The organism is uncultured Photobacterium sp. (assembly GCF_947039875.1).
Lineage (GTDB): Bacteria > Pseudomonadota > Gammaproteobacteria > Enterobacterales > Vibrionaceae > Photobacterium.
In genome coordinates this window covers 1-115,343 of record NZ_CAMRAN010000002.1, presented here as the reverse complement: position 1 = coordinate 115,343, position 115,343 = coordinate 1, and the positions used below count along the sequence as shown (strand labels likewise).

Below are 115,343 nucleotides of genomic sequence, written 5' to 3'. Positions count from 1 at the left end.
GATAATATTATTGAAGATAATGCAACATTACAAAATGGTCAGTGGGTTGAAGTTAAAGGCCAAATGATCGGTGATACCTTTGATGCCTCTGAAGTGGACGTTGAAACTTATGATGCATCTGATAATGATAATGAAATCGAAGGTGTTGTAACCTGGGTCAGTAATGATAAGTCTCAGTTTGAATTAAACGCACGTGGTCGTTTTATGGTAACCAGCTCAACTTATTTTGAAGATGGCACTAAAGCTAATTTAAATATTGGGGTGGTGGTTGAAGTCACTGCTGTAAATGGTATTGCTCAAGAAATTGAATTTGAAAATGATTTCGATGGTGATTTTGGTGATACTTGGCGTGAATTTGAGAAAAAAGGCATTCTCGCGAATATTACAGCAACTAGTTTTACTGTAAATGGTTTTAAAATTGAAATTGATAGCCAAACCATTATTGATGATAACCAAAAGCTTGTCGATCTTGATGGTTCTCGTGTTGAAGTTGAGGGTGTAATTATAGGTACTCGTTACGTTGCTCGTGAAATCGACCGTGATTAAATAACCTCGAATCTTTTGATACAAAAGCGCCTATTATAAAGGCGCTTTTTGCGTTTAAGTGTTTCGATTTTATTGATGCAGACTAGTCATTGATACAAAATCGTTGTTCTAAGTAACATCGAATTGACTGCTCACTGGCATCAAATTGTGGCGAAGGCACTTGAGTTGGATCTACCCACTGCCATCCTTCACATTTATCTGGTTCTTTTAACGTTAATTGACCGCTGAACTCAGTAACCAGTAAGGCGATACTAATATAATGCTTGCCTGATTCTGAATAGGTAGCAAGATTATTGGTTACAGCAATCACTTGTGGTTGATAGATGGTGAGTCCTGTTTCTTCTTCCACTTCACGAATAGCGCATTGACTAAAGGTCTCACCTAATTCCATATGGCCACCAGGTATAGAGTAATAAGGTGCATGACTATTTTTACGTTTACCAATTAAGATTTGACCATGTTGATTAACGATAATAATTCCGATTCCAACCATGGGGGTTATTGCACTCATTATGACCTCAATATCATTGCTGCTATATACAAGTACTTTACCGTAATTGTGGTATAGATACTGGCATAATATTCAATAGCAGCGACAAAATTAAAAAACTGCTGCTAGATAACTGTGACATTATTGGGTACTCTGCTAGACAAGAAAAAATTAGGATTGGAAGAATAATCAATGGAAAGTTTAACCTTACAGCCGATTGTAAAAGTGAATGGTGAAGTCAATCTCCCTGGCTCTAAAAGTGTTTCAAATCGCGCACTGTTATTAGCAGCGTTAGCAAAGGGAACAACTCGGTTAACTAATTTGTTAGACAGTGATGATATTCGCCATATGCTGAATGGATTACAGCAACTTGGTGTTAATTACCGTTTATCGGCAGATAAGACCGAATGTGAAGTTGACGGGTTAGGTCATGCTTTTACTACAATACAACCACTTGAATTATATTTAGGTAATGCTGGAACAGCGATGCGCCCATTGACTGCCGCACTGTGCTTAGGTGCGGGAGAGTATACGCTGACGGGTGAGCCAAGAATGAAAGAACGTCCGATTGGCCATCTTGTTGATGCATTACGCAGTGCAGGTGCTAGTGTTGAATATTTAGAAAATGACCATTACCCACCACTGAAAATTGTAGGCTCAGGGTTATCTGGTGGTGAAGTTGAAATTGATGGTTCTATTTCAAGTCAATTTCTCACGGCATTTTTGATGGCAGCGCCTTTGGCACAAGCCGATACCGTGATTAATATTAAAGGTGATTTAGTTTCAAAGCCTTATATTGATATTACATTGCATATTATGGCGCAATTTGGTGTTCAAATTGAGAACCGTGATTACCAACAGTTTGTGGTTAAAGGGGCTCAACAATATCAATCGCCAGGTGCATTTCTGGTTGAAGGAGATGCATCATCGGCATCTTATTTTTTAGCTGCTGCTGCGATTAAAGGTGGCGCGATAAAAGTAACCGGTATTGGTAAAAACAGTATTCAAGGTGACATTCAATTTGCAGATGCGCTTGCCAACATGGGGGCGAATATTGAGTGGGGCGATGATTATGTCATTGCTCGTTGTGGTGAATTAAAAGCAATTGATATGGATTTTAATCATATTCCTGACGCTGCAATGACTATTGCAACTACTGCGTTGTTTGCTAAAGGTACAACGTCAATTCGTAATGTCTATAATTGGCGTGTAAAAGAGACCGACCGTCTTGCTGCGATGGCAACAGAATTACGCAAAGTAGGGGCAGAAGTGGAAGAGGGCGAGGATTACATTGTGATCACTCCGCCAGCACAATTAAAACATGCTGAGATTGATACGTATGATGATCATCGAATGGCAATGTGTTTTTCGCTGGTGGCATTAAGTAATACTGCCGTCACCATTAATGATCCTAAATGTACCTCAAAAACATTCCCTGACTACTTTGCTCGGCTTCAAGGCCTAAGAGTGTAAACTTGAATGATTAATTATTAATTTCTAAGTTTACATCTATAGTTGCCTTATAGGTTTACTTAACGTTTTTAATTAGTGTAAAAAGGTATGATAGAAAAGGGAATAACGCTATAAATCTAAGATTTTTTTCCGTATAATGTGCCACCGTTTGATGGCTAACCTTAATCAAGGTTAAGTTGCTGTTATTACGGACACCAATTCGGAGAAAACTTATGTCTACTCATGCTCCAGTCATTACTGTTGATGGGCCTAGTGGTGCAGGTAAAGGCACACTATGTATGTTGTTAGCCGGAAAGCTTGGCTGGAATCTGCTCGATTCTGGTGCTATTTATCGTGTTCTTGCACTTGCAGCACTTCATCATGGCGTAGATACTGAATCTGAAGATGCTTTAGTACCTCTCGCTGCACATCTTGATGTTCAGTTTGTTGCTAAAGGTGAATTGGTTCGAGTTATTCTTGAAGGTGAAGATGTTTCTGATACACTTCGTACAGAAAAAGTAGGCAATGCTGCATCAAAAGTAGCAGCATTACCACGAGTACGAGAAGCGTTGTTACGCCGTCAGCGTGCATTTAATGAGCAACCGGGTTTGGTTGCCGACGGCCGTGATATGGGTACAGTCGTGTTCACATCGGCAGAAGTAAAAATTTTCTTAGATGCTAGTGCTGAAGAACGCGCAACTCGTCGTATGAATCAGTTGCAAAAACAAGGCTTAGATGTTAGTTTTAGCAGCCTTTTAAGCGAAATTCAGGAGCGAGACTACCGCGATCGTAATCGTGCTGTAGCGCCTTTACGCCCTGCTGATGACGCTTTAGTGCTTGACTCAACTGAGATGTCAATTGAACAAGTGCTTGAAAAAGTCTTAGCATATGTTGATGCTAAGCTAAAATAAACGAATCCATATTTAGTCGCGTAAGCGGCTAAATAACGTCGGTGTCATGGATGACAACTGACTTTATTATCAACCCCATGCGGTAGGATACCCATGGTTGTTTATCATATTGAAGATTAATTAAATGACTGAATCTTTTGCTCAACTCTTTGAAGAGTCGCTAAACCAAGTTGAAACTCGCCCAGGTGCAATCGTTAAAGGTACTGTAATCGCTATCGAAAACGGTTACGTACTAGTTGACGCTGGTCTAAAATCTGAGTCATCTATTCCTGCTGAAGAATTCAAGAACGCTGCTGGCGAACTAGAAATCGAAGTTGGTGCTCAGGTTGACGTTGCTCTTGACGCGATCGAAGATGGTTTTGGTGAAACTAAGCTTTCTCGTGAGAAAGCTAAGCGTCACGAAGCTTGGATCCAGCTTGAAAAAGCTTATGAAGATGCTGAAACAGTTGTTGGTATCATCAACGGTAAAGTTAAGGGCGGCTTCACAGTTGAACTTAACGGCATCCGTGCGTTCCTACCTGGTTCACTAGTAGACGTACGTCCAGTTCGTGACACTGCTCACCTAGAAAACAAAGAACTTGAGTTCAAAGTAATCAAGCTTGACCAGAAGCGTAACAACGTTGTTGTTTCACGTCGTGCTGTTATCGAATCAGAGAACAGTGTTGAGCGTGATGAACTACTTGCTTCTCTACAAGAAGGCATGGAAGTTAAAGGTATCGTTAAGAACCTTACTGACTACGGCGCATTCGTTGATCTTGGCGGTGTTGACGGTCTTCTACACATCACTGACATGGCTTGGAAGCGTGTTAAGCACCCTTCTGAAATCGTTAATGTTGGCGATGAAATCAACGTTAAAGTTCTTAAGTTTGACCGTGAGCGCACTCGCGTATCACTAGGTCTTAAGCAACTTGGCGAAGATCCATGGGTTGCAATCGCTAAGCGTTACCCAGAAAGCACTAAGCTTACTGGTCGCGTAACTAACCTTACTGACTACGGCTGCTTCGTTGAAATCGAAGAAGGCGTTGAAGGTCTTGTTCACGTTTCTGAAATGGATTGGACTAACAAAAACATCCACCCATCTAAAGTTGTTAACGTGGGCGACGAAGTTGAAGTTATGGTTCTTGATATCGACGAAGAACGTCGTCGTATCTCTCTAGGTCTTAAGCAGTGTAAAGCTAACCCATGGCAGTCATTTGCAGAAATGCAAGCTAAGGGCGACAAAGTAACTGGTAAGATCAAGTCAATCACTGATTTCGGTATCTTCATCGGTCTTGAAGGCGGCATCGACGGTCTAGTTCACCTATCTGACATTTCTTGGAATGTTTCTGGTGAAGACGCAGTTCGTGACTTCAAGAAAGGCGACGAAATTTCTGCAGTAGTTCTTGCAGTTGACGCAGAGCGTGAGCGTATCTCTCTAGGCGTTAAGCAAATCGAAGAAGACCCATTCAACAGCTTCGTAGCTGACACTAAGAAAGGCACTCTAATAACTGGTAAAGTTATTGCAGTTGACGCTAAAGGCGCAACTATTGAGCTAGCTGAAGGTGTTGAAGGTTACCTACGCGCTTCTGAAGCATCTGTAGACCGTGTTGAAGACGCAACTCTAATTCTTGCAGTTGGCGATGCTATTGAATCTAAGTTCACTGGCGTTGACCGTAAGAACCGCGTAATCAACCTTTCTGTACGTGCTAAAGACGTTGCTGAAGAGCAAGAAGCAATGGCTACACTAAACAAAGCAGACGATGCTGCGTTTGGTAACGCTATGGCTGACGCTTTCAAAGCTGCTAAAGGCGAATAATTGAGCGTTGAGAGAAATCGCTTTAGCTTTTTCTCTCTAAACGGCTATACTATTGAGAAACTTACTAAAACGGAGTGTTTATGACAAAGTCTGAATTAATTGAAAGACTGTGTAGTCAACAAACACATCTTTCTGCCAAACAGGTAGAAGATGCAATCAAGGATATTCTTGAACGTATGGCGAACACGCTTGCAGAAGGTGATCGCATTGAGATCCGTGGCTTTGGTAGCTTCTCTTTGCATTACCGTGCTCCTCGCGTTGGTCGTAATCCAAAGACAGGTGATAAAGTTGAGTTGGACGGCAAGTACGTTCCTCACTTCAAGCCAGGAAAAGAATTACGTGACCGTGTTAATGCATCGATAGCTGCTTAACCGCGATATAGAACAAAAAAACGGCATACACTCTGTATGCCGTTTTTTTATATCTATAGATCATGGTTTGATCGGTAAAATTACTGCATAATCAGTAATTATAATTTAGATTTAGTGAGAGGATTCACGATGAAGATTTTAGGAATTATTGTTCTAGTAGCAGCCTTTTTGATCACTCTGGCTCTTGGTGCGCAAAATCAAATAATGGTTAATTTTGATTATTTAGTTGCTCAGGGTGAATTTCAGCTTTCTACATTATTAGGAACAGCATTTGGTGCCGGTTTTGTCATTGGTTGGGTAATTTGTGGTACTTTATATCTGAAAGCTCGATTTGCTAAAAATCGTCTAATGAAGAAAGTAACGAAGCAGCAACAAGAACTTGATCAGCTTCGTGCTCAACCGATTAAGGAATAAGAATTAATGCTTGAATTGTTGTTCCTACTTTTACCCATTGCTGCCGCTTACGGTTGGTATATGGGTAACAGGAGCGCAAGTAACCAAAAGCAAGAAAAGTCTGACCACTTATCTCGCCAGTATGTAACAGGTCTTAATATGCTGTTATCAGATCAATCTGATAAAGCAGTAGACCTGTTCATTGAATTGCTTCAGGTTGACAGTGAAACTATTGATACTCATCTTGCTTTAGGGAATTTATTCCGTAGCAGAGGAGAGGTTGATCGCGCCATTCGTATTCACCAGAATTTGATAGCAAGGCCGAATTTATCGATTGAACAACGTAACTTATCATTACAGCAGTTAGCTAAAGATTATATGGTTGCTGGTTTTTTTGATCGCGCGGAGCGTATTTTTGAGCAATTGTTGGATGAACCAGACTATCGTAAGCCAGCCTTACAACAATTATTAGCGATTTACCAACAAACACGTGAATGGGAAAAAGCTATTGAAATGGCTACTCAGTTGGTGAAATTAGGTAAAACTAAATTAAAGCATGATATTGCTCATTACTGGTGTGAACTTGCGATGCTTGAGCTGAGCGCTCAAAATCAAGATAAAGCTATTCAGTACTTAAAAAAAGCACTATCAGTAGATAAACATTGTGTACGCGCATCTATCTCTGTCGCCAAAATTCAAGTTAAACAACAAGAATATAAGCAAGCGGCAAAAACATTAGAACGGATCTCAGAGCAAGATATTGAGTTTGTTGGTGAAGCTTTACCGCTTTTGCTTGAGTGCTATGAGGCGATGAATAATCAAACCGCATGGCTGAAGTATTTACAGCATTGTGTTGATCAAAAAGCAGGGGCAAGTGCAGAACTCATGCTTGCTGATGAAATAGCAAAACATGATGGTGCTGTAACGGCGCAATCTTTTATGACGCGACAGCTTCAAAAAAATCCAACCATGAGGGGTTTTTATCAGTTGATGGAATACCATCTTGATGAAGCTGAAGAAGGTCGTGCAAAAGAGAGTTTGACTAGTTTGCGTCACCTAGTGGGTGAGCAACTTAAAGAAAAACCTCGTTACCGTTGTCGTCAATGTGGCTTTGCAACGCATGCTTTGTATTGGCAATGCCCTTCTTGTAAAAGTTGGGGACAAATAAAGCCAATTCGAGGGCTTGATGGTGCATGATTGTCACCGTATGTTTTTATATTATTAAAACCAGTGCAGTAATGTACTGGTTTTTTTGTAGTTGTAGCTATCAAATTTAATCAATTGATGTAAAATCCTGCCGGCGGTGGGATAACCGCTCAGTGGATATATTTAGATATAATAGGAGCCTCAATGCTAGACGCTAAAGTAACAGACCCTAAAGTAATCGTTGCCCTCGACTATGATAATCATAATGAGGCACTCGCTTTTGTCGATCGTATTGAGCCGGGAAGTTGTCGTTTAAAAGTTGGCAAAGAAATGTTTACTTTTTTTGGTCCTGATTTCGTGCGTCAGTTGCATGATCGGGGCCATTCTGTATTTCTGGATTTAAAATTTCATGATATTCCAAACACCTGTTCAAAAGCAGTAAGAGCTGCGGCTGAATTAGGGGTGTGGATGGTTAATGTGCATGCAAGTGGTGGTGAGCGCATGATGACGGCAGCGCGTGAAATCCTTGAGCCGTATGGTAAAGACCGTCCATTGTTAATCGGTGTTACAGTGTTAACCAGCATGGAAGCCAGTGATTTAGCGGGTATTGGCATTACATGTCAGCCGCAACAGCAAGTATTAAATTTAGCGACATTGACTAAAAATAGTGGCCTTGACGGTGTTGTTTGTTCTGCACAAGAAGCAAGTTTATTAAAAGCTCAACTTGGTCAGCAATTTAAGTTGGTAACACCTGGTATTCGACCTGTAGGAAGTAACGCGGGTGATCAGCGTCGTGTGATGACACCCGTTGAAGCGATTGCCGCAGGATCTGATTATTTAGTGATTGGTCGTCCTATAACTCAAGCAAGTGAGCCTGCAGCAGTATTAGCTGCAATCAATAAGACATTGGTATAAATTTAACTTATTAAGCAAACGATAACGCCAGTATTTTTCACGTTAATAACGGGCTAATACTGGCGTTATTTTTATAACTAATAGTTGATTTTAGGGGTACTATTGAGTATTCGAGTACTTTTTTCTCGTGTTAATGAGCTAAAATGACTATCGAGGAGTTTTTGTGTTAATGAATGCTTGGGATTATCAAACACGTTAGCGGTTCGTCCTTTTTCAACCACTTCGCCATCTTGCATAACCATGACCTTATCACTGAAATGTTTTACAACCCCCATATGTTGTGACACATAAACATAAGACAGCCCCATTTCTTCTTGTAATTCAAGTAGCAGGTTTATCATCTGCGAACGCATTGACATGTCCAAACCATTTAGTGCTTCATCAGCGACAATAATACAAGGCTGTAAAATCAATGCACGAGCGAGAGATACCCGTTGCTTTTGTCCTGTCGCGAGCATTTGAGGGTAAAAATAGGCATGCTCTGGTAGTAAACCAACCCGTTTAAGTGTGTCCATAATACGTCGCTCACGGGCTTGTGGGGTCATATTAGTATTTCGCTTTAATGGTCCTTCAAGAATACGTCCAATTTGAATGCGAGGATTTAGCGCAGTATTTGGATCTTGGAAAATCATTCGAATCAGTTTACAGCGGGTTTGATAATCATGATGGTGAAGTTGTTCACCATTCACTCTTACAATACCTTCTGTTGGCGTGATAACACCCGCAAGCATTTTTGCTAATGTCGACTTTCCTGAGCCATTCTCACCTAATAATGCGATTGTTTCACCAGCATTTAATTGAAATGAAACCGGTTTTACTGCTTCTATTGTGCGGCGACGAAAGAGACCTGAACGATAATGATAATCTTTCTTTAGATTTACAACTTCAAGTAATGAGCTCATTGGTTGTCATCCTTCATATTTAGCGGAAAATGACAGCTAAATTTATGGCCTTTAATTTTCTGGCGCTTAGGTACTTCAACACACTTTCGTTGTGCGTAAGGGCAACGAGGCCCTAATCGACAGCCTATTGGTAAATGTTGTAGGGGAGGGATTGAGCCCGGTAGGGTTTCTAATTTACATTTATGATTGATGCCAAGTGAAAAATCAGGCATTGCACGCATTAGTGCAGAAGTATAAGGATGGTGCGGTAATTCAAGTAGTTGTTTTGATGTACCGGATTCTACCGATTGGCCGCAATACATCACGGTTATCCTGTCTGCCCATTGAGTCACGGTATTAAGATCATGACTAACAAGTAGAATAGTAGTGTTACCTAATTGGTTCATACGACTGAGTAGGCGAAAAATTTGTGCTTGAGTGATAGGATCAAGATCGTTGGTTGGTTCATCAGCAATTAGTAGGCGAGGGCGGTTCGCAATCGCCATTGCAATCATCACTTTTTGGCATTCGCCATCGGTTAATTCATAGGGATAGCTACGCATGATCCGCTTATGTTCTTTAATACCGACTTTATGCAGTAGTGCAATCGCTTGTTTTTGACGCCAATGGAAGCGCTGCCAAATACGGCCGTTAAACGATGATGATGGGATAGCTTCTTCTAACTGTTCACCAATACGTTCAGAGGGATCAAGGCAAGTTGAAGGCTCTTGAAAAATCATCGCAATTTCACGGCTAACAACCTTACGACGTTGGCGAGGTGATAATGCGAGTAAATCTACATCGCCTAGACGCATACGATCAGCATTAACTCGCCAGTTATCTTTACATACACCGGCAATGGCTTTAGCGACTAAGCTTTTACCTGAGCCAGATTCTCCTACTAAACCACGAATTTCACTTTCGTTAATAGTCAGACTCATGCGATCAACTGCTTTGACCATCCCTTGCGGCGTGTCAATTTCTATGGTGAGGTTACGTATATCGAGTAATGGCATGTTAATCAATTCCCGCGTTAAGTGCTTGGCGCATACCATCACCGACTAAGTTAACAACTAATACGCTAAACATAATTGCAAGCCCAGGTAGAGTAACTGTCCATGGCGCAAGGTAAATAAGATCGATTGAATCCCCAAGCATCGCTCCCCATTCTGGCTGTGGCGCTTGTGCACCTAAACCAAGGAAACCAAGTGCTGCAATATCCATAATCGCGACAGAAATAGCCCGTGTCATTTCAGTGGTTATAGTGGTCAGAATGTTTGGTAATATCGAGTTATAAAGCAAATAAAAGTTATTTGCACCATCAAGGCGCGCTGCAATAATGTAATCTTTGGCGACTTCAATGTGCACAGCGGTATACACAGCGCGAATGAAGCGTGGAATTAATGCGAGCCAAATAGCGAGTAATATGTGTGTTTCGCCCGGCCCCATATATGCAACGACAATGATCGCCAGTAGCAATGATGGAATAGATAAAACTGTGTCTAAGATATGGTTAAGAAAACTTGATTTAAGGCCATTACTCATTCCCGCTAAAATACCAATCAGCAGGCCAATGATACTGGATGCAATCGCAACTAATAATGCATAACCAAAGGTTAATTGGCTACCGATTAACAGTCGTGACAGAATATCTCGCCCTAGATCGTCAGTACCAAAAAAGAATGAGACATGGCCTGAGTTATCCCATGATGGTGGCATCAATAATTCGCCCACTTGCTCCATCGCAGAATAGGGGGCTAGCCAACGGGCATTAAAGGTAATTAATAGCAGTGCCAATAAACACCATAAGCCAAACATGGCTAATGAATTGGCGCGAAAATTTTGCCATGAACGTTCCCATTGTGTCGGGATGGTGACTTCTTGGTAAACACTATTTGATGGCATACCATTCCTTCCTGACTAATGGGTTAATAATGGCGCCAACAAGATCAGACAGAATGTTGGCTAATAAAATAAATCCACCCACAGTAATCACACCGGCTTGAATGGCAACATAGTTTTGAGCGGTAATTGCATTGAGTAACCAGCGGCCAATGCCCGGCCAGTTAAAAATAGACTCCGTCAACATTGCAAAAGTCATCATGGCGGCAAACTGCATACCTAATTTAGGAATGATGGGAGGTAGCGCATTTTTCATTCCGTGGCGACGAACAATTTCAAAGGTTGATAAGCCTTTAGTTTGTGCGACTTTAATGTAGTTTTTAGTCATCACTTCGGCAATTGAAGCTCGCGTTAAACGAATAACTTCCGTGGTTGGTGCCATTGCCAGCACAATAGTTGGTAAGACTAAATGTTCAATGGCATCAAAGAAGGCTTCCATGCGGTAAGGCTTATCGGAGAGCAAAATATCAATCAACGCAAAACCAGTTATATGATTAAATTGGTATAACAGGCTATAGCGTCCAGAAACTGGCAACCATCCTAGATGTAATGAAAACAATAAGATAAGTAGCATGGCTAACCAGAACAATGGAATCGAATAGCCTAATAATGTAATTGAAGTGATAACTGTATCAATCGGGTAACCACGGCGGACACCCGCAATGGTGCCTAAAGGAATACCTATTACTAAAGACAACATAAATGCAAAAAAGCACAACTCTAATGTGGCTGGAAAAACTTTGAGTATTTCTGTACTCATTGGAATGCCCGTCGGACTAATACCTAAGTTACCAGAAATCAAGTTTTGTAAATAAATGAGCCAGCCTTTCCAAAAGGGTTCATTTGCCCATTGCAATTGAGTATCAAGTCTTAAAATGCTAAAACTCACTATCGTCAAAATGAGTAGAGTAATAACAAACAGATTTAAGCGACGCATAGTGTAAATAAACATACTTTACTCAGTCCGATAGACACTAGAAAATGAGCGTGAGCCAAAAGGACTCATTTGCAGCCCACCGAGTGTTTTGTTATGCGCTTGGAAATGCACACCATGAGCAAGAGGAATGATCGGCACTTGCTGATCAAGAATATCTTGTGCATGTTGATAATAGGTAACTCGCTGTTGAGTTTTATTGGTACGCAATGCTAATTCAATTAAATTATCAAATTGAACATCACACCAATTCGCGACATTGAGTCCTGCATGTTTAGCATTACATGACAATAATGGCCGTAAAAAGTTATCGGGATCACCATTATCAGCAATCCAACCTGCCAGCATCATATCGTATTTATTCATATCATTCACACCCAGACGACCAACGTTATCTTGATGATAAATAATCACATTAATGCCAATGGCTTTAAGGTTAGCTTGAATAAGCTCGGCTGTTTTTTGTGGGCTTGGATTATAAGGTCGTGATTCTAAAGGTACCCACATTGTTAGTACTTGCGCATTGTCATAACCTGCTTGTTTGAGTAATACCTTGGCTTTTTTAGGGTTATAGTTGATGGCTTTACTATTATTATTGTAGGCCCATGATGTTGGTGGTAATAAGCTTTTTGCTTGAGTTGCTGTGCCGTAATAGACTGAATTTAATAGTGTATTTCTGTTGATGGCATAGCTGATCGCTTCTCTAACTTTAAGGTTATTTAACGGTTTTAAATCGGTGTTTAATGCCAAAAATGATACGTTCATGCCCGTTTGAGCCAATAGCTCATAATTGTCATTATCAGTAATAACAGGTAGCTGACTTGCAACTGGAGAGGCTAAAACATCACATTCTGCACTTAATAATTTGGTTAGATTGCCCATCCCACGTGATGAAATATCAAATACCACTTGTTCCATCGGCGCAATGCCTTGCCAATAATGGCGATGATGCTTTAAGCGAATCAGATCATTTGGAATAAATTGATCCACATAAAACGGTCCGGTGCCGATAGGGCGGCTATCTAATTTACCGATTTGGCCTGATTTTAATAATTGTTTGCCATACTCTGCGGAATAAATAACTGCATAGCTGGTGGCTACATTAGATAAAAATGAGTTATCAGGACGCTTTAGGATAAATTGAACCGTATGAGAATTAAGGGCTTTAATCGCTTCGATATCATTGGCAAAACCAAGGCTTTCAAACCATGGGTAGCGTCCGCCTGAAATATGATGAAACGGATTATCAGGGTTAATCACGCGATCAAAGCTAAATACGACATCATTCGCATTCATGGCACGGGTTGGCGTAAACCATGAGGTTGTTTGAAACTGTACTCCCTGGCGAAGGGTAAAGGTATATATTAGACCATCGTCACTGACGGTCCAGCTTTTCGCCAAATCAGGTAACGGTTTGTGGCTAACAGGATCAAGTAATAGCAGACGGTCAAAAATTTGTGCCGAAAGGGTTTCTGCTGTTAGTCCACCGTCTGTTAACTGAGGATTAAGCGTTGTGGGGGTATCTTGACCACAATAGACAAACCCACGGCGTTGAGTTGTAGATTCTTTTGTTGGTTGTTTACAGCCATTGAGAGCTAATAAAACCAAACCAACAATAAAAAGACGATAGTAAGCGCTCATATTTAATAGGCGTTATTTGAAATTAAGTTTTTAAATTTAACATTTTCCATCTCGGTCACCAAGTTATCCCGCATGTTTTGAATTAAATTAGCAAAAAATCGTCAATTATGTTGAATTTTATGTGTAATTTGATTGATTAATCACCATTAATATTGAGGTCATATTTGCGTATTAATCCCCTCAGTTGGTGATAACTAAGTCCTAGTAGCTCGGCTGCTTTTGTTTGGTTAAATTTAGCGAAGATTAAAGATTGTTCAATCCACGTAATTTCTTGTTGTTGTAGCTGTTGTCGCAAATCAATCGGAAAAGTTAAGGTTGGCGCAATTTGATTTGGCTGTGGCTTTGTGGTTTGTGGTGCGATTGTTGGTGCAAGAGCCTCCCATGAGGTGCTAAAGGGATCGATAACAATAGTATCAATAACTTCATCTTCCAGCGCGTGACGAAATACGGAACGTTCAACGACATTCTTTAACTCACGAATGTTACCAGGCCATGCGTAGTTTAATAATTGTTGCTGGGCTTGAGAGCTAAAACCTGCAAAATAACTGAAGTTCATCTCACGGCACATACGAACCGCATAATGTTCAGCTAGTGGTAGAATATCATCAATGCGTGCTCTTAGTGGTGGAAGGTGGATCACTTCAAAGGCTAATCTATCTAATAAATCGGCTCTAAACTTACCTTCAGCCGCGAGTTGTGGCAGGTTTTGATTGGTAGCACAAATCAATCTAACATTGGCTTGGCAGCTTTTATTACCCCCAACTCGTTCATATTCACCATATTCAATTACACGTAAAAGCTTTTCTTGTACGCCCATTGGTGCGGTTGCGAGTTCATCTAAAAAAAGTGTGCCATTTTCTGCGCGTTCAAATCGCCCCTGATGTCGACCTTTCGCGCCTGTAAATGCCCCCGCTTCGTGACCAAACAGTTCTGAATCAATCACACCTTCTGCTAATGCGGCACAATTTAAGCTAATCAGTGGTTGTTCCCATCGAGTTGATAAATAGTGAATTCTTTGTGCAATCAGTTCCTTACCTGTACCACGTTCACCTAAAATAAGTATAGGGCGGTTAAGTGTTGCAAGTCGTGACGCTTGATCAAGTACGGCTAAAAAAGCGTCTGACTCACCAATTAAATTATCGGTTTTTCTCATTGGTTAATCTCACTAAAAAATGGTTATATTCACTATATCATTGTTTGGTGAAAGGTGATGGTGTTTATTATTTGCAATAAAAACAGTGATTTAAAAATTGGCACGCAAATTGATATGTATATAAAAGAATGACACCTCACATAACAACATACTGTGAGTTTAATGATAGAAACCGTTAATTGAGTGAACTTCAATACGGTTGACCAAGGAGTTTTATTATGGGTATTTTTTCTCGTTTTGCTGATATCGTAAATGCTAACGTTAATTCATTATTAGATAAGGCAGAGGATCCACAAAAGTTAATTCGTCTTATTATTCAAGAAATGGAAGATACATTGGTTGAAGTGCGTACTTCATCAGCACGTGCATTAGCTGACAAAAAAGAACTGCGTCGCCGTATTACTGCTATTGAAGCACAGTCAACAGATTGGCAACAGAAAGCCAGTTTAGCGGTTCAAAAAGGGCGTGAAGATCTTGCTCGTGCTGCATTAATTGAAAAACAAAAATTGGTTGACGTTGCGTTAACGTTAAATGAAGAATATAAATTAGTTGATGAAACGATTGAGAAACTATCGTTAGAAGTAGCTGAACTTGAGCGTAAATTACAAGAAACGCGTGCTCGTCAACAAGCATTAGTGACCCGCCATAAAGCGGCTGGTACTCGTCGAGACGTACGTCGTCAACTTGATACCAGTAAAGTTGATGAAGCTATGTCGAAGTTTGAACAGTACGAGCGTCGTATTGATGAAATGGAAGCAGAAGCGGATAGCTATAGTTTTGGTCGTGGAAAAAGCTTAGAGTCAGAGTTTGCGGATCTTCAAGCACAAGATGATATTGAAAAAGAGCTTGAACGTCTAAAAGCAAGCATGAACGAAAAACAACAATAAATAATTGTAGGTATTGCCTTTTCAATAAGAGCAAAAGAAGAATAGTGCTATTACCTTTGCGTGAAAGGAGAACAACAGATGTCGATGGGTTTTATTAGTGTGCCGTTAGTGGTGTTTATGATCGTTGTGGCGCCACTGTGGTTGATTCTTCATTACCGTAGTAAGCGTAAATCAGGTGAGGGATTATCTGGTGAGGATCATCAAAAGTTAGAAACCTTAGTGGCACGCGCAGAGGTGATGCAAGAGCGGATTGTTACGCTTGAGCGAATTCTAGATGCTGAAGCGCCACAATGGAGACAAAAGTAATGCGTAAAACATTATACCGTGATCCTAAAAATGGTAAGTTGGGTGGTGTTTGTGCAGGTTTGGCTGAATATTTTGGTGTTGAAATTTGGCTGATGCGGATTTTGGCTGTGACAGCTTTTTTATTGGGTGTCGGTTTTTTCGCAACGGTTGCTTATATTGCCGCTTGGTTAATTTTAGATAAGATGCCTTTGCAGCGTAAAGAACAACAACATCAATATACTGAACATAACGTCAAACAAAAACCGTGGCAAAGTGGGCAGTCACCCCAGCAGATATTGCATAACGTTGAAACTGAACTTGAGCGTAGTGAAGTCCAAATTCAAAAAATGGAAGCTTATGTGACATCATCAGCCTTTAAAGTTGATCGTGAATTTAATAAACTTTAGCGTCAAACACTAAAGTACTTGATGTTAGTTGCCGGAATTTCAGTAAAGAACATCAATATAAGCAGGTTTTGATGGTTCAGGCCTGCTTTTTTTATGGGTGTTTATTAAACCATATATGTTAATTAGGAACCGTAATGAATCGAATTAGCAATGAAGTGAATAAATGGGTTAATCGCAGCCTTGATCGCCATGTGCGTCTTGCGGTAACGGGTTTATCACGCGCAGGAAAAACGGCCTTTATTACCTCACTGATTAATCAGCTATTGCACGTAAGTACCAATCCTCGCTTGCCGATGTTTTCTGCGGTAAGAGAAGGTTATTTATTGGGCTCAAAACGTGTTCCACAGTTAGACATGCATGTGCCTAAATTTGGCTATGATGAGGGGATCAACGCCTTATTTTCATCGCCACCGTCATGGCCGCAACCAACCAGTGATGTTAGCCAGACACGATTAGCATTGCGCTTTAAGCCGCAAAAAGGGGCATTAAAATTATTTCAAGATACGGCAACCCTGTACCTCGATATTATTGATTACCCAGGTGAATGGCTATTAGATTTACCGTTACTTGAGCTTGATTTTATTAGCTGGTCTAAGCAACAAGCACAAGTATTAAAAGGACAGCGTTTAGCATTAGCACAATCATGGTTAGCTATGGGAGAGCAATTTGATCCGTTTGCTCCTGCTGATGAAGCGTTAATTGAAACTATTGCGGCGTCATTTACAGATTATTTGCATCAATGTAAGGCTGAAGGTGGGTTACATTGGGTTCAACCGGGGCGATTTGTATTGCCTGGGGAATTAGCGGGCGCCCCAGTATTGCAGTTCTTCCCGATGATATGGACCAATAAATACACTGAGCAACAACTTGCTACTGCCACTGATGATAGCAATTTTGGCATGCTAAAAAAACGTTATAAGTATTATCAGCAACATGTTGTGAAAGCTTTTTATAATGATCATTTCTCAAAGTTTGATCGACAAATTGTGCTCGTTGATTGCTTACAACCATTAAATGCTGGCCATGAGTCGTTTAACGATATGCGCCAAGCGTTAGATCAATTAATGCAAAGTTTTAAATATGGGCGTAGTTCAATGCTACGTCGATTGTTTGCTCCACGGATTGATAAGGTGCTATTTGCCGCAACAAAAGCGGATCATATTACACCAGAGCAACACCCAAACTTAGTGGGATTATTACAGCAATTAGTTAATGAAGCATGGCAAACCGCCTCGTTTGAAGGTATTACCATGGATTGTGTTAGCTTAGCATCGATTCAAGCCAGTGAGCCTGGGTTTGTTAACTATCAAGGCAAACAAATGCCTGCATTACGTGGAACGGATATTGATGGTAATGCACAAACATTCTTTCCTGGTGATGTACCGCGACGATTACCTAATCAAGATTTTTGGAATAGGAATGGATTTGATTTTATTAATTTACGTCCATTACCTCAGCAAGTAGATGAACCTTTACCACATATTCGAATGGATAAAGCATTGGAATATCTTTTGGGAGATAAATTGCAATGACAGAGCCATTAAAAGCAAAAATAGTGTTTGATGAATCACAACAGCCATTAAGTGATCAGCAACCGGATTTAACGGTAAAGATGAACTTTGAACAGCAAAGCGCGTTTTTACCCGATACCGTTGAAAGTGCTGAAGTTGAAAGTGAACAAACACTTGGTCAAATTTTAGCCGCCAAACCTAAGCGCCGTTACAGTTGGTTTAAAGGATTATTAGTTGCTGGTGCTGCGATGGTGGGTTGGCAAACAGTAGACCATGTCGTAACGGCTTATCAAACCAGTAATTGGTTATCATTAGGATGGAGTGCCATTGTTGCAGGTATTGCTGTTGCAGGTATCGGTGCGTTAGGGCGTGAGTTAATTAATTTACGTCGTTTAAAACAGCGCCAGACAGAACGTGATCAGGCCCATCAATTATTAACCGCTGATGGCATTGGTTCGGGTAAAGCTTTTTGTGTGAAATTAGCTAAATTGAGTCAAATTCCAACGGATAATCATGGCTATGATCGTTGGTTACACGCATTGGCGGCAACTCATAATGATCGGGAAGTGTTGGCACTTTATGATCAAATGGTGGTGAGTCAACAAGATAAATTAGCCCGACAACTGGTTGCAAAATACTCCAGTGAAGCGGCATTAATGGTAGCGTTGAGCCCGCTAGCAGCAGCTGATATGTTGCTCGTTGCTTGGCGTAACTTTCGTCTAATTGAGCAGATCTCTGCTGTTTATGGTATTGAACTTAGTTATTGGTCACGGATTAAACTAGTAAAGTTAGTGCTCGCCAATATGGCATTTGCTGGTGCGTCTGAAGTCGTGGCTGATTTAGGGATGGATATGCTGTCGATGGATCTTGCTGGACGGATGTCAACCCGAGTAGCGCAAGGGGTTGGTGTTGGTTTACTTACCGGTCGCTTAGGCCTTAAAGCGATTAACCTTATGCGTCCATTACCGTGGATGGAAGGAGAACAACCAAGGTTAAGCGAAATTCGTCGAGATTTGTTAAGTCAACTAGGCAAACAAGATAAAAGTTAATCAAGCATTAGCACTTAAAAAAGAGAACTTCGGTTCTCTTTTTTATTACCGAAATATCTCTTTTTATATTTAATCAGTACAGATGCGATCTCGTAGCTTGACTCATTAATAGGTTCGTCGCACACTGACATAACTGTCAGGAATAGTTGACAGTATGCACTAACAAATTGTTTTCATTATGTGGATTAAGACGCTCAATTATAAGTCTTAACACTATGATTATTATTACTATTGTCAAATATTATCCTCAATGGATAACTGTAATGAATTACGCACAAAAAATGAATAACAAGAAGGTGTAAACAATGAGATTACAGGTCTTTTGCGAAGATAGAGTCGGCATGACTCGAGAACTGTTAGATATTTTAACCAGTCAAGATATTGATCTTCGTGGGATTGAAATTGATCGTATCGGTATTATTTATTTAAATTGTCCTGAAGTTGAATTTGAACAATTTAGCCAATTAATGTCGCAGATCCGTCAGCTTGATGGCGTTACCGATGTACGTAAAATTCAGTTTATGCCGAGTGAGCGTGAACACACTGAATTATCAGCGTTGTTACAGACATTACCGGATCCATTTTTTACCATTAATTTAAATGGTAAAGTGGATTTTGCCAATCAGGCAGCCGAGCAATTAATGGGTCATCGTAGTGACGATCTCTTTAATGAAAATATTCATACTTTATTAGGGTTTAATTTTTCCCGTTGGTTAGATAAAAATCAAGCTCAGAAACACAGCGAGATTGTGGTTATTGCTGGGTTAGATTATCAAATGGATATTATGCCCGTCTGCGTCAATGATGATACCTCTGAACCTGTACTTGTGAGTGCGTTGATTTTATTAAAATCGCTTTCTGAAGCTAAAATGCCTGTAGTGATGCGGAGCATTAATGGTGACAGTGGTTTTGAGCATCTGATCGGACAGTCATCACGATTTAAGCACTTACTGGGCCAAGCAAAGAAATTGGCGCTATTAGATGCGCCTTTACTGATTCAAGGTGAAACAGGAACTGGTAAAGAGATGCTAGCGCGTGCTTGCCATCAACGCTCGGTGCATCGTGATAAACCATTTTTAGTCGTTAACTGTATTTCTATGCCAGATAATGCAGCAGAAACAGAGTTATTTGGCTGTATTGAAAGTGCTAATGAACCGGCAAAGAAAGGGATCTTTGAACAAGCGGCTGGTGGTACTGTTTTCTTGTATGAAATTGGCGAAATGTCAAAACACCTACAGATTAAATTACTGCGTTTCCTACAAGATGGCACGTTCCGTCGTGTCGGTGAAGAAGCTGAAATAAAGGTATCGGTACGAGTGATTTGTTCAACTCAGAAAAAACTGCCTGATTTAGTCGCTGAAGGGGCATTTCGTGAAGATCTTTATTATCGACTGAATGTACTGGCTTTAGTGGTGCCACCACTTCGCGAGCGCGCGGCTGACATTGTGCCATTAGCTGAATTATTCTTAGCGCAATTTGCACAAGAGCTATATCAACCTAAGCCGTTACTATCGGAAAAATTAGCATCAACACTGAAACAATATGCTTGGCCAGGTAATATTCGTCAGTTGCGAAACGTGCTATTTCGCGCGATGACGCAGGTGGAAGGGGAGGTAATGACATTGACTGATGTGCAATTACCTGAGAATGAGTCAAGTACAGTCATCAGTGAAGAAACCTTAACCGGATCGTTAGATGAAATAATGAAGCGGTATGAATCGGGTATTTTATCGAATTTATATCAGAGTTATCCATCCACGCGTAAATTGGCTAAACGGTTAGGGGTTTCTCATACTGCGGTGGCGAATAAGCTTCGAGAATATGGGCTTAGCAAACGTAGTTGATCATTAAGTGTAAAATAAAAGAGATAGCCTTCATTGCTATCTCTTTATTTTTTATAACAAACAATAAAGCGATGGGAATTTGAATTAATCGTTCTGATGTGCTTCTAGCAAGATGGTATCACCCGCTTCTAAGGCTAATAGTAGTGCGACTATATCTTCGCCGTAACGATAACCACATAATGAATTATGACTGTTTAATACGCGGTGACAGGGGATCACAATAGGGATGGGGTTAACATTTTTAGCCATACCTATTGCTTGAGTTGCTTTGGTATTGCCAATATTTGCTGCTATTTGCTCGTAGGTAACGGTTTCACCATAGGGGACATCAGCAATAGCATGCCATATTTGTTGTTGAAACAAGGTGCCTTGTGGAGCAAGAGGAAAAGTGAATCTTTTACGGGAGCCGATGAGGTATTCTTTGAGTTGTTTAATGAAGGGAGCCATAAACTCGGGGTTATGCTGCCATATTTCATTAGGGCTATAGCTGGGGCTTGTAATCGATAGTTGTCGAAGACCTTGATGATCTGCCAACAACATAATATTTCCCAGTTCTGTTTCAATACAATCGTAATACATCAATAACTCACTAAAGGCGTAATAATTAATAACATTGACTGGTAAAAGAGTAACAGACAACGACATGCTAATATATCGAATATTGAATGCGCTTGTATTCAATATCATGTAAACATCATAAAATGTGCGTTATATCAATTAACATTGTCATGTCGAGGCCGTACTTGTTTCATTCAATTATACATCGCTCATCAACTATTGTGCTTGATGATATAAAAATTCGCTTGATTGAAACGCGAGATGCAGAACAAATTTCAGCATACTATCAGCGTAATCGTCATTTTCTAGCACCGTGGGAGCCGTTACGTCATGAAGCTTTTTTTAGCTTAGTAGGTTGGCAGCAACGTCTTGAACAAATTGCGACGCTACACCGTCATGAGATGGCTTTTTATTTTGTTATCGAGCATCGTGAAACTAACGCAATTATTGGGGTGATTAATTTTAGTAATTTAGTGAAGTCACCTTTTTATGCCTGTCATGTTGGTTATTCATTAGATCAAGATCATCAGGGTAAAGCAGTGATGCGTCGTGCGTTAACTGCTGTATGTGAGTGGATATTTATCGATAAGCATTTTCATCGCGTTATGGCAGCGTATATGCCGCATAATAATAAAAGTGGTAGTGTATTAACGGCAGTAGGTTTTGAGCAAGAAGGGTTAGCGAAAAATTATTTATTGATCAATGGTCAATGGCAGGATCATATTTTAACATCATTAGTGAACCCTAATTGGTCACTGCCGATAAATTGAGCCAGCTTAAAACAGGAAAGGCTGAGAATACGATCTCAGCCTTTGTTATCCATTATTTTCACTGTTTATTAATGATATGTGTATATTGGTATAGTTAAGGGTTAATCAACCGTCAAAATACGCATATTATTGGTTGATCCAACCGTGTCCATTTTATCACCTTGGGTAATAATGGTTAAATCGCCCGGTTGTACATATCCAGTCTGTTTTAGAACATTCAGCGCATGCTTTGCCGCTTCTAAGCCTGCGTCACTGTCGCGATCAAAAAATACTGGCGTAACTCCGCGATATAATGAAGCTTGATTTAACGTCGTTTTATTTCTAGATAACGCAAAAATAGGTAATCCTGATGAAATACGAGACATTAAACGTGGCGTACGTCCCGATTCTGTCATTACTACAATTGCTTTAATACCAGCCATATGATTTGCAGCATACATGGCTGCCATTGCAATGGTTTCTTCAGGGTTTGAGAATTTACGATCTAAACGGTGATTGGAAATATTAATACTTGGTTCTTTTTCTGCACCAAGACACACACTGGCCATTATTGCGACTGTTTCTACAGGGAAGTCACCAGCGGCTGTTTCTGCTGATAGCATGACCGCATCAGTACCATCTAATACCGCATTAGCAACGTCCATAACCTCAGCACGTGTTGGCATTGGGCTTGTGATCATCGATTCCATCATTTGAGTTGCGGTAATAACAGTACGATCAAGGCTACGAGCGCGACGGATCAGTTTTTTTTGTACGCCAACAAGTTCAGGATCGCCAATTTCAACGCCTAAATCGCCACGAGCAACCATCACCACATCAGACGCTAAAATAATGTCATCCATCGCTTCTGTTGTTGCCACTGTTTCTGCCCGTTCTACTTTAGCGACTAATTTGGCTGTTAACCCTGCTTCGGTTGCTAGTTGACGAGCATAATGCATATCTGCACCATTGCGAGGAAAAGAAACTGCAAGGTAATCAACCTTCATGGCGGCCGCTGTAATAATATCTGCTTTATCTTTTGCTGTTAATGCTGCCGCAGATAAGCCACCGCCTTTTTTATTTATTCCTTTATTATTAGATAAAGGGCCAGCAACGGTAACAATAGTATGTACTTTATTGCCAGCTACTTCAGTTACTTGTAGTTGAACTCGACCATCATCAAGTAACAACACATCACCTTTAACAACATCATTGGGTAATTCTTTATAGTCAAGACCAACGGCATCTTGATGGCCTTCACCTTTGGGTAAGTCACTATCAAGGGTGAAGCTATCGCCAATGTTAAGCAGAATTTTGCCATCTTTGAAGGTTGATACACGAATTTTAGGGCCTTGCAGATCGCCTAAAATAGCAACATGTTTACCCAATCGTGCTGCAATTTCGCGCACTTGTTGAGTGCGAAGGATATGATCTTCTGGGCTGCCATGGGAAAAGTTCATGCGAACCACGTTAGCACCCGCAGCAATGATTTTTTCTAGGTTATTATCACGATCAGTTGCAGGTCCTAGGGTTGTCACAATTTTGGTACGTCGTAGTTGTTCTGACATTAATAAGCTCCATGTAAATAAACTGATTTATCTATCCAACGGCATTGCAGTGTATAAGTGATTGGATAAAGAAAGTGTGCATAAATGTGATTCAGTAATTTAAGGTAAGGCGATGATAGTCATTATCAAACAGAGAGGTAAGAGAGTGTCTGTAATGTGTTAGCGAAGCCGAAACTCCGCTATTTATTGGCATTACAGTAGATGACACTCTTTAGAAAAACGGGAATCTTTAAGTGAGTCTTTAACACGTTTTAGGTTATCGCGGAAACTTGATCCTCGACGTAATGTAAAGCCTGTTGCGAGAACATCAATAACGGTCATTTGTACAACACGACTCGCCATTGGCATATAAATATCAGTATCTTCAGGAATATCAAGACAAATAGATAATGAACATTCACGCTCTAATGGCGAATGCTTTGCCGTAATACCAATGACGGTCGCGCCATTTTCACGTGCCATTTGTGCTATTTCAACCAGATTTTTTGTGCGTCCTGTGTGTGAAATAACAACCACAACATCGCCATCACTGCAATTAATGACACTCATGCGTTGCATAACTATGTCATCAAAACACACAATCGGGATGTTAAATCTAAAGAATTTATTCTGAGCATCGTGTGCAACAGAGGCTGATGCGCCTAATCCAAAAAAGGATATTTTTTTTGCTTGTGTCAATAAATCAACCGCTCGGTTAATTTGCATTGGATCAATACTATTTTTGGCGACATCTAAGCAAGCCATGGTTGATTCAAATATTTTGGCCGTGTAAGCATCAGGGCCATCATTTTCTTCAACATTACGATTTACATAGGGGGTACCGTTTGCCAAACTTTGGGCTAAATGTAATTTAAAGTCAGGAAAGCCTTTGGTATCAAGTCGACGACAAAAACGATTAACGGTGGGCTCACTTACATCGGCCATTTTGGCTAATGTTGCGATGCTAGAGTGAATAGCCGTTTGTGGCGATGCTATAATAACTTCCGCTACTTTACGTTCAGATTTGCTGAAGTGTTCTAAGTTATTTTGTATTTTTTCTATGGTATTCATAGGTATTTATGCACTTCGTTATTGAATTTCATTTGTAGCATTCTTGTCATCAAGTTGCCCATATAATGAAACTATACTACTTAACTCTTAACATATTCTAGCTGTTCACGGTCTTTTTCAGTGTGTTCTTATTAGATTTTGATCGAGATCGACTTTTTATTTTCAGAATTGAAATTTATAAAACAAATAATGTTAGTTTTTGTTGTTTTATTTTATCAGTTTTGAGTATTTGTTTTATAAATAAAGACTTATTTCAAGCTCTGAAATAAATAATAATGACTATGTTCTATCATTTTTGAATAAATAACAGATTGAATAATATTTAAATAAAAAAAGGATAATCAATGAAAGTCAGTATTTGTGGCTGTGGATGGCTCGGATTACCGTTAGCATTATCATTAAAAAGCCAAGCGATTGAAGTGTGGGGCTCTAAAACAACGATTGAGGGCGTTAATGTATTACAGCAGCAAGGAATTAACGGCTGTTTATTAACATTACCCCTAATGGAGGAAACGAATCCAACAATAACCCAATTTTTAGCAACAGACGTGTTGATTATTGCTATTCCACCAGGACGTAAAAATCTTAACCCACTTGTTCATATTGAAAATATCATGTCATTAGCAACCGCAGCAAAGAAAATGGGGTGTCAGCGGATTATTTTTATCAGTACGACTTCGGTATATGACACTTTACAAGGGGAGGTATTAGAAACAACCGCGGTTAATCCTAATTCTGCTTCTGGGCAATTACATTACATATTAGAACAGCAGTTACGTCAGCAATGGCAACAACAACTGACGGTATTACGTTTATCTGGATTAATTGGACCACAACGGCATCCTGTGAGGTTTTTATCTGGTCGTCAACAATTGAGTGCAGGTAAACAGCCCGTTAATTTGGTGCATTTGGATGATTGTATTGGTGTTATCTCGGCTATTATTGTGCAACACCCTTCGATGCCAATAATGCATTTAGCGGCGAGTACACACCCTAGTCGTGAACAGTATTATACTGCGATGGCGATTAAATCACAGCTGCCAATTCCTGAGTTTAGCGATGATAATCATGGTGTTAATGGTAAAAAGATAAATTCAAATCAGACTATTAATACATTAGGTGTTGTGTTGCAGTATGATGATTTGTTGTTAGGTATACCGCAAATCAGTTCAAAATAAGCAAAAAAAAACGCTGAAATAAATATTTCAGCGTAAAAAATTACAATTAGGAGTTAAAGCAGTAGTAGCAATTTAAATTACAGATACTGTGTCTGACGTCATGAAAAACACAATAATTATCTATAATTTTAATTCTTATATAATCAGACTGCGCGTTAGCGAAAGAGTTCAATTTAATCTTAAAAAGATTCGATTATATTGTTGAGGGGGGAATTTACTCCTCCTATGCTAGCGTTTGATAGCGAAAAACCATGATTACAGATAAAAAAATCCCGCTGATAAATATCAGCGGGAAGGAGATTATCCAAAAAAATTACAATTAGGAGTTAAAGCAGTAGTAGCAATTTAAATTACAGATTGTTGTGTTTGACGGCCTGAAAAACACAATAATTATCTATAATTTCAATTCTCATATAATCAGACTGCACGTTAGCGAAAGAGTTCAAATTAATCTTAAAAAGATTCGATTATATTATTGAGGGATGAATTTACTCTTCTTATCTCAATGTTTGATAGCGTAAAAGCCATGATTACAGATAAAAAAATCCCGCTGATAAATATCTGCGGGAAGGAGATTATCCAAAAAAATTACAATTAGGAGTTAAAGCAGTAGTGAATTAAACATTTAAGAAAAAGAATTATTGCAATACAAAATAGCGCTTTATCAAACTGAATACAGTAGTAAGAGTCGCTATGTAAGATAAAGTTCAAAAAAATGGCTTTAATTTGAAAATATTATTTTGGAGCCGTGTATGTAGATAAAGAAAACCCATCAACAAATATATATTAATGGGTTCTGAAGTAAAAACTTCTAAAAAAAAGCAGTGGTGTTCATAAGACACTATTTTTCTATATTGGTTCCAATCTTATTTGATAAAAAATGTTTTTTATCATTGATTATAAAGTGTTTAATCGATTTTTACGTGACTAAGTAACAATTTGTGATGTAGCGCATTTGTTAAATCTTATGGTGTTGTGTATATTCAAACAAGCGTTTTAATCGGGGCTGATATATGAAACAACAAGCAACGACGAAGAATCGAATACTGGATGCTGCTGAATTATTGTTTGCAGTTCGTGGTTTTAAAGCAACGTCATTACGTGCGATTACGACGGCTGCTGGAGTTAATCTGGCCTCGGTTAATTATCATTATGGTGATAAGAAAGGATTAATTCGTGCGGTATTAAGCCGTTACCTTGAACAATTTATGCCAGCACTAAAAATGGAATTAGTCACGTTACATCAACGTGATGCGTTTTCTATGGAAGAGGTATTTTTCTGCGCTAAACAGCCATTGTTAACATTAGACAGTCGTAAAGTTAATGGTACTACTATTTTCATGTCTTTACTTGGCCGTGGCTATACCGATGTACAAGGGCATTTACGGTGGTTTATAACGACACATTATGATGATGTTATTCAGTTATTTATTAGCGCTGTACGTCGTGCCCACTCTTGTTTAGATCCTGAAACATTATTTTGGCGATTACATTTTACCCTTGGTGCTGCAGTATTTACGATGGCATCAAGTACTGCACTATGTGAAATAGCTGCTAATGATTTTTCTAGTCAAATCCAAATAGATGATTTAATTAATCGATTAGTGCCTTATCTTGCGGCAGGTGTTGCGGCACCAATAGAACTGAATCCGTCTCTTGTCGTTAACATTACCTGTTAATAAACCATCAATACTCGCCATTAAATCACAAAAGGATATGCATTATGAACTCGTTATCAAGCATGCGTAAACGTTATATAAGTGATCCTGCTTTTAAACGGTTTAAAACATTATTACCCCCACTATCTAATACTGAAAAAGAAGCAATGGAAGCGGGTAGTGTATGGTGGGATGGTGAGTTATTTAGTGGGGCTCCACAATGGAAAACATTGCTTGATTACCCTAAACCAACATTGACGCAAGAAGAACAACAGTTCATTGATACAACATTGCAGACTTTATTAGCAATGTTAAATGATTACCAAATTGTGCAACAGCAAAAAGATTTACCTGAGGACGTTTGGCAATTTCTGCGTCGTGAAAAGTTCTTTGCATTAATTATTAGCAAGCAATATGGCGGACTTGATTTTTCTGCTCATGCTAACTCAACCATTGTGGCACAAATAGCGACGCGAAGTTTAAGTGCAGCAGTATGTGTTATGGTGCCTAATTCCCTTGGTCCTGGTGAGTTACTTACTCATTATGGTACTCAGCAACAAAGGGATTATTGGTTGCCTCGTCTTGCTAATGGGGACGATATTCCTTGTTTTGCATTAACAGGCCCCGAAGCTGGCTCTGACGCTGGCGGCATTCCTGATGAGGGAATAGTTTGTTATGGTGAATATGATGGTGAGCAAGTACTCGGCTTAAACCTTACGTGGAATAAACGCTATATTACGCTAGCGCCTGTTGCTACGGTGCTTGGGCTAGCATTTAAAATGAAAGATCCTCAAGGTTTACTTGGTGATAAAGTCGATTTAGGTATTACTTGTGCGTTGATTCCAGCTGATCATGCTGGTGTTGAAATTGGTGAACGGCATGATCCACTTAATATGGCATTTATGAATGGTCCCACACGCGGTCATAATGTGTTTATTCCATTAGACTGGATCATTGGCGGCCAAGATTATGCAGGAAAAGGCTGGCGAATGCTGGTGGAGTGTTTATCTGCGGGACGTGGTATATCCTTACCTGCTTTAGGAACCGCTGTTGGGCACTTAGCCGCAAAAACAACGGGAGCCTATGCAGTTGTACGTAAACAGTTTGGTATGCCAATTGGTGATTTTGAAGGCGTTGCACAAGCGTTAGGTCGTATTGGTGGTTTTACTTATATGCTAGAAGCAGCTCGAACATTGACAACGACTGCGTTAGATATGGGGCAAACGCCAGGTATTGTGACGGCAATTGCTAAATACCATATGACGGAGATGGCTCGAACCGTTTTAAATGATGCGATGGATGTGCATGCTGGGCGGGCTATTCAGTTGGGGCCAATGAATTATTTAGGCCATCATTACTTTGGTATTCCGGTTGCAATTACGGTTGAAGGAGCAAATATAATCACTCGTAACCTTATGATCTTTGGTCAAGGTGCTACTCGTTGCCATCCTTATGTGCTAGATGAAATGGCAGCAGCGGCGAATCCTGATTCAGATCAGGGTATAAAAGATTTTGATGGTTTGTTGATGAAGCATATTGGGTTTGCGACCTGTAATATCACCAAGTCATTATTAAATGCAGTGAGTGGTAGTTGTTTTAATTATTCTCCTGTTAGCGGTGAAACGCGTCATTACTATCGTCATTTAAGTCGCATGTCAAAAGCGCTCGCGGTTTGTGCTGATATATCAATGTTAAGCTTAGGCGGCGAATTAAAACGTCGAGAGTTATTGTCTGCTCGCTTAGGTGATGTGCTTAGTTATTTATATTTAGCATCAGCAACATTGAAACGGTTTGAAGACCAAGGCCGTCAGCAACAAGATCTGCCGTTAGTTGATTATGCGTTACAGCATTGCTTGCATCAATGTGGAGTCGCATTTGATGAAGTGTTTACCAATTTCCCTCGTAAAGGGGTCGGGCGCACATTACGCTTCTTAACATTCCCATTGGGGATACATTACCCTGCACCTAAAGATGAGATCAGTATCCGCATTGCATCATTATTAATGGCACCTAGTGTGCACCGTGATCGATTAACACATTTATGTTATGTCGGAGATAAAGATGATGATCCCGTTGCTATTATGGAACGTGCATTTATTGCATTGCATGAGATCAAACCTTTGGAGCGTAAATTAATGCAAGCAACACGTAATGGTGAGATCCCACGCAAGGCTTTATTAAATAAGAAGTTACAGTTAGCTTTGGATGCGGGAGTGGTCACAGAAGATGAAGTTAAAAAAATAGAAAATGCAGAGCAACTAAGGCAGAAAGCGATTCAAGTTGATCATTTCTGTGCTGACCATTTTAATAACTAAGTTTGCTACCAGGAAAGGCAACTTAGGGTACTTAGTCTTTGATATATAAACCTGGATTCTCCCGTGTGCCACGTAAATACGTGGCACTTTTTTTGACCAAAATTTAGTGCAACACCTCCAACCACTACGATTTTTGCTCATTTATGGCATAAATTTAATGCGTCTCTGTCATTAACCTTTTATCCTATTCGCAATTATGTAAGGGAAGTTGAAAATGATCATCAAACCTAAGACTCGTGGATTTATTTGTACAACAACGCATCCTGTTGGTTGTGAAGAAAATGTAAAGCAGCAAATTGCTGACACTAAAGCACAAGGCCCAATTGCAAATGCACCTAAACGTGTATTAGTTGTTGGTTCTTCTAGTGGTTACGGCTTGTCATCTCGTATTGCTGCGGCATTTGGCGGTGGCGCTGCAACAATTGGTGTTTTCTTTGAAAAACCAGGTACAGAGAAGAAGCCAGGTACTGCAGGTTGGTATAATTCTGCGGCATTTGACAAGTTTGCTAAAGCTGAAGGGCTTTATTCAAAAAGTTTAAATGGTGATGCTTTCTCTAACGAAGCAAAACAAAAAACAATTGATTTGATTAAACAAGATCTTGGTCAAATTGATATGGTGATTTACTCACTGGCATCACCAGTACGTAAACTACCTCAAACAGGTGAAGTTGTGCGTTCATGCCTAAAACCGATGGGCGAAACGTACACAACAACAGCAGTTGATACCAATAAAAACGTATTGATTGAAACCAGTATTGAACCTGCAACAGAGCAAGAAATTGAAGACACTGTTACTGTTATGGGTGGTCAAGATTGGGAGCTATGGATTGATGCGTTAGCCGATGCTGGTGTATTGGCTGATGGTTGTAAGACCGTTGCCTTTAGTTACATTGGTACTGAGCTTACATGGCCTATCTACTGGCACGGCGCATTAGGCAAAGCAAAAATGGACCTAGATCGTGCCGCGAAAGAGCTAAACACCAAGCTAAGTGCGACAGGTGGTTCTGCAAATGTTGCTGTATTAAAGAGTGTTGTTACACAAGCAAGCTCTGCGATTCCAGTTATGCCGTTGTACATTGCAATGGTATTTAAGAAAATGCGTGAAGAAGGCGTACATGAAGGCTGCATGGAGCAGATTTTACGTATGTTTAAACAACGCTTGTATAAAGAAGATGGCACAGCACCTGACGTTGATGCAGAAAATCGTCTTCGTTTAGATGACTGGGAATTGCGTGAAGATATTCAACAGCATTGCCGTGATCTATGGTCAACAGTAACTAATGACAACTTATATGATGTTGCTGATTACCAACAATACAAAGATGAATTCTTGAAGCTATTTGGCTTTGGTGTTGATGGCATTGATTACGATGCTGATGTGAATCCTGTTGTTGATTTTGACGTAGCAGACATTTAATAATCGCATCATAAAATAGATATTGAATAAACCGCCGTGATGGCGGTTTTTTTATATCTGCTATTGATCCTATTGATGCATAATGATTTTATATTTGACAGGTATTAAAAAGCCAGCATAAAAATACTGGCTGATAAATCAGAGGTAACGGTTAATTATTGGCTTTTTGGAAGCTCGATAATAAAAGCGGCACCTTCAAGTTCTGAGTCTTTAACATGAATTTTCCCTTGGTAGCTATCAATGATTTCATTACAAACAGAGAGGCCAATACCTTGTCCAGGATTAAGTTGATCTGCACGTACACCACGTTGGAAAATAGCTTCACGTAATGTGGGTTTAACCCCAGGGCCATCGTCTTCAATCATAATAGTAAAAGAATCACTATTTTCAATAACAGATAATTTCACTTGGCTAATGCAAAAACGGAAACTGTTTTCCAACATATTGCCAAATAATTCCATCAAATCATCTTTATTAATGGGTAATTTTAAGTTGTCATCAAAATGATAATGTAATGTCGGCTGCTTATCGGCATAAATCTTATTTAACATTCGATTTAGACTGGTAATAATTGGCTTAAGCTCGACATTACTTTTTTGTAATCCTTGTTGACCCACCATGGCACGTTTGAGTTGATATTGTACCAAATCATCCATTTGGCTGATTTGTTCCATGATACGTTGGTTCAGCTCGCGGCGATCTAAGGTTGAATCATCAAGTAAGGCATTGGTGGCAGCTAAACGTGTTTTTAAGCTATGGGCAAGATCATCCATTGCGTGGCGATAACGTCCTTGCTGATCGTTACTGATACGGCTAAGTCGATTAACCGCCATTGTTACTTCTTGTAACTCCATCGGATAATCATCATCAAGCTTTTCTCGTTTCGCTTCTGTCATTTGATCTAACTGAGAGGCTAATTTTCGTAGCGGTTGAAATCCCCAATGAAAAGCTGCGATAAGAAAGGCAACAGCAATTAAAACAAACAATCCTAAATAGAAAGCCGTACGTTTATGCAGTTGTGATAAGGAATATTCGTAAGCATCAGCAGAGCGCAAAACCACCAATTGATAAATAGTGCCATCTTCTTGATTACGAGTAAGATTATAAGCAATATAATCTTGATGATTCTTCATTTTAATTAATGTAGGCGTCGAAATATTCTCAGGTAAATATCGACAAACATCATGTAAGTTGGCTTTTGATGATTGACTTGAAACCCAAGTTGTTTTATCACTTTGATCACAGACAACAGCAATATAATCAGTATCAGAAGGATCGAGAGAATCTATCCATTTATCAACGTCTTTAATTAACCCAGCCCGATTAAGTTGCGCGACTACCATTGGCATTTGAGCAACAAGTTCAGATGAATATGATGCCATATAGCTTTGAGAGTAGAGTTTATTGATGACCGCAGCTAACGCAGATGTCACTAATGCAATAATAGCGACGGAGGTGATCAATACTCGTTGTCTTAATCGAGGCTGGAAAAAACGTTTCATTGGGCGCTGATTTCAAAAATATACCCTTGACCACGAATGGTAGAGATAGGGTTATTTTGTCCTGTTTTCGTGAATTTTTTACGTAGCCGACTAATCATAACTTCAATGGTATTTGGATCGCCTTCTTGATCTTCATATAGCACATCAAGTAAGCGTTGTTTTGATACTACTTGGCGGCTATGGCGCATTAAATACTCTAATAAATCATATTCAAAAGCGGTGAGTTCAAGCAGTTCGTCACAAACATAAACTTGTTTCGCGAGCAAATCAACGCGAATATCACCCGCGGTCATCTCTGGTTTTACAAAGCCAGCACTACGGCGAACAAGGGCACTGAGACGAGCGACCATTTCCTCTTTTTGAAACGGTTTAACTAAATAGTCGTCAGCACCAGCTTCGAGCCCGGTAACTTTATCTTGCCAGTTTGAACGTGCTGTTAAAATCATTATCGGCAAACGTAAACCTTTTTTACGCATGTCTTTAATTAAACTGATTCCATCTCTATCAGGTAAACCGATATCGACAATTGCGATATCATTAGGATAATTTTGTGCAAAAAATAGCCCTTCTTCGGCAGTGTTAGCACATTGAACTTGGTTTCCTAATTCGCTTAGTTGCGATTTTAGGTGATGGCTAAGAATAGCATCGTCTTCGACAATAAGAATACGCATGGGTTGGCACCAGAGATTAGAAGAGATATTGATAAGCTATGGTAAAGTATCAACTAATAAAGTGCACCAGTTATTGTTACCATAACGGCATGAAAGCGGATGTAAACTAGCGTAAATAGTATGATAAACGATAGAGTGAACGTTAGGCTAGTTACCGTTTAATGTGTGTATTTAGTGTAGAGAATTTGACTGAATAAGGGCTGACTCATCAGTGAACTAATAAGCCAACCCGCAATTAAGGCTGTTTGATCGTAATTATTGAAAAATAAAGATCAGCGTACCTGCGATGGTAAGTAACACGTTAGCAATCGCGTAGGTTCCAGCATAACCTAAAGCCGGAATCGTACTACGGGCGTGCTCATTAATCATGTCCATAGCTGGCGCACAAGTACGTGCACCAATAATGGCACCAAATAATAATGCGCGGTTCATTTTTAGCACATAAGCACCAAATAAATACGCTAACACAACAGGAATAACACTGACCATTAGGCTGGTAACAAAGACGGTTAAACCAATGTGTCCGATAGAAGCAAACAGGTTAGAACCAGCACTTAAACCTATTCCTACCATAAACACCATCAGACCTAAATCTTTTGCCATATTTAGCGCCCCTTGTGGGACATAGCCAAAGGTTGGGTGGTTGGCACGTAAGAAACCTAACGTAATACCTGCAATCAATAAGCCTGCAGCACTGCCTAAACCAAAAGCAACATGACCAAATTTCATGGTTACTAAGCCCATTAATAAGCCAATGATAAAGAAGCAACAGAAAGCTAGAAGATCCGCAATTTGACTATGAATAGAGATAAAGCCAATACGTTCAGCTAGCCCTAAAACACGACTTTTCTCACCGCTGACTTGTAGAATATCCCCTTTACTTAGTAGAATATTATGGTCCATTGGCATTTCAATTTGTGCTCGAACTACGCGGTTCAAGAAACAACCATATTCAGATAAGTTTAATTCTGATAAACGCTTACCTGCGATACCGTCATTTTTAACTACAATTTCTTCTTCAACAATACGAAGATCGAGTAAGTCGCGGTCAAAGACTTCTTTACCGTTACGGAAGCTAGGATCAAGACGTGCATGGCTATCAGGGTAACCTACTAGTGCGATTTCATCGCCTTCTTGTAAAATTGCGTCACCATCAGGGTTCGCTAAAATTCCATTACGACGCACGCGTTCAATATAACAGCCCGTTTGGCGATAAATACCTAATTCACGTAAGTTACGGCCATCGATCCAGTTAATAAGCTCTGGACCTGCACGATAAGCGCGAATAATAGGTAAGTAAACTTTACGCTGCGCAACTTCACCAATGCCTCGTTCACGTGCAATTTGTTGCGATGATTCGGCAAGGTTTTGTTTTTGCAATTTAGGCATTAATTTGGCAAGGAAAATCAAACTGACTAAGCCAACAAGATAAGACATGGCGTAGCCAACACTTAAACTTTCGCTTAATTGCTTAATAACCGCGGGATCGGTAATACCCGCAAGACCTGTATTCAGTGCATCTTTTGCACCCACAAGGACAGGTGTCGCTGTAAGTGAGCCGGCCATTAAACCCGTTGCTAAACCGATATCCATGTGTAAATAACGCGCCATGGTCATGGTGATAGCAATCGATGAGAGTAGGACGACTAATGCGAGTAATAAATAGTGTTTACCGTCGCGGAAGAAGATGCCAAAAAAGTTTGGTCCAGCTTCTATACCAACGCAGAAAATAAACAGCATAAAGCCAATATTTAGTGCATCTGTGTCAAACGTAAAACCCGCATTACCAAATAATAAAGCAGTCAGTAGAACGCCAATAGAGTTACCTAGTGTCATCTTGGCAAAACGAATTTTACCGAGACTTAAACCAACAGCAAGGACGACAAATAGCAATAAAATATCATTTTGGTGTAGAAGAGCGGCTACATCAATGTTCACGACGGATTTCCGAAATAATGGAAAGATAAAAGTGGAGTAAATTCTAGCTGATTTTGGGAAGCGGTAATAGTTTATATTATAAATAAATGGCGAAAATCCATTTTATAAACCAACTCTTCAATATTATCGCTATTTTTATTTCAGCTAGCATTTTAAAGGGGTGGCATACGTTAAAAAATAGTGTTTTAAGAATGAAAAATAATAGTGAAATGATAAAAAAGGCTGACACAGTCAACCTTTCGATTAATCAAGATTGATGCTTACTTATAAAGAAGGTTATGCTCTTTTGCATAAGCTTCAAATTCAGTACAACCACCAATATGGTCTTGATCAACAAAAATCTGAGGTACAGTCTCAACAGGTTTACCAACGGTTTTTTCTAAATCAGCCTTACTGATACCTTCTGCGTGAATATCAACGTAGCGGAAGTTAAAATCGTCGCGTTCTTCTTTAATTTTTTCTGCTAATTCTTTTGCGCGAACACAAAATGGGCAACCTGGACGACCAAAAATAACAACGAACATAAATTTCTCCTGCATAAATTTTTATTACTATAACGCGGCAGAGGCAATAGCGGAAGTGGGTTTTTTCTGTTAAACCAATAGATAAAAGCGAAATAGCGGATACAAGCTAAAATAGCATCAAAGCCAAAAGCCAGACATTAAATCTGGCTTAAAGATCGTCGTTCAAATTAAAAGTCGTAGCGAATGCCCGCTTGTAATTCATCATCTTTTGCATCAAGTTGCTGGAACTTATAGCCAACATAAGTACGTAGAGATTTGTTGAATTTATACAGGCCTTCTAGAGCAAAATAATCGACGTCGTCGGTAGTATTATTATTCTGCTCTGATTGCTGAAAGTTATAAACACCTCGCGCCGTAAACTGATCAAAGGTGTAAGCGGCTGCTAACTCATAGCCACTTAAATCAGCATCACCATGTTTACCATTAGCGTAAGTTGCGGCAGCATAAATGTTATTGAGTTGGTAACTCATAGCAAGGTTAAATTGGCGAGCATCAATATTAGCGCCATCATTACCATTAACGTAACCTGTACCCACATTTAATCCAAATGGGAACTGATATTGTGCTGCGATACCATAGCTATCGCTGTCTTTTAAGTTGTTATTATTTTCAGCGATGTAGTTAGTGGCAACTGCAATATTATTAAATTCACCAATGTATAAAAAATTGTTTTCTCGCTTGTCTTTATTACCATCAACAAGGTCAACGGCATCTCCGCCAAAAGTCGATAAGATATCGGTGTAATCGGTCAGCATAACTTGTGCTGAATCTTGTTTACCGTAAGACATCGCACCAATGGCAGTATCAAGACCAGCATAAAGATAACGAGTATCTACAGTACTGTTGTTATTATCTGAAATTTCAACTTCATATTTACCAAAGACTGCGAATTGCTCATTAATAACTGATTCGCCTTTTAATGCTAAACGCGCCCGGCTTTTATCTTTAAATTCATTGTCGTCATTATTATCACCTTTATTTTCTTTAGAAAGATTAAAGCGGGGTTCAGCTCTACCCCCAAGTTCAATATTGGTGTCGTTATTATCATAGATGGTGGCGGCGGTTGTTGTTCCGGTAAATAGACTTGTAAAAATAGCGGCGACCACTGCTGCATTTTTCATGGTTCATTCCTCATAGATTATTATACGGCTTCATTGCCTTTGAACTCTACGCAGACTAACGATGTACTATTACGCTTCTATTACGATGAGAAGTCACTTTTACGACACGTGTTTTATTGTGGTGATCAACATTAAGTGTGAGTCAGTATTGATCTTGGGGCGATAGCCATTGAAATAGATAAAAACTTGTTTGTAATCAATATAGAGTTAAGCAATCTAACAGAATCTAATTTTAGACAGCTTATAAATCAGCGAACCTTGGTAAAGATGCAGCGAAGGTCAAATACGAGGTTTCTATGGCATAAACATTATTTAGGACAGGATAAATAACTATGTTTCAGTTTATGACTTCAACACGGATTGTTTTTGGTGAAGGTGCTCTGCATGATTCTTTATCGCTGCTTAATCAATTTGGTTACAGTGTGCTATTAGTGACAGGGCAAGATCAGCAACGATCATTACAATTGGAACACTATTTTAAACAACAGAATATGCGTTATCAGCGGTTAGTTATCAAAGGTGAGCCTTTAATCGCAATGATGGAAGAGTTAGCGGCAATGGGGCGGACTTTCTGTCCTGATATGGTGATTGGTATTGGAGGGGGGAGCGTACTTGATGTTGCTAAATCTCTCGCGGCTTTAATTCCTAACCAAGGCAGCGTTTATGATTATGTCGATGTTGTCGGGCGCAATGTTCCATTACAAGTTAAATCATTACCATTTATCGCTATTCCTACGACTGCTGGCACTGGCGCTGAAGTCAGTAAAAGTGCTGTCTTACAATCTGCACAAGAACAAGTAAAAGTTAATTTAAGTAATGTAGAGTTGTTTCCTGATTTAGCTATTATTGATCCAACTTTAACCTATGGTATGGATGCGGTGCTATCTGGATATTGTGGTTTGGATGCCTTTACCCATTTAATGGAAGCATACGTGTGTGGCGAACCGAATCCGTTGACCGACATGATTTGCGAGGAAGGATTAAAGCGTATTGCAATGTCAATATTGCCAGCGTGTAAAGATGATCATTATCCTTCACGAAGTAACATGGCTTTTGCTGCAATGCTTGGTGGTATGGCGCGGTCAAATGCTAAGTTAGGAGCAGCACATGGATTAGCATCAGCATTAAGTGGCCGGTTGAATGCTCCTCATGGTTTGATCACTGCACGTTTATCGCCTTATGTAATGACTGAAAATATCTCTGTTGCAATGGAACTTGGTCGTAGTGATGTTCTGGCTCGTTATCGTAAATTAGCGGTTATATTGACATTAAATAATGAGGCTAAGATTGAAGATAGTGTGCAATGGGTTGATAGCATGCTAACAAAACTACAGTTACCGTCGTTATCTGATTATGGGCTATGTAATACTATGTTTGAAGAGGTTGCAGAAGATGCATTACGTACCTGTGCTATTAAAGGTAACCCGTTACCATTAAATCAACAGCGATTAATTACGATTTTGAGGCAAGTTTGTCACAATGATTGTCATGCTTAAATGTTATAACCGCAGTTATAAGTGAAAATAGCTCTGATACAATGTATTTATGATTATATTGGTTTTTGCTTGTTTTATATAAAAAAGCGACTTAGGTTGCTTTTTTTTAGCTCTAATTTTTAGAAAAATCGATTTTTTAGGGATATTTATTGTATTCTAATTTTAAATTTTCAAATAAAGTTAATGCTGAAAAGAGGGGAGTAATTTTACCCCTTTAATAATAAATTAAATTAAAGCTTTAAAATCAATAACATGAGAGGTTTTAGTTTCTGGTTTATAAATAAAAAGGCAACAGAATTATGATTTCAATAGAGTAAATAAAATTAAGCGTTCAGTGTCATAATGCAGAGTTGTTCTTTTAATGCCTTAATGGGATTTTTTAATTTAGATGCTGGTTTTAGTGATATAAGCATTGATCTGTTTCTCGGCTTACATTAAGATCCTCCGCGCATAAATATGCGCACATATTTTTAATTTTTATTATTTTTGTTGTAAATCCTGTAGGGGAAAAAAATGTCTACAAAACTTGCTAATCCAGCACCATTAGGTCTAATGGGCTTTGGTATGACGACCATTGTATTGAATATTCATAATGCTGGATTTTTTCCTCTAGACTCGATGATTCTAGCTATGGGTATTTTCTATGGCGGTTTAGGGCAAGTTCTTGTTGGTATGATGTGCTTTAAGCGCGGTGATACTTTTGGTACAACTGCATTTACGTCTTACGGTTTATTTTGGCTATCGTTGGTTGGTTTATTAATCTTGCCAAAACTTGGCTTTGCGGCAAGCCCTGCACCATTCATGGCGTGGTACTTACTACTATGGGGTGTATTTACAGCATTTATGTTTATTGGTTCTTTACGCTACCCACCAGCAAAACAAGTTGTTTTTGGTTCTTTAACGATTCTATTCTTCTTGCTTGCGGCGCGTGATTTTACGGGTAACGAAACGATTGGCTTTATTGCTGGTATCGAAGGTATCTTCTGTGGTTTAAGTGCTATTTATTTTGCAATGGCACAAGTATTAAATGCAGAGTACGGTCGTGTGATTCTACCTGTAGGTGTTGCACCTAAAGATCGCGAATTACAACAAGCTAACGCTGTAGCGTAATTTGTTACGATTTGAAATTAGCCCTGCTTATTGAAGCGGGGCTTTTTTATATCTGCTTTTTATTAAATTGTTATGGCTAACGGTTGGCTTCAGGTAAATATTCAGAGTGATCTTTACAGGTAAAACAGCCATCAGTATTCATATCATTCTCTTTTCTTGAGTTCGTTCTAAATTGTGATGGAGTTACATTATATTTACGTTTAAATGCATCACAAAAATAAGCGGCACTACCAAACCCTGACCGATTGCCGATTTGCGATATAGAGTAATTGGAAAAGGTGAGAAAATTAAGTGCAAGCCCCATTCGAACATCTAGCAATAGTTGGCTAAATGAGACACCTTCTTTTGCTAAATGACGACGTAAAGTTGATTGCGTTGTAAAGAGAGCCTTTGCCATATCATCAACACTCCATTTACGTTGAGGGTCTTGAGTAATTAGCCGTGCAATTGTACGTTCTTTAGGTTCGTCATAATTAAAGCGATAAACATTAAAAACATCAACACCAGTATTATTAAGTGCAATTAAAATAAATACTAAGCATTGGTTCAGCAAAGTTTGCTCCATTGTTGATCCACTAATGCTTGGCAAAAGTTGATTAAATAATGCAAAATTTTGCTCAACAATTTCTGATGACTCAATGAGATAAAGAGGTGAGCAATTTGATGTAGCTAAGACTGGCTGCTTCAGAGCACTTATATATTTAAATGCTGCAGTAATTGACTCTTCATTGATCATTAAAATTTGTAGTTCAATGTTTTCTTGACTGTTTAATTGATTAATAGAACAAGAAATATGACTAAATTTAGGTATAACTAAAATGCTATTATTTTTTACATCTATAACATGGCCATTAATGTGAATATTACCTTCTGCATTGGATAACTTCACAATTAAATGATGGTCGACATAAAACTCTTTCAGAACGACATGGCTCTGCGAGAGGATACGCTTATATTTCATCGCAATATTGCTTCTCTATAAAGGGAATAAATCCTTCATTACATATCGTACATCAATGATGTAAAAGCGATATACGCATCCATGCTTACACTACATTAATGATAATGAGTATATTTAATGAGTATAGGACTAAAATAAACGAAAAAACAGATACAATTGATGATATAAGAGGCGACGAGCTATGCTAATGGTTATATTGATATGATATGACCGAATATCTAAACGTAATGCTATTGTAAGGTAATGGGAGGTGAATCAAGTTGAGTATTATTGTGGTTTTTATATCGATATTTGGGCGTAAAACAAAAAAACTATCCGAAGATAGTTTTTTAATTAATTGCGTTAAATGTTCATTTTATATTAGCAAATGACTTTAATCGCCAAGCCACCTTGTGATGTTTCACGATATTTAGCATTCATGTCTTTGCCTGTTTCAAGCATAGTTTCAATAACTTTATCAAGTGATACACGTGGTGCAGATGAACGGCGAAGCGCCATACGGGTTGCATTGATTGCTTTTACTGCTGCAATACCGTTACGTTCAATACAAGGAACTTGTACTTGTCCTGCAACTGGATCACATGTTAAGCCTAAGTTATGCTCCATTGCGATTTCTGCCGCCATACAAACTTGCTCAGGGCTTCCGCCCATTAGTTCAGCTAAACCTGCGGCTGCCATTGAACATGCAACACCAACTTCACCTTGACAACCTACTTCCGCACCAGAAATAGAGGCATTACGCTTATATAAACCACCGATAGCGCCAGATGCAGCGAAGTAGCGGGTGTATTCTTTTGGTCCAACTGTTTGTACAAATTTGTCGTAGTAAGCTAATACGGCAGGAATAATGCCACAAGCACCGTTTGTTGGTGCTGTTACTACTCGACCACCTGCTGCGTTTTCTTCATTAACGGCAAACGCATACATATTAACCCAGTCAACAACCGTCATTGGGTCATTGTTTAGCTTTTCTGTGGTAATCAGTTGTTGACGCAATGCCGCAGCACGGCGAGGAACACGTAGTGGTCCAGGAAGAATACCTTCCTCGTTCATACCGCGTTCCATACATTCACGCATAGTTTTCCAGATGTTCGCGAAGTATGTGCTAATTTCATCTTCTGCATTCATTGCGCGTTCGTTGGCCATTACTAGCGAACTAACGGAAAGACCATGTTCACTACATTGTTCTAGCAATTCAGATGCATAAGAGAAAGGGTAGGGAACTTCAACGGTATTTGTTTGTTCTTTACCAAAGTTTTCTTCATCAACAATAAACCCACCACCGATTGAGTAGTACGTTTTAGAGAAAATAACGTCATCACCAATCCAAGCGTGGATTGACATCCCATTTTCATGAAGAGAAAGGTTAGTTGTATGGAAATTCATACCGCCATCGCGTGGAAAATCAACAGTGTGGCAATGCATGCCAACTGGAAGACGCTCTGTTTCTTCTACGCGTGAGATAAAACCAGGAATACTATCAATATCAACATGTTCAGGAGAATTACCAGCAAGACCCATAATGATAGCGATATCAGTGTGATGACCTTTACCTGTAAGCGATAAAGAGCCGTAAACATCAACGGTAATTTTTGTCACGTCACGTAATTGGCCTAACGCACGTAAGTCGTCGATGAACTCTTTACCTGCTTTCATTGGACCAACAGTGTGTGAACTGGAAGGGCCTACACCAATCTTGAATATATCGAAAATACTGATCATGTTATTACCTCAGTCATGAAGAAGCGCTTCTTGCTTCCTGTAAAGACTGTTATTCGTTGATATCCTCGCTCCTTCCTTGGCGAGCGCACTTAAACTAAAAGAGTAAAAATGTATTAAACATATTTACTCTTAAGTATCGTCTATTTTACGTTATTTGTGCTAGTAAACGCCATGAGTACTAGAACATATTTTTGCTTTATATACGATTAATTATTCGTAATAAGCACATTTTAAATGGTTAAATTAAAATGCACCATAAATAACAGAAGTGATTGCTGCGATACCACATAAAACGGTAAAGATACGAGCAAATACTGATGTTTTGTACTTAGCCATTGCCGGTACTGTTTGCATTGCAGCAACAGGTAGTAGGAATAAGATACCAGCAATCATTGGTGCACCCATTGTTTCAATCATACCTAAAATACTTGGGTTATTGATAGCGACAATCCAGGTTGTAATTACAATGAAAGCCAATGATATTTTTTCAATTTTAGCCACTGGCATGTTAGAGCGAGATTTTGTCAAGCCCACAAGACCTTCGTGCGCACCAAGGAAGTGGCCGAAGTAGCTTGATGTGATCGCTGCAAATGCAACTAGTGGACCTAAGTAAGAGATTGCTGGTGAATCTTTTACGTTAGCTAGGTATGACAATACTGAAATATTTTGTTCTTTTGCCATGTTTAGTTGCTCTGGTGTCATTGAAAGAACAACTGAGAATACGAAGAACATAACAAAGCCCATTAGCATCATTGCGGCACCGCCAGTGATCATGTCCGTTTTCTTAACGGCTTCATCACCGTAAGTACGACGTTGTTCTTTTGCAAACTGGCTGATAATTGGGCTGTGGTTAAATGAGAATACGATAATTGGAATAGCGAGCCAGATAATTGTTGGCATTGCTGACCAATCTGCTTCTGTTTGTACCATTGACATATTCCAGTCAGGGATTAGGTACACAGAAAGAATTAACAGAATAACAACTAATGGGTAAACCATTGCTGACGTTGCTTTCAACATCAGTTCTTTACCAAAAACAACACCTGCTGTCATCAGTGAAATTAATACGCCTGATAGTAGCCACCGAGGCACTGAGTCCATACCGAGCTGGTTAACCATGAATGAATCAACAGTGTTTGTAATACCAACACCGTAAATTAATACGATAGGGTAGATAGCAAAGAAGTAAGCAAAGGTAATTAAGTTTGCACCTGTTTTACCGTAATGCTCTTCTACAGTATCAGTGATATCTGCGTTAGGATTTTTTGATGATAGAACAAAGCGTGCTAAGCCTTTATGGGCAAACCATGTCATTGGCGCTGCAATAAGCGCCAAAATAACTAACGGCCAGAAACCGCCCGCGCCTGCTTTAATAGGTAAGAATAGCACACCGGCACCTACTGCAGTACCAAACAGAGAAAGAGCCCAAGTGAAATCTTTGTAGGTCCATCTGGTTTTTGTCGCACTTGTTGCTGACGCTGTCGATGTGTTTTGCATACTGTGATATCCAATAAAAAGGGAACGGGACGGAATAGTAGGAACGAGCGCATTGTCGCTATTTATGAGGGGAAAACAAGGATAAAGATCTCGTTCTGTAATACGAACTTTTTGTGATACAAATAAATCAGATCTGCATCACAAAAATAGACTTGTAAGATTAAAATAAAACGTCTATTTGGTTATTTTTTATCTTCCCAAATTTGGTTGGATAACAGTTTAATCATCTGTGCAGTTGCACCCCAGATGGAATAATTGTGATAAGGAATGGCATAAACGCGGTGGGACTCGCCTCGAAGGCGAAACTGGTGTGAGCGGATATTATTAGGATCAAGTAGGTAATTGAGTGGGACTTCAAAGATGGCATCGACCTCACCCGGATCGGGTTTAGGCTTATAATCATTGCTAATCGTTGAAATAAAGGGTGTCACTATATAGCCACTGGTCGTCACTAAGGGGGTTAATTGACCGATAACGTTATTACGTTGGCAAATAATGCCTGTTTCTTCAAATGTTTCACGTAATGCGGTGGTGATAAGATCGCTATCTTGAGGTTCAAAACGCCCACCCGGAAAAGCAATTTGTCCCGGATGGTGTTTTAAATGTTCAGCGCGACGGGTTAAGACCACATTAAAGCCATGTTCTCTAGGCACTAATGGGATTAGAACAGCAGCGGGTTTGAAAGCTATGTCATCGTTAAAATAACGATCAATTCTACGTTTATGGCTCGCATCATACTGCTGACTTGGTGCCATAAGAAACCGCGTTAAAATCTGCTGTTTTTCACCCATTAAAATCTCCATTACACTTTTATTGCTTATAGTTAGCGTTATTATAAGGTTGGCAGAATTTTACTTAATTTGTCGAGAGTTTCTTGGTATTCACTCTCAGCATCACTGTCTGCAACGATACCACCGCCTGCCCATGCGTATAAATTATGCTGATAAGCCACAAGCGTTCTAATCGCAATATTGGTGTCCATGGTGCCGCAACGACTGATATAGCCAATGCTGCCACAATAAATACTGCGCCGATGAGGTTCTAGCTCTTCAATGATTTCCATTGCTCTTACCTTTGGAGCACCGGTTATCGATCCTCCAGGAAAACAAGCCCGTAATAAGTCTGTTGCCGAGTAGTGACTGGCTAGTTTTCCCGTTACAGTACTGACTAAATGATGCACGGCGGGAAAACTTTCAATCGCAAACAGTGCTGGTACGTGAACACTGCCAGGGGTCGCCACTCGACCAATATCATTACGTAATAAATCAACGATCATTACATTCTCTGCGCGATCTTTAGGTGCTTGTTGAAGCGCCTGTGCATTGGCATCATCTTCAATGGGATTTGCACTACGAGGACGGGTACCTTTAATTGGTTTTGTTTCAATTTTACCGTGTTTTAATTGTAAGAAACGCTCGGGAGATACTGACAGGATGGCACAGTTATCTGTGCGAATAAAACTAGAAAATGGCGCACCATTTGCGGTATCTAAACGGCAATAAGCTTGCCACTCATCACCTTGATAACTGGCTTTAAATCGCTGAGCTAGATTGATTTGGTAGCAATCACCCGATAATAAATAAGATTGTATAGTGTTAAATTTATGGCAGTAATCCTCTTTGGTCATATTGGATGACCACGAAGATGTTAATTGGAATGGTGTCTTTTGGTTGTCGAATTGTAATGCTTGTGAATGCTGCTGGGTTAACCACGCTAAACGGTGGCTATTTTTAGGCTCAATAAGCCACGTTTGTTGTAATTTATGATCAACAATAAGAGCCCAATCATAAATACCAATCGCCATTTCTGGTAAGTGGATATCATGAGTTGCCGTGGTGGCAATTTTTTCGACTCGTCGACCTAAATCATAACTGAAATACCCTAATGCACCACCTAGAAATGGTAAGTCTAATTCTGTGCTAAGTAGTGGTAATAACTCATGTTGTAGAGCATTGATGACTGCAAAAGGATCGTCAGTTGTACAATGTTGGTCACCATTTGAAAACTTAATATAAGTTGTATCAGATTGTGATTCAATTGTGGCTAAAGGATCAGCAACTAAAATATCATAGCGATTATCTGGGTGCGCTTCTGCTGCCGAACGTAATATCATTGCCCAAGGTAATCCCGATAATGGTGTAAACCATGACAGTGCGACATCTTTTGAGTAGGGTAATGAGATAATGCTTAATTCTGGGTGTGATTTACAAATCATTTTCTTTTTTGTGACAAGGGGTTTAATTGGCGCATAGCGCAATGTTATGGGCAAGAGTATCATATTCAGCGAAAGACGCCCAAGATTGAGCAACGTTATTTTGTTGTTCAATACCCTACAATTTGGAAGACTTTATAGGGCGCCATGGAATGATAATATTTAACGAGGGTAATTATGACCATCATCCGTAAAGAAGATGTAATCAGCAGCGTGGCCGATGCTTTACAATATATTTCTTACTACCATCCTTTGGATTTTATTAAAGCATTAGAAAAAGCGTACAACAAAGAACAAAGCCAAGCAGCAAAAGACGCTATTGCCCAGATTTTAATTAACTCCCGCATGTCAGCAGAAGGCCGTCGACCTATTTGCCAAGATACGGGTATTGTTACCTGTTTTGTAAAAATCGGCATGAATGTGCAGTGGGATAGTGATTTAACAGTGCAGCAAATGGTTGATGAAGGGGTGCGACAGGCTTACACCAATTCAGACAATCCATTACGCGCTTCTGTTGTTGCTGATCCTGCGGGTGCACGTAAGAACACTCAAGATAATGCACCTGCTGTGGTACATATTGAGATGGTGGCTGGTAATAAGGTCGAGATTCAAATCGCGGCTAAAGGTGGTGGTTCAGAAAATAAAACTAAAATGGTGATGCTGAACCCTTCTGATGATGTTGCTGAGTGGGTTGAAAAAACAGTACCACTAATGGGGGCGGGTTGGTGTCCTCCAGGTATGTTAGGTATTGGTATTGGCGGTACCGCAGAAAAAGCGGCCGTGCTTGCTAAAGAATCGTTGATGGAAGCGGTTGATATTCATGAGCTACAACAACGTGGCGCAAAAACAACAGAAGAAGCATTACGGTTAGATATCTATGATCGTGTCAATCGTTTGGGTATTGGTGCACAGGGCTTGGGCGGTTTAACCACTGTACTTGATGTTAAGATCAAAAGTGCGCCAACGCATGCAGCCTCTAAGCCTGTATGTATGATTCCTAATTGTGCCGCAACTCGTCACGTGCATTTTACGCTTGATGGTTCTGGCCCTGCGGAGTTAACACCACCTAAACTCAGTGATTGGCCACAAGTAACATGGGACGTTGGTGACAATGTTCGTCGTGTTAACCTTGATAATGTGACCAAAGCTGATGTACAAGAATGGCGTTCAGGTGAAACGGTGCTGCTATCAGGTAAGATTCTTACGGGTCGTGATGCTGCCCATAAGCGTATTCAAGAAATGCTCGCTAATGGTGAAGGTTTACCTAAAGGCGTTGATTTTACAAATCGCTTTATTTACTACGTTGGACCTGTTGATGCTGTACGTGATGAAGTTGTTGGGCCTGCAGGGCCGACAACCTCGACCCGTATGGATAAATTTACTGAGATGATGCTCGGTGAAACAGGCCTTACGGGCATGATAGGTAAAGCGGAACGCGGGCCAGCAACGATTGAGTCGATTAAGCAACACAAAGCCGTGTATTTAATGGCGGTAGGTGGCGCAGCATACCTTGTCGCAAAAGCCATCAAAAAAGCACGTGTCGTGGCTTTTGCTGATCTAGGTATGGAAGCGATTTATGAATTTGAAGTAGAAGATATGCCAGTAACCGTTGCTGTTGATGCTGAAGGTGTTAATGCTCATCAAACAGGTCCTGATACATGGCGTGTGAACATCGCTGAAATGGCAAAATAAGCCATTTAAGAATAATTTAAAAAAAGGAGCCTTGGGCTCCTTTTTTTTGTCATTGTTATATCAGCATAGATTGTGATATTGACGCTATTCTAATAAATGAAAAGAGATTTTTTGGTTATCCACTTCTATTATTCATAGATATCTTTTATTCATACAATATTTTAACAATAACAAATATTCAGTATGGGACATCATGGAGAGTAGTATGAGATATCACTTTTTTGCGGCATTGTTTATATGTTTAGCATTAAGTGGGTGTAAGGATGATCAAGCAGTAATTGTTGAACCTGAATCTCGCCCCGTAAAATTACAATCAGTTTCCGTTGGAGATAATGAATCACAACGTGCGTTTCCAGCGATTGTTGAAGCTGGAGATAAAGCGGTCTTAGCCTTTCGAGTATCAGGCCAACTTGCGAGTGTTGACGTACATCCTGGTCAGTTTGTGACGAAAGGGCAGACACTTGCCTCATTAAACACCGATGAATTGTCACTGTTGGTAAAACAAGCACAAGCGAAATATGATTTAGCAAATGTACAATTTAAGCGTGATAAAAAACTGCGTGAAAAAAAAGTAGTATCCGAACTTGATTATGATACTTCGAAAGCAAATCTAAAGCAGGCCAAAGCGGCGTTAGATAAAGAAAAGTCAAATTTAAGCTATGCTGAGCTAATTGCACCTTATAATGGGCATCTTTCTTTGTCCATGGTTGAAAACTATGAATATGTTGGTGCTAAACAGCCGGTTATGCATATTCAAAGTGCCAAATTAATCAATATGACATTTCAGCTTCCTGATTACCTTTTAGCACGGTTTCAAGGTAATGCTGAAAATATTGATCCTACCGTTGCGTTCGATACTTTAGCCAATCAAACCTTTCCGGCCCAATTTAAAGAAATTGATACAGAGCCTGACAGTAAAACATCCAGTTATAAAGTAACACTTTCACTGGCTCGACCTGAAGGCAGTAATATTATGCCGGGAATGTCTGGTAGTGTAACAATTGTATTACCACAAGGAAATGCGGGTGCAATACCGGTGCGAGCAATCATAGTTGAAGGTAATAAAAACTATGTGTGGCGTGTTGATGATAAGCAGCAAGTTGTCAGAACAGAAGTGACATTAGACAGTAATAACCGTGTTATTGCAGGATTGAATGATGGTGATGTTATAGCGACATCAGGTGTCTCTGAATTGCAATCAGGTCAAAAGGTCCGCTCATGGATCAAGGAGCGAGGACTATGATCAAATGTTGCCGTTTATCTGTACTATCAATCAGTATTGCGTTGCTCGTTGTCGGGTGTGATAAACCGACTGTTGAGCCACGTGAAGAACTGCCTTTAGTGAAAGTACAACAAGTAAAATTAAGTAAGCAAGTACCGAAATTAACCTTCCCTGCAGTGGCATCTGCCGCCGATAAATCTATTTTATCATTTCGTATTGCGGGAGAAGTGACACAGATATTAGTACGTTCAGGTGACAGGGTGAAAAAAGGCCAAGTATTAGCACGATTAGATCCCAGTGATTTTAAATTAGAAATTGATGATGCTCAGGCAAAATACAACGTTAATAATAGCCAATACCGTCGTTCAGCAACATTATTAAAAAATGGTTATTTACCTCAATCTCAATTTGATGAGTTAAAAGCCAAACGAAGTATTGCAAAAGCCAATCTTGATTTAGCCCAATTAAAATTAAGTTTTACCGTGCTTAAAGCGCCTTTTAGTGGCGTCATTTCAATTGTTCCGGTTGAGCAATTTGAGAATGTCAAAGTCGGTCAGCAAATTATGAATATTCATAGTACTGATTCTGTTGATATTGAGATTCAGGCCCCTGATATGATTTATTCCAAGCAAAGTATATTAGATGTTGATAAAGGGCAACGTGCGACGGCAAAGGCGATTTTACCTAATGGTGAAAAATACGCGGTGATATTAAAAGAGTTTACGACTGAACCTGATCCAGAGTCAGGCTCTTTTTTGGTTACCTTAACTATGCCAATGCCTAAAAATCAGTTCATTTTAGATGGTATGTCGGTTGAAGTTGAAGCTGATGCTCAAAAGTTACAAGTGTATACAGTGGGGCAACAAATTGTGCCATTAGAGGCATTATTTAATTTGGATGGGGATGACATTACACCATCTAATAAATATGTATGGGTACTTGCGGCCGATAATACAGTGTCAAAGCGTCAAGTTGTCACAGATAAAGTTGTTCCAGAAGGGGTGCGATTAAAATCGGGTGTAAAGGAAGGAGAAAAGGTTGTCGTTACAGGCGTTAACCGCTTAAGGGATGGACAAAAAGTGGTGGTATTTACTCAGGAGGAGGCACTGTAATGAAACAAGATATCGCGACTTATTTTATTAAAAACAAAGTGATTAGCTGGATGTTAACACTGATCTTTCTCGTGGGTGGAACGGTATCTTTCTTTGGTCTTGGTCAGTTAGAAGATCCTGCTTTTACGATTAAAGATGCGATGGTTGTGACCGCTTATCCAGGGGCGACACCGCAACAAGTAGAAGAAGAAGTGACTTATCCGATAGAGAAAGCGATTCAGCAACTGACGTATGTTGATGAAGTTAATTCACTGTCTAGTCGAGGCCTTTCTCAAATCACAGTGACCATGAAAAACAATTATGGGCCTGATGATTTACCACAAATTTGGGATGAGTTACGACGTAAAGTGAATGATATTTCATCAAACTTACCGCCAGGAGTAGCAAAGCCAAAAGTGATTGATGATTTTGGCGACGTCTTTGGCATTTTATTGGCGATCACGGGTGAAGGTTATAGCTACAAAGAGCTGAGTGATTACGTTGATTATCTGCGGCGTGAAATTGAACTGGTCGATGGTGTCGGTAAGGTTTCTGTTACCGGTAATCAGCAAGAACAAGTATTTATTGAAATATCGATGCAACGTTTAAGCAGTTTAGGTATTTCGCTTGATACTATTTATAACATTTTAGCGACTCAAAATTTAGTTACAAGTGCGGGTGCAGTACGTATTGGTGATGAATATGTTCGTGTCCATCCAACGGGTGAGTTTAAGAATGTTGATGAATTAGGTGATTTGATTATTACCGATAAGGGGGCTGACGGGCTAATTTATTTGCGAGATGTGGCCGATATAAAAAAAGGTTTTAAAGAGATCCCTGATAACTTAGTCAGCTTTAATGGTCATCAAGCCCTTAATATGGGGGTGTCATTTGTTGCAGGCGTTAACGTTGTTGAAGTGGGTCAACGTGTGATGCAGCGATTAGCTGAGCTCAAAGAACAACAACCTGTTGGTATTGATATCGATGAAGTGTATAGCCAGCCGACAGAAGTTGATAAATCAGTTAGTGGTTTCGTGGTTAGCTTAGGCCAAGCGGTTGCGATTGTTATTATTGTGCTGCTATTTTTTATGGGGTTACGCTCAGGATTGTTAATTGGCCTTATTTTGCTATTAACTGTACTTGGTACCTTTGTGTTTATGAAGTGGATGGCAATAGATCTTCAACGTATATCATTAGGCGCATTGGTTATCGCGCTGGGTATGCTGGTGGATAATGCTATTGTCGTGGTTGAAGGTATTCTGATCGGAATGCAAAAGGGGCGTACGCGAATGCAAGCAGCCTCAGATATTGTCACGCAAACTAAGTGGCCGTTACTGGGCGCAACTGTGATTGCGGTAATGGCTTTTGCGCCTATTGGTTTATCGCAAGATTCAACGGGTGAATATTGTCGAACTTTATTTACAGTGCTACTGATTTCATTGATGTTGAGTTGGTTTACCGCTATTTCATTAACACCTTTCTTTGCTGATATTTTCTTTAAAAATGTCAAAGTTGAACAAGGAGCAGATCAAAAAGATCCCTATAGCGGTGTTTTCTTTGTGGTATATCGTAAGTCACTAGAGTTTTGTATGCGTCGTGCATGGTTAACGGTACTGACATTGGTACTGATGCTTGGTGGTAGCTTATACGGTTTTACATTATTGAAACAATCATTTTTTCCTGCTTCAACAACGCCAATGTTTATGGTTGATGTCTGGTTACCTGAAGGAACGGATATTCGCGCCACGAATGACACCTTAAAGTCATTAGAGAAAGTGGTAAATACAGAACAAGGCGTTCAGCATGTTAGCTCTAGTGCAGGTAAAGGCTCACAACGTTTCATGTTGACCTATGCCCCTGAAAAAAGCTATGCCTCTTACGGTGAATTAATCGTTCGAGTTGATAGTTTTGATGATGTAATTCCTGTTATGCGTAAATTTAGCCAAACGATGAATAAAGACTATCCAAAGGTTGAGTATAAATTGAAACAGGTGATGCTAGGTCCATCATCAGGATCTAAGATTGAAGCGCGAATTGTGGGCTCTGATCCCACAATTCTACGTGGTATTGCCTCGCAAGTTGTAGATGTTATGAATGCCGATCCTGGCGCATTTAATATTCGTCATGACTGGCGAGAGCGCACTAAAGTCATTGAACCTGTATTTAATGAAAGCCAAGCAAGACGTTACGGTATTACCAAAAAAGATGTTGATGAGCTACTACAGATGGCATTTTCAGGAATTAACATTGGGTTGTACCGTGAAGGGACAAACTTGATGCCAATAGTCGCACGGCTACCTGAAGAGGAACGGGTTGATATTAGTACCATTGAAGGCATGAAGATTTGGAGCCCTGCGATTCAAGGTTATATTCCACTACAGCAAGTAGTATTGGATGTTAATGTGCGCTGGGAAGATCCATTAGTGGTGCGTAAAAACAGAAAACGTATGTTAACCATTATGGCAGACCCTGATCCTTTAGGTGATGAAACCGCAGCGTCGGTTCAAGCGCGTATTTTACCTGCTATTGAAGCCATTGATTTACCCGCAGGTTATAGCTTGGAGTGGGGCGGTGAGTATGAATCATCTGCAGATGCGAAAGCGTCACTATTCCAAACTATGCCAATGGGTTATTTAGCCATGTTTTTAATTACAATATTCTTATTTAATAAAGTTAAAGAAGCTCTCATTGTATGGGCAACAGTGCCACTGGCGATTATTGGGGTAACGGTAGGATTACTGCTTCTGAATACGCCTTTTGGTTTTATGGCATTACTTGGCTTTTTGAGCCTTTCTGGCATGTTGGTGAAAAACGGCATCGTATTGTTAGATCAAATTGAAATAGAGATCGCCAGTGGTAAAGAGAAATATCTTGCGGTGGTTGATGCGGCGGTCAGTCGTGTGCGCCCTGTGTGTATGGCGGCGATAACCACTGTTTTAGGTATGTTACCCTTACTACCTGATGTTTTCTTTAAGCCGATGGCGGTGACGATTATGTTTGGGTTGAGCTTTGCCACAGTGCTGACACTGATTGTAGTACCCGTGTTATATCGTTTATTTCATAAATTGAAAATACCAGTAGATCAAACGACACCACAGCCGGTAGTGTAAAATAAAGGCAACTTAAAATAATAATGATGTAAACTTAAAAGGCTTCCTGTAATAGGAAGCCTTTTTTGTCATCATAAAAGCGGTTAAATTAAGCGAGTACTTTCCAAGTCATCATTTCACCGGCTTTAATTGGCACCACGGTATCATGACCAAATTGCATTTCTTCAGCAACTTGCCATGCTTCTTTGGTTAATGTAATGGTGTCGGTGTTACGGGGTAGGCCATAAAAATCAGCACCATTGAAACTGGCAAAGGCTTCTAATTTATCCAGTGCGCCTGCTTGTTCAAATACTTCAGCATATAATTCAATTGCAGCATGGGCGGTGTAAGAGCCTGCACAACCACAAGCCGCTTCTTTGCGTCCTTTGACATGGGGTGCGCTGTCTGTGCCTAAGAAGAACTTCGCATTGCCGCTGGTTGCTGCAGCAACTAACGCTTGTTGATGAGTATTACGCTTTAAAATCGGTAAGCAATAGAAGTGCGGACGAATACCGCCGACTAACATATGATTACGGTTAAACATTAAATGGTGCGCAGTAATGGTCGCTCCAACATTTGGACCTGCATTGGTTACAAACTCAACCGCATCAGCCGTTGTGATATGTTCAAGTACGATTTTTAGTGCGGTAAATTCATTAACGATAGGCGCTAATACTGTGTCTAAGAACGCTTTTTCACGATCAAAAATATCAACATCATGATGGGTGACTTCACCATGAATTAGTAGTGGCATACCGACTTGTTGCATTGCCTCTAGTGCTGGACGAATATGATCGATAGACGTAACGCCTGAATCTGAATTCGTCGTTGCGCCAGCAGGGTAAAGTTTAGCCGCATAAATATGACCAGAAGCATGAGCTCGTTGAATTTCTTCAGCTGATGTTTTATCGGTGAGATAAATAACCATTAGTGGTGAGAAATTAGCTTGAGGATTTACTTGAAGAATGCGGTCACGGTAGGCTAAGGCAGATTCAGTATCTGTAACAGGGGGGATAAGATTAGGCATGATGATCGCGCGTCCCATATAACGGCTAATATCGCGAACCGTATCAGCGAGTACATCGCCATCACGTAAATGTGTATGCCAGTCGTCCGGACGTGTAATTGTTAACATCGTCATTTTTTCTTCCCTCCCAAAAAATTTGTCCGATTCTAAAAGTATCACACGCTGAAGTAAAGTTGATAAATCAAACAATGTGGTTAATTGCTGCTTTAAAAAGCAATCGTTTGCTGGTGGCGGTAGATAAATGAAGAAAACTCACCGACTGTGTCGCCGGTGAGTGGAGTAATTATAATTTAAAGCGGCTCACGAGAGTATTTTGTTCAGTTGCTAAGTGTTCAAGCTTGACGCCCGTATCAGCCATTTTTTCCATAGTGTTATAACTATTATCAGCAATATGGCTAATGTCTTCTAAACTACGGGCTATTTCCGTTGTCGTACAACGTTGCTCTTCGGCCGCTTGTGCAATTTGTGTACTCATATCACTTATTTCAATGATAATAGCTTGGATTTCTTCCATTGAACTATTGGCATTAGAAGCAAGGCTAATACTGTTATTCATTTCAGTGACACAGCTTTGCATCATATGCATAGCCTGACCGGAGCTGGATTGTAAGTTTTTGATCATATCTTCAATTTCTGCAGTAGAGTCGGTGGTGCGTTTGGCTAGTACACGTACTTCATCTGCGACCACGGCAAATCCTCGTCCTTGTTCTCCTGCTCTTGCTGCTTCAATAGCGGCATTAAGGGCTAATAAGTTTGTTTGATCCGCAATATTACGAATAACATCCAAAATGGAGCCAATATTACTGCTCATTTTTTGTAATTGTTGAACAGCCTGAACGGATTCATCCAAACGAGTAGAGAGTTGATGGGCGGTATTGATATTACTGGTCATTACCTCACGGCCTGTTGCTGATGCTTGCTCTACTTCATTTACGCGCTCCATGGTGATTTGCGCGTTTTTTGATACATCAGTTACAGAGTGTTCCATTTCAATCATGGCTGTTGCTGCAGAAGCCGTTTGTTGACGTTGGTTATTTAACCGTTGCTTTGCTTCAGCTGTTGTGGCGTGGTTCTCCGTTGCAACGGTGCTTAATTCTGATGATGTGTGGCTAATTTGGGTTAAAATTTGTTGTAAGTTCTGCGCCAGCATATTGATGTGATGGTTAAGTTGACTAAATTCAATAAACGTACTGGCTGCTGTTCGCTGTGTCATATTGCCAGCGGTGAGTGCTTCTAACGTTTTTAATATCGCCATTAGAGGCTGACGTACACTACGAGCTAAATACCAGCCGACGGTAATAGCTAACAAGATTACTGCTATACCAATGATAATAGCTTTTGTCACCACTTCAGAGTAGGTCGTATCTGCTGTTGCAATCGTATTACTCATCTGGCTATTTGCTTGTTTATTGAAATCTCCAACAATAGTCATAGATTGGTTAATTTCTTTCGCTAACGTTGCAATATTACTGTAAAGGCGGTGCTGTGCCTGAATGTATTCAAAATGCTGGTCGAGAACGCCACCAGTACGACCAATATCAAGTCCATATTGTTCTACTGATTTGCCGAAAGCTTGCGTTAATTCTGGTTGTAATATAGATAAAGAACGAAAGGTGTTTTTAAGGTGATTAACGCTAATTTTGTTACTTCGAATGGCTTTTTCGATTTCGGCAGTATTATCAGATGCTAGGGCATCTAAAGTGATCGTTTCTGTTTCTTTTAATTTTAAGAAATAGTTTTTAGATAACATTTTAACGGTAAGGTTATCTTGCTCATTAATGAACTCTTTCATACCAATATTCAATTCTGTTTGTAGTTGCTGAAATTGACGCGCAGATTGTTGGCGTTCATTGGTGGCAAGCAGTAATAAGCGATAATTGGTCATGGCAATAGTGGCTTCAGCAAAATAACGTTGTTCTAATTCGGTTAATGCCTGAATCGATTTTTTTAATTGAGGATTATTTTTTGTCACTTGCTGTAATTGATTTCGAGCTTGTTGAAAGAGGGTCGTTTGTTGTTCAAATTCCACACTATAAGCTGCCATTGCTGTTGGATCTTGGCTGGTCAGGTAATCTTTAAAAATTTTATCAGCGACAAGCAGTTGCAGACTAACATTATGTGATGCTGAAACTAGGGGTAAGGCACCTGTTGTAATGGACTTTAATTGATTGTGAATACGATCAACGCCATCAAGCATGAATATAATAGTGACAACAAATAATGCAACTAAGATTGCGAAGCCTAAGTACATACGACGTATGACAGAGGTTTGAGATTTCTTTTTCATAATATCCCTAATTTCATAAAGTCCGAGAATTGCGCCGCTAATGATCGCAATATCCTTTATAACGATGGCGCTTGGTATAAAAGCAACTCTAAAAGTGATTGATTTAATTGTTATAATTGATATTTGTAATATTACGTTAGTTTGATTTATCTATCGTCTCGAACTTCAAAATCTTAACTTTTTGGCGTTAACATTGATGAATATTTTGATGGTGATTGCAAAAAAGACGGTAAAATATGAAATGTAGTGAGAAAAAAGCGTTTAAAACAGCGTTCAATATTGCCCTCTAGACGTGGGTAGCGCATACTTAGCTTAGAATTAATATAAGCTGATTATTTAATGGAGTCAGGTATGGCTGAAGAAACTATTTTTAGTAAGATTATTCGCAAAGAAATTCCAGCAGATGTTTTATATCAAGATGAGTTAGTGACTGCATTTCGTGATATTAATCCTCGTGCGCCAAGCCATATTCTTATTATTCCAAACAAATTACTGCCAACAGTCAATGATGTTGAAGCAGAAGATGAATTGATGATGGGACGGATGTTTACGGTTGCACGTAAGCTTGCAGAAAGTGAAGGCGTTGCTGAAGATGGTTACCGCTTGATTGTTAACTGTAATCCTTTTGGCGGCCAAGAAGTGTATCATATTCATATGCATTTATTAGGCGGCCGCCCATTAGGCCCAATGATTGTTAGCTAATAAGTCATCAATTCTTAGCATCAAGTTGCAATAGAATAAGTTGAGAATGAAGCTTGAGTAGTAAAATGGCTAATCTGCTAATAATGATCAGCTGTTGGTCACTCAAGCTTTTTTCATTTTATTGAGTAGACTCATAATATTGATTCGTAATCCATTGAAATGTAGGAGGCTACAGCCTAGCTGTATATTAATGTAGCATGAAATATATATCTATATTGTCGATATTGTTTGTAACACTCATTACAGGGTGTAGCAGTTCAGCAATATCAAAAATTAGTCTTGGAAATAGTAGCCATCATGTTGTCATCGGAAATACGGAATTAGCGAATAAGCTTCAATTTAGTCATTCGAAAACACAACGACATGACGGTTATTTTCATGCATCTGTTGAAGTCATGAATAAAACTAACGCAACAATATCAGTGGATTATCACTTTTATTGGTATGATGCGCATGGATTAGAAATAAATCATTCACCGTCAACATCACGAACATTGATCATTAATCCTCATCAAATTTTGTTATTGCAAGGCCTTGCTCCTAGTACAGAGGCAACGCAATATCGTATTGTGGTGCGTGACACATCAATTGATAAATAAGAACAGTGACATTATAGGTAGTGAAAATGAAAAAGAGTGTAATGACCTTGTTAGCAGCAGCAACGTTATTAGGGGGTTGTGCTCAACCGATTAATTACGGTGGCGGATTGCATGGATTTGAAAGTGCGGTGACTAACTTTGGAGCCAGTGATTTAGAAAAATTATCCTCATCAATGGTTGATAAAATGTTAGCGTCATCGACTGTTCGTGCTATGACCGCTCGCGGTGAGCCGATTGTTGTGGTTGATAGTATTAAAAACCAAACTCGCCATCATGTTGATACACAAGATTTAACGGCGATAATTACTGAGCGTTTACAAGATTCTGGTAAATTCAAATTTGTTGATCCTGCCCGTATAAAAGCCGTGCGCCAACAGTTAAATTTCCGTGAAGACGATCGCTTTGTAAACCAAAGTACCGCTATCCAATTTGGTAATATGGTTGGTGCACAATATATGCTTTATGGTCACGTATCGACGGTAATGAAATCAACATCAAATGGCAAGCAAGCTTATTATAAAGTGACAATGCGCTTGATGGATTTGAAGTCTGGTGTGATTGAGTGGTCTGATCAAGATCAGGTTATTCAACGTGCATCAACCAATAGTGCCGCTTGGTAATTACACTGTTTTAGTATCAGGTGAGGAGTAGCAATATGGCTGATTATAAACATTTTGATTGTGATCTTTTAATTGCCTTGCCTGATACTGAATTGATATCAGCATGTGAACTCACGGGAGGATTGACGAATCGATGTTGGAAACTCGTCTTATTTCACCCGTCAATCAACCAGACTAAGCAGTATGTCTGGCGACCATTTTCGGTATCTGTTCAAGCGTTTGGTATTGAACGCCAACATGAATATCAGTTACTGTCGCTGATTGCTGATACCAAATTAGCACCACAAGCATTACAGTTAGTTGTTAGTACAGACAAACCAACACCACAAGTGATAGGGCTGGTGGTTGAATGGGTATCTGGCGTAGAAGCGACCACGACATTTTCTGATCAGAGCCTGTGTCAGTTACAAGCAAAAGTACATCAACTCCCATTACCTTGGTGGCGATTAGACGTCCATCAACGTGCCAAACATTATTGGCAACACCTCCATACCGACCATCACACCTCGTCTCTAGTTTCAATCCACCATTTTTTTCAGAGCCAGCCATTGCCTGTAGCATTTGATGATTGTTGCTGTCACTTTGATTTAGGACGTTATAACGTTATCGTACCGTCTATGAATACAGACTCCATCATCGGTGCAAAAATCATTGATTGGGAATATGCGGCAGCAGGAGATCCAAGCTTAGATTTAGCAATGACTATCATTGCCAATGGATTAGATATTGAACAAGCTGTAAATGATTATTGTGATTATCGCCAGCTTGTAAGTGGTGATAAAGTATTTGATGAACAACAATGGTTAGAAGCGGTTATTGCGTGGCAGCCATGGTGTCAATATCTGACATTGCTATGGTATTTAGTTGGATATGATATTTGGCAACAACCGGAGTATTTACAACAAGCGTCTCAATTACAGCTGCAACTCATTAAATATATTAATAACTAAGAAATAATATATTTAATTATTGTGTTTCAAAAAAAATCAGTAATTAATGGCCAGTGATACGCAGATTTAAATGGTTTTTTGGGCTTAAATCAGTTTTTGTTGGTGGGATCATGTTTCTTGTTTTAAATTTGTTAAAACATTACCTCGATAATGGATTTAATTCGTCGATGTCGGTATAGATAGTAAGTAAAATTATTCCTAGATAGCGAGAGATAACAATGATTATTTATTTACATGGCTTTGATTCAACAAGTCCAGGTAATCACGATAAAGTATTGCAATTGCAGTTTATTGATTCTGATGTTCGTTTTCTAAATTACAGCACACTTCATCCCAAACATGATATGCAACATCTATTGAAAGAAGTGCATAAATTGCTTGAAACCAGTAATGATCCTCAGCCTTTAATTTGTGGCGTTGGTCTTGGTGGTTATTGGGCGGAACGGATTGGATTTCTATCAGGTATAAAACAGGTGATGTTGAATCCTAATTTGTATCCTGAGTCTAACATGGAAGGAAAAATAGACCGTCCTGAGGAATATGAAGACATTTTGACAAAGTGTGTAACAAATTTTCGTAAAAAAAATACAGGAAATTGTCTTTGCATCCTTTCAACTCATGATGAAGTGTTAGATAATCAGCAAACAAAAGATGCGCTAGATCAATTTTACGACATTATTTGGGATGAAAATGAATCCCATAAGTTTGCAAAAATCTCGCAGCATCTACAAAAAATAAAAGCGTTTAAAGCGCAGTAATAACGGAACCATTACCTCCTACATATTACAGACGGGTCGTAGATCCGTCTGCCTACATGCGTGAATCAAAAGATATAATACTTTTTTGCCTAGCAGTCTTTATGCTTGATTATTTACTATCAGCAGACTGCTATGCAATTCAGTCTTTGTCAGTTTTTAAAAATCATAAAATAGAGAGGAAGCTATCTTGACACGTATAATCGTTGTGGGTGGTGGTGCTGGTGGCTTGGAGTTAGCTACTAAATTAGGCCGTACATTAGGCCGTAAACGTCGTGCAGAAATTACATTAGTTGATCGTCGTGCTAGTCATTTATGGAAACCGTTGCTACATGAAGTAGCAACAGGCTCATTAGATGCAGGTGTTGATGCGATTAGTTACCGCGCACATGCTAAAAACCATTCGTTTGATTTCCAGATGGGATCATTACAGGATATTGATCGTGAAACAAAAACGATCACACTAGCAGCATTATATGATAAGCAAAATGAGCTATTGGTACCTGAGCGTTCGTTAGAATACGATCTTTTAGTCTTAGCGCTAGGTTCGACCTCAAACGATTTTAATACTCAAGGTGTACGTGATAATTGTATTTTCCTTGATAGCCCAGAGCAGGCGCACCGTTTCCGTAGTGAAATGAATAATCAGTTCATGAAGTTACATGCTAATAAAGACCAAAAAACGGTTGATATTGCGATTGTAGGTGCCGGTGCTACGGGAGTTGAGCTGTCTGCTGAGTTACATAACGCTGTTCAAGAACTTCATAATTACGGTTTTGGCGATCTTGATAGCTCACGCTTAAACATTAACTTAGTTGAAGCGGGTGAGCGTATTTTACCTGCATTGCCACCACGTATCTCACAAGCGGCGCATAATGAGTTAACTAAATTAGGCGTAAATGTTCGTACTGCAACCATGGTGACTAAAGCTGATGAATCAGGCTTAACAACTAAAGATGGCGAACATATTCCAGCACAAATCATGGTATGGGCGGCAGGTATTAAAGCCCCTGACTTTATGAAAGATATCGCAGGTCTTGAAACTAACCGTATTAATCAGTTAGTTGTTAAACCAACGCTACAAACCACCCGTGATGATGACATTTACGTTATTGGTGATTTAGCATCATGTGTGCAAGAAGATGGTTCGTTTGTACCACCACGAGCTCAAGCTGCACACCAAATGGCAAGTCGTTGTTTCTCTAATATCGTGGCTAAATTATCAGATCGTGAGCAAAAACCTTACATCTATAGCGACCATGGTTCATTAGTATCATTGAGCCGTTTCTCTACTGTAGGTAGCTTAATGGGTAACCTGTCTAAAGGGTCGATGATGGTTGAAGGCCGTATTGCTCGTATGGTTTACATTTCACTGTATCGTATGCACCAAATGGCGTTACATGGCATGTTTAAAACTGGTTTAATAATGTTCGTCGGACGTATTAATCGCGTGCTTCGTCCAAGCTTAAAACTGCACTAAGATTTTTTCACGCAATAAAAACGCCAGTATGATAAATGCTTGTTAATTTTGAGCGTCATACTGGCGTTGTTATTGGTGCTGATTATTTAGTTAATCTTAAATAACTCAACATCAAAAATAAGTACAGATCCTGGTGGAATACTGCCAGCACCATTATTACCATAAGCAAGATTGGCTGGAATAAAGAAACGTACTTTTTCACCAACAACCATATGTTGTAAGCCTTCGGTCCATCCTTTAATTACTCGGTTTAATGGGAACGAAATTTTTTCGCCACGATCAACTGAGCTATCAAATACAGTACCATTAATTAATGTACCGTGGTAATGCACAGTTACTGTATCCGTTGCTGTTGGATGTTCAGTACCTGTACCTTGATGTAGTACTAAATATTGCAAACCAGACGCTGTTGTTTGTACGCCTTCTTTTAGTTTGTTTGCAGCAAGAAATTCTTGCCCAATTTTAATATTCTCTTGCGCCGCTTGTTTGTTGCTGTAAGAGCGATAAAGAAAAAATGCAATTAATGCAGCGATAACGACTGCGATAATAATTTTTGGCACGAGTGTGTCCTTACTTAATAAAATTGATTTATCTTACCATTACTCGCAACAGCAAACTCGCAAAATTATCTACCTTTTAAATCAGAGATATTATTTATTAATGGTGACAGATTTTATCTCGATTTGTGTGCAAGTTTTCACCGTTAAGTGTGATTTTATTACGAGATAAAAGAAAAGTAATCAACGCATCTAATGATAGATCATTTAATTTACAGGTATGAAAGTGGAGGTTAGTTCCCCAATGTTGTTCAACATACGCGTGTAATGTTTTGATGGTGAAAGGTGTCGATGCATCTGCAATAAGGTTTAGTACATCGTGACCATGGCGGCTTGCTGTTGTATGCATAATGAGTAACTATTTTTATTGAATAAAGAATCAGCAATGTTAGCTGAAATTGAGGTGCTAAAGATTGATGTATCCCAATATCAATACAGTTAACGCTACTTAATATAAATCTTGTGGTATGAGTGAATATACATAGCCATTAATGGGTATATTTTGATAAAAAATACGGTTTCTCGCCTCGCATTCAAAAATGGCATTACACGCAAGTGCAGTTTTTTGACTGGCATAATTATCTGTATGGGTAATTATTTCTAAACGGGTTAGACCTAACATTTGAAAAGCAAATTGAATAATAGCGAGACTTGCTTCAGTCGCCATGCCTTGGCGATGATAATTGTGGGTGATCCAGTAACCAAGATTTGCGGAATTAAATAATGGCACAATGGCACTAAGTGAAACCGCGCCAACAAAGTCATCATTAAATCGATCAAAAATAGCAAGCTCATAACTGTAATCATGTTGCCAACTTAAACGGCTAGCTTCGATCCATTCGTGAGCTTGTTGTTGATCAAAATCAGCATCACACCATTCTAACCAAGGTTGAAGATACTCACTTGATTGGGTGACAGCGTCAACAAAAGCATTTAAATCTGCAGTCTTAAATGGACGTAAAATAAGTCGAGGCGTAGTAAGTTCAAAGTCAATTTTCATGATAATTCTAGTCTATGACGTAGTGGTGGTAATTTATGACAATCAAGAAATCGCCCCAGATGCTATGTCTAGGGCGAGAGGAGGGTTAAATCATATTTTCTCTAAACTGATTCAGTAGATCTTCAATAAATTTAACTCTCTTTTTACGATCTGTTTCATTTGATACGATTTTTAACTTTGTTGGTCCTTCCATTCTGAAATGCTGAGGCTGTGTTTGCAGTAAACCAACCAGAAAGTGAGGGTTAATGGCTGCATCTTGTTTAAATTCAAGATAGCCCCCTTTTTCATTACTCTCAACTTTCTTAACACCAATAATAGCGGCTTTAAGTTTAAGGCTATTAACGGTAATTAGGTTGATAGCAGCATCAGGTAAAAGACCAAATCGATCAATTAACTCTACTTTAATTTCATTAAGCTCATTATCATCTTTTGCACTAGCAATACGTTTATAAAGTGATAAACGGGTATTAATGTCCGGAATATACTCATCAGGTAGTAATGCTGGAATACGCATTTCAACTTCAGCTTGTTGCTTGAGTAGATCATCGAGTGTAGGCTCTCTACCTTCTCGCAATGACTCTACTGCTTGTTCTAGCATTTCCATAAACAGGCTAAAACCAACGGATTGAATTTGACCACTTTGCTCATCACCTAATAGTTCACCTGCGCCCCGAATTTCTAAATCATGGGTGGCAAGCGTAAAACCTGCCCCAAGATCCTCAAGTGACGCAATGGCTTCTAAACGTTTCACCGCATCTTTGGTCATACGCTTTGGATGAGGCGTTAATAAATATGCATATGCTTGGTGATGAGAACGACCGACACGACCACGTAATTGGTGTAATTGCGCTAAGCCAAGGTTATCCGCACGATCCATGATAATGGTATTGGCGGTTGGTACGTCAATTCCGGTTTCAATAATGGTGGTACAAACTAATACGTTAAAGCGTTGATGGTAAAAGTCTCCCATTATCCGTTCAAGTTCACGCTCACGCATTTGACCATGGGCAAAGGTGACGCGAGCTTCTGGAATTAATTTAGCTAAATCTTCAGTGGTTTGTTCAATACTATCGACTTCGTTATGGAGGAAATAAACTTGTCCACCACGGCTAATCTCTCGCAAGATAGCTTCACGAATAATATTTTCATCACTCTGACGAACAAAGGTTTTAATCGCTAAACGACGTGCGGGTGGGGTAGCGATAATCGATAAATCACGCATGCCACTCATTGCCATATTAAGAGTTCGAGGAATCGGTGTTGCGGTTAGCGTTAGAATATCAACATCAGCACGAATAGCTTTTATTTTTTCTTTTTGGCGCACACCAAAGCGGTGCTCTTCATCGACCACCAATAGTCCAAGATCATGGTAGTTAACGCTACTATTGAGCAGTTTATGAGTACCAATCAATATGTCGATTTTGCCTTCTTCGACATCGGCTAGAATTTGCTTTTGTTCTTTAGCTGTTTTAAAACGTGATAACACTTCTACGCGAATAGGTGTATTGGCAAAGCGATCTCGAAAATTCTCGAAATGTTGCTGTGCTAGCAATGTTGTTGGTACAAGGATAGTCACTTGTTTGTTGTTATCTACTGCAACAAAAGCGGCTCGCATAGCGACTTCTGTTTTACCAAAACCAACATCACCACAAACCAAGCGATCCATGGCTTTTGGCTGACACATATCAGATAAAACTGCATTAATGGCTAATGCCTGATCATAGGTTTCTTCATACGGGAAACTGGTGCAGAAATCAGCATAGCTTTCGCGATCAAGCTTGAATTTAAAGCCTGGTTTGAGCTCGCGCATAGCGTAAACTTCAAGTAACTCGGCGGCAACGTCACGCACTTTTTCTGCGGCTTTTCGACGTGCTTTAACCCACGCTTCACCGCCTAATTTATGAATCGGCGCTGTTTCTTCTGAGCCACCGGAGTAACGGCTAATAAGGTGCAATGAAGCCACTGGGACATAAAGCTTAGCACCACCTTGATATTCAAGAGTGACATATTCAGTTTGAATCCCGCCAGCTTCAAGTGTTTGAAGTCCTTGATAACGACCAATACCGTGGTCGATATGAACAACGGGTTGTCCCACCTGCAATTCAGCAAGGTTACGAATGATGGTATCGGCATTAACGGTAGTTTTTTTGTCATTACGACGACGTTGTTGAATTCGCTCGCCAAGTAAATCGCTTTCACAAATAAAAGCGACCGCAGGCTTTTCAAGAATAAAACCATTTTCAGCTGCGCCAATAACGAGGCAATGTTTGGCTTTATCAGCCATTGCTGCGTCAAGGTTATCAAATACAATTGGACGTAGTTTTATACGAGCTAATAAATCAAATAATGCTTCTCGACGACCTTCAGAGGCGACGGAGAAAATAATTTTACCTTTAAATTGCTCAGTAAAGTGACGTAATTCGGCTAACGGCTCTTTGAGTTGATGATTAATTGTTATAGCAGGGATGGGTGTTAAAGCAGGATTATAGCGACCTGCTTTGTCTGCATCAATTGCTTCACGTTGTATACGTACACGAGGCAGTTGCTTAAATCCTGCAAACATTTCATCTTTAGTTAGCCATAATTCTTTAGGGGCAAGTAAAGGTCGTAGCGGATCAACGCGACGTTGGTCATATCGATACTCAGCATCATGTAAGAAAGTGTCAACCGCAGGTTCTAAATCACCGAGTGTCACTAATAGCGCATTGGTTGGTAAATAATCAAACAGAGTATCGGTATGATTAAAAAATAGCGGCTGCCAATATTCGATACCTGTTGGCCAGATTTTTTTACTAACCTGCTGATAGATAGATTCAGGCTCACGACGCGCTTCAAAACGTTCGCGCCATCGCATGCGGAAGTTTTCTATTGCCAGTTCATCGGTTGGGAATTCATGTGCTGGTAGTAGATCTATGGTAGCGATTTCAGCTGTTGAACGTTGATTTTCAGGATCAAATTGACGAATAGAGTCTACTTCATCATCAAAGAAATCAATTCGATATGGTGCATTACTTCCCATCGGGAACAGATCAACTAATGAACCACGGCTAGCATATTCACCGTGCTCCATCACTTGATCAACGTGACGATAACCTGATGCTTCTAATTGTAAGCGTAGTTTTTCAAGTGAGATACGATCGTCTTTTTTAACGATTAACGCATGTTGGTGAATAAATTCTTTAGGTGTTAATCGCTGCAAAAGCGTGCTGATTGGCACTAAAATAATGCCATTCTTCTGTGTTGGCATTTTATATAAGCGAGCCAAACGTTCAGAGATAATGTCTTGATGAGGTGAGAAATTATCGTAGGGTAATGTTTCCCAATCAGGAAAAACATGGACATCAAGATCACAGAATTGGCTGATCTCTGGCTGTAGTTTTAACGCAGTTTGCGTATCCGCGACAACGGCAAGTATGGGACCATTATGTTTAGTGGCCATTTCTGCTAATGACAATGCCAATGCAGAACCAGATAAATTACCGATGTAACGATTATCCCCAGATTTTTTTGGTAAGGGGATTGAAAGTAATGTTTTATTCGTCATTGTTATTATTCATGTTTCGTTGTTGGGCCCGCTGACGTAAAAGCTTTTGTTGGCAATACAGTGCAGCACGGATTAATAAATCACGATCTTCTTCTAATAGTCGCGTGTAGCGTAACTGAATTAAAAAACGATCATCTAAAGTAGAGCAATTGACCACCTCAGCATAACAATAAATGGCAGCTGCTGGGTGATCTAAAAATAGTTTAACGGTGACATCTTGCTCTAGTGTAAAAGGGTGTGGACTATAAAAGCTTAGATTACTGGCACCAAAGGTTTCGGTAATATAGCGATAATTAGCATTATCTTGTTGAGATAGCACGTAAGATAACAGCAGGTTTATTTTACTATTTTGAGCACTAAGATAATCAACTAACGCTTTACTGTCTTCTTTACCAAAGTTGGTTAATAGACGTTCTGCATTTTCTTCGAGCGTGTTACATTCGCGAGCTATACGAAACAGTGGTGGTATTTCAGTACTGAAGGTATCGGCATTGGGAAGAGGCTTACCATTTGCTAATGGTTCGACATTGATTGTTAGTCCTAAGTGAACTGAAAAATATTCATCTTGTCTCATTGCTTACTCACTGCCAGTTAATTGTCATCGAGTGTGTCACTATTGAGGTTATCTAACTACAAATAATACCAGTGACATTTGTGTTAATTATTACTTAGTGCGTACCTACGAGCAAGTGATCTCCATTAAGTGGTTAGCTTTTACTCTCTGTTTTTACATTACATTTACCTTGCTAGATGGTAAATAGAGTCGTTAACGCGTATTCTTGAGCCATCAAATAAAGGAGTGGTTTTTTAAGCTATGTTCCATCCTGTATCTTTTTTCATTGGTTTACGTTATTTACGTGGACGCTCAGGTGACCGTTTCAGTCGCTTTGTTTCTTATATGTCAACCGCGGGTATTACTGTTGGGGTGATGGCATTAATTACCGTTATGTCTGTCATGAACGGCTTTGAACAACAACTCAAAGACCGAATTCTAGGTGTTTTACCACAAGCGATTGTTACGAATGCTGATGGCCGAGTGCCACTTTCAGAACATGTGCCGAGTGTCTTAAAGCAGTTACCACATGTGACAAAAGTAACGGCAATTACACGGGGTGAAGCTATCATTCAGAGTGCTAACTCGTTAGCGGCTGGAATGATGATTGGTATTGAACCTAATCAATATGATCCTATTGCAGAACATTTGATGGTTGGATCACTGAAAGATCTACAACCTGGTAGCTTTAATGTCATTATTGGTCAATCACTTGCGGTTGAATTAGATGTTCAACCAGGCGATAAGATTCGATTAATGGTAACCAGTGCGAGTCAATTTACACCATTAGGACGCTTACCAAGTCAGCGTAATTTCACTGTATCCGGTATTTACGATACGGGTTCCGATGTTGATAAACAGCTAGTATTCACTAACATTTCTGATGCTGGACGGTTGTTGCATTACAAATTAGATCAAATGTCGGGTTGGCGTTTGTATCTAAATGATCCGTTTGCAGTAACAGAGTTAGCTAAAATACCATTGCCAAATGACTGGAAATGGTCAGATTGGCGTGAGCAGCGTGGTGAGCTATTTCAAGCTGTTAAAATGGAAAAAAACATGATGGGATTAATGCTTGGATTGATCATCGGCGTTGCTGCGTTCAATATTATTTCAGCTTTGATTATGGTGGTAATGGAAAAACAAGCTGAAGTCGCGATTCTAAAAACCCAAGGGATGACCCATCGACAAGTATTGACATTATTTATGGTACAAGGCTCAAGTAGCGGTGTCATTGGTGCTCTGTTAGGTGGTGTGTTTGGTGTGATAGTGTCGCATTACTTAAATCCAATTATGGCATTTTTTGGTGTGAATCTTGCGGTTATTGGCGGTTCTCTTCCTGTGGATTTTGAACCAATGCAAATATTTGCTGTTATCGTTGGCGCTATTCTCTTGAGCTTATTAGCGACTATTTTTCCATCTTATCGTGCGGCAGCTGTCCGTCCTGCTGAGGCTCTTCGTTATGAATAATTCATTATTATCTTGCCATCAATTATGTAAAACATACCAAGAAGGCGAGTTACAAACCGAAGTATTAAAACAAGTTAATATTGATATTACTGATCATGAATTGGTTGCTATTGTTGGTTCTTCTGGATCAGGTAAAAGTACCTTATTACATATTCTTGGCGCGTTGGATGAACCAACTGATGGTGAAGTGTTTTTTAAAGGCCAGCGCTTAGATACGTTAAGCTCAAATAAACAGGCAAAAATTCGCAATCAAGATATTGGTTTTGTGTATCAATTTCACCATTTGTTGGCTGATTTTACAGCGACTGAAAATGTTGCCATGCCACTATTAATTGGTGGGGTAGCGATCAGTGAAGCCCGTACTCGTGCACAAGATATGTTAACAATGGTTGGATTGGATCACCGCTTTGAACATCGGCCATCAGAACTAAGTGGCGGTGAACGTCAACGGGTTGCCATTGCCCGTGCATTGGTGAACAATCCTGCAATTGTATTAGCCGATGAACCAACGGGTAATTTAGATCATCAAACCGCGCTAGATATTTATGATTTGATGCGTAAGTTAAATGCAGAATCGGGTACCGCATTTTTAGTGGTGACTCACGATACTAAATTGGCATCAAAACTTGATCGTTGCATGCATATGCAAGATGGTATTTTAGCAGAGGTTAAGGAGAAGTAATGTTTCGTCCGTTATCTCTCTATATTGGCAGCCGTTTTAATCGTTCTAAAAAACGAAATCGTATGGTGTCGTTTATCTCTTTGTCTTCAATGCTCGGTATTGCTGTAGGCGTTGCGGTGATCATTATTGGCTTATCTGCCATGAATGGTTTTGAACGTGAGTTACAAACACGAGTGCTTTCTGTTATTCCTCAAGGTGAATTACAAGCTGTAGAACCGCCGCTAAATAACTGGAAACCATTATTAAAGCAAGTAGAACTGCATCCAAATATTACGGCAGCTGCGCCTTATGTTGAATTTACGGCCTTGCTTGAAAGAGGCACAAAACTTAAAGCGGTTGCTGTTCGTGGTGTAGACCCAAAAGAACAATTAAAAGTTAGTGAATTGCCTCTTTATGTTAAAGATAATGCATGGTTACGATTTTCAGCCGGTAAACGTGAAGTTATTCTAGGTCAAGGTGTTGCGACTAAACTTCAATTGAAGGTTGGCGATTGGATCACCGCGATGATTCCAAATACTGACCCGCAAATGAAGTTACGTGCTCCAAAACGTATTCGATTACAGGTTGTTGGTTTGCTGGCTTTAGGTGGACAAATTGATCACAGCTTAGCTATTGTGCCATTACAAGATGCTCAACAATATTTAGATATGGGGCAAGGTGTATCAGGTATTGAAATGAATGTTGATAATGTGCTTAATGCTCAACAAATTGTTAAAGAAGTGGGTGATACATTACCTGTTTATGTTTATCTAAAAAGTTGGACTCAAAAATACGGCTATTTATATCGAGATATTCAAATGGTTCGTACCATCATGTATTTGGTGATGGTACTAGTGATTGGTGTTGCTTGCTTTAATATTGTTTCAACATTGATGATGGCAGTGAAAGATCGCGCTGCAGATATTGCGATATTACGTACAATGGGGGCAAGTGATCGGTTGATTAAATCTATCTTTGTTTGGCATGGGGTATTATCAGGTGTGTTAGGCAGTATTATTGGGTCGTTGTTTGGTTCATTAATTGCAATCAACCTAACACATATTGTTCGTGTCATAGAGAAAATCATTGGGCATCAGTTCTTGTCTGGAGATATCTATTTTGTGGACTTTTTACCCACGCAATTAGCCTGGCAGGATGTAGTGATTGTTACGACCACCGCGATTGTCTTAAGTTTGATTGCTACTTGGTATCCAGCGACACGAGCAAGTCGATTACAACCAGCACGAGTATTGAGCGCGAAGTAATAACGACAAGAATTTGTTCTATTTAGCGTGAATTGAAAAGCGGAGCCTATGGCTCTGCTTTTTTGTATTCATTATTTGAAGGTGGGCAATGAGGGGATAATCATGACTATAATGAGGTTTTTGATTGTTTATATACAATAAGTTCAATTGTGTTCGATAAATTAAGATAAAAGTAACTTAAAATCGCATTGGTTTTGCTTTTAATAAACACGCATCGGTTGTTTTTTGACCATAAATGTGAATGCAAAAAGGCTGTGATCTTGTTTTTTTTTTATTTTCTGTTTTTTTATTTTATCATTTAATAATGATGTCTCATAAAAAAAAGAACGCACGCCAGTGCTGCTGCTGGTTGAGGTTTGCCATGGCTTTCTGATAATTATTTATATGTAGAATAAATAACGAACACTGTTCATTTTTTTGTGAATTTATATTGTTTAATTTAACACGGTCATTTTTACATGATAATTTGGCGCCACTTAAAAAAATAAATGTGCTGCAGTCGTTATTAGACAGAATTTATTCTGCATCGATATGATGGTTACTCTATAATCGGTATGACTGTCATTCTATAAATAGACAGCGCTTTGTTAATAAATAAAACAATTAGGAATTAAAAATGAAAAAGAATGCACTAGGCTTATTAGTCGCTTTTGCCGTAATGGCTCCTGTAGCTGCACAAGCTGCTGTTCAATTACCAGCTGGTACACAAGAGCTTGGTATTCAAGGTAATGCTAAACTAGGTAGCGGTTGGGATCTAAACTTAAACGGTTCTTACGGTACATTCGTAAAAGACAACTGGGAAGTTGGTGGTACTGCAACTGTAGCAGCTAAAGATGCAAACGATGCATTCAGTGGTAAGATTGGTGTATTTACAGAATACAACTTTGTTAACTCTACTAACTGGGTTCCTTACGTTGGTGCTGCAACTGAACTTGCTGGTCTAAGCTACGACAACCAAGATGGCACTTCAGGTGACCTAGGTGAGAAAGGCGACTCTTGGGCTCTAAACATTAAATTAGCGGCTGGTGTTAAATACTTCATCAACCCTAACGTTGCTCTAACTGCAGAAGCTAACTACAACATCGCAACTGACGATATTGACTTCTCTGGCGACAAAGCGAAAGACAGCTTAACTAACATCGTATTCGGTACTCGCTTCTACTTCTAAGTTTAAGCCCGTTTATTGATGATAAAAAACCCGCTGATTAAGCGGGTTTTTTTATAGCTATTGATTTGTAAATCGGTTCTGTAACGTAATGTTGTAAACAGAGGTTAAGCGATATTATTATTTTTAATACGCTTAATTAGCCAACTACTCAATAAACTAATGATGGCAATACCTAAGGTAACAAACGGTGCCACCATTAATATCATGGTTGTTACTCGAGCAATATTCTCTGGTAATAACGTCAATAAATACCCTAAGCCTGTGAGTAATAGTATCCAGGCAGTAGCACTTAACCATGCAAAACGGAAAAAGTGAGCTTGGTTTTTGATTCGAAATCCCATCACCAGTGGTAATAGTGGACGTACAACAGGAATGAATCGTGCGACAAATAAAGCCACAACGCCATGTCGAATGAGTAACTTATCAACTGTTTGCATTCGATGAGGCGGTACCATATCAACCCATCGTTTTACTTTTGGTAAATGATCCAGCCAGCGGCCTTGTAAGTAAGCGAGCCAGCTACCAATAGCTGCCGCCATAATTAACAAAAATACGATTAATTTAAAATCAATGATCCCCATTGCACCTAATGTACCAGCTAAAATAACAATGCTGTCGCAAGGGAGTGGGGCAGCAGGTAAAAATGCGCTTTCTAGCCAAATAACAAAGGTGACACAGAAATAGATCATTACAATACTTTCAGGGTTTTGTAATGCTGCAAAATCTTGTTGCCATAGCGCTGAGAAAATAGATACAAATGAATCAAGCATCTATGTAGTCCTTGTAGTCAGAGTCATAATTAAAGTAAATGTCGTGGTCATTGAGTAACATTAACTGCCTACGACTGTGAGTAAAACGGTATTGAAAGTTAGCAAGAACAAGATGTGGATACCGTTGATACTTAGAGTAATGACTTGTTATTTGATGTGGTTGTCGAACGACATTGTGGTCACAATGCAGAGCTGGAGCAAAATTCTTTTTTTCTTTTTTTGATAACTGTCGTGTTTTATGACTATTATTCGATAAAATAATGACGTTATCGTTCCAGTTTTCTTGATGATTGGTAGCATTAAAGACTGAAGCTGGATGTAAAGCATATTGAGACCATGCAATAGGCTCTGCCGGACTTGTTGTGCTTACTAGCCATGTATTTAGTAGCAAGCTAAAGAGAGTAAAGTAACTCATCAACAATATCGCTCAAGTATCAAAAACACACTTTTACTTAAAATTATAACCAAAGGCAATGTTTTTATAAGAAATTGTAATGAAATGATGGCAGGTGATATTTTTTGAGGTACTTTTTATAAATAAAAAATGATACAAAAAAAAGCTTCAGCAGTTAACTGAAGCTTTAATTATTATTGTTTATTAGATGGTGTTTATTTGATAATGACTTTTTTCATTTGTGAGCCAATAAAAATAAAGCTAATGCCTTCAAATATTAAAGAAACGCCAACAAAAATACCTAATAGTGACATTGAGAACTGAGGGTTGTGCATTAGATTAAAGAAATATATACCAATGATTGTTGATAATAAACCACTGAAAACAATCCAACGCCAGCCAGCAAGCTGCTTTCTGCTACTAAAGCCAAACATCATTCGTGTAATACCATTAAATACCATTGTGGCAATCATAAGTACGGTAATGGTAACTAAGCCAATGAATGGTTGTCCTAGAATGAATAAGCCGCCAAGAAGATAAAACAGGGCACTGATGACATACCAAATTTTAGTTTTCCACTGTGGAATACTGAAGGTGTGGTAGACCTGTACTAAACCGATAACTAAGAAGATCATGCCAATGATTGTTGTGATAGTCATTCCTGCAACAACGGGGAGGCTAATTGCAAAAATACCGGCCAAAGTAACAATGACACCAACGATAACAAACCATTTCCAACCTTTTGTAAGTAAATTATTTACTGGATTTTCCATTTTATTTCCCTTTGATGAATTATAATATTTATTAATAAGTTACTGCTAATTAAGTTGTTTTTATTTTCTAATAGTAGGTAGAGCAATAATAATTACTAGAAATAAAATGCAACGAATTAGCAATATCAGTCCATTATGGCGCTATTAAGTGTATAAAAGAAGAATAAATGTGTGAGAGATCTGTTAATCATGAAAAACTGAGTACAGGAATAAGAAATGGTGGAGGGGATTTCTCAAAAAAAGTGCAAATTAATAATAAAACTCCAAAATAATGGAGTTTTATTGTTATAACCAAATAACCGTTATCGTGTTCTGGAAATACGGTATTTACGTCGATTCCAACTGCGTACTACGGAATAGCGCCATAACCACCGAATACCGAAATAACCGATGGATGCACTTAATACGCTACAGATAAAGCATCCCAATAGGAACGGGGGACCGATTTGACTCATTTGATTTAACAGGAAATCCCATGTTAATTCAAAATGAAAGCCAACATCCGGGCTATGCAGTACCCAAGCCCCGAGTTTGTAAGCGCCATAAAAAAGTACCGGCATTGTAACGGGGTTACTGACCCATACGAGTGCGACGGATAAAGGTAAATTGACACCAAACATAATAGCGAGACCCGCCGCCATTAACATTTGACTTGGCAGCGGAACGAAAGCCATAAACAATCCGACAGCAAATGCGCCAGATGCTGAACGACGGTTTAAGCACCATAGATTTGGGTTATAAAGTAGATTCCCAAATATCTTTAACGCTTTTTGGCGTTTAATCACTTCATGGCTAGGCAGAAATTTTTTAATGAAATGTCTTGGCATAATAATTTTTTTTGACTGGCTAAGGCCATATGGTTCAAATATTTATAGCAAGTATAAGCGGTTATCTGTCGTTACATTTTTTTAACACCTTGCCACCCTACTGGTGTTTACTATTAATAATAGCCGTTGGTGTCATGTTGCTTATTGTGTATCGAAGTGTTCTTTTTATTTGCTTTTCACTTGCTATCTTCTGGGTTGTTTTTGATGCTAATCAATATATTAACAAGATTGATAACATTCCAATAAACAGCGCTAATATTACCATAGATGTAAGTATTAGTACGCTTTTTAATGAAAATATACCCTCTGAGTATTTTGAGGCAAAAGTACTGAATTTACATTCTGCCAATGTTGATTTTGTCTCCCCATTACGGGTAATGATATTTTGGAAAGATGCACCATTATTAAAACAAGGACAAATATGGCGTTTGCCGGTTAGGTTGAGCCGTATTGTTGGACGTGTTAACCAAGCAGGTTTCGATCGTGAGCAACACGCATTAAGCCGCAGTATTCATGGTCGCGCAGTCGTCACTGCGGGTAAGTTTTTACCAACACGATTATCATCTTCGATATCTTTACGCCAACAATGGTTAGATAGTGTCACTCCACTTTTAAAAAACACTCACCATCAAAGTTATTTAACCGCGCTAACTTTTGGATTAAAAGAGGGGTTAGAGGCGCAGGACTGGATAGATTTGCGTGACAGCGGGTTGGCTCATTTATTAGCGATTTCAGGGTTACATATTGGGCTTGCGATGCTGATCGGATGGTGGTTTGGTTACTTATTGCGGTTATGCTTACCACAAACGGGTTATTGGTTATGGCTACCTTTGTTTTGCGGGCTGTTATTTGCTTTTGGGTATGCGTGGTTAGCTGGATTTAGTTTACCGACAATTCGTGCGTTATTAATGTGCTTAATCGTTGGTGTTTTACGCATTACGGCAATTAACTGGCGACCTTGGCAAATTTTATTAGTAACGTTAGGTTTGTGTTTGTTATGGGATCCTTTTGTTAGTTACAGCGCAGGGTTCTGGTTATCCTTTGGTGCCGTTATTATCTTTTTAATGATGGTTATTATTGGTAATTCACCAGCATTAGCTGATTTACCTTGGCAGCAGCGGTGGTATCAGAACTTAAAGCAGTTGTGCAAAGTACAAGGGTATTTATTGTTATTGATGTTGCCCATGCAGTGGTGGTGGTTTGGTGGTGTATCCCTGGCTGCGCCATTAACAAATTTAATCGCGGTACCTTGGCTTAGTGTGATAACCGTACCGTTAGTCTTGATTGGCGTTATAACTGTATGGTGGCCAGCGTTATCTTCATTATTTTGGATACTGGCTGATATTTCATTAATACCTGTTTTACATATTGCGGCGTGGAGTAATGGGGCATGGATGATGTTACCAGCATCAGTAACGCCATTACTGGTCATTGTTGCGGTAATAACTGTTATATGGTCTTTGTTACCTTTGATGTATTTTCGATGGTTGTACATGAGCATTATTTTTATTGTGCTCAGTTGGTGGTGGAAAAAATACAATGATAATCATAACCTGCCATCGTGGACGATAACGGTATTGGATGTTGGACACGGATTAGCTATTTTGATAGAGAAACAACAGCGAGTATTTATTTATGATACTGGTAATGCTTGGGATGAAAAAAGTATTGCTCAGTCAGTCATCGAGCCAATATTAGCTCATAAAGGAATATCAGCCGTTGATGGACTTATTTTAAGTCACTCTGATAATGATCATGCTGGAGGTAGCGATTATCTTATACAGCGTTATCAACCTTTAGAAAAATACAGTAGTGATCAGCGAGATGGCTTTTCAACTTGTGTTATGGGACAAAAATGGCAATGGCAGGGGCTTGAGTTCGTAGTTAAATGGCCGCCAGTTACCACGGATCGTGCAACAAACTCAGATTCTTGTGTTATTCATATTCAAGTAATGAATGGTGATGGCCCTAGTATCTTATTAACTGGGGATATTGATGCTAAATCTGAGTTAGTGATGTTAACGCAAGCACAGACAGAGCAAGCCGATATTATAGTCGTCCCTCATCATGGTAGTAGTACCTCATCAACACAAACGTTACTTGATAGTATTCAACCCTCTGTGGCGATTGTGTCGATTGGGTATTTTAATCCATGGGGGTTACCGTCTGCGGCGATTAAACAGCGTTACCAAGCCAATAATATTGATTGGATCAGTACCCAAGACAGTGGTCAAGTGACAGTGACGATTAATCAGAATAACTATCATATAAAACAACAACGTTATCACTATTCTCAAGCATGGTATCGGCCGCAATGGCTAGCTAAAGAATAAAATGACAGTTAATGATTGCTTAATGTTGTTTTTATGAGCATAAAACGTAGTTTAAGAAAAAAGGATTGTGGACAAATTTGGTTGATAGCAATGTTAAGGGTAGAATAGAGATATTGTATTTTATCAAAATTGGCATTCATGACGCAATTAACAGAAAAATCAACCAAAGATACTTATAAAAGACTGTGGCCTTATATCAAGATCTATAAAGCTGGCATTATTGTCGCTGTTATTGCGCTGATCATTAATGCGGCTGGTGATACCTTGATGTTGTCGATGATTAAACCGTTACTTGATAAAAGTTTTGGCGGTTTTGATAGCATGGATTCAGGTTTTCTTGCCATGATGCCTATCTATCTTGTTGGCTTAATGATTATGCGTGGTGCGAGTGGCTTTGTATCAACCTACTGTTTATCGTGGGTATCAGGCAATGTCGTCATGAATCTTCGTCGGCAGTTATTTCAACATTTTATGAAAATGCCCGTTGCGTTTTTTGATAAAGAAGCCTCCGGCGCATTATTGTCACGTATTACGTATGATTCTGAACAGGTTGCTTCTGCGACCAGTAGTGCATTAGTAAGTATTGTTCGTGAAGGTGCATCGATTATTGGTCTAATGGTATTAATGTTTTGGAATAGCTGGCAGTTATCCGCTATTTTGATTGTTATTGCCCCTGTTGTTGCTATTAGCATTAGTATTGTTTCAAAACGATTCCGTAAGATTTCGCGTAACATGCAAGATGCGATGGGTTCAGTGACATCGTCAGCAGAACAAATGCTAAAAGGCCATAAAGTCGTATTAAGTTACGGTGGTCAAGACGTTGAGAAGCAGCGTTTTGATGAAGTAAGTAATTTAATGCGTCGCCAAACCATGAAATTAGTTTCTGCGCAGGCGATAGCGAACCCTATTATCCAACTTATTGCTTCTTCAGCACTTGTTGTTGTGTTAATTCTTGCCAATACACCATCATTACGTGATTCATTAACACCGGGTACCTTTGCTGTCGTATTTGGTGCAATGTTTGGTTTAATGCGCCCACTTAAATCTTTGACCAATGTTACATCTCAATTCCAACGTGGTATGGCGGCTTGTCATACACTGTTTGATTTGATGGATTTAGAAACTGAAAAAGATAATGGTAAGCATGAAGTTGAGCGTGTTAAAGGTGATGTATCAGTCAAAGATGTGACCTTTACTTACCCAACCAAAGATACACCAGCATTGCGTAATGTCAGCTTTGAACTTCCGGCGGGTAAAACTGTGGCGCTTGTGGGCCGTTCTGGTTCAGGTAAAAGTACCATTGCCAACTTACTTACACGTTTCTATGACATCGATTCTGGTGATTTACGCTTAGATAATGTTGAAATTCAAGATTATACCTTATCAAACCTACGTTCTCAGGTTGCCGTAGTCTCACAAAGTGTGCATTTATTTAATGACACGATTGCAAATAATATCGCTTATGCAAGTGGCGATATGTTTACTCGTGCTGATATTGAACGAGTAGCAGAGCTTGCTTATGCGATGGACTTTATTAAAGATATGGAGCACGGGTTAGATACCGTTATTGGTGAAAATGGTGTCAGCTTATCAGGTGGTCAACGCCAGCGTCTGGCTATCGCTCGTGCATTATTACGTAATGCGCCAGTGCTAGTACTTGATGAAGCGACATCAGCATTAGATACTGAATCTGAGCGTGCTATTCAACATGCATTAGATGAATTACAAAAAGATCGTACCGTACTTGTTATTGCTCACCGTTTATCAACTATTGAGAATGCCGATCAAATTTTGGTTGTCGATGAGGGTGAAATTATTGAACGTGGCACACATGGCGAATTAATTAGCCTAAATGGTGCCTATGCGCAACTTCATCGTATTCAATTTGGTGATTAATTGTGGCTGCTTTCATTGAAGCTATGTGGTACCAATCAGCATTAAAAGGTAAAACTCACATTGCTTATTATCTGTTGTGGCCATTATTGTGGCCACTCAGTCAATTGTTTGGTGTATTAAGCCGTCGAAAACGGAACCAATATACAACAGGCAAAAAAATGGCATATCGAGCGCCAGTACCGGTGGTTATTGTTGGTAATATCACTGCAGGTGGTAATGGCAAAACACCAGTAGTGGTGTGGTTAGTCGAACAGTTATTAGCACAAGGATTAAAACCTGGTGTTGTATCACGTGGTTATGGTGGCAAAGCACCGCATTATCCATATTTTGTTGAGAGTGATACTAGTACCGATATTGCTGGGGATGAGCCGATTTTAATTCGTCGTCGAACAGAAGTACCGGTTGCGGTTGCCCCCGTTCGAAGTGATGCGGTAAAGTTACTATTAGAGCATGATGTTGATGTTATTATTACCGATGATGGTTTACAACATTATGCTCTTGATCGTGATATTGAATTAGTTGTAATTGATGGTAAACGTCGGTTTGGTAATCAACACTTATTGCCATTAGGCCCATTACGAGAATCATGTCAGCGCCTTAATGAGGTTGATTTTCTGATTTGTAATGGTGGTGTTGCTGATACCAATGAAGCGACGATGTACTTAGCACCGTCAGAGCTGATTAATGTTAAAACGGGTGCTCGTTGTGCGGTTACCGCGTTAACATCTATTGTTGCTATGGCGGGGATTGGTCATCCACCACGATTTTTTGCGACATTGAATGCGTTAGGAGTAAAGCCTGTTGTATGCCAGCCTTTTGCTGATCATCAACCCTTTACTCATCAAACATTGTTAGGTTTAGCCCAACAAGGGCAACATTTAGTGATGACTGAAAAAGATGCGGTAAAATGTTACCCATTTGCAGAGGATAATTGGTGGTATCTGCCTGTTGATGCAGTTATTTCTGAGCCCCAAGCATCAGCCATTATTAAACAGATTATAGAGGTTAAGGAAAAGTATGGATCACCGTCTGCTTGAAATTGTTGCTTGCCCTGTATGTAAAGGCAAATTGAATTTCGATAAAGAAAAGAATGAATTAGTGTGTAAATTTGATCGTCTTGCTTATCCTATCGATGATGGTATTCCCGTGTTACTTGATTCAGAAGCGCGTACATTAAGTTCTGATGAGGTTAAGTAATGGCCTTTACTGTTATTATTCCTGCACGTTATCAGTCAACCCGTTTACCTGGTAAACCATTAGCTGATATTGCAGGTAAACCGATGGTGCAATGGGTTTACGAACAAGCGTGTAAATCTGGTGCTGATCAGGTTATTGTTGCGACTGATGATCAGCGTATTGTTGATGTGGTACAAGGTTTTGGTGGTGAGGTGTGTTTAACTCGTGCTGATCATCAATCTGGTACTGAACGTTTGGCTGAAGTGGTTGAGAAATATCAACTCGCTGATGATCATATCGTGGTTAATGTTCAAGGTGATGAGCCGCTTATCCCGGATACAATTATTCGTCAAGTTGCGGATAATATTGCGCATTTTAATGCGCCAATGGCGACATTAGCGGTAGAAATTGATCATCATGATGAAATTTTTAATCCTAATGCTGTAAAAGTAGTGACGGATAAAGACGGTTACGCATTGTATTTTAGCCGCGCAGCTATTCCTTGGGATCGTGATAATTTTGCGAAGCAACCGCGCATTGTTCATCATAACCTACTGCGCCATATTGGGATTTATGCTTACCGTGCTGGGTTTATTAATACTTATATTAATTGGCAGCCAAGTCCGCTAGAGCAAATCGAATCATTAGAGCAACTTCGTGTGCTTTGGTATGGTGAGAAAATCCATGTTGATGTTGCGATTGATGCACCACCGGCAGGGGTCGATACCTTAGAAGATTTGGAAAAAGTACGACAACTAGTTAGCTAGCAAAATTGTTTGTCTATATCCGTTATCTCAATAATAAAAAACCGAGTATTACTTACTCGGTTTTTTATGGGTAAATTAATTACTGTAATTATTCGGCAATTTTCACACGGATACGGCTTTTATCAACCATCATTTCATGAAGAGCTTTCATTGCGCGAGTTGCTTGCTCATCATCAGCCATTTCAACAAATGCAAATCCTTTTGATTTGCCTGTTTTGTCGTCTAATACAAGGTTACAAGCACTAATTTTACCAAATTCTTCAAACATTTTATGAATTTGAATTTCAGTAGTGCTGCGAGAAAGGTTACGGATTAAAAGTTTCATGAATTAAATTCTTTCTTAAGTAGTAAGTTACTATTTTATCATGAAATACAGTAAAGCATGCTGAGATTAAAGTGAAATAATACGATAAAAAGAAATTTTAAAACTGTATGATCTTAATAGTTATACAAATTGCAGTAGACATTTTTAAAAAAAACAGTACGAACAATGTCGTGATAGTCCTTTAAATAATCAATTAAAACATAGTGTTGGGGAACTTATAATGTCTCAGGTTTTACTTTTTCTGCTTGTTGATGTTCAATTTTCGGGTTTAATAGCTTGCTAGTAATACGCTGCCATAATTGCCCTAAACGCTCATGTTCAACAATTTCCATTTGAGTAAGGAACCTTGAATCAGGAACAAAATCACGCATTTGATTACTGGCCCTAAAGTTGGTTGGTGCAGCAATAGGGTGTAATCCAGCTTGATGGAAATAGTAAAGCGCGCGTGACATTTGGCTGGCTGATGTGACTAAAATCATATTTTTATCTTTAACGACATCTGCAGCTTGAAATGCTTCTTCTTTGGTATCTCTCGTTGATTCAAATAACAGAATATCCCGTTTATTGACCCCTAATGCGATAGCTAAATGTGCCATTAACCGAGCGTGGCTAATCCCTTGAGAAACAAGACCACCATAGCCTGATAAAATGAGTTTTGCATCAGGATACATACGAAAAATACGAATGCCTTCAACTAAGCGTGTAATCGCAGTTGGTGATAATTCGGAGGTGATAGGAAAGGTTTTATCGATAACTTGGCTACTGCCTAAGACCATGACATAACTAATTGGCTTAGTGGTACTCACAAAGGCTGCGTTTTCTTGCTCTAATGGGCGTAGTAATGCTGTAGTGAGGGGGTGGAATGAACATAAAAAAATACCAATTAAAGAGATACTCATCAAGATAGAGGCTAATTTTTTTCGACGTGTAAACCACAATACGCATAAACCTATAACGCCTACTAATAATAGAAACGGTAGTGGCATCAGTAGCGAAGATATGATTTTTTTAAGTATAAACATAATATGTCGTCCGAAATTTCAGCAGTTGAGCTCTAAAATCGATCACAAGCCTTTATTCCTTTACCGCTTGTGAGAAAATAAGCCATATTCTAGCATCGCTATCATAACGTAAATAAGCCATGAAAAAAGACCGAAATTTTGATGATTTAGCGAAAAAATTCGCTGATAATATTTATGGCACAGCGAAAGGTCAAATACGACAAGTTGTTGTTTGGCAAGATATTGAATATATATTGCAGAAATTGAATTCTGTTTCGCCATTACAAGTATTAGATGCGGGTGGTGGTATTGGGCAAATATCTCAAAAAATAGCAGCACTTGGACATCAGGTGACGTTATGTGATCTTTCTAGCGAAATGCTGACATTAGCAGCACAAGAAATTGCTAAAAATGGCTTAATTGAGCAATATCGACTAGTGCATTCACCAATTCAAGAAATTAGTGAGCATATAGAAGCACCCGTTGATTTAATTCTCTTTCATGCGGTTATGGAATGGTTGTCTGATCCGATTACAACATTAATGGGTCTATTAAATAGCGTAAAACCCGGTGGTATTATCTCGGTTATGTTTTATAACTATAACGGATTGTTATTTAAGAATCTTATTTGTGGTAATTTAACCCATATAGAACAAGGTATGCCACACCGTAAACGATTTAAATTACAACCTCAGCAAGGAATAAAGCCTGATGAAGTATATCAGTGTTTAACTACGGCTGGGTTTGACATAATGGGTAAGACCGGCGTACGCACATTCCATGATTACATGCAGCATGATCGAATGGGTGATTACAGTTTCGAACAAGTTCTTGATATGGAGCAAAAGCTTTGTCGTCAGGAACCTTTTTTGTCATTAGGCCGTTATATTCATGTGTATGCGCGTAAGCCTCTCACTGATGTAACGTCAACAGTGGTGACAAATTTAAATAATAGCAATAAGGACAAGGGATGAGTGAAGTTACCCAGACTGTTCCTGAGTTAGTAAATTGGGTCAAAAATAATGAATTTGCGCTCAATTTGCCAACAGAACGGCTGGCGTTCTTGTTAGCGATTGCTGTATTAAGCGGTGATCGCTTTGATGAAGAATTAGGGGAAGGTGAGTTGGTTGATGCATTTCGCATTGTGAGCGACATGTTCGGCCAAACCAAGGAAACCCTGGCATTTCGCGCCAATAACGCCATAAATGAATTGGTAAGACAGCGGTTAATATCACGCTTTACCAGTGAGGTGACTGACGGCGCTAGCATTTATCGATTAAGTCCGTTAGCGCTTGGCATTACTGATTATTATGTGCACCAACGTGAGTTCTCAACATTAAAACTATCTATTCAATTAGCAATGGTAGCTGATGAGATCAATAAAGCGGCAACAGCAGCACAAGAAGACGGCGATGAAAAACATTGGCGTCAAAATGTGCATGCGGTTTTAAAATATTCTGTTGCTGAAATTTTTGATCGTATCGATTTAAACCAACGCGCAATGGATGAGCAACAGCAACAAGTTAAGCTCGATATTGCTGAGTTATTAAATCAAGATTGGCAAGCCGCCATCAGCAGTTGTGAAGTCTTACTTGATGAAACATCATCGACACTGCGTGAATTACAAGATACGTTGCAAGCTGCAGGTGATCAGCTTCAAAGTCAGTTACTTGCTATTCAAGAAGAGATTCAAGGACGTGCTGATCTCGATTTTGTTGATGGTATGATTTATATCCTGCAAATGAAATTAGATCGTATCATTAGTTGGGGACAACAAACGATTGATTTATGGATTGGCTATGATCGCCATGTACATAAATTTATTCGTACCGCAATTGATATGGATAAAAACCGCGCCTTTAGCCAACGACTACGCCAATCGGTTACCGATTACTTTGATGCGCCATGGTTACTGACATTTGCAGATGCAGAACGCTTACTTGATATGCGTGATGAACCCTTAATATTACGTGATGATGAAGTAACAGGTATTGTTCCTGGTGAAATGGAATTTGAAGAACTTGATTTGGTTAACGATCAATTGGCTGAGAAAGTCGGTTTGATGTTAAAAGCACATAAAGCAACAGGTGCACCAATCAATTTGAGTGTTTTACTTAAAGATTATTTGGCACAACATCCGTATGCACAACATTTTGATTTAGCGCGGATTGTAATTGATCAGGCCGTGAGGATGGGGTATTCCGAAGCTGATTTCAATGCCATTCAGCCTGATTGGAAAGCAATTAACGAATACGGAGCCAAGGTACAAGCCCATGTCATTGACAAATATTGAAGAATTTATGCCGGAGAAGTTGGCAAAAGCCATTGCTAACCCACTTTTCCCTACGTTAGATAACGCTCTGCGTTCTGGTCGCCATGTTTCAAGTGAAGATTTAGATAGTCACGCTTATTTAATTGAGTTTGAGAAAGAGTTAGCGATGTTTTACCGTCGTTATAATGCTGAATTAGTACGTGCACCTGAAGGTTTTTTATACTTACGTCCACGTTCAACCTCATTAATTGGTCGTTCAGTATTATCTGAAATCGATATGCTGGTGGGTAAAGTATTGTGTTTTCTGTATCTTAGCCCAGAGCGTCTAGCTCACGAAGGTATCTTTACGAACCAAGAATTATTTGATGAGTTGCTAGTATTAGCGGATGAACAAAAGCTAATGAAACTTGTCACTAACCGCGCTTCAGGCTCAGATCTTGATCGTGAAAAGCTGTTTGATAAAGTAAAAACAGCGTTACGTCGTTTACGTCGTTTAGGAATGCTTATTCCTATTGGTGAAAATGGCAAGTTTCGTATTAGTGAATCTGTTTTCCGCTTTGGTGCTGATGTACGTACCGGTGATGATGTTCGTGAAGCACAATTACGATTAATTCGTGACGGTGAAGCCGTGGTTCACCAGCAAGCGTCAAGTCAATCAAGTCTGCTTGATGATATTGACACTAATAATCAAGAAATGCTTGAAATGCAACAAGATGTAGAGCAAGCGGGACAGGAGAGTAGTATTTAATGGAACGCGGTAAGTATCAATCGCTCACCATGATCAACTGGAACGGCTTTTTTGCGCGTACCTTTGATATTGATAATTTGGTGACAACGCTTTCTGGCGGTAACGGTGCGGGTAAATCTACCACAATGGCAGCATTTATCACGACATTGATTCCAGACCAAAGTCTCCTTCACTTTCGTAATACCACTGAAGCTGGTAGCTCAAATGCATCTCGTGATAAAGGCCTTCACGGTAAATTAAAACCCGGAGCCTGTTATGCTGCATTGGATGTGGTTAACTCAAAGCAGCAGCGTATTATTTTTGCGGTTAAATTACAGCAAGTGGCGGGTCGTGATAAAAAAGTGGATATTAAGCCATTCTTAATTCAAGGCTTACCATCGCATATCAAACCGACTGAAATATTAGTTGAAACGATTTCTGAAAACCAAGCCCGTGTTCGTCAGCTTAACGATGTCAAAGATCTTGTTAGCCAGTACGAAGGGGTGCAGTTTAAAACATTTAACTCGGTAACGGATTACCATGTACAAATGTTTGAAATGGGCGTGTTACCGAAAAAATTACGTAATAGCCAAGATCGTTCAAAATTCTATCGTTTAATTGAAGCCTCTCTATATGGTGGTATTTCAAGTGCGATTACCCGTTCATTGCGTGATTATTTATTACCGCATAACTCTGGGGTGAAAAAAGCTTTCCAAGATATGGAAGCCGCATTACGTGAAAACCGTATGACGTTAGAAGCGATTAAATTAACCCAAAGTGATCGTGACTTATTTAAGCATTTGATTTCAGAAGCAACTAATTATGTTGCAGCTGACTATATGCGCCATGCTAATGAGCGTCAGCAAAAATTAGAACAAACACTGCGTTTACGTGGTGAGCTAATGGGATCACGCCAAACGCTGATTGATCAGCAGTCATCGTTAAATAACATGAATGCCGAATTAGCTGAGTTAACGGATCAAGAAAGTGCATTAGAGCAAGATCACCAGTCGGCGTCTGATCACTTACAGTTAGTTCAAGCAGCGGTTCGTCAAGCTGAGAAAATTGAGCGTTACAAAGAAGATCTTGAAGAACTCACAGAGCGTCTTGAAGAACAAGTGATGGTGGTTGAAGAGGCGGCAGAGCAATTAGCAATAGCCGAAGAACAATCACAGCTAACGGAAGAAGAAGTTGATAGCTTAAAAACCCAGTTAGCAGACTACCAGCAAGCATTAGATATGCAGCAGACACGTGCGCTGCAATATCAACAAGCATTACAAGCATTAGAAAAGGCGCGCCAGTTATCTGGTGATCCACAAATGCTAGCTGATCAAGCGCCACCGTATTTATCGCAGCTTAAACTGCAACAGGAACAACAAACAACGGCTTTATTGGCATTAAAACATAAGCTTGATATGTCATCGGCTGCGGCACAGCAGTTTGAAAAAGGCTTAGCGATTGTGACGACAATTGCGGGTGTGGTTGATCGTACTAATGCGAGTGATAAGGCTCGTGAGCTAATAGAGCATGGACGTCAACTTCGTTCTGTTTCTGAGCGTGGCGATCAACTGAAAGCGCAATATCGTGATTTAGAACGCAGCGTTCGTAGCCAACGTCAAGCTATTGAGTTAGCTGGCGCGTATGCGAAAAAGTTTGCGACCACTATTGATGGTGAATTGGCATTAGCGGAAGAACAAGCACGCCATGAAGCAACTTTAGAAAGCTTAGAGCAAGATCAAGCAAGCTTAGTCGAACAGCGTAATGACATGCGTCATAACGAACAAAGTCTAGCTGTTCGTATTACTGCACTTGAAACTTCAGCTCCTGCGTGGATTGCTGCGTCAGATGCATTAGAGACACTTTCTGATCAAGCTAACGTTGAGTTAACTAGCAGTCAAGCTGTCATGGATGCGATGCAAGCAACACTTGATAATGAACGTCAAGTATCAGCACTGCGTGATAAATTCGCACAACAGAAGCAAACTTTAGAGCATGATATTGAACACTTGGCACAACCAGGTGGTAGTGACAATTTAGGTCTGCGTGCGTTAGCTGAGACGCTTGGCGGTACGATGTTATCTGAAATTTATGATGATATTACACTTGCTGATGCGCCTTATTTCAGCGCAATGTATGGCCCATCGCGTCACGCTATTATTGTGCCTGATTTAAGCGGTATTAAAGAAAAGCTGATTGCACTGGATGATTGTCCTGATGATCTTTATATCATTGAAGGTGATGCAGACTCATTTGATGACAGTGGCTTTGATGTTGATGAACTTGAGAATGCAGTATGTGTGCATCTCAATGATCGTCAATTGCGTTACTCGCGCTTCCCTAAAGTACCACTGTTTGGTCGAGCAGCACGTGAACAGCGGTTAGAGTTTTTACGTGATGAACGTGATCAAGTGGTAGAAGATCACGCAAAAGCGGCATTTGATTCGCAAAAGCTGCAACGTTTATACCAAAGTTTTAATAGTTTTGTGGCAACCCATATGGCGATTGCATTTAATGCCGATCCTGAGGTTGAACTAAAACAAGCACGTGATCAGCGTAATCAGATCATGCGTCAGTTAGCAGAGTCACAAGCACAAGAGCAACAACAACGTAGCCAACTGGCTGCAGCACGTGAAGGCTTAACCTTATTGGGTAAATTAAACCCAATTGTGACATTGCTTGAAGATGAAACGCTAACTGAACGTTTTGCTGAAGTTGAACAGCAACTTTCGCAGATGGATGAAGCACGTAATTATCTGGATCGTTACGGTAAAGCATTAACTGAACTTGAAGGGCTAGTATCAGCACTTGATGCCGATCCTGAGCAGTTTGATACATTACAAGCTAATTACGAAGCGGCCGATCAAAAACTGCAACAACTGAAAACATTAATCTTTGCGGTTGCAGATTTAGCTGAGCGTCGTCATCACTTTAGTTATGCCGATTCTGTTGAGTTATTGAGTAAGAGTTCAGAACTGAATGAGCAGCTAAAATTAAAATTAGCAACAGCAGAGCAACAGCGCAATACAGCTCGTGCAAGCTTGAAGCAATCACGTGCGCAAACGAATCAATATAACCAGCTATTAGCATCACTGAAAAGTTCGCATCAAGCTAAGAATGAAACCGTGCTTGAGTTTGAACGTGAACTGCAAGAGCTAGGTGTGCGTGCAGATGTTGAAGCTGAAGAACGTGCATTAGTACGTCGAAATGAGCTGAATGAACGTTTACACAGTTCACGTAATCGCCGTAGTACATTAGAAAAATCAACCACGTCAATTGAGCTTGAAATGAAAGGCTTGATGAAGCGTTTACGTAAAGTGGGTAAAGATTACCAAGACTTCCGTAAACTGGTTGTTAATGCTAAAGCGGGTTGGTGTGCGGTATTACGTCTTGCTCGTGAAAGTGATGTTGAACGTCGTTTACATCGCCGTGAAATGGCATACATGTCGGCTGATGAACTACGTTCATTATCAGATAAAGCGCTAGGCGCGTTGCGTCTGGCGGTAGCTGATAACGAAAATTTACGTGATGCATTACGTGCTTCAGAAGATGTGGCGCGTCCTGAGCGTAAAGTGTTGTTCTATATTGCTGTGTATCAGCATCTACGTGAGCGTATTCGTCACGATATTATTCGCACTGATGATCCGGTTGAAGCTATCGAAGAAATGGAAGCTGAGCTTGGTCGTTTAACAGAAGAACTGACCGCGCGTGAACAACGTTTAGCCATTAGTTCTGATTCGGTAGCGAATATTATTCGCAAAACAATTCAACGTGAGCAGAACCGTATTCGTATGCTTAACCAAGGTCTACAAAGTGTAGGTTTCGGTCAGGTACGTGGCGTGCGTCTTAATGTTAAAGTGCGAGACACACATGAATCGTTACTGCTTGGATTACTTGATCAAAAAGATCAACATAACGATCTGTTTGGTAATAATCGTTTAACGTTCTCAGAAGCGATTGCGAAACTGTTCCAGCGCTTAAATCCACATATTGATATGGGTCAGCGTTCACCGCAAATTCTAGGTGAAGAGTTACTGGATTACCGTAACTACCTTGAGCTGAATATTGAAGTTAACCGTGGTACTGATGGTTGGCTACAAGCAGAATCAGGAGCGTTATCGACGGGTGAAGCGATTGGTACAGGTCAAGCCATTCTATTGATGGTTATACAAAGCTGGGAAGAAGAATCTCGCCGTTTACGCGGTAAAGATATTATTCCTTGCCGTTTATTGTTCCTCGATGAAGCCGCGCGTTTAGATGGTAAGTCTATTGCGACCTTATTTGAGTTATGTGAACGTCTAGATATGCAATTATTGATTGCGGCCCCTGAAAATATCAGTCCTGAAAAGGGCACGACCTATAAATTGGTACGTAAAATATTTAAAGACCGTGAGCATGTGCATGTGGTGGGTTTACGTGGTTTTGGTAATAAACCCAAGGTTGCTGAAATGCCAGTACAAACATTATTGGATATTGAACCTGTGTAAACACACTTATACCAATAGAATCTAGTGAGTTGTTATAAAAAGCCAGCAGTGATGCTGGCTTTTTTTATGGCTGTTATTTAAGTGAGTAAGTCCAAATTGGCGGAACTTATTTATAGTTTGATCGTGAAGGTTAATTATCATTGACTATAATTTCATCAACCCATTGTTATTCGTGAATGGTATATCGCTATTGTAATGATTATTTAGAGGTCGATTATGGCTAGTACTGAGATTACCGAGCAAGAACGAGGTCGCTATGAATGGTGGGCCTTTTTATTCATTATTATTCTGTTATTTCCGTTGTTATCCATAGCATTAGTCAGTGGTTATGGTTTTACGATATGGGCGTTACAAGTGTTTGTTTTTGGTCCTCCAGGGCATGGGTAGGTTGTAATGTTTCGATGAAATAAACAACGGAGGGAGAACGATGGTGACGTTTATAAAAAAATTATGGTTAACCTTTTGGCGTCCTGCTGCGAAGATAAGTCTTGGTGTACTGACCCTTGGTGGGTTTGTTGCTGGTGTTATCTTTTGGGGTGGGTTTAATACTGCGTTAGAAGTGACTAATACTGAAAAATTTTGTATTAGTTGTCACTCAATGCGCGATACCGTTTATCCAGAATTACAAGGCACCATTCACTGGGAGAATAGTGCAGGAGTGAGGGCAACGTGTCCTGATTGCCATGTTCCCCATAATTGGACCGATAAAATAGCCCGTAAAATGCAGGCCAGTAAAGAAGTGTTTGGTGCAATTGTCGGCACTATTGATACCCCTGAAAAATTTGAAGCGAAGCGGTTGGAGTTGGCTCAGCATGAGTGGAAGCGATTTGCGGCGAATAAATCTTTAGAATGTAAAATCTGCCACAGTTACGACAGTATGAAATGGGATGAAATGTCGCCACGGGCACAAGTACAGATGAAGCAAGCGGCTGCAAAAGATCAAAGTTGTATTGATTGTCATAAAGGGATTGCCCACCATTTACCGTCAAATATGGATTCATCAGGCGGTATGATTTCTGAATTAGCGGCTGTAGCACAAAATACAGATTATGAGAACGGTAATACTTATTACAGCATGCAGTTTATCCCTATGTTTGAAGATGAGGCAAAAACCAAAGATGGCGGATCATTAGAGCCAGCATCGGGTGTCAAAATTGTCGCTGTTAAAGATGATATGCTACAAATTGAGATCAGCGGTTGGCGTAAGGAAAAAGGCTTTGGTCGCGTTATTAATCAGGATTTTGGGATGAATATTCCTACCGCAGCATTAAGCAAAACAGCAGCTCAAAATAAAGACATTGTTAAAGGGACGACCGAAAAAGAAGATGATGTTACCGGGCTTAAATGGCAACAAGTCACAGCGACGCTATGGGTAGAAAAAGCGAAGTTTGTGAGTAATGTTAATGATATTTGGTCCGTTGCCCAATCAGCTTATAAAACTAATTGTAGTGTCTGTCATACTCAACCTGCCGAAAATCATTTTGATGCCAATACGTGGCCGGGAATGTTTAATGGCATGTTAGCGTTTGTGAATTTTGATACCGACAGTGAAGCCATTGTTTTGAAATATTTACAAAATCATTCATCAGATTTTGCAAAAGACAAACATTGATAGCGTATCCCGTTTAAAAAGAGGAAAGATCTATGTCTTTGAGTCGGCGTAAATTTTTACAAGGGTTAGCGACAACCAGTGCCGCTTCTGTGATTGGTCCGGGGTTATTGTTACAAGTCGCACACGCGAGTGATACTAATACGCCAGTAGCCGATGCGCCGGGCATTTGGAAAGTATCGGGCTCTCATTGGGGGGCATTTCGAGCGCGAATATATAATGGCCAAGTCGCTGAAATAAAACCGTTAGAATTTGATAAAAATCCTACCGATATGTTAAACGGGATCAAAGGCTTAATTTATAGTCCTTCACGGGTGCGCTATCCGATGGTGCGCTTAGATTGGCTCAAGAAAAATAAATATAGCGGTGAAACTCGTGGTAATAATCGCTTTGTGCGGGTGACATGGGATGAAGCATTAGATTTATTTTATCAAGAGTTACAACGGGTGCAGAAAGATTACGGTCCGTGGGCATTGCATGCAGGTCAAACAGGATGGCGAGAAACAGGACAGTTCCAAAGTTGTACGTCGCACATGCAACGAGCTGTGGGTATGCATGGTAACTTTATTAAGAAAGTCGGTGATTACTCAACCGGTGCAGGCCAAACCATTTTACCTTACGTATTAGGCTCAACAGAGGTTTATGCCCAAGCAACCACATGGTCAACCATACTTAAAGATTGTAAGACATTGATATGGTGGTCAAATGATCCGATTAAAAATAGCCAAGTAGGATGGCAATGCGAAACCCACGGTTCTTATGCTTACTATGAGCAATTAAAACAGAAAGTGGCTGATGGTAAGATCCGCATGATCTCGGTCGATCCTGTGGTATCAAAATCGCAACAATATTTTAATTGTGAACATCAATATGTCAATCCTCAAACTGATGTGCCTTTCATGCTTGCCATTGCGTACACATTGTATAAAGAAGATTTGTACGATAAGCAATTTCTAGAAATGTATACACTGGGGTTTAATGAGTTCTTACCTTATTTATTAGGCACAGGTAAAGACAAAATAGCTAAAACGCCAGAGTGGGCTGAACCTATTTGTGGCGTTAAAGCTGATGCGATTCGAGAATTTGCGCGTAATTTAGTGAAAGATCGTACTATGTTGATGTTTGGTTGGGCAGTGCAACGTCAACAGCATGGTGAACAACCGTATTGGATGGGGGCGGTGTTAGCCTCCATGCTAGGCCAAATTGGTTTGCCTGGAGGTGGTGTGTCTTACTCGCATTTTTATAGTGGGGTTGGATTACCTTTTAGTACTGCGGCCGGGCCGGGTGGCTTTCCGCGTAATGTTGATGAAGGTCAGCAGCCTATTTGGAATAATACTGATTTTAAAGGTTATAGCTCAACCATTCCCGTTGCTCGATGGATTGATGCCATTATGGAACCGGGTAAGAAAATTCAATATAACGGCAGTGATGTCGTATTACCTGATATTAAAATGATGGTGTTTAGCGGCTGTAATCCATGGAATCACCATCAGCAACGTAATCGTATGAAAGAGGCATTTAGAAAGCTGCAAACGGTGGTGAATATTGATTATACATGGACCCCAACGTGCCGTTTTTCTGATATTGTTTTACCGGCTTGTACACAATTTGAACGTAGTGATCTTGACCAATATGGTACTTACTCAACCAGTGGTATTCTAGCGATGCACAAATTGGTTGATCCATTATATCAATCAAAAACCGACTTTCAGATATTCACTGAATTAACAGAACGCTTTGGGAAAAGTAAGCAATATACTCGTGGTATGACTGAAATGCAGTGGATAGAACAACTGTATAATGATTGCCGCAAAGCAAATAAAGATAAACATGAAATGCCAGAGTTTAGCCAGTTTTGGCAGCAAGGGTTAGTGGAATTTCCAACCGATCAAACTTATGTTAGTCATGCTGCTTTCAGAGAAGATCCTGAGATTAATAGTTTAGGTACACCTTCTGGCTTTATTGAAATTTATAGCCGTAAAATCGCGCGTTATAACTATGAGCATTGCCAAGGCCATCCAATGTGGTTTGAAAAAGAAGAACGTTCACACGGTGGGCCAAAATCAAATAAATTCCCATTTTGGCTCCAATCATGCCATCCCAATAAACGCTTACATTCACAAATGTGTGATTCTGAAGACTTCCGTAATACCTATGCAGTAAAAGGGCATGAACCCGTTTATATCAACCCTGATGATGCGAAGAAAAAAGGCATTAAAGATGGCGATATTGTGAGAGTGTTTAATGATCGTGGGCAGTTATTAGCCGGCGCTGTACTTTCAAGCCATTATCCAACAGGGGTGATTCGTATTGAAGAAGGTGCATGGTTCGGGCCACTCAATAATGATATTGGCGCTATAGATACTTATGGTGATCCCAACACGTTAACTATTGACATACCAACCTCAGAGCTTGCTCAAGCAACCAGTGCTAATACGGTGGTGGTTAATTTTGAAAAGTTCACGGGAAAAGTTCCTCCTGTTACCTCTTTTAGTGGACCTTTGTATGTGAGTTAATTAAATATGTGATCAACAATAAATAATAAAGAGTGGCTATGGCTGCTCTTTATTTATTTCTTATACTATATAAAAAAAGATTTTAATAAAGTGATAATGAAATGGTTGATAAAGTTGAGTTCCCCGAAGGTGATGACTTTTCAGGTGTAAAAAAGCGTAATGTCCCCAAGTTTGAGCAAGGAGAGGATATTTTACAGGCGGCAGGTGGTGAGATCGGTGTACAACAGCTTGTCACTGATTTTTATTACTATATCGATAGCTTACCTGAAGCGGCAACGATACGTGCTATGCACAGTGAAGATTTGACCGAAGCTCAGCAAAAATTGACAACATTTTTGATTGGTTGGATGGGAGGAGAAGATAATTATATCGAGCGCTATGGACGCATGAACCTTGCTAGTGCTCATCGGCATCATCATATTGGCTTAGCTGAAAAACAAGCATGGCTTATGTGTATGCAAAAAGCCGTTGATGACCAACCGTATGATGAGTTATTTAAGCGTTTTATTATGGTGCAATTGTCTTTTCCTGCTGAGATCTGCCGTAATCAAAATTAGGCCTTATAAACCCATTCCAAACCGGAATGGGTTGCTATCCTAGCTTTCACTGTTCGATATACTTAATCATCGTTATTATTCTGCTATTAGTATGTTGATTAATAAAGTGATCGTAAATGGAATTAGGTATAGATGTATTAGTTATTTTATTTTGTGTGGCGTTAGCGGCCGGATTTATTGATGCAATCGCTGGTGGCGGAGGAATGCTCACAGTGCCAGCGCTCTTGTCTGTTGGGATCCCACCGGCTCAAGCATTGGCAACCAATAAATTACAAAGCTCATTTGGTAGTTTTTCAGCATCTTGGTATTTTGTCCGTAATGGGTTAGTTAATCTTAAACAAATGCGATTGGCTATAGGTTGCACGTTTGCAGGTTCAGCGGCGGGTGCAGTGTTAGTGCAGTATATTGATGCGAGCATACTGACAAGCCTTATTCCTATTTTATTAGTTTGCATTTCACTGTATTTTTTATTTTCTCCTAATATTGGTACCGGAGGAGGCACACCTAGATTATCAGAAGCGGCTTTTGCATTTTCAGTAGGCACAAGTATCGGTTTTTATGATGGTTTTTTTGGCCCAGGTACAGGTTCATTTTTTACGATTTGTTTTGTTGTTATTGCTCAATTAGGGCTAGTAGAAGCGACCGCTCGCACTAAAGTTTTAAATTTCACCTCTAATATTGCAGCGCTAATATTGTTTATTTTGGCTGGATTACCTGTTTGGAAGGTGGGGCTAATAATGGCTGTGGGTGGTTTTATGGGCGCGCGATTAGGCGCACATGTTGTTATTAGTAAAGGCCAGCGTTTTATTCGACCAATGGTTGTTATTATGTCGATGGGAATGGCAATTAAGTTGTTGTGGCAACAGCACCCGCAATGGTTTCAATTAGTTTTTTAACACGCTGTAATTTATAACTATTTTGGCGGTATATTAGATGGATTGGGCGAGTTAGTTCTGCTAATTCTTCAAATTCAAAACAGAATTTAGCGTGAATGTTTAAAGTTTTGACTATTGAATTAGGCACTAGAGCAGGTAGCATACCTGCAAGTGCCAATTGTGCTGCAGCTGTGTAAGAGTCCATTTCCATTATTGGCGTGATCCCTTGCTTTTGCAGTATTGCAGCCTGAGAGATATTGGATGGGTTTTTTAAATCATTAGTAACAATAGCTGTCGGCAGTGTAAGTAGTGGTTGATTAAAAACTACCTTAAAAGGCTCATCCATCAAATGTTCTGCAATAAAGCGCGAGTTAGCCGGTAAGTGCCCCGCACAAAAGCCAATCGATGCCTTACCTGATTGAATGTTTTCAACAATGACTGGTGTATGATGCGTTGTAATCGCAATGTATTTATCATGTTGAAAATACTGCCCGAGTGCATGTGATAAATACCCTGCCACTAAGGTTTCAGAGCAATCAATCGTAATAATACTTTGATCGTCTATATTTTGATGTTCAAAAATCAGCCCTCGAATTTCATTAAAACTAGGCCCAACGTTTTTAATTAAAGCATGCGCATCGGGGGTTAGTTTTATTAACCTTCCAGCTGGAATAATCAGTTTGGTCCCTAATGTCGCTTCTAATTTAGCAATCCGTTTGCTAACGGCTGATTGGCTAATATACAGCCGGCTACCAGTACGACTCATGGTGCCTTCTTCAGCGAGTACTAATAACGTTTCAATACCTTCAAGTAACATTGGTTGATTCCATTGATGAAAGAGAGGAATCAATAATACGGGATGATAGCGACTGAGGCTAGGTGAGTAAAAGAAGAGTGTGTTATGAAACGTATAATGTTTTAAAGATGTAAGTTGAGTGTATAGAGATGATGTTATTGCTGTTTGGTTTATCAGTAATAATAATAGGGGTTAACAAGTAAAATATTGCCTAACTCTATGTAATATTTATTATTTGATCGTGTTAACAAACTGTTTATTAAAACTGCATTATTATAAATTAATATTTATTTTTCATTGATAAATAAGGATATTACAATGATAAAATCCCCACCATCGTTACTTAATTCGATTTGTACTTTAGATTTGCTAAGTCAGCAATTAAGTATTTTGAGTCATGCTCAGAACACTGATTCAAACGCACAAGTGATTACTCAATTAGCTTTATCTGAACAGGAACAAATACTGCTCATTCGTATGAAAGTTGAGGCAATAAAACAGGCTTTGGATTGTGCTTTATCAGCGGTTGAGTTGCATGATGAAACAGCAATTAAACAAGCATTATTATTAGCAATGTATGAGTTAACTCAACAACAAGTGCCATCAACGTTGATGAAGTATCAGGTTGATCCTGTATTAGCGGGATAACTTTTATTCAGTAAAATAAAACCGACAACAATGTCGGTTTTTAATTGCTGTTATTCGTCGTCAGAGCTATCTACATGCAATTTTTCTTGCTTTGTAATACTACCAACTTCTAATAATGGTGCTGCATCGAGATGCTCTGCATTCATCATGGTTGAAATACGTTGCACGGAAGAAAGTAGTAGTGATTGTTCCCAATCTTCTAACTCTTGATATTGAGAGATAAAACTGTCTTGTAGTGGCATTGGAGCTTTATCAAGTAAGACAAGACCAGCTTCTGTAAGGTGAGCATGTACCTTGCGTTTATCAAGCACACTACGTTTACGTACAACTAAGTTACGTTTTTCTAAACGGTCAAGAATGGTAGTGGCAGTTGCTTGGCTCATATTGGTGTTATTAGATAGTTGACGAATAGTAATCTCTCCCGATCCACGAATTGCACGCATCAATACTAATTGTGGGCCAGTCAGTCCGGCATTCTTATTCAACTTTCTAGAATGTAGGTCAATTGCTCGAATAATTTGTCGCAGAGCAATCAATACTTCTTCGTGCTTATCCATCTAACTCTCCAATTAAATCTGTATGTAATAACGCTATAAAATTATTCTAATGTAGAAGGTACTTTCATGCTGAGAGTATACAAGAATTATAATGTTTTCATTGGTCTTTATCTGTATCTAGTTAATTTATTTATAGATAAAAGGAATTATGTGTCATTGATTTTACATTCAAGTGTTTCAAGATTGTAAATTCCAGTTGTTTATAAAAATGAGAACTATTACCACCATTGTGTCGAGTGAGACATTGTATGTAATATGAGACAGCGCTACGAGGTTAATGGACAAGGATATTGTGATTGTATTGATGTTGTGCATAACACGCACTTTTAGGCATCAAAATTAATCTTCAATGAAAATAAATTGTTATTCTAAAAGTTGAATAATATTTGTATTTCTAAGATTTGCGAATATGTTTTTATTCTATATTTAATCATCGAGTATAGTTTTACTTCCATGCTGAACGTGGGGATCGGGGTATTTAATGATATCTATTAAGAATGCTTTTTCTATTGTCATATTAGTATTTATCTGTTTTTCTTTACAAGTACCATATGCCTATTCTCAACCACTTGGAGATAATCGTGAACATACCTTGTTAAATATAAATAACACATCATTCTCATTGGTAACTATCGATAAACCGATAAATATGCTTAATAGTGCCCAACGATGGGTTGCAGATGCTAATGCAAATAAAGTACGTCTTAAATATTCTTCAATATTAGTTGAATTATATTTATCAACCGGATTTCGTCAATTTTGGGAGGACCAACAAGTAATCAATGATTTTATAGATCAACTTCGTATTCTTAGTCTATCTGAAACAAATAAAGAATTAACCGCTAGATACCATTTATTGATTCAATTACAACAACAAAGAAATTGGCAACAATATGATGTTATAGCAACAGATACCTTATTAATATATATCAGTTTTATTGAACAGTTACATGGTAAAGGTAAACTGTGGTTGTTTGGTGAAGCCGCTCCTTCAACACTACCGCGACCTAGTCATGTAGCTATTGAAAATATGCTTGATAATTATGAGAATCATCGTTTTAACCAATTTATTGTTCGCTTAAAACCACAGCTTTTAGAATATAATCAATTAGTCGCATCAATCAATAAATTGGATTCTCAACATACATTCCGTTGGCCTGTATTAAGGTTTAATGGCAAGGTTGATCCAGGGAAAAATATTACCTTTATACCTAGTTTACTTACAGTACTTGAACGATTAGGTGATATTTCATCCCTTGAAGCTAAGCGTTATCAGCAGCAGTATAAATCACTATATACTGGTATGCTGGTGCTGGCGATAAAACGCTTCCAAGCTAGGCATGGCTTAAAACGTGACGGTGTTATTGGCCCGCAAACTCAAAAATGGTTAGCGTTAAATCCAACTCAACGTGTACGGTTATTGGCGTTAAATGCGCAACGGTTACGGTTGTGGTCGACCAGCCTTTATACGGGTATTGTAGTGAATATTCCTAGCTATTATATGAAGTTATGGCTGAATGGTCGTTGGGTTATGAGCAGCAAAGTGATTGTTGGTAAGCCATCGCGCCAAACCCCAATTTTTAACTCTGTGGTTAATTCTGTGGTCTTTAATCCTTATTGGAATGTACCTAATTCAATTATGAAGAAAGATATATTGCCGAAGGTGAAGCGTAGCCGGAGTTATTTGAAACGGCATAATTATGAAGTTATTCGTAGTTGGAGTAGTTCTGAAAAAATAAATATAAATTCAATCCCTTATTATTTATTTTCGCCGAATAAATTCCCATACCGCTTACGCCAAAAACCAGGTAAAAAAAATGCGCTAGGTTTATATAAATTTAACATTCCCAATAACCAAGCTATTTACCTGCATGATACATCATACCCAGGATTATTTAATAAGCATGATCGTGCACTGAGCTCTGGTTGTGTACGTGTGCTGGAATCAAAATCATTGGCTTTGGCATTATTACAATATTCAGGAAAAAATGAATCTCAATTTAACACATTTTCTAAAAGTAAAAAAACGCGCACAGTTAGACTTAATAAAAGTAAAAAAGTTCCAGTAGAAATTATTTATCAAACGGCATGGGTTAATGATGAAGGCGCGGTCAATTACCGTTTTGATATTTATGAATATGACTAATGACAACAAATAATGTGCTATTAATTTCTTCTTACAATAATAATTTCGTGTAAGTTAATGATATTTAAAAATAGATTTATCAATTTGATATTATGTGACTTGTGTATTTGACTGCTTAATTAACTGAAGATAATGTTTTGCAACATTGGTATATGAATTGCTTTAGCAATAGATAACATTATTTTTTTGGTTGTGTAAGTTATGTCAAATTTAGATATTAGTCGCCGTAAATTTTTAACATTAAGTGGAATCGCTGTTGGTGCATGTATGTTTCCTAATATTGCTCAAGCAAGTTCTTTTCAAGCAACAACACCTCGAACAATGTTATTGCGCAATTTGCATACAGGTGAAGAATTAGAAACGAAGTACTTTAATGGTAAAACGTATGTGGGAAAAGAAGTTCGACGCTTAGATCATCTTTGCCGTGATTTCCGTCAAAATGAAATTGCTCGTATAGATCGTCGTTTATATGATGCTATTGCACAAATTCAATCTTACCTTGGTCATGAAGGTTATGCGCAATTATTTTCAGGTTATCGCTCATCTAAAACCAATAAGATGCTAGCAAAACGTGGTGGTGTTGCAAAGAAGAGCTATCATATGAAAGCGCAGGCTATTGATTTTAATCTTGAAGGTGTGCCTTTAGCTAAAATACGTAAGGCTGCGTTAGATTTAAACATTGGTGGCGTTGGTTATTATCCAAATAGTCAATTTGTTCATATTGATACTGGCCCCGTCCGTAATTGGAGAGGGTAGTTTATTGTTGTGTCATCTGTATTTTTAAGGATATTCGTGGCATGCTTCGCTAAATAGTGTCTTCGTTTAGGAAGTATGAATGAGTCTTCAATATAAAATAGTACCAGTAACACCGTTTCAACAAAATTGTTCTATTATCTGGTGTGATGAAACACATCAAGCTGCGATTATTGATCCCGGTGGTGATATTGAACAACTTCAAAAAGAAGTGGCAGCATTGGGTGTTAATGTTACTCAATTATTACTTACCCATGGGCATTTAGATCATGTGGGTGGCGCAGAACCTCTTTCTCAGATTCTTGAGGTTCCGGTGATTGGTCCGCAACAAGATGATGAATTTTGGCTACAAGGTTTACCTCGTCAAAGCGAAATGTTTGGCCTTCCAATGACAGAAGCATTTTCGCCAACTCAATGGCTTAATGATGGCGACATGGTAACTGTTGGTAATCAAACGTTACAAGTGTTCCATACTCCAGGTCATACGCCTGGGCATGTAATTTTTTACAGTGCGAATGCGAAAGTCGCATTTGTCGGAGACGTATTATTTAAAGGGGGTATCGGTCGTACTGATTTCCCTCAAGGTAATCACCCAACATTGATTACTTCGATTAAAACTAAGCTGTGGCCTTTAGGTAATGACGTAACGTTTGTTCCTGGTCATGGCCCTCTCTCTACTTTTGGCCATGAGCGAGTGACTAACCCGTTCGTAGCCGACGAAATGCCACTATATTAAACCAACTGTATGACTTGACGGTTAGTTACACAGTACAGATAGACTAACTTAATAACCACTGGTGATTTTATTGGCAGTGGTTTTTGCGTTTTTCAAAACCAAATAAACATTTAATGGGCTAGAGCTTGCATGAATTTATTTCAAACGGTACTTTATGTCGATTAAGACTTCTTTTGTTGTTTTTTTAATGCTTATGGGTATGTCTCGTTATGATTACAATCGCTTTAGTTGATGATCATGTCATTGTCCGTTCTGGTTTTGCTCAATTATTATCGTTAGAACCAGATATGAAAGTTATTAACCAATTTAGTTCGGCACAAGAAGCGCGTAATGGCTTAGCTAAGCAAGCTGTTGATGTCTGTATTATTGATATTTCAATGCCAAATGAAAGTGGTTTAACCTTGCTTGAAGATTTAGCCAATAGTGCGGGTTGTATTATGTTAAGTGTACATGATTCAGCAACAGTGATAAATAAAGCATTAACAACGGGCGCAAAAGGGTATCTAAGTAAGCGCTGTAGCCCTGATGAACTTGTTCAAGCAGTACGAAAAGTTGCAAATGGCGAATCTTATTTAGCATCTGATATCGAAATGCAATTAGAAACCACAGATCCTTACCAACAATCTATTGCATGTTTAACCAAACGTGAGCGCCAAATCAGTGAAATGTTGGCTGCTGGATTAGATGTTAAAGCCGTTGCAGTTGAATTAGGGTTAAGCCATAAAACTGTTCATGTGCATCGTGCGAATGCAATGGACAAACTTAATGTGAATAATAATGTTGAGTTAGTTAAATATTTTCCGCTAGAAATATTGTAATGCGTCATTATGTACTGACGTCATTAGGCGGGGGATTATTTTTTATTTGTAGCTGGTTTTGCTTGTGGGTTATTGCTTTTTATTTTCTTGTTGATCCAGCTTTAGCCATTCTATTTTTTCCTTTCGCATTGAGATTAGGAATAACACTACATACCGCTAGCCGCTATTGGATTGTCATTTATGGCACTGAATGGGGGCTAATATTATTATTAGCAAAAGCACTGAATGATTTACCATGGTGGCCAATTTTAATTGCAAGTATTTTATCATGGCCCGTATTGTCGTTTGCTCGCCGTTATTATTATGGCGATCAATGGCGGCAGTTATTCATTATGGCGGCGGTTATTGTCTCTACTGCAGTGATTAATGTTGTTATGGTGATGGGATTTCGCTCCATCGTTCAACTACCGCTATCACCAATGGGTATGATCTTTCTAATCTGCGTCACTGGCGGATTAATGCTAGTGCCTACGTGTTATTTATTATGGAGTTTCTTGTTTAATCGGTCATGGATTCCACTTACCGTCGCTCTCATTTCTAAGCCATTAGAATTACGTCACCGTGATCTGTGTTTATATGCCTTACTTTTTATTGCTAATATATTATTACAAGTAAATTTGCCTGATGAACTTAGTCGTTTTGCCCCTTTTTGCTTAGCCATACCTATTATTGTGCTTGCCTTTCGCCATGGGTGGCAAGGTGCATTACTTGGAACATTGCTCAATAGTATTGCGTTAATTGCGGCTCGAAGTGATGTCAGTAATATGGAAATTACAGATTTATTATTATCACTCTCTGCACAAAGTTTAACGGGAATTCTTTTAGGTCTTGGTATTCAACGGCAACGAGATCTTAATACCAAATTATCATCAGAGCTAGGTCGAAATCAGGTTTTATCGCGTCAATTAATTAAGACAGAAGAGTCTGTTCGACGAGATGTGGCTAGAGAATTACATGATGAAATAGGTCAAAATATTACCGCGATCAGAATGCAAGCCAGCATTTTGAAACGGGTGGAGTTAACGCCGGTTACTCAGCAATGCTCGTCGACCATTGAGCAATTATCGCTTAATATTTATGACACAACCAAAGGCTTATTATCACGGTTACGTCCAAAAACATTAGATGATCTTGGTTTAGCTAAAGCTGTAGAGCAAGTTGTGTGTGACTTGAAACTAGAAGACAAAGGGATTGAGGTTGCTATGGCATGGGGGCGTCATCAGCCACCATTGTGTGATACGACAAGTGTAACGCTATACCGTATCTGCCAAGAAGCATTGAATAATATTGCTAAATATTCACATGCCACAGAAGTTATTATTGAATTACAAATTGATCAACAAATTAGATTACAAATTGAAGATAACGGGGTTGGATTTAAAGCCGAAGATGCTTTTAAAGGCTTCGGTCTTCGAGGCATTCGTGAGCGGGTTGAAATTCTAGGGGGGCAGTGTTCGATAGTCAGCCATCACCGTGATAGTTTCCAAGAAAATACCCCACAAAAACAAATTACAGATACGGGGACGACATTAGTCATCATCTTACCTTTAACATAATGATAATTTTTAACTCCTTTATATAATCAGGTACCACATGACCGTATTATTAGATTCAACCGTTGATCAACGCTATAAATATTGGCGGCTGCATATCATGATCAGCATGTATATTGGTTATGCGGGATTTTATTTAACCCGTAAAAATTTCACTTATGCTATGCCAACCATGATTGCTGATTTAGGCTGGGATAAAGCCGATATTGGTATGATGGGTACGTTATTCTATCTGACGTATGGCTGTTCAAAATTTATTTCAGGCATGATATCAGACCGCTCTAACCCTCGTTATTTTATGGGAATAGGGTTAATTGCGACGGGTATTATAAATATCTGTTTTGGTTTCTCCAGCTCAGTCGTTGCGTTTACGTTATTGTGGATAGCGAATGCATGGTTTCAAGGGTGGGGGTGGCCCGCTTGTTCTAAGTTATTAACAACGTGGTATTCACGCTCTGAACGTGGCTTATGGTGGTCATGTTGGAATACTGCACATAATGTTGGTGGAGCATTTATTCCATTGCTGGTGGGTTTTTTAACCATGCATTATGGCTGGCGCTACGGTTTTTTTATTCCAGGTATTATTGCTATTGTGATTGGTATTGGCCTCTGTTGGCGTTTACGAAATAAACCGACGGCGATGGGGCTACCTAGTGTTGGTTTATGGCGTAATGATTATTTAGAAGTTGCCCAAGAAAATGAAGGCATTGGCCTTACCCAACGACAAGTTTTATTTAAGTATGTCTTAACCAATAAGTATTTGTGGCTACTCGCGGTAAGTTATGTGCTGGTTTATATCGTTCGAACAGCGATCAATGACTGGGGTAATATTTATCTGACGGAACAACATCATTATAGTTTGCTGTCTGCAAATGGAGCGTTATCACTTTTTGAAGTGGGTGGGTTGTTAGGATCACTGGTGGGTGGGTGGGGCTCAGATAAATTATTTGGTGGTAACCGTGGTCCAATGATCCTGCTTTTTTCTATGGGCATCTTTTTGGCGGTTGCTGCGTTGTGGTTAATGCCTGTCACTAATTATAGTTTGCAAGCAGGCTGTTTTTTTGCAATTGGCTTTTTTGTTTTTGGTCCGCAAATGCTAATTGGTATGGCTGCCGCAGAGTGTTCTCATAAAGATTCAGTCGGCGCAGCAACAGGTTTTGTTGGCTTATTTGCCTATATGGGAGCTGCATTAGCGGGGTATCCATTGGCTATTATTATGAATCATTATCATTGGACAGGCTTTTTTGTTGTTATTTCCGTCGCTGCGGCATTCATTGGGTTGTTGTTATTGCCTTTCCTTAAAGCTCAAAAGGTTACTACTGTTGTTTCATCATGAAATTAAGCGGCAGCTTTATAGCGACGTAATAGGCCAATAAAATCGTTTACTGGGCGATCAAGCACATCATCTGCAATAAAAAAATCAAACCCTAGTAATTCTCGATTATAACGCATTCGATTGGCAAGCATTGCTTGAAGTCCTTGAAATTGTTCACCGCTACTGGTTATAAATGGATCATCATCAAATAATATATCTTCAAGTTGATGGGTTGGGTGAGCGCTGTGCTTAAGTTCCATGACCAGTAAAATACGTTGTTCTAGTAACAGTCTAGATGTAACGCGTGGGCAGATAGTACGAATAAAATCATCATAACTTTTTAAACGAATGCCAATCCAAGGTAAGGGAAGATGCCATCCATCTGATGACAGTGTCACGTTCCCTATATGTTGAATATTATGCCATGTTGTTGACCAACCCCCATAGTGGCTATGAAATTGGCAATGCATAAAGGTCAATGTGAAACTCATGGTCGATGGATTGAAGAAGGTGGCAGTAAATAGCAAAATACACCCAAATGATATAGCGATCATCAAGAGGCTTATTGTTGGTAATTGAGTATTAAAATAACTTAATAAAGCAAAAGTGAGAGTGGTAAATATTATTGTTATCCAGATAAAATGTTTTGTGGTTAGTTTTTCCGTATGAATATGAAGCGTTTCCATCACAGCCTCCTAAACCATTCAAACGACGATGATGATGTTATTATCGCGATCAAATATATATTATAGATGTATTTGTCTAAAAAAGAATTCCGATGAAAATGATGCACACTTTTACTAAAAATGCGTCCAAATTCGCAATTATTTGATGTTCGTTTGTGAGTGTTTATATTTATCGGCGGATAAATAACCGTTTACTGGTAATTGTTACATAACCTTGGTATAAAACGCGCTCACTTTTTCTCGATGAAAATAGTGGAGATTGAAAAGTAGTGTAACGGAGTAAAGAAGTAATGAGAATTTCTCACAAACGTAATGTTCAACGTAAACTGCATAAACAGAAACCTCTTTTAAGTAATACAGTCTTAGCAGTTCAAAAGATGCCAGAAGTTGAATTAGTTATTGATACGGAAGTCGTCACTGAAGCTATTATTTCTAAGCCAACGACTGTGTCTAAGCCAATTGCAACGCTGACACCTAAGCAACAACAAGTATTAGATATTGTTGTAAGCCACACTGACGGTTTAAATCCAAAGGGGATTGGTTTACAAGCGGGTCAAGATGAGGCTAAAGCGGCTTCTTGGGCTACTGGTGCGTTAAAAAAACTAACAGAAGAAGGGTTAGTTGAGCGCATCCAATTGGCAGGGAATAAAGTGTTATATAAGGCACTTTAAGAGATGCTAATCCCGCTTCTCTTTAAGAAGCGGGGATTTCTTCGTTTGATTATGATTTTCCTCCTCTTTTATCCCCTTATCACAACTATTGTCTATACTATTATTATCTTTAAGACATAAAACCGACACTTTTTTTTTACTCTGCTATAACTATAAACAAGGAGAGTAATTCTCAAGGAGTACGCAGAATTCGGAGAAACTGATCTTATGACAATGATAAGTGCAAAGGAATTTTCTGGTTGGCTACTTGAACGATTTGCAGATGAAACACAGGGAGTATCCCTTAGTCGCGAAGATATTAATATGTTAACAGGGAGGCAAAGTTTTTCTCTCGGTTATATTCATGATATACATTATGAAGTGATGCGGCATGGAATGGCGTTTGTAACAGATACCACAAGAGAAATGTTTTATCTTGTACCAATATCAGAACGGCCTTGGCGTAAGCAATTAGAGAAGCATTATGAACATGATCTTTATTGTAATGTATTACCATTGAATAAATCAGGCTAATAATATTTCTATCATATAATAGTAAAAAAAGAGGATAATTATCCTCTTTTTTTATGGGTATAGTTTATTTTTTATACATTACAAAACGGCAGCAATACCTTGGCATAGCGGTAACATATTTGATGTTGTCATGCCTGCAACACTGATACGGCCAGAGCCTACAATATAGATAGCAAACTCTTCTTTGAGGCGATTTACTTGGTCTTTATTAAGGCCTGAAAATGAGAACATACCATTTTGACGCTCAATGAAGCTAAAGTCGGTATCAACACCGCATTGTTTTAGTGTTGCTACAAATAATACGCGCATTTCTTGAATACGATCGCGCATTTCTGTAACTTCTTGTTCCCATTCAGTACGTAATACAGCATCGTTTAAAATCTGGGTCACAATAGCTGCGCCGTGAGCGGGGGGATTAGAGTAAATAACACGTGCAATAGATTTTACTTGGCTGAATGAAGTCACTGCTTGTTCAGCGTTTTTTGCAACTAAAGTAAATGCACCTACACGCTCATTATAAAGGCCAAAGTTTTTAGAGAATGAGCTAGCTACGAGGAGTTCTGGCATTTGATCGGCAAAGATACGCAGCCCTTGTGCATCTTCTTCAACACCTTGAGCAAAGCCTTGGTAAGCAAAGTCAAACATTGGCAGTAATTGTTTCTCTAGGCAGAGCTTAGCCAGTGTTTGCCATTGCTGATTAGTTGGATCTATACCTGTTGGGTTATGGCAACAGCCGTGGAATAAAACGACATCGCCTGGATTTGCTTGGTTTAAATCAACAATCATGGCATCAAAATCGATATCTTTTGTTTGTGCGTTATAGTAACTGTACGTGTTCGTTTCTAGACCTGCTGCACCAAAGACACCGTGATGGTTTGCCCATGTAGGATTACTGATCCAAACCGTAACATCCCCTAACTGACGTTTAATAAATTCAGCTGCAACGCGTAATGCTCCAGTACCGCCTGGTGCTTGTGCTGTTTGAACTCGTTTTTCTGCAATAAGTGTAGAATCTGCACCAAAGAGTAGTTGCTGTACTGCTAAGCCATATTCAGGGGTGCCTGGAATGCCTAAATAAGATTTTGTTGTTTCTTGTGCTAATAGAATCGCTTCTGCTTTTTTTACTGTAGCTAAAACAGGCGTATTGCCTGCTTCATTTTTATAAATACCCACGCCGAGGTTAATTTTATGTGTTCTAGGATCAGCTTTAAATTCATCTGTTAAACCGAGAATAGGGTCTGCGGGTGCTGCTGTAATCTTTTCAAACATATCGATCATCCATGGGTAGTTAAAGAGTTATGACCCTATTTATACCCTTAGTGATAGAAGTTTGACAAGAGGGTGTAACAAATTTATGAATTTATAATTATGTTTTGTTATTGCACGCCTATGATCTTTAGCCCAACAACTATGGGCTATTTTGTATAGAATCAATTTAATTGTTATCTAAACAATGGTAGCTTGATTACGGCCATTGTTTTTAGAATGATAAAGCGCCTGATCTGCTGCTTTATAGGCCTCATTAAAATGTATATCACTTGTACTAATTCCACCAATAGAAATCGTAATATTTATATCTAATATTGGACACCAAGAAATTGAGTCACATATCTTCTGGGCTTTTATTGTTAGTTGTTCTTTATTCATCTTTGGAAACAATAATATAAATTCTTCCCCTCCCCAACGAATTGCAATATCTTGTTTACGGATACAATTATTAATACGTTTAGTGACAGTGCGAATAACTTCATCTCCAATTTCATGGCCATAGGTGTCATTTACATTTTTGAAGTGATCAATGTCGATAATCAATAAATTAAAGTTTTTCTGATTAATTAATTTACTTTCATAGTAGTCACGGCGATAAAATCGGGTCATTTGGTCGTAGCGTAAAATGAATTTTTTCTTCGCAATTACTTGTGTTAATGAATGATATAAAATCATTAATAAAAGAGAGGGTAAAAAAGTGGCTTTTAAAAGAGTATAGAAATTGATTCCCAAGTTAATCGGATCAACTGTTGAGCATGGTAATAATTCACTTGTGCGGTAAATATTATTATTCTCCATGCTAATAATTGTCATCTTGTTATTATTAAATTTAGTTAGGGTGTTTTTAAAAGCAGAGTTATTAATATCTATTGCTAAAAGAGAATCCAATTTTTTATTATTATAGATTGGATAATAAATAGTACGAATTATTTTATTAGTTCCTGGCTCTTTATATATATCTGTTAACTTGATATTGCAGCCATAAAATTAACGATAAGTATCCATCAAGTCTTCATTTTTAACGATAGTATTAATAGCTGTTTTATCATAGCCTTTTAAATAAGCAGGTCTCAGAGGATCAAAGTGTGAATAATCTGATGCGGTTTCAAAAACCGCCACTGTCCATATATTATTATTAGTCAGTTGATTGATTTTTGAACGTAATTTGGTGATTCCCGTCGATAATATCTTAGCATTGGTTGCTGTCTTGACGACAACAGAGACACCATTAAAAACGTATGTTCCTTTATTTAAGGCAACAGTCTCCGTATTATTATAAAATGACCCAAATCGGCGAGCAACAGAATAAACATTATTTAATGTAGTAATATACATATTTTGTAGTTTTTCAATATTGTATATATTATAAATAAAATATGTACTAGAACAGATCATGAAGAATAAAGTAAAAAGCTTTAAGTGAATTAATGTTTTTTTTAAAAAACTATTTACAGTTATAGTCATTACTATCCATAGATATTAGAATGTGACACTGCATTTTATATATTCCTGTTACTGATTAAAGTGAAACATATATATCGTTACCATAAGTTATTTTTATTAAATATAATATATTCCTTATGGGTATTTTGCAGTCAGTGAACTGACATCTATCCTTTTGTTTTATGTTAGTTTTTAGATAATAGTATACTGATTTCTTCCATTATTTTTTGACTGATAGAGCGCTTTATCTGCTGCTTTATAAGCATCGTTAAAGTGTATGTTTTTATGTGATATACCACCAATTGATACCGTAATGTTAAGTCCTAATATGGGTGTTGATGCAATCGATTGACATATTTTTTTTGCTTTAAAGTATAACTGTTGGCGGTGCATTTCAGGGAAGTAAATAATAAATTCTTCCCCTCCCCAACGAATGGGAATATCTTTCTTACTTATACAGTTACTAATACGTTTTGCGATATGACGTATTACATCATCGCCCATTTCATGGCCATAGGTATCATTTATTTTTTTAAAATAGTCTATGTCTATAATTAATAGATTAATAGCTCGTTGTTTTAATAATTTTTTTTCATAATAATCACGACGATAAAATTCAGTCATATGATCACGCTGAATAGCATGTCTTTTTCTGATAAGATAGATCTGGAGATAGTTAGATAAAAAGCTTAATATTAAAGTAGGGAAAAAAGCCATTTTTAAAATAGAAAATAAATTAATACCAATATGGATTGGATTTAATTGTGAGCAAGGTAATAATTCTTTTATTTTATATATATTACCTTTTTTATTAGAGTTGAGTACGGTTAAATAACTTGCATTATAACGTTGCAAGCATTTAGTAAGAATATTATTTTTTATATCAATTGCAACTAATGCATCAAGATGTTTATTGTTATAGATAGGGTAGTAAAGGGTTCTAATTTTAGTCTTTGAATCGGTTTCAGTATAGGTTTCGGTTAGTTTGAGATTACACCCGTAAAATGATTGATAAGTATTAGCGAGGCCTTCTCGTTGAATTATACGGTGCATGACTGAATTTTCACCATATTTATCAAACTGAGTTAAATATTCGGGTCTGATGGGATCAAAATGGGCGTAATCAGCTGGATTTTCAAATACGGCAATAGTCCATATATTATTATTGGTAAGTCTATTTAATTGTGAACGTAATTTTTCTATGCCACTAGAGAGGGTCTTGACTTTACTTGCAGTATTAACAATTAATGAAACATTATTTGTTTTATAATGATTCTCAGATTTGTATACCTCTGGGGTATTATTGTAATAGGAACCAAAACGACGAGTATATGAATATACGTCTTGAATTTTTGCAATATAATGTTGGCTAAATTTTTCAAGATGATAAATATTATAAATAAGATAAAAACTGGAGAATGCGAAAAAAAATAAGGAAAAAGTTTTCAATACGAGAATGGGGCGCTTATTAGTATCCTTATGTTTTTTTTTCATGATCATGAGAGACTTAGTTATATGTATTCTTTTTATGAATTATCTAAGTGAATTTAATCCATTTTTCTCATCAATACAATCCTTATAAGTTATTATCAGGAATTAAGCATAAATATTACTTGTCCGGACTGTATTTATTCTGAATTTAAAGAAAAAACCATCCGAAGATGGTTTTTTCGATTAATTACACTGGGTATTTAGAAGTTTGCAGAACGTGGTGTACGTGGGAATGGAATTACGTCACGGATATTGCTCATGCCCGTTACGTAAGATACTAGGCGTTCAAAGCCTAGACCAAAACCTGAGTGTGGTACTGAACCATAACGACGTAAATCACGGTACCAACCCATACTTTCAGGATTTAGACCCATTTCAATCATACGTGCATCAAGTTGTTCTAAGCGCTCTTCACGCTGTGAACCACCGATGATTTCACCGATACCAGGTGCAAGTACATCCATTGCTGCAACCGTTTTTCCATCTTCGTTCATGCGCATGTAGAACGCTTTGATGTCTTTTGGATAGTTCTTCACAATTACTGGTGCTTTGAAGTGCTGCTCAGCAAGGAAACGCTCGTGCTCAGAAGACATATCAATGCCCCACTCAACATCGTTCTCAAACTGACGGCCAGAATCTTGAAGGATCTTGATTGCATCAGTGTAGTCTACTTGTGCAAAATCAGACGTTACAAATTGCTCTAGACGAGTGATAACGTCTTTATCAATGCGAGAAGCAAAGAATTCAAGATCGTCACGACGCTCTTCAAGTACTGATTTAAATACATATTTCAGCATATCTTCAGCTAGTTTTGCTACATCATTTAGATCAGCAAAAGCTACTTCAGGCTCAACCATCCAGAATTCAGCTAGGTGACGACTAGTGTTTGAGTTTTCAGCACGGAAAGTTGGACCAAATGTGTATACTTTGCTTAGTGCGCAGGCATAAGTTTCAGCATTTAATTGACCAGATACAGTCAGAAATGTTTCTTTGCCAAAGAAGTCTTTGTCAAAATCCACTTCGCCTTTGTCTGTCATTGGTAGGTTTGCCATATCTAGCGTAGACACACGGAACATTTCACCAGCACCTTCACAGTCAGACGCTGTGATAAGTGGTGCAGACATCCAAATGAAGCCTTGCTCATGGTAGAAACGGTGAATAGCTTGAGACAGGCAGTTACGAACACGTGCAACTGCACCAATTACGTTAGTACGTGGGCGTAGGTGTGCAACTTCACGTAAATACTCAATAGAGTGACGTGTTTTAGCCATTGGGTATGTTTCTGCATCTTCTACCCAGCCAACAACTTTAACGGCTGTTGCTGCTAATTCGAAATCTTGACCTTTAGCAGGAGAGGCAACAATTGTACCTGTGACTTCAACAGAGCAACCAGTTGTTAATTTAAGAACTTCTTCCTGGTAATTATTTAACTCATTAGAGACCACGGCCTGAATCGGGTCGAAACAAGAGCCGTCATAAATGGCAAGGAAAGAAATTCCAGCTTTGGAATCACGACGTGAGCGAACCCAACCGCGAACAGTGACTTCACTGTCTATAGCTAGTTTGCCGCTTAATACGTCTGTTACAGGCGCGTAAGTCATGTTTAAGTTATTCTCCGTTTAGGCACTTCACTTTGGAATTAAAGTATTACGTGCTTAAAGATATCGTTGTATAAGTAATATTACCTTTCTTACGTCAAGCATCAAGCATTGATCTCATTAGATTGATAAATTGATGTGGGAAAGTGGGATTTTACACAGAAGGTTGGTTAAGAAATGATCATTTTAGCAATGATAAGCAAATACTCTCTTATCATTGCATTGTTATTCTTTGATGCTATAGCATGAGATGTAAGTGCTGAGGATTAAGCAATCGCTAAATATTTATGGGTTTGGATCGATAAACGCCAATTACGCGCGATGCATGTTGAAATGCAGAGTTCTGTTGCTCGTGGTTTTTGACTGATGGGTTGAAGTGCTATTGTGACATCAGTACGCAATGTTACTGGCGCTAATAAAGTCTCTAATTGTTCTATGTCTTTATGAGTGCCAACGGGATGTTTGATCTCATTTGCACGTGCTAACGCCGAAGATAATACCGGCAATTTTGCTTTCATATTGATTTTAGGTGATACCGTTACCCACGTCTGGTCACTGGTTAATATTTCTGAAGTACCACTGGTTTCAATTTGGCAGTTAAAGCCCGCTTTTTCTAAAGCCGTTGTTAGTGGACGTAGATCATAAATACATGGTTCTCCACCGGTGATCACCACATGTTTGGCGGTATAGCCTTGATCAACTAATAGATTAACGATGCCATTCGCATCGAGTTGGGTCCAAAGTGGAGAATCTTCTGTTTTAATCATGATACGTTCAACGCTGACTAAATCTTCAGTTTCAGCTGTCCATGTCTGTTTGGTGTCACACCATGAGCAACCAACAGGGCAGACTTGTAAACGAACAAAAATAGCAGGAACACCAGTGAATACACCTTCACCTTGAATCGTTTCGAAGACTTCATTAATTTTGTACACGCAGAACCTCATACTTCTCTTATCGCTACTTTTGGATATCATAATCTAGCTGCTACCAGTGAATGACGTTTAGCAAAAGCACGGAGGAGATTAAATTTACTCATTGAATTTATACTTGGCGAAATGCCGATTTATCATTATGTCAGAAGCGAAAGCGGAAGTCTTTAGGGATTCCTCGTGACGGCTGTCACGTCCTGAGTACAAGAGACTTCACAATTACTTCGCAAAGTAAAAAAATTGAAAATCGAATGATATTTATCGCTGTTTTTCCTCTAGGAGTATCGACATGTATGTCGCTCAGCCAGGTCATATTGATCATATAAAAAGAAATAATGCCGGGAGCGTATATAAACTTATTGATCTGTACGGACCTATTTCGCGGATTGAATTATCTAAACGTAGTCAATTAGCGCCAGCTAGTATTACTAAGATTACGCGTGAATTAATTGAAGCACATTTAATAAAAGAAACACAATATCAAGAATCTACCAGTCGTGGACGACCTGCGATAGGACTTGTTCCGGCTAATGAAGGTTGGCAATTTTTGTCGATTCGATTAGGACGTGGTTATTTAACGATCGCTTTACACTCATTGAGTGGTGATATTTTAGTGGAAGAACGTCAAAATATTAATCAAGTTGAGCAAGATGATGTTGTCATCAAATTATTAACAGAAATTAATACATTTTTTGCCAATCATGTCAGTGCACTTGATCGTATTTCAGCCATTGCAATTTCGCTGCCTGGATTAGTGAATGCAGCTGATGGTATTGTTTTACAAATGCCGCATTACACTATCAAAGACCTACCGTTAAGCGATATTATTCATCAAGCAACAGGATTACCTGTATTTGTTGGTAATGATACTCGTTCATGGGCGTTAGCCGAAAAGTTGTTTGGTAATTCACGTGGTATTTCAAACTCGATTCTAGTCTCTGTGCACAATGGTGTAGGGGCCGGCATTATTTTAGATGATACGGTGCTGCAAGGCCGTACTGGTAATATTGGTGAGCTGGGTCATATTCAGGTTAAACCTTATGGTAAGCGCTGTTTTTGCGGTAATCATGGTTGTTTAGAAACGGTAGCAAGCTTAACTGCCGTTTTAGATCAAACCTTAACCCGTTTACAAGAAGGGCACCCATCGGTATTAACGGCATCAACTCTGACTATTGAGGCACTTTGTGATGCAGCGGTCGCGGGCGATTCTCTTGCTCGTCAAATTATTATCGATCTGGGGCATCACCTCGGCCAAGCAATAGCGATTATGGTGAACTTATTTAATCCTCAGCGTATTTTAATTGGTGGTGAATTAAATCGTGCTAAATCGGTGTTATACCCCGCGATAATGGAGTGTGTTATTTCTCAAACATTGCCTATTTATAATCGTGATCTCGAACTTCAAGAAAGCCGCTTTTATACTCAAGCTACGATGCCTGGTGCAGCATTGGTAAAACAAGCTCTTTATGATGGGCATTTATTGATGAAATTAATCGATGGTTAAAATTGTTCTTTAATTTCCATATAACTTTCTCGAATATGTTCAATCAGTGCCTGAATACGTTTGGCTGGTTTTCGAGTGTAGGGATAGACCGCATAAATACCGACGACTTTTCCAGCATGTGAGGCTAAAACTTCAATCAATTGGCCTTGTTGTAATTCGTTATAAACTAAACAGGTAGGTAAGTAGGCAATTCCGTTACCGGCTAGTGCGACTTTTTTCAATGATGCGGCATTATCTGATGAAAAGTTACCACTGACTTTATGGGTATAGATTTTATTTTGACGAATAAATTGCCAGTCAAAAGGACCTGAGCTTTGAGGGTTATAACCTAAGCAATTATGGCTATTTAATGCTTTAGGTGTTTCAGGTATACCATGTTGTTCCAAATAAGCTGGTGAAGCACAGATAACCCAACGTGAATTAAAAATATGACGTGCAATAAGGCTTGAATCTTCTAGATAACCCGTACGGATCACCAGATCATAATTATTAGCAACCAGATCAACAAAATGATTGTTAAGTGACATATCAACCGTTAAGCCTGGGTGTTTTTGACAAAATGTAGAGACAGCATTAGCCAGTACTAATTCACCTGAAATAGTGGGGACTGACATGCGAATTTTGCCTGATAGCGCTTCACTATAACCTGTTACTGAGTCAAAAGCAGTTTGCGCTATATTACTGATACTCTTTGCTCGATGATAAAGTACTTCACCCGGTTCAGTTAGCGTCAGCTTACGAGTAGTACGGTAAATAAGTTGTAACCCTAAGCTGGTTTCGAGTTTACTGATACGTTTACTGACAACAGATTTGGTGATGTTATTTAGTTCAGCAACTTTACTGAATGAACCATGATCAATCACTTGAGTAAAAAGAACGAGATCATCAATAGCAGGCATGTCAATATTCCAATAGTGGGATTATAGCGAATTATACGCAAAAAAAACGCAGTTCGATAACTGCGTTTTTTCATATTCCCGTTATAAGTGCTTAACCACTAGCATCCTGCTAGTTTGTTTATCACTATTGGTGATAGGTAAAATTACATATCATCAATAATGATGTAGGTGGCAAAGACGGGCCCATGCACACCAACAACCTTGATCAGCTCGATATCTGC

The 115,343-nt window shown here is 39.1% G+C and carries 102 protein-coding genes and 1 pseudogene (1 of these 103 running past the window's edge); 59 read left to right on the top strand and 44 right to left on the bottom strand.

Annotated elements, in window-relative coordinates:
• Positions 1–546, top strand: partial view of a DUF5666 domain-containing protein gene (locus Q0V26_RS01265; protein WP_297475054.1) — the final stretch only. It extends 588 nt beyond the left edge of the window; the window shows 546 of its 1,134 coding nt (coding positions 589–1,134); its start codon lies beyond the left edge, outside the window; it ends in the stop codon at positions 544–546.
• A gap of 82 nt (positions 547–628) precedes the next feature.
• On the opposite strand, the gene Q0V26_RS01260 is transcribed toward Q0V26_RS01265, so the two are convergent.
• On the bottom strand, positions 629–1,057 hold the full coding sequence (locus tag Q0V26_RS01260; protein WP_297475052.1) for an NUDIX hydrolase: 429 nt from the start codon (positions 1,055–1,057) through the stop codon (positions 629–631).
• Positions 1,058–1,228: 171 nt separating this feature from the next.
• Here Q0V26_RS01260 and aroA point away from each other — a divergent pair, with 171 nt between their 5' ends.
• The 7 genes from aroA (at position 1,229) to pyrF (ending at position 8,019) form a co-directional block, all read left to right on the top strand.
• Positions 1,229–2,509, top strand: coding sequence for a 3-phosphoshikimate 1-carboxyvinyltransferase (gene aroA, locus Q0V26_RS01255; protein WP_297475050.1), 1,281 nt, complete (start codon positions 1,229–1,231; stop codon positions 2,507–2,509).
• A gap of 212 nt (positions 2,510–2,721) precedes the next feature.
• Entirely contained in the window at positions 2,722–3,399 is a 678-nt protein-coding gene (gene cmk, locus Q0V26_RS01250; protein WP_297475048.1) for a (d)CMP kinase, read from the top strand.
• 124 nt (positions 3,400–3,523) lie between these two features.
• Positions 3,524–5,194 (top strand): 30S ribosomal protein S1, encoded by a 1,671-nt coding sequence (rpsA, locus tag Q0V26_RS01245; protein WP_297475046.1) that lies wholly within the window; start codon positions 3,524–3,526, stop codon positions 5,192–5,194.
• A gap of 80 nt (positions 5,195–5,274) precedes the next feature.
• Positions 5,275–5,565: an integration host factor subunit beta gene (gene ihfB, locus Q0V26_RS01240; RefSeq protein WP_297475044.1), complete on the top strand. Its 291-nt coding sequence runs from the start codon at positions 5,275–5,277 to the stop codon at positions 5,563–5,565.
• Between the two features lie 129 nt (positions 5,566–5,694).
• The gene (locus tag Q0V26_RS01235) at positions 5,695–5,979 is read left to right on the top strand and encodes a lipopolysaccharide assembly protein LapA domain-containing protein (protein ID WP_297475042.1); all 285 of its coding nucleotides are present in this window, start codon (positions 5,695–5,697) and stop codon (positions 5,977–5,979) included.
• Between the two features lie 6 nt (positions 5,980–5,985).
• Positions 5,986–7,155 (top strand): lipopolysaccharide assembly protein LapB, encoded by a 1,170-nt coding sequence (gene lapB, locus Q0V26_RS01230; protein WP_297475040.1) that lies wholly within the window; start codon positions 5,986–5,988, stop codon positions 7,153–7,155.
• Positions 7,156–7,308: 153 nt separating this feature from the next.
• On the top strand, positions 7,309–8,019 hold the full coding sequence (gene pyrF, locus Q0V26_RS01225) for an orotidine-5'-phosphate decarboxylase (protein WP_297475038.1): 711 nt from the start codon (positions 7,309–7,311) through the stop codon (positions 8,017–8,019).
• Between the two features lie 77 nt (positions 8,020–8,096).
• On the opposite strand, the gene Q0V26_RS01220 is transcribed toward pyrF, so the two are convergent.
• The 6 genes from Q0V26_RS01220 to pspF form a co-directional block, all read right to left on the bottom strand.
• Positions 8,097–8,921, bottom strand: a complete 825-nt coding sequence (locus Q0V26_RS01220) for an ATP-binding cassette domain-containing protein (protein ID WP_297475036.1) — start codon at positions 8,919–8,921, stop codon at positions 8,097–8,099.
• Positions 8,918–9,916: an oligopeptide/dipeptide ABC transporter ATP-binding protein gene (locus Q0V26_RS01215; protein ID WP_297475034.1), complete on the bottom strand. Its 999-nt coding sequence runs from the start codon at positions 9,914–9,916 to the stop codon at positions 8,918–8,920. Before Q0V26_RS01215 ends, Q0V26_RS01220 begins: the two co-directional genes overlap by 4 nt.
• Before the next feature lies 1 nt (position 9,917).
• Entirely contained in the window at positions 9,918–10,805 is an 888-nt protein-coding gene (gene sapC / locus Q0V26_RS01210; protein WP_297475032.1) for a putrescine export ABC transporter permease SapC, read from the bottom strand.
• The gene (locus Q0V26_RS01205; RefSeq protein ID WP_297475030.1) at positions 10,792–11,754 is read right to left on the bottom strand and encodes an ABC transporter permease subunit; all 963 of its coding nucleotides are present in this window, start codon (positions 11,752–11,754) and stop codon (positions 10,792–10,794) included. Before Q0V26_RS01205 ends, sapC begins: the two co-directional genes overlap by 14 nt.
• A 3-nt stretch (positions 11,755–11,757) precedes the next feature.
• Positions 11,758–13,377, bottom strand: a complete 1,620-nt coding sequence (gene sapA, locus Q0V26_RS01200) for an ABC transporter substrate-binding protein SapA (protein ID WP_297475028.1) — start codon at positions 13,375–13,377, stop codon at positions 11,758–11,760.
• A gap of 136 nt (positions 13,378–13,513) precedes the next feature.
• Positions 13,514–14,530 carry a phage shock protein operon transcriptional activator gene (gene pspF, locus Q0V26_RS01195; protein ID WP_297475026.1) on the bottom strand — a complete coding sequence of 339 codons (1,017 nt, stop codon included), beginning with the start codon at positions 14,528–14,530 and terminating at the stop codon, positions 13,514–13,516.
• 218 nt (positions 14,531–14,748) lie between these two features.
• Here pspF and pspA point away from each other — a divergent pair, with 218 nt between their 5' ends.
• From pspA to tyrR, 6 genes are all read left to right on the top strand, one after another.
• Complete coding sequence (gene pspA, locus Q0V26_RS01190; RefSeq protein ID WP_297475024.1) at positions 14,749–15,417, top strand: phage shock protein PspA; 669 nt, start codon at positions 14,749–14,751, stop codon at positions 15,415–15,417.
• A 78-nt stretch (positions 15,418–15,495) separates the two neighbouring features.
• A complete protein-coding gene (pspB, locus tag Q0V26_RS01185) occupies positions 15,496–15,723 on the top strand; it encodes an envelope stress response membrane protein PspB (protein WP_045026590.1) in 228 nt (75 codons plus the stop codon).
• Positions 15,723–16,109, top strand: a complete 387-nt coding sequence (gene pspC, locus Q0V26_RS01180) for an envelope stress response membrane protein PspC (RefSeq protein ID WP_080156714.1) — start codon at positions 15,723–15,725, stop codon at positions 16,107–16,109. The genes pspB and pspC overlap by 1 nt, the downstream gene beginning before the upstream one ends.
• Before the next feature lie 134 nt (positions 16,110–16,243).
• Positions 16,244–17,641: a YcjX family protein gene (locus Q0V26_RS01175; protein ID WP_297475013.1), complete on the top strand. Its 1,398-nt coding sequence runs from the start codon at positions 16,244–16,246 to the stop codon at positions 17,639–17,641.
• Positions 17,638–18,669 carry a TIGR01620 family protein gene (locus tag Q0V26_RS01170; RefSeq protein WP_297475011.1) on the top strand — a complete coding sequence of 344 codons (1,032 nt, stop codon included), beginning with the start codon at positions 17,638–17,640 and terminating at the stop codon, positions 18,667–18,669. Before Q0V26_RS01175 ends, Q0V26_RS01170 begins: the two co-directional genes overlap by 4 nt.
• 305 nt (positions 18,670–18,974) lie before the next feature.
• Positions 18,975–20,513, top strand: coding sequence for a transcriptional regulator TyrR (gene tyrR / locus Q0V26_RS01165; RefSeq protein WP_297475009.1), 1,539 nt, complete (start codon positions 18,975–18,977; stop codon positions 20,511–20,513).
• An 84-nt stretch (positions 20,514–20,597) separates the two neighbouring features.
• Here tyrR and Q0V26_RS01160 read toward each other — a convergent pair whose 3' ends face one another.
• Positions 20,598–21,200 (bottom strand): methylated-DNA--[protein]-cysteine S-methyltransferase, encoded by a 603-nt coding sequence (locus Q0V26_RS01160; RefSeq protein WP_297475007.1) that lies wholly within the window; start codon positions 21,198–21,200, stop codon positions 20,598–20,600.
• Positions 21,201–21,256: 56 nt separating this feature from the next.
• Here Q0V26_RS01160 and rimJ point away from each other — a divergent pair, with 56 nt between their 5' ends.
• Entirely contained in the window at positions 21,257–21,841 is a 585-nt protein-coding gene (gene rimJ, locus Q0V26_RS01155; protein WP_297475005.1) for a ribosomal protein S5-alanine N-acetyltransferase, read from the top strand.
• Positions 21,842–21,942: 101 nt separating this feature from the next.
• Here rimJ and pyk read toward each other — a convergent pair whose 3' ends face one another.
• Together pyk and Q0V26_RS01145 are read right to left on the bottom strand one after the other, a co-directional pair.
• Positions 21,943–23,388 carry a pyruvate kinase gene (pyk, locus tag Q0V26_RS01150; protein ID WP_297475003.1) on the bottom strand — a complete coding sequence of 482 codons (1,446 nt, stop codon included), beginning with the start codon at positions 23,386–23,388 and terminating at the stop codon, positions 21,943–21,945.
• Positions 23,389–23,580: 192 nt separating this feature from the next.
• Complete coding sequence (locus Q0V26_RS01145) at positions 23,581–24,438, bottom strand: MurR/RpiR family transcriptional regulator (RefSeq protein ID WP_297475001.1); 858 nt, start codon at positions 24,436–24,438, stop codon at positions 23,581–23,583.
• A gap of 344 nt (positions 24,439–24,782) precedes the next feature.
• Between Q0V26_RS01145 and Q0V26_RS01140 the strand changes: the two genes are divergently transcribed.
• The 4 genes from Q0V26_RS01140 to fabV all read left to right on the top strand — a co-directional run bounded on the left by Q0V26_RS01140 (position 24,783) and on the right by fabV (position 31,006).
• Positions 24,783–25,616, top strand: a complete 834-nt coding sequence (locus tag Q0V26_RS01140; protein ID WP_297474999.1) for an NAD-dependent epimerase/dehydratase family protein — start codon at positions 24,783–24,785, stop codon at positions 25,614–25,616.
• 1,013 nt (positions 25,617–26,629) lie between these two features.
• Entirely contained in the window at positions 26,630–27,295 is a 666-nt protein-coding gene (locus Q0V26_RS01135; RefSeq protein ID WP_297474998.1) for a TetR/AcrR family transcriptional regulator, read from the top strand.
• Between the two features lie 44 nt (positions 27,296–27,339).
• Positions 27,340–29,589: an acyl-CoA dehydrogenase gene (locus Q0V26_RS01130; RefSeq protein ID WP_297474995.1), complete on the top strand. Its 2,250-nt coding sequence runs from the start codon at positions 27,340–27,342 to the stop codon at positions 29,587–29,589.
• Between the two features lie 214 nt (positions 29,590–29,803).
• Positions 29,804–31,006 carry an enoyl-ACP reductase FabV gene (gene fabV / locus Q0V26_RS01125; RefSeq protein ID WP_297474993.1) on the top strand — a complete coding sequence of 401 codons (1,203 nt, stop codon included), beginning with the start codon at positions 29,804–29,806 and terminating at the stop codon, positions 31,004–31,006.
• A gap of 155 nt (positions 31,007–31,161) precedes the next feature.
• Here fabV and Q0V26_RS01120 read toward each other — a convergent pair whose 3' ends face one another.
• The 5 genes from Q0V26_RS01120 to Q0V26_RS01100 form a co-directional block, all read right to left on the bottom strand.
• Positions 31,162–32,508, bottom strand: a complete 1,347-nt coding sequence (locus Q0V26_RS01120) for an ATP-binding protein (RefSeq protein WP_297474991.1) — start codon at positions 32,506–32,508, stop codon at positions 31,162–31,164.
• Positions 32,505–33,179, bottom strand: a complete 675-nt coding sequence (locus tag Q0V26_RS01115; RefSeq protein WP_045035601.1) for a response regulator — start codon at positions 33,177–33,179, stop codon at positions 32,505–32,507. Before Q0V26_RS01115 ends, Q0V26_RS01120 begins: the two co-directional genes overlap by 4 nt.
• 255 nt (positions 33,180–33,434) lie before the next feature.
• A complete protein-coding gene (locus tag Q0V26_RS01110) occupies positions 33,435–35,117 on the bottom strand; it encodes an aspartate:alanine antiporter (RefSeq protein WP_297474988.1) in 1,683 nt (560 codons plus the stop codon).
• Between the two features lie 260 nt (positions 35,118–35,377).
• Complete coding sequence (locus Q0V26_RS01105) at positions 35,378–35,641, bottom strand: GrxA family glutaredoxin (protein ID WP_045035599.1); 264 nt, start codon at positions 35,639–35,641, stop codon at positions 35,378–35,380.
• A gap of 167 nt (positions 35,642–35,808) precedes the next feature.
• Complete coding sequence (locus tag Q0V26_RS01100; RefSeq protein ID WP_297474986.1) at positions 35,809–36,762, bottom strand: porin; 954 nt, start codon at positions 36,760–36,762, stop codon at positions 35,809–35,811.
• A 332-nt stretch (positions 36,763–37,094) separates the two neighbouring features.
• Between Q0V26_RS01100 and Q0V26_RS01095 the strand changes: the two genes are divergently transcribed.
• Positions 37,095–38,258 (top strand): iron-containing alcohol dehydrogenase, encoded by a 1,164-nt coding sequence (locus tag Q0V26_RS01095; RefSeq protein WP_080156698.1) that lies wholly within the window; start codon positions 37,095–37,097, stop codon positions 38,256–38,258.
• A 513-nt stretch (positions 38,259–38,771) separates the two neighbouring features.
• Positions 38,772–39,368: an acetate uptake transporter gene (locus tag Q0V26_RS01090; RefSeq protein ID WP_297474983.1), complete on the top strand. Its 597-nt coding sequence runs from the start codon at positions 38,772–38,774 to the stop codon at positions 39,366–39,368.
• A 76-nt stretch (positions 39,369–39,444) separates the two neighbouring features.
• Here the strand turns inward: Q0V26_RS01090 and Q0V26_RS01085 are convergent, their stop codons facing one another.
• The 5 genes from Q0V26_RS01085 to pabB form a co-directional block, all read right to left on the bottom strand.
• Positions 39,445–40,329, bottom strand: coding sequence for an AraC family transcriptional regulator (locus tag Q0V26_RS01085; RefSeq protein ID WP_297474981.1), 885 nt, complete (start codon positions 40,327–40,329; stop codon positions 39,445–39,447).
• A 360-nt stretch (positions 40,330–40,689) separates the two neighbouring features.
• Positions 40,690–42,051, bottom strand: a complete 1,362-nt coding sequence (locus tag Q0V26_RS01080) for an L-serine ammonia-lyase (RefSeq protein ID WP_297474978.1) — start codon at positions 42,049–42,051, stop codon at positions 40,690–40,692.
• A gap of 243 nt (positions 42,052–42,294) precedes the next feature.
• Complete coding sequence (locus tag Q0V26_RS01075; protein WP_297474976.1) at positions 42,295–43,548, bottom strand: aromatic amino acid transport family protein; 1,254 nt, start codon at positions 43,546–43,548, stop codon at positions 42,295–42,297.
• A 182-nt stretch (positions 43,549–43,730) separates the two neighbouring features.
• The gene (locus tag Q0V26_RS01070; protein ID WP_297474974.1) at positions 43,731–44,339 is read right to left on the bottom strand and encodes a CoA pyrophosphatase; all 609 of its coding nucleotides are present in this window, start codon (positions 44,337–44,339) and stop codon (positions 43,731–43,733) included.
• A 41-nt stretch (positions 44,340–44,380) separates the two neighbouring features.
• Positions 44,381–45,763 (bottom strand): aminodeoxychorismate synthase component 1, encoded by a 1,383-nt coding sequence (gene pabB, locus Q0V26_RS01065; protein ID WP_297474972.1) that lies wholly within the window; start codon positions 45,761–45,763, stop codon positions 44,381–44,383.
• A gap of 174 nt (positions 45,764–45,937) precedes the next feature.
• On the opposite strand from pabB, the gene Q0V26_RS01060 reads away from it, so the two are divergent.
• The 4 genes from Q0V26_RS01060 (at position 45,938) to Q0V26_RS01045 (ending at position 52,875) form a co-directional block, all read left to right on the top strand.
• Complete coding sequence (locus Q0V26_RS01060) at positions 45,938–47,452, top strand: fumarate hydratase (RefSeq protein ID WP_297474970.1); 1,515 nt, start codon at positions 45,938–45,940, stop codon at positions 47,450–47,452.
• Positions 47,453–47,657: 205 nt separating this feature from the next.
• The gene (locus Q0V26_RS01055; RefSeq protein ID WP_297474967.1) at positions 47,658–48,695 is read left to right on the top strand and encodes an efflux RND transporter periplasmic adaptor subunit; all 1,038 of its coding nucleotides are present in this window, start codon (positions 47,658–47,660) and stop codon (positions 48,693–48,695) included.
• A complete protein-coding gene (locus Q0V26_RS01050; RefSeq protein WP_297474965.1) occupies positions 48,692–49,786 on the top strand; it encodes an efflux RND transporter periplasmic adaptor subunit in 1,095 nt (364 codons plus the stop codon). The genes Q0V26_RS01055 and Q0V26_RS01050 overlap by 4 nt, the downstream gene beginning before the upstream one ends.
• Positions 49,786–52,875 (top strand): efflux RND transporter permease subunit, encoded by a 3,090-nt coding sequence (locus Q0V26_RS01045; protein WP_107275420.1) that lies wholly within the window; start codon positions 49,786–49,788, stop codon positions 52,873–52,875. The genes Q0V26_RS01050 and Q0V26_RS01045 overlap by 1 nt, the downstream gene beginning before the upstream one ends.
• Positions 52,876–52,963: 88 nt before the next feature.
• Here Q0V26_RS01045 and pyrC read toward each other — a convergent pair whose 3' ends face one another.
• A complete protein-coding gene (gene pyrC, locus Q0V26_RS01040) occupies positions 52,964–53,995 on the bottom strand; it encodes a dihydroorotase (protein WP_297474960.1) in 1,032 nt (343 codons plus the stop codon).
• A 169-nt stretch (positions 53,996–54,164) separates the two neighbouring features.
• Positions 54,165–56,132, bottom strand: a complete 1,968-nt coding sequence (locus Q0V26_RS01035) for a methyl-accepting chemotaxis protein (protein ID WP_297475137.1) — start codon at positions 56,130–56,132, stop codon at positions 54,165–54,167.
• A 387-nt stretch (positions 56,133–56,519) separates the two neighbouring features.
• On the opposite strand from Q0V26_RS01035, the gene hinT reads away from it, so the two are divergent.
• The 6 genes from hinT (at position 56,520) to Q0V26_RS01005 (ending at position 61,274) form a co-directional block, all read left to right on the top strand.
• The gene (gene hinT / locus Q0V26_RS01030; protein ID WP_080156687.1) at positions 56,520–56,870 is read left to right on the top strand and encodes a purine nucleoside phosphoramidase; all 351 of its coding nucleotides are present in this window, start codon (positions 56,520–56,522) and stop codon (positions 56,868–56,870) included.
• 197 nt (positions 56,871–57,067) lie between these two features.
• Positions 57,068–57,469: a YcfL family protein gene (locus Q0V26_RS01025; RefSeq protein WP_297474956.1), complete on the top strand. Its 402-nt coding sequence runs from the start codon at positions 57,068–57,070 to the stop codon at positions 57,467–57,469.
• A 26-nt stretch (positions 57,470–57,495) separates the two neighbouring features.
• Positions 57,496–58,089: a penicillin-binding protein activator LpoB gene (lpoB, locus tag Q0V26_RS01020; protein WP_297474954.1), complete on the top strand. Its 594-nt coding sequence runs from the start codon at positions 57,496–57,498 to the stop codon at positions 58,087–58,089.
• 35 nt (positions 58,090–58,124) lie between these two features.
• Positions 58,125–59,039 carry a phosphotransferase gene (locus tag Q0V26_RS01015; protein WP_297474952.1) on the top strand — a complete coding sequence of 305 codons (915 nt, stop codon included), beginning with the start codon at positions 58,125–58,127 and terminating at the stop codon, positions 59,037–59,039.
• A gap of 218 nt (positions 59,040–59,257) precedes the next feature.
• On the top strand, positions 59,258–59,797 hold the full coding sequence (ycfP, locus tag Q0V26_RS01010) for an alpha/beta hydrolase YcfP (protein ID WP_297474950.1): 540 nt from the start codon (positions 59,258–59,260) through the stop codon (positions 59,795–59,797).
• Between the two features lie 187 nt (positions 59,798–59,984).
• The gene (locus tag Q0V26_RS01005; protein ID WP_297474948.1) at positions 59,985–61,274 is read left to right on the top strand and encodes an NAD(P)/FAD-dependent oxidoreductase; all 1,290 of its coding nucleotides are present in this window, start codon (positions 59,985–59,987) and stop codon (positions 61,272–61,274) included.
• Between the two features lie 86 nt (positions 61,275–61,360).
• Here the strand turns inward: Q0V26_RS01005 and Q0V26_RS01000 are convergent, their stop codons facing one another.
• From Q0V26_RS01000 to Q0V26_RS00980, 5 genes are all read right to left on the bottom strand, one after another.
• On the bottom strand, positions 61,361–61,834 hold the full coding sequence (locus Q0V26_RS01000) for an FKBP-type peptidyl-prolyl cis-trans isomerase (protein ID WP_297474945.1): 474 nt from the start codon (positions 61,832–61,834) through the stop codon (positions 61,361–61,363).
• A gap of 97 nt (positions 61,835–61,931) precedes the next feature.
• Entirely contained in the window at positions 61,932–62,180 is a 249-nt protein-coding gene (locus tag Q0V26_RS00995) for a YecH family metal-binding protein (RefSeq protein ID WP_297474943.1), read from the bottom strand.
• 99 nt (positions 62,181–62,279) lie between these two features.
• Positions 62,280–62,831: a GNAT family N-acetyltransferase gene (locus Q0V26_RS00990; protein ID WP_297474941.1), complete on the bottom strand. Its 552-nt coding sequence runs from the start codon at positions 62,829–62,831 to the stop codon at positions 62,280–62,282.
• Between the two features lie 85 nt (positions 62,832–62,916).
• A complete protein-coding gene (gene mfd / locus Q0V26_RS00985; protein ID WP_297474939.1) occupies positions 62,917–66,375 on the bottom strand; it encodes a transcription-repair coupling factor in 3,459 nt (1,152 codons plus the stop codon).
• Positions 66,365–66,949: a PilZ domain-containing protein gene (locus Q0V26_RS00980; RefSeq protein ID WP_297474937.1), complete on the bottom strand. Its 585-nt coding sequence runs from the start codon at positions 66,947–66,949 to the stop codon at positions 66,365–66,367. Before Q0V26_RS00980 ends, mfd begins: the two co-directional genes overlap by 11 nt.
• 240 nt (positions 66,950–67,189) lie before the next feature.
• Here Q0V26_RS00980 and lolC point away from each other — a divergent pair, with 240 nt between their 5' ends.
• The 4 genes from lolC to Q0V26_RS00960 all read left to right on the top strand — a co-directional run bounded on the left by lolC (position 67,190) and on the right by Q0V26_RS00960 (position 71,492).
• Positions 67,190–68,398 (top strand): lipoprotein-releasing ABC transporter permease subunit LolC, encoded by a 1,209-nt coding sequence (lolC, locus tag Q0V26_RS00975; RefSeq protein ID WP_297474936.1) that lies wholly within the window; start codon positions 67,190–67,192, stop codon positions 68,396–68,398.
• Positions 68,391–69,080: a lipoprotein-releasing ABC transporter ATP-binding protein LolD gene (gene lolD, locus Q0V26_RS00970; protein ID WP_297474935.1), complete on the top strand. Its 690-nt coding sequence runs from the start codon at positions 68,391–68,393 to the stop codon at positions 69,078–69,080. The genes lolC and lolD overlap by 8 nt, the downstream gene beginning before the upstream one ends.
• On the top strand, positions 69,080–70,324 hold the full coding sequence (gene lolE / locus Q0V26_RS00965; RefSeq protein ID WP_297474933.1) for a lipoprotein-releasing ABC transporter permease subunit LolE: 1,245 nt from the start codon (positions 69,080–69,082) through the stop codon (positions 70,322–70,324). The genes lolD and lolE overlap by 1 nt, the downstream gene beginning before the upstream one ends.
• A 616-nt stretch (positions 70,325–70,940) precedes the next feature.
• Positions 70,941–71,492: an outer membrane beta-barrel protein gene (locus Q0V26_RS00960; RefSeq protein ID WP_297474931.1), complete on the top strand. Its 552-nt coding sequence runs from the start codon at positions 70,941–70,943 to the stop codon at positions 71,490–71,492.
• 104 nt (positions 71,493–71,596) lie between these two features.
• Here the strand turns inward: Q0V26_RS00960 and Q0V26_RS00955 are convergent, their stop codons facing one another.
• The 4 genes from Q0V26_RS00955 to Q0V26_RS00940 all read right to left on the bottom strand — a co-directional run bounded on the left by Q0V26_RS00955 (position 71,597) and on the right by Q0V26_RS00940 (position 74,256).
• Positions 71,597–72,262, bottom strand: coding sequence for a DedA family protein (locus Q0V26_RS00955; RefSeq protein WP_297474929.1), 666 nt, complete (start codon positions 72,260–72,262; stop codon positions 71,597–71,599).
• The gene (locus Q0V26_RS00950) at positions 72,255–72,677 is read right to left on the bottom strand and encodes a hypothetical protein (RefSeq protein WP_297474927.1); all 423 of its coding nucleotides are present in this window, start codon (positions 72,675–72,677) and stop codon (positions 72,255–72,257) included. Before Q0V26_RS00950 ends, Q0V26_RS00955 begins: the two co-directional genes overlap by 8 nt.
• Positions 72,678–72,871: 194 nt before the next feature.
• Positions 72,872–73,429 (bottom strand): DUF308 domain-containing protein, encoded by a 558-nt coding sequence (locus Q0V26_RS00945; RefSeq protein WP_297474925.1) that lies wholly within the window; start codon positions 73,427–73,429, stop codon positions 72,872–72,874.
• A 302-nt stretch (positions 73,430–73,731) separates the two neighbouring features.
• The gene (locus Q0V26_RS00940) at positions 73,732–74,256 is read right to left on the bottom strand and encodes a DUF2062 domain-containing protein (RefSeq protein WP_297474923.1); all 525 of its coding nucleotides are present in this window, start codon (positions 74,254–74,256) and stop codon (positions 73,732–73,734) included.
• A 29-nt stretch (positions 74,257–74,285) separates the two neighbouring features.
• Here Q0V26_RS00940 and Q0V26_RS00935 point away from each other — a divergent pair, with 29 nt between their 5' ends.
• The 5 genes from Q0V26_RS00935 to kdsB all read left to right on the top strand — a co-directional run bounded on the left by Q0V26_RS00935 (position 74,286) and on the right by kdsB (position 80,428).
• A complete protein-coding gene (locus Q0V26_RS00935; RefSeq protein ID WP_297474921.1) occupies positions 74,286–76,589 on the top strand; it encodes a DNA internalization-related competence protein ComEC/Rec2 in 2,304 nt (767 codons plus the stop codon).
• A gap of 138 nt (positions 76,590–76,727) precedes the next feature.
• Positions 76,728–78,485 (top strand): lipid A ABC transporter ATP-binding protein/permease MsbA, encoded by a 1,758-nt coding sequence (gene msbA, locus Q0V26_RS00930; RefSeq protein ID WP_297474919.1) that lies wholly within the window; start codon positions 76,728–76,730, stop codon positions 78,483–78,485.
• Between the two features lie 23 nt (positions 78,486–78,508).
• Positions 78,509–79,522 carry a tetraacyldisaccharide 4'-kinase gene (gene lpxK, locus Q0V26_RS00925; RefSeq protein WP_297475136.1) on the top strand — a complete coding sequence of 338 codons (1,014 nt, stop codon included), beginning with the start codon at positions 78,509–78,511 and terminating at the stop codon, positions 79,520–79,522.
• Positions 79,503–79,682 carry a Trm112 family protein gene (locus Q0V26_RS00920; protein WP_045035565.1) on the top strand — a complete coding sequence of 60 codons (180 nt, stop codon included), beginning with the start codon at positions 79,503–79,505 and terminating at the stop codon, positions 79,680–79,682. Before lpxK ends, Q0V26_RS00920 begins: the two co-directional genes overlap by 20 nt.
• Positions 79,682–80,428, top strand: a complete 747-nt coding sequence (kdsB, locus tag Q0V26_RS00915; protein ID WP_297474913.1) for a 3-deoxy-manno-octulosonate cytidylyltransferase — start codon at positions 79,682–79,684, stop codon at positions 80,426–80,428. Before Q0V26_RS00920 ends, kdsB begins: the two co-directional genes overlap by 1 nt.
• Positions 80,429–80,516: 88 nt before the next feature.
• Here the strand turns inward: kdsB and Q0V26_RS00910 are convergent, their stop codons facing one another.
• A complete protein-coding gene (locus Q0V26_RS00910; protein WP_297474911.1) occupies positions 80,517–80,753 on the bottom strand; it encodes an RNA-binding protein in 237 nt (78 codons plus the stop codon).
• Positions 80,754–80,968: 215 nt separating this feature from the next.
• Complete coding sequence (gene elyC, locus Q0V26_RS00905) at positions 80,969–81,775, bottom strand: envelope biogenesis factor ElyC (RefSeq protein WP_297474909.1); 807 nt, start codon at positions 81,773–81,775, stop codon at positions 80,969–80,971.
• Positions 81,776–81,894: 119 nt separating this feature from the next.
• Between elyC and cmoM the strand changes: the two genes are divergently transcribed.
• The 9 genes from cmoM (at position 81,895) to Q0V26_RS00860 (ending at position 94,815) form a co-directional block, all read left to right on the top strand.
• Positions 81,895–82,728 (top strand): tRNA uridine 5-oxyacetic acid(34) methyltransferase CmoM, encoded by an 834-nt coding sequence (gene cmoM / locus Q0V26_RS00900; protein ID WP_297474907.1) that lies wholly within the window; start codon positions 81,895–81,897, stop codon positions 82,726–82,728.
• Positions 82,725–84,047: a chromosome partition protein MukF gene (mukF, locus tag Q0V26_RS00895; RefSeq protein ID WP_297474905.1), complete on the top strand. Its 1,323-nt coding sequence runs from the start codon at positions 82,725–82,727 to the stop codon at positions 84,045–84,047. The genes cmoM and mukF overlap by 4 nt, the downstream gene beginning before the upstream one ends.
• Complete coding sequence (gene mukE, locus Q0V26_RS00890; RefSeq protein ID WP_080156661.1) at positions 84,028–84,774, top strand: chromosome partition protein MukE; 747 nt, start codon at positions 84,028–84,030, stop codon at positions 84,772–84,774. The genes mukF and mukE overlap by 20 nt, the downstream gene beginning before the upstream one ends.
• Positions 84,774–89,237, top strand: a complete 4,464-nt coding sequence (mukB, locus tag Q0V26_RS00885; protein ID WP_297474902.1) for a chromosome partition protein MukB — start codon at positions 84,774–84,776, stop codon at positions 89,235–89,237. The genes mukE and mukB overlap by 1 nt, the downstream gene beginning before the upstream one ends.
• A gap of 216 nt (positions 89,238–89,453) precedes the next feature.
• On the top strand, positions 89,454–89,624 hold the full coding sequence (locus Q0V26_RS00880; protein WP_080156659.1) for a periplasmic nitrate reductase, NapE protein: 171 nt from the start codon (positions 89,454–89,456) through the stop codon (positions 89,622–89,624).
• A 40-nt stretch (positions 89,625–89,664) separates the two neighbouring features.
• Positions 89,665–90,849, top strand: a complete 1,185-nt coding sequence (torC, locus tag Q0V26_RS00875) for a pentaheme c-type cytochrome TorC (RefSeq protein ID WP_297474900.1) — start codon at positions 89,665–89,667, stop codon at positions 90,847–90,849.
• Positions 90,850–90,881: 32 nt separating this feature from the next.
• Positions 90,882–93,362 carry a trimethylamine-N-oxide reductase TorA gene (torA, locus tag Q0V26_RS00870; protein ID WP_297474898.1) on the top strand — a complete coding sequence of 827 codons (2,481 nt, stop codon included), beginning with the start codon at positions 90,882–90,884 and terminating at the stop codon, positions 93,360–93,362.
• 101 nt (positions 93,363–93,463) lie between these two features.
• Positions 93,464–93,919, top strand: a complete 456-nt coding sequence (locus tag Q0V26_RS00865; protein WP_297474897.1) for a group II truncated hemoglobin — start codon at positions 93,464–93,466, stop codon at positions 93,917–93,919.
• Positions 93,920–94,035: 116 nt separating this feature from the next.
• Positions 94,036–94,815 (top strand): TSUP family transporter, encoded by a 780-nt coding sequence (locus Q0V26_RS00860; RefSeq protein ID WP_080156655.1) that lies wholly within the window; start codon positions 94,036–94,038, stop codon positions 94,813–94,815.
• Here Q0V26_RS00860 and Q0V26_RS00855 read toward each other — a convergent pair.
• Positions 94,766–95,611 (bottom strand): LysR family transcriptional regulator, encoded by an 846-nt coding sequence (locus Q0V26_RS00855; RefSeq protein ID WP_297474894.1) that lies wholly within the window; start codon positions 95,609–95,611, stop codon positions 94,766–94,768. The genes Q0V26_RS00860 and Q0V26_RS00855 overlap by 50 nt on opposite strands.
• A gap of 297 nt (positions 95,612–95,908) precedes the next feature.
• On the opposite strand from Q0V26_RS00855, the gene Q0V26_RS00850 reads away from it, so the two are divergent.
• Positions 95,909–96,238 carry a hypothetical protein gene (locus tag Q0V26_RS00850; RefSeq protein WP_297474892.1) on the top strand — a complete coding sequence of 110 codons (330 nt, stop codon included), beginning with the start codon at positions 95,909–95,911 and terminating at the stop codon, positions 96,236–96,238.
• 50 nt (positions 96,239–96,288) lie between these two features.
• On the opposite strand, the gene Q0V26_RS00845 is transcribed toward Q0V26_RS00850, so the two are convergent.
• Positions 96,289–96,795: a MarR family transcriptional regulator gene (locus tag Q0V26_RS00845; RefSeq protein WP_297474890.1), complete on the bottom strand. Its 507-nt coding sequence runs from the start codon at positions 96,793–96,795 to the stop codon at positions 96,289–96,291.
• A 481-nt stretch (positions 96,796–97,276) separates the two neighbouring features.
• Here Q0V26_RS00845 and Q0V26_RS00840 point away from each other — a divergent pair, with 481 nt between their 5' ends.
• The 6 genes from Q0V26_RS00840 (at position 97,277) to uhpC (ending at position 104,137) form a co-directional block, all read left to right on the top strand.
• Positions 97,277–98,941, top strand: coding sequence for a L,D-transpeptidase family protein (locus Q0V26_RS00840; protein WP_297474889.1), 1,665 nt, complete (start codon positions 97,277–97,279; stop codon positions 98,939–98,941).
• Between the two features lie 201 nt (positions 98,942–99,142).
• Positions 99,143–99,697, top strand: a complete 555-nt coding sequence (locus Q0V26_RS00835) for a YcbK family protein (protein ID WP_297474886.1) — start codon at positions 99,143–99,145, stop codon at positions 99,695–99,697.
• Between the two features lie 79 nt (positions 99,698–99,776).
• Positions 99,777–100,430, top strand: coding sequence for an MBL fold metallo-hydrolase (locus tag Q0V26_RS00830; RefSeq protein WP_297474884.1), 654 nt, complete (start codon positions 99,777–99,779; stop codon positions 100,428–100,430).
• Between the two features lie 209 nt (positions 100,431–100,639).
• On the top strand, positions 100,640–101,248 hold the full coding sequence (locus Q0V26_RS00825; protein WP_297474882.1) for a response regulator: 609 nt from the start codon (positions 100,640–100,642) through the stop codon (positions 101,246–101,248).
• Positions 101,248–102,804, top strand: a complete 1,557-nt coding sequence (uhpB, locus tag Q0V26_RS00820) for a signal transduction histidine-protein kinase/phosphatase UhpB (RefSeq protein ID WP_297474880.1) — start codon at positions 101,248–101,250, stop codon at positions 102,802–102,804. The genes Q0V26_RS00825 and uhpB overlap by 1 nt, the downstream gene beginning before the upstream one ends.
• A gap of 37 nt (positions 102,805–102,841) precedes the next feature.
• Entirely contained in the window at positions 102,842–104,137 is a 1,296-nt protein-coding gene (gene uhpC / locus Q0V26_RS00815; RefSeq protein ID WP_297474878.1) for an MFS transporter family glucose-6-phosphate receptor UhpC, read from the top strand.
• Between the two features lie 2 nt (positions 104,138–104,139).
• On the opposite strand, the gene Q0V26_RS00810 is transcribed toward uhpC, so the two are convergent.
• Positions 104,140–104,802: a DUF2982 domain-containing protein gene (locus Q0V26_RS00810; RefSeq protein ID WP_297474876.1), complete on the bottom strand. Its 663-nt coding sequence runs from the start codon at positions 104,800–104,802 to the stop codon at positions 104,140–104,142.
• 290 nt (positions 104,803–105,092) lie between these two features.
• On the opposite strand from Q0V26_RS00810, the gene Q0V26_RS00805 reads away from it, so the two are divergent.
• Together Q0V26_RS00805 and Q0V26_RS00800 are read left to right on the top strand one after the other, a co-directional pair.
• Positions 105,093–105,473 carry a MarR family transcriptional regulator gene (locus Q0V26_RS00805; protein ID WP_297474874.1) on the top strand — a complete coding sequence of 127 codons (381 nt, stop codon included), beginning with the start codon at positions 105,093–105,095 and terminating at the stop codon, positions 105,471–105,473.
• A 207-nt stretch (positions 105,474–105,680) separates the two neighbouring features.
• Positions 105,681–105,986 carry a hypothetical protein gene (locus Q0V26_RS00800; RefSeq protein WP_080156643.1) on the top strand — a complete coding sequence of 102 codons (306 nt, stop codon included), beginning with the start codon at positions 105,681–105,683 and terminating at the stop codon, positions 105,984–105,986.
• A gap of 78 nt (positions 105,987–106,064) precedes the next feature.
• Here Q0V26_RS00800 and Q0V26_RS00795 read toward each other — a convergent pair whose 3' ends face one another.
• From Q0V26_RS00795 to queE, 6 genes are all read right to left on the bottom strand, one after another.
• A complete protein-coding gene (locus Q0V26_RS00795) occupies positions 106,065–107,255 on the bottom strand; it encodes an amino acid aminotransferase (RefSeq protein WP_363316445.1) in 1,191 nt (396 codons plus the stop codon).
• 177 nt (positions 107,256–107,432) lie between these two features.
• Positions 107,433–108,143, bottom strand: coding sequence for a GGDEF domain-containing protein (locus Q0V26_RS00790; protein WP_297474869.1), 711 nt, complete (start codon positions 108,141–108,143; stop codon positions 107,433–107,435).
• Positions 108,144–108,242: 99 nt separating this feature from the next.
• Positions 108,243–108,719, bottom strand: coding sequence for a hypothetical protein (locus Q0V26_RS00785; RefSeq protein WP_297474867.1), 477 nt, complete (start codon positions 108,717–108,719; stop codon positions 108,243–108,245).
• 171 nt (positions 108,720–108,890) lie between these two features.
• A complete protein-coding gene (locus Q0V26_RS00780; RefSeq protein ID WP_297474865.1) occupies positions 108,891–110,192 on the bottom strand; it encodes a GGDEF domain-containing protein in 1,302 nt (433 codons plus the stop codon).
• A 197-nt stretch (positions 110,193–110,389) separates the two neighbouring features.
• Entirely contained in the window at positions 110,390–111,790 is a 1,401-nt protein-coding gene (gene asnS / locus Q0V26_RS00775) for an asparagine--tRNA ligase (protein WP_080156639.1), read from the bottom strand.
• A 263-nt stretch (positions 111,791–112,053) separates the two neighbouring features.
• On the bottom strand, positions 112,054–112,734 hold the full coding sequence (gene queE, locus Q0V26_RS00770; protein WP_162841595.1) for a 7-carboxy-7-deazaguanine synthase QueE: 681 nt from the start codon (positions 112,732–112,734) through the stop codon (positions 112,054–112,056).
• Positions 112,735–113,008: 274 nt separating this feature from the next.
• Here queE and Q0V26_RS00765 point away from each other — a divergent pair, with 274 nt between their 5' ends.
• Positions 113,009–114,223, top strand: a complete 1,215-nt coding sequence (locus Q0V26_RS00765; protein ID WP_297474857.1) for an ROK family protein — start codon at positions 113,009–113,011, stop codon at positions 114,221–114,223.
• Here the strand turns inward: Q0V26_RS00765 and Q0V26_RS00760 are convergent.
• Both Q0V26_RS00760 and Q0V26_RS00755 read right to left on the bottom strand, forming a co-directional pair.
• Positions 114,220–115,122: a LysR family transcriptional regulator gene (locus Q0V26_RS00760; RefSeq protein WP_297474855.1), complete on the bottom strand. Its 903-nt coding sequence runs from the start codon at positions 115,120–115,122 to the stop codon at positions 114,220–114,222. The two genes, Q0V26_RS00765 and Q0V26_RS00760, sit on opposite strands and share 4 nt — an antisense overlap.
• Before the next feature lie 143 nt (positions 115,123–115,265).
• Positions 115,266–115,343, bottom strand: a pseudogene (locus Q0V26_RS00755) (lactate utilization protein C); the annotation flags it as partial.

Bases quoted from the DNA above. Each gene is read 5' to 3' on its own strand.
- Q0V26_RS01130 (WP_297474995.1), top strand. From the start codon at position 27,340: ATGAACTCGTTATCAAGCATGCGTAAACGTTATATAAGTGATCCTGCT.
- aroA (WP_297475050.1), top strand. From the start codon at position 1,229: ATGGAAAGTTTAACCTTACAGCCGATTGTAAAAGTGAATGGTGAAGTC.
- torC (WP_297474900.1), top strand. From the start codon at position 89,665: ATGGTGACGTTTATAAAAAAATTATGGTTAACCTTTTGGCGTCCTGCT.
- cmk (WP_297475048.1), top strand. From the start codon at position 2,722: ATGTCTACTCATGCTCCAGTCATTACTGTTGATGGGCCTAGTGGTGCA.
- lolC (WP_297474936.1), top strand. From the start codon at position 67,190: ATGTTCCATCCTGTATCTTTTTTCATTGGTTTACGTTATTTACGTGGA.
- pspA (WP_297475024.1), top strand. From the start codon at position 14,749: ATGGGTATTTTTTCTCGTTTTGCTGATATCGTAAATGCTAACGTTAAT.
- pspB (WP_045026590.1), top strand. From the start codon at position 15,496: ATGTCGATGGGTTTTATTAGTGTGCCGTTAGTGGTGTTTATGATCGTT.
- lpoB (WP_297474954.1), top strand. From the start codon at position 57,496: ATGAAAAAGAGTGTAATGACCTTGTTAGCAGCAGCAACGTTATTAGGG.
- queE (WP_162841595.1), bottom strand. From the start codon at position 112,734: ATGAGGTTCTGCGTGTACAAAATTAATGAAGTCTTCGAAACGATTCAA.
- Q0V26_RS00940 (WP_297474923.1), bottom strand. From the start codon at position 74,256: ATGCCAAGACATTTCATTAAAAAATTTCTGCCTAGCCATGAAGTGATT.
- pyrF (WP_297475038.1), top strand. From the start codon at position 7,309: ATGCTAGACGCTAAAGTAACAGACCCTAAAGTAATCGTTGCCCTCGAC.
- tyrR (WP_297475009.1), top strand. From the start codon at position 18,975: ATGAGATTACAGGTCTTTTGCGAAGATAGAGTCGGCATGACTCGAGAA.
- pyk (WP_297475003.1), bottom strand. From the start codon at position 23,388: ATGTCAGAACAACTACGACGTACCAAAATTGTGACAACCCTAGGACCT.
- asnS (WP_080156639.1), bottom strand. From the start codon at position 111,790: ATGACTTACGCGCCTGTAACAGACGTATTAAGCGGCAAACTAGCTATA.
- Q0V26_RS01175 (WP_297475013.1), top strand. From the start codon at position 16,244: ATGAATCGAATTAGCAATGAAGTGAATAAATGGGTTAATCGCAGCCTT.
- Q0V26_RS00995 (WP_297474943.1), bottom strand. From the start codon at position 62,180: ATGCATACAACAGCAAGCCGCCATGGTCACGATGTACTAAACCTTATT.
- Q0V26_RS00955 (WP_297474929.1), bottom strand. From the start codon at position 72,262: ATGCTTGATTCATTTGTATCTATTTTCTCAGCGCTATGGCAACAAGAT.
- lapB (WP_297475040.1), top strand. From the start codon at position 5,986: ATGCTTGAATTGTTGTTCCTACTTTTACCCATTGCTGCCGCTTACGGT.
- Q0V26_RS00850 (WP_297474892.1), top strand. From the start codon at position 95,909: ATGATAAAATCCCCACCATCGTTACTTAATTCGATTTGTACTTTAGAT.
- ycfP (WP_297474950.1), top strand. From the start codon at position 59,258: ATGATTATTTATTTACATGGCTTTGATTCAACAAGTCCAGGTAATCAC.
- Q0V26_RS00810 (WP_297474876.1), bottom strand. From the start codon at position 104,802: ATGGAAACGCTTCATATTCATACGGAAAAACTAACCACAAAACATTTT.
- Q0V26_RS00935 (WP_297474921.1), top strand. From the start codon at position 74,286: ATGGTTCAAATATTTATAGCAAGTATAAGCGGTTATCTGTCGTTACAT.
- Q0V26_RS01145 (WP_297475001.1), bottom strand. From the start codon at position 24,438: ATGAATACCATAGAAAAAATACAAAATAACTTAGAACACTTCAGCAAA.
- Q0V26_RS00990 (WP_297474941.1), bottom strand. From the start codon at position 62,831: ATGAAAATTGACTTTGAACTTACTACGCCTCGACTTATTTTACGTCCA.
- Q0V26_RS00950 (WP_297474927.1), bottom strand. From the start codon at position 72,677: ATGAGTTACTTTACTCTCTTTAGCTTGCTACTAAATACATGGCTAGTA.
- Q0V26_RS00805 (WP_297474874.1), top strand. From the start codon at position 105,093: ATGAGAATTTCTCACAAACGTAATGTTCAACGTAAACTGCATAAACAG.
- Q0V26_RS01085 (WP_297474981.1), bottom strand. From the start codon at position 40,329: ATGAAATATAAGCGTATCCTCTCGCAGAGCCATGTCGTTCTGAAAGAG.
- Q0V26_RS01215 (WP_297475034.1), bottom strand. From the start codon at position 9,916: ATGCCATTACTCGATATACGTAACCTCACCATAGAAATTGACACGCCG.
- Q0V26_RS01105 (WP_045035599.1), bottom strand. From the start codon at position 35,641: ATGTTCGTTGTTATTTTTGGTCGTCCAGGTTGCCCATTTTGTGTTCGC.
- Q0V26_RS01075 (WP_297474976.1), bottom strand. From the start codon at position 43,548: ATGCAAAACACATCGACAGCGTCAGCAACAAGTGCGACAAAAACCAGA.
- pspF (WP_297475026.1), bottom strand. From the start codon at position 14,530: ATGAGAAAAACCGATAATTTAATTGGTGAGTCAGACGCTTTTTTAGCC.
- lolE (WP_297474933.1), top strand. From the start codon at position 69,080: ATGTTTCGTCCGTTATCTCTCTATATTGGCAGCCGTTTTAATCGTTCT.
- Q0V26_RS01115 (WP_045035601.1), bottom strand. From the start codon at position 33,179: ATGCGTATTCTTATTGTCGAAGACGATGCTATTCTTAGCCATCACCTA.
- Q0V26_RS00840 (WP_297474889.1), top strand. From the start codon at position 97,277: ATGATATCTATTAAGAATGCTTTTTCTATTGTCATATTAGTATTTATC.
- Q0V26_RS00865 (WP_297474897.1), top strand. From the start codon at position 93,464: ATGGTTGATAAAGTTGAGTTCCCCGAAGGTGATGACTTTTCAGGTGTA.
- uhpB (WP_297474880.1), top strand. From the start codon at position 101,248: ATGCGTCATTATGTACTGACGTCATTAGGCGGGGGATTATTTTTTATT.
- Q0V26_RS01090 (WP_297474983.1), top strand. From the start codon at position 38,772: ATGTCTACAAAACTTGCTAATCCAGCACCATTAGGTCTAATGGGCTTT.
- Q0V26_RS00760 (WP_297474855.1), bottom strand. From the start codon at position 115,122: ATGCCTGCTATTGATGATCTCGTTCTTTTTACTCAAGTGATTGATCAT.
- mukF (WP_297474905.1), top strand. From the start codon at position 82,725: ATGAGTGAAGTTACCCAGACTGTTCCTGAGTTAGTAAATTGGGTCAAA.
- Q0V26_RS01045 (WP_107275420.1), top strand. From the start codon at position 49,786: ATGAAACAAGATATCGCGACTTATTTTATTAAAAACAAAGTGATTAGC.
- Q0V26_RS00910 (WP_297474911.1), bottom strand. From the start codon at position 80,753: ATGAAACTTTTAATCCGTAACCTTTCTCGCAGCACTACTGAAATTCAA.
- pspC (WP_080156714.1), top strand. From the start codon at position 15,723: ATGCGTAAAACATTATACCGTGATCCTAAAAATGGTAAGTTGGGTGGT.
- Q0V26_RS00945 (WP_297474925.1), bottom strand. From the start codon at position 73,429: ATGGAAAATCCAGTAAATAATTTACTTACAAAAGGTTGGAAATGGTTT.
- Q0V26_RS01035 (WP_297475137.1), bottom strand. From the start codon at position 56,132: ATGTACTTAGGCTTCGCAATCTTAGTTGCATTATTTGTTGTCACTATT.
- lolD (WP_297474935.1), top strand. From the start codon at position 68,391: ATGAATAATTCATTATTATCTTGCCATCAATTATGTAAAACATACCAA.
- Q0V26_RS00765 (WP_297474857.1), top strand. From the start codon at position 113,009: ATGTATGTCGCTCAGCCAGGTCATATTGATCATATAAAAAGAAATAAT.
- Q0V26_RS01140 (WP_297474999.1), top strand. From the start codon at position 24,783: ATGAAAGTCAGTATTTGTGGCTGTGGATGGCTCGGATTACCGTTAGCA.
- Q0V26_RS00855 (WP_297474894.1), bottom strand. From the start codon at position 95,611: ATGTTACTTGAAGGTATTGAAACGTTATTAGTACTCGCTGAAGAAGGC.
- msbA (WP_297474919.1), top strand. From the start codon at position 76,728: ATGACGCAATTAACAGAAAAATCAACCAAAGATACTTATAAAAGACTG.
- Q0V26_RS00880 (WP_080156659.1), top strand. From the start codon at position 89,454: ATGGCTAGTACTGAGATTACCGAGCAAGAACGAGGTCGCTATGAATGG.
- Q0V26_RS00960 (WP_297474931.1), top strand. From the start codon at position 70,941: ATGAAAAAGAATGCACTAGGCTTATTAGTCGCTTTTGCCGTAATGGCT.
- pyrC (WP_297474960.1), bottom strand. From the start codon at position 53,995: ATGACGATGTTAACAATTACACGTCCGGACGACTGGCATACACATTTA.
- rpsA (WP_297475046.1), top strand. From the start codon at position 3,524: ATGACTGAATCTTTTGCTCAACTCTTTGAAGAGTCGCTAAACCAAGTT.
- ihfB (WP_297475044.1), top strand. From the start codon at position 5,275: ATGACAAAGTCTGAATTAATTGAAAGACTGTGTAGTCAACAAACACAT.
- Q0V26_RS00785 (WP_297474867.1), bottom strand. From the start codon at position 108,719: ATGACTATAACTGTAAATAGTTTTTTAAAAAAAACATTAATTCACTTA.
- uhpC (WP_297474878.1), top strand. From the start codon at position 102,842: ATGACCGTATTATTAGATTCAACCGTTGATCAACGCTATAAATATTGG.
- Q0V26_RS00780 (WP_297474865.1), bottom strand. From the start codon at position 110,192: ATGAAAAAAAAACATAAGGATACTAATAAGCGCCCCATTCTCGTATTG.
- Q0V26_RS00845 (WP_297474890.1), bottom strand. From the start codon at position 96,795: ATGGATAAGCACGAAGAAGTATTGATTGCTCTGCGACAAATTATTCGA.
- Q0V26_RS01015 (WP_297474952.1), top strand. From the start codon at position 58,125: ATGGCTGATTATAAACATTTTGATTGTGATCTTTTAATTGCCTTGCCT.
- Q0V26_RS01025 (WP_297474956.1), top strand. From the start codon at position 57,068: ATGAAATATATATCTATATTGTCGATATTGTTTGTAACACTCATTACA.
- Q0V26_RS01135 (WP_297474998.1), top strand. From the start codon at position 26,630: ATGAAACAACAAGCAACGACGAAGAATCGAATACTGGATGCTGCTGAA.
- lpxK (WP_297475136.1), top strand. From the start codon at position 78,509: ATGTGGTACCAATCAGCATTAAAAGGTAAAACTCACATTGCTTATTAT.
- hinT (WP_080156687.1), top strand. From the start codon at position 56,520: ATGGCTGAAGAAACTATTTTTAGTAAGATTATTCGCAAAGAAATTCCA.
- Q0V26_RS01205 (WP_297475030.1), bottom strand. From the start codon at position 11,754: ATGTTTATTTACACTATGCGTCGCTTAAATCTGTTTGTTATTACTCTA.
- Q0V26_RS00800 (WP_080156643.1), top strand. From the start codon at position 105,681: ATGACAATGATAAGTGCAAAGGAATTTTCTGGTTGGCTACTTGAACGA.
- cmoM (WP_297474907.1), top strand. From the start codon at position 81,895: ATGAAAAAAGACCGAAATTTTGATGATTTAGCGAAAAAATTCGCTGAT.
- mfd (WP_297474939.1), bottom strand. From the start codon at position 66,375: ATGACGAATAAAACATTACTTTCAATCCCCTTACCAAAAAAATCTGGG.
- Q0V26_RS01050 (WP_297474965.1), top strand. From the start codon at position 48,692: ATGATCAAATGTTGCCGTTTATCTGTACTATCAATCAGTATTGCGTTG.
- Q0V26_RS01120 (WP_297474991.1), bottom strand. From the start codon at position 32,508: ATGAAACGTTTTTTCCAGCCTCGATTAAGACAACGAGTATTGATCACC.
- Q0V26_RS01060 (WP_297474970.1), top strand. From the start codon at position 45,938: ATGACCATCATCCGTAAAGAAGATGTAATCAGCAGCGTGGCCGATGCT.
- sapA (WP_297475028.1), bottom strand. From the start codon at position 13,377: ATGAGCGCTTACTATCGTCTTTTTATTGTTGGTTTGGTTTTATTAGCT.
- mukB (WP_297474902.1), top strand. From the start codon at position 84,774: ATGGAACGCGGTAAGTATCAATCGCTCACCATGATCAACTGGAACGGC.
- Q0V26_RS01070 (WP_297474974.1), bottom strand. From the start codon at position 44,339: ATGGGTGAAAAACAGCAGATTTTAACGCGGTTTCTTATGGCACCAAGT.
- Q0V26_RS01055 (WP_297474967.1), top strand. From the start codon at position 47,658: ATGAGATATCACTTTTTTGCGGCATTGTTTATATGTTTAGCATTAAGT.
- torA (WP_297474898.1), top strand. From the start codon at position 90,882: ATGTCTTTGAGTCGGCGTAAATTTTTACAAGGGTTAGCGACAACCAGT.
- Q0V26_RS00980 (WP_297474937.1), bottom strand. From the start codon at position 66,949: ATGAGACAAGATGAATATTTTTCAGTTCACTTAGGACTAACAATCAAT.
- pabB (WP_297474972.1), bottom strand. From the start codon at position 45,763: ATGATTTGTAAATCACACCCAGAATTAAGCATTATCTCATTACCCTAC.
- mukE (WP_080156661.1), top strand. From the start codon at position 84,028: ATGTCATTGACAAATATTGAAGAATTTATGCCGGAGAAGTTGGCAAAA.
- Q0V26_RS00795 (WP_363316445.1), bottom strand. From the start codon at position 107,255: ATGTTTGAAAAGATTACAGCAGCACCCGCAGACCCTATTCTCGGTTTA.
- Q0V26_RS00920 (WP_045035565.1), top strand. From the start codon at position 79,503: ATGGATCACCGTCTGCTTGAAATTGTTGCTTGCCCTGTATGTAAAGGC.
- Q0V26_RS01160 (WP_297475007.1), bottom strand. From the start codon at position 21,200: ATGATATTGAATACAAGCGCATTCAATATTCGATATATTAGCATGTCG.
- Q0V26_RS01170 (WP_297475011.1), top strand. From the start codon at position 17,638: ATGACAGAGCCATTAAAAGCAAAAATAGTGTTTGATGAATCACAACAG.
- Q0V26_RS00860 (WP_080156655.1), top strand. From the start codon at position 94,036: ATGGAATTAGGTATAGATGTATTAGTTATTTTATTTTGTGTGGCGTTA.
- Q0V26_RS01080 (WP_297474978.1), bottom strand. From the start codon at position 42,051: ATGATCAGTATTTTCGATATATTCAAGATTGGTGTAGGCCCTTCCAGT.
- Q0V26_RS01220 (WP_297475036.1), bottom strand. From the start codon at position 8,921: ATGAGCTCATTACTTGAAGTTGTAAATCTAAAGAAAGATTATCATTAT.
- elyC (WP_297474909.1), bottom strand. From the start codon at position 81,775: ATGTTTATACTTAAAAAAATCATATCTTCGCTACTGATGCCACTACCG.
- Q0V26_RS00835 (WP_297474886.1), top strand. From the start codon at position 99,143: ATGTCAAATTTAGATATTAGTCGCCGTAAATTTTTAACATTAAGTGGA.
- Q0V26_RS01095 (WP_080156698.1), top strand. From the start codon at position 37,095: ATGTTTCAGTTTATGACTTCAACACGGATTGTTTTTGGTGAAGGTGCT.
- fabV (WP_297474993.1), top strand. From the start codon at position 29,804: ATGATCATCAAACCTAAGACTCGTGGATTTATTTGTACAACAACGCAT.
- Q0V26_RS00825 (WP_297474882.1), top strand. From the start codon at position 100,640: ATGATTACAATCGCTTTAGTTGATGATCATGTCATTGTCCGTTCTGGT.
- kdsB (WP_297474913.1), top strand. From the start codon at position 79,682: ATGGCCTTTACTGTTATTATTCCTGCACGTTATCAGTCAACCCGTTTA.
- Q0V26_RS01260 (WP_297475052.1), bottom strand. From the start codon at position 1,057: ATGAGTGCAATAACCCCCATGGTTGGAATCGGAATTATTATCGTTAAT.
- Q0V26_RS01100 (WP_297474986.1), bottom strand. From the start codon at position 36,762: ATGAAAAATGCAGCAGTGGTCGCCGCTATTTTTACAAGTCTATTTACC.
- sapC (WP_297475032.1), bottom strand. From the start codon at position 10,805: ATGCCATCAAATAGTGTTTACCAAGAAGTCACCATCCCGACACAATGG.
- Q0V26_RS01235 (WP_297475042.1), top strand. From the start codon at position 5,695: ATGAAGATTTTAGGAATTATTGTTCTAGTAGCAGCCTTTTTGATCACT.
- Q0V26_RS00830 (WP_297474884.1), top strand. From the start codon at position 99,777: ATGAGTCTTCAATATAAAATAGTACCAGTAACACCGTTTCAACAAAAT.